Raw genomic sequence first — 100,521 nt, 5'->3', positions numbered from 1 at the left:
AACGCCATCGGCAACCTCCTTGACCGCTTCAGCCCCGAAGAATGCACCGACTACCTGCGACACTGCGGCTATGCACAGTCAGGCCAATAATGGTCTAGCACACGATGCCGCGGGCACGGCGGTCCGGAATCCGGACTCCGGAGGTCACGGGCGGGCCTGCCCCTCCTGCGGGCTGGGATGATCGCCGGGAGGGCTGCGGCGCGTCGCGGGCCAGACGGCGAGGGCGAAGACGACCAGGGCGGCGCGCGGCTCGATCCGGTCGAGGACCAGCATGACCGCGGCGGGCGGCAGGAGAAGATCGCCGAGCACAGCCAGGTTGGCCAGCACGAACGCCGCAACGGTCGCCCCGGCCCAGCCCCATGCGGCAGGTCCGGAGAGCCGCGAGAGGGCGCCCGCGAGCTGGCCGAGCGCACCGTGGAACAGCATGGGCCAGACGAAACGAGACGCCGAACGGGATGCTCAGCCCAAAGGCCAGCAGCGAAGCCGGGAGCGCCGCTCCGCCGCGTCAGAACGCCACCTTGTCGCCGCCCTTGAGGCTCAGGATCTCCCGCGCCTCCGCAGGCGTGGCCACTTCGAGCCCGAGTCCCTCGATGATCTGCCGCGCCAGCCGTACCTGTTCGGCGTTGCTCTCCGCCAGCCTTCCCGGGCCCGCCCAGAGCGAGTCCTCCAACCCGACGCGCACATTGCCGCCCATCGCCGCGGCCGTGGCCGCGACGCGCAGCTGTGAGGCGCCGGCGCCGAGCACGCTCCATCTGTAGGCATCGCCGAACAGCCGGTCCGCGGTGCGCTTCATGTGCAGCACGTCCTCGGGATGGCTGCCGATGCCGCCCTGGATGCCGAACACGGTCTGGATGAACAGCGGCGCCTTCACCAGGCCCCGGTCGAGGAAATAGCGCAGGTTGTAGAGATGCGCGGTGTCGTAGCACTCGAACTCGAAGCGGGTGTCGTTCTCGGCGCAGGTGGTCAGGATGTATTCGATATCGGCGAAGCTGTTGCGGAAGACGATGTCCTTGTTGGCGAGGTAGTCGGCCTCCCACTGGTGCTTGAAGCTCTTGAAGCGGTTGAGCATCCCGAACAGGCCGAAATTCATCGAGCCCATGTTGAGGCTGGCGACCTCGGGCCTGAACGTGGCGGCCGGGGCGACCCGCTGCTGGATAGTCATGGTCGGTGCGCCGCCGGTGGTGAGGTTCACCACGCAGTCGCTGCGCTGCTTGATGACGCGCAGGAAGGGTTCGAAGGCTTCCGGCGACTGGTCGGGGCGGCCATCCTTCGGGTCGCGGGCATGGAGGTGGACGATCGCGGCACCCGCCTCCGCCGCGCCGATCGCGGCGTCGGCGATCTCCTGCGCGGTCACCGGCAGGTGCGGCGACATGGAGGGGGTGTGGATCGCGCCCGTCACGGCGCAGGTGATGATGACCTTGCGATCGAGCTTGCCAGCCATGCGGCGCCTCCCACGGAAAGCGGCAGGGTGGCGGGCGCCGCGCTCCGGGGCAAGGCGGCGCCGCGAACCGTCAGGCTGCCAGCGGCACCTGCAGGCACCAGCTCTGGGTGGGCAGCACCTCGCGCCAGGTCTCGATCAGCCGCTTGTAGGCCAGGCCGACGCGGCGCGGCTTGCGGTCGAGGTCGTAGAGGCCGCGCGGGTTCACGTCGCCGCGCTGCTCGCGCAGCGCATGCGTCCAGTCGATCTGGTCGGTCAGCGAATACCAGGTGAAGCCGAGCACCGGCACGCCGTCCCGGCGCAGCCGCAGAATGCCGGACCACTGCTTCCACAGCCAGTGCTCCGCCTCGTCGCCGCGCGGGCCCTCGTCGAGGTTGGTTTCGGTGTGCATCACCGGCAGGCCGTAGCGGGCATGGTAGTCGCGGGTGACGGTGTCATAGCCGAACACCTCGCCCGCCCAGCGGCCATGGCCATGCGCGTTCAGGATGTGCTCGTTGGTCTGGTACCAGTCATTGCCCATCACGCAATGGCGCTTCAGGGCAGGGGCCTCGCGCAGGAAGAAATGGTAGTCCTCGCGCGACATGCCGTTGTCCATCAGGAACTCGTACATCAAGCTGTCCACGCGGCGGCCGTAGTTGAGGTCGAGCGTCAGGAAGCGCTCGGCGTTGCGGAACTCGGCATGCGGCAGGGCGGCGGGGCATTCGGCGTGGAAGGCCTCGGTGCTCTCGGACTGGATGAAGATGGCGTCGGGGCGCACGCGCAGGATCTCGCGCATCGCCAGCAGGTTGGCGCGGACGATGTTGCGGATGGCGGTGACGTAGCTCCGGTCATCGTGGCGCTGCTCGTTCCACCAGCCGTATTTCGCGCTGAAGACGGCGGTGATGAACATCTCGTTCACCGGCGTGTAGAGCTGCACCCAGGGGAAACGCCGGGCGAAGGCGCCGGCATAGTCGGCGAACAGGGCCGGGAAGTCCGGATTCTGGAAGTCGCCGATCCAGTCGGGCACGCCGAAGTGGCAGAGATCCACGATCGGGCGGATGCCGAGGCGCTTCAGCTCGGCGAAGCCCTCATCGGCGAAGTCCCAGCTGTGCAGGCCCGGCGCGCGCAGCGTCGTGTGCAGCTGCGGGCCGTAGCGCAGCGCGTCGCAGCCCAGCTCCTTCACCAGCGCGAAATCCTCGCGCCAGCGGTCGTAATGGCCGCACTCCGCCATCTGGTCGCGCCGGATGCGGCCGCCCTGGATGGTCGGTGCGCTGTTCTCGATGCCGGTGGCGAAGAGGAAGCCGTGATGCGGCGCGAGTTGCGCGCGCGTCTCGCCGGCGGGAAGGGCGGCGTCGAGCATGAAGCGGCTCCTGGCAATGGCGTCGCGTGTTGCGCGGCGGCCGGATGTCTCGACCGCCTTGCGCTCACGTATTATTGTATACGCCAACCAGCACGATGCGGTGAACCCGTAAATCCGCCGGGTCGCCACGATTTTGCCGTAGTTGCGTCGGGGCCACAGCCAGGAGGCGCGGCGAGCGGCCCGCGGGCTCAGCGCGGCAGCGTCTCCACGAAATACTCGTAGTTGTCGGCGTTCCGCGCCGCGCGCTGCGGGTCCGCCTTGGCCAGGATGAGTGCCGCCTGGGGGCCGTAGGCGTGGTCATCGGTGCCGGCGCCGAGATGCGAGGCCTCGTGGATCAGCACCCCCCAGCTGGTGTCGAAGCCCGTCGCGCTGGCGCGGAAGAAGGCCGGGCAGAGGCCGACGATGCGGCGCGAGGGCGCGGCATAGGCCATGCGCGCGCCCCGGCAGGCGGGCGGGTCGTTGCAGAGCAGCTTGAAGCGCTCCGGCTGGTCCAGCCAGACGGCGGTCAGCCGCAGCCGCTCCTGGATCTCCGGCGGTGGGGTGGTGCCGAACCAGCGCCGCAGATGGCCATGCTCCGGCTGCTCCCGCACCAGGCGGATGGCCTCCGCCATGCGTTGCCGGGCCAGGCCGAGCGCTTCCTCGATCACCAGGCGGTGCTCGCTGGCGCAGGCGGGGCCGGGGATGTCGGCGGCATGGCGCAGCGCGGCGCCAGGCTTGCCCATCGGCGTCGGCGCCAGGGTCTGTGCCGCCTCGCCCGGCGCCCCGGCGCAGGCGGCGGCGGTCAGCAGCAGCGCCAGCGACAGCGTGCGCGCCAGCGCGCGCACCTGCACCCCCTGGCGGGTTCGGGACGGGCGCGACTCGGCATCCGGCATGTCGGTGGCTCCGGGTTGGGCAGCAAGCATGCTGGCTACGGATCATGCGCGAAAGATGAACCCGTTGCGGCGCCGGCGTGGCCGGCTCGCCGCCTCGGCGGCTTTGCAGCGCACCGGCGGCAGGGCAGTCTCGCCGCCGGCAGGACAGGGGGCGTGGCGTGCAACTCGACGATCCGGCGGTGCTGGCGGAGGTCCGCGCCGTCTTCGACCGCTACGAGGCCGCGCTGATGGCCAATGAGACCGCGGTGCTCGATGCCATCTTCTGGGCCGATCCGCGCACCGTCCGCTTCGGCATCACCGAGATCCTCTACGGCCATGACGCGATCCGCGCCTTCCGGGCCGGGGTGAAGGGCTATGCGCCGCGGGTGCAGAAGAAGGTCCACATCGTCGCCTTCGGCCGCGACTTCGCAGCGACGCATCTGGAATACGAGCGCGTCGGCACCGGGCTCATCGGGCGCGAGACCAAGATCATGGCGCGTATGCCTGAGGGCTGGCGCGTGGTCTCGGCGCATGTCTCGCTGCTCGGCCAGGCCGATCCGGGGCGGGAGATGCGACGGTGAGCGCGCATGTCGCGGTGATCGGCGCCGGCATCGTCGGCGCCGCGACGGCGCTGGAGGCGCTCTCGGCCGGGTTCCGCGTGACCATCATCGAGCCCGGCGATCCGGGCGGCGAGCAGGCGGCGTCCTACGGCAATGGCTGCTGGCTCAGCCCGATGTCGGTGATCCCGCCCTCCACGCCGGGGCTGTGGAAGAAGGTGCCGCGATTCCTGATGGATCCGCTCGGCCCGCTGGCGATCCGCTGGTCGTACTTTCCGCGGGTCGCGCCCTGGCTGGTGAAGTACCTGCTCGCCGGCTGGACGGAGGCGAAGGTGGAGGCCATCGCGCGCGCCATCCGCCCGCTGCTGCAGGGCGCGCCGGCGCTGCACCGCGAACTCGCCGCCCGCGCCGGCGTGGAGCGCCTGATCGAGCAGCGCGGCCTGATGTACATCTACGAGAACCGCGCCCAGTTCGAGTCCGAGGCGATGGCCTGGCGGGTCCGGCGCAAGGTCGGCATCGAGTGGCTGGAGCTCGACGCCGACGAGATGCGCCAGCGCGAGCCGGAGCTCGACCGCCGCTACGGCTTCGGCGCGCTGGTGGAGGAGGGCGGGCATTGCCGCGATCCGGGCGCCTATGTCGCCGCCCTGGTCGCCCAGGCGCAGGCTGAGGGCGCCGCGTTGATGCGTGCGAAGGCGACCGGCTTCCGAATCGAGGGCGCGCGCCTCAAGGCCGTGCTGACCGATTCAGGTGAGGTCGCGGCAGACCGCGCGGTGATCTGCGCCGGTGCGCATTCGAAGGCGCTGGCCGCCGCCGCCGGCTCGAAGGTGCCGCTGGAGACCGAGCGCGGCTACCACGCCATGGTGCTCGATTCCGAGGTCGGCCCGCGCACGCCGCTGATGCCCTATGACGGCAAGATGTCGGTCACCTGGACCGATCGCGGCCTGCGCTGCGCTGGCCAGGTGGAGATCGCCGGGCTGGAGGCCGCGCCCAACTGGAAGCGCGCCGAGATCCTGCGCGACCATTTGCTGCGCAGCTTCCCCAACCTGCCGCGCGACCTGCCACCGGAGCGGGTGAGGGTCTGGATGGGCCATCGCCCCTCGATGCCGGACGGGCTGCCCTGCCTCGGTCCGGCGGCGGCGAGCCGGGATGTGCTGCTGGCCTTCGGGCACGGCCATGTCGGGCTGGTGGCGGCACCCCGCAGCGCGCGGATCGTGACGGCGATGCTCGCCGGGAATGAGCCGGAGATCCCGGTGGCGCCGTTCCGCCCATCACGCTTCGCTTGACTTCGTTTTCCGCTGGTGTTCGGCGCGGGCTGATGCCATGTTCAGTACTGGCGGCCCCGCATCGTGTCGGGTCGTGTCTGCTAGCGGATTGATACGTATCGTGTTTCCCGAGAATGAACAGGGTGGCGACGGCCCAATCGAGGCCGAGGTCAAGTGGTACAACGCCCGAAAGGGGTTCGGCTTCGTCCTCGGCCCGGATGGGCAGGACGTTTTCTTCCACGCCTCCGCCCTGACGGAAGCGGGAATCGAGCCGCCGGAAACCGGCGACAAGCTGAACTGCGAGATCGGCACTGACCGGCAGGGTCGGCGCCTCGTCACGCGGATCCACAGCGTGATCAAGGGCCCCGGGGGCGGCGACCGTCCGCGCGGCGGCTTCGGTGATCGTCCCCCGCGGCGCGACTTCGGTGGCGGCGGCGGCGGCTTCGGCGATCGTCCCCCGCGGCGCGACTTCGGTGGCGGCGGCGGCTTCGGCGATCGTCCCCCGCGGCGCGACTTCGGCGGTGGCGGCGGCGGCGGCTTTGGCGCCCCCCGTGGTGGCGGCTTCGGCGGCGGCGGCGGTTTTGGCGGCGGCGGTGGTGGCGGCTTCGGCGCACCGCGCGGCGGCTTCGGCGATCGTCCCCCGCCGCGGCGCGACTTCGGCGCCCGCGACGAGGGCGGCCCGACCTATGCGGTCAGCGGCACCGTGAAGTGGTTCGACCAGGTGCGCGGCTTCGGCTTCGTCACTCCCGATGATGGTGGCCAGGACGTCTTCCTGCATTCCTCCGTGCTGCAGCGCGCCGGCAAGCAGGATGTGCAGCAGGGCGAGAAGGTGGCGCTCGACGTGCGGGACGGCCAGCGCGGCCGCCAGGCCGTCACCATCAAGTAGTCGCTCGCGCAGATCGCGCGTGCCGAAGAACCCCGGTCGCCTCTGGCGGCCGGGGTTTTTTCATGCCGTGGCGCTTGGCGGCGGGCGTTAACCACTTTCTCGCCGCATCCCTCCCGCAGCCATCGGGCGTTAACGCTTCGTTTACCCCCGCAATGAAATCTGGCTGGGCGTCCCGTAGCGCAACGGACGAGGAACCGCCCCGCATGCCATCTCCGCTTCCCGCCGCCCGCAGCTGGCTTGCCGCGGCCTCCTCCCTTTCAGTGTCGGAACCCGGGCGATCCGGAAGGCGGCCGGCGGGGCTCGTCGCTGCGGTGGCGGGCATCGTCGCCGTCGCGGCGGAACGCGCCCGCGCCGCCGGCGACCTCGGCGCCTTGCGGGAGGCGATCGAGCGCGCGCTCGATGCCGCCGCGCCGCCCGCCGGCGACCCGCGGGAGCCCGGCGCCACCGACCTGCCACGCATCACCGACGCCGATCCCGCACTCGAGCAGACCCGCCTGCGCGCCCTGCTCGCCCGGCCGCAGCCGGGCTGAGGCTCAGAAGCGCCGCGGCCGCAGCCCGCCGTGGAACCAGCTCACCAGCGTGTAGATGTCGTAGACCGGCAGCCCCAGCGCCTCGTGCAGCGCCGCCGCGTAGGGCGGCATGTTGGTGCATTCCAGCACGATGGCGCCGACCTCCGGATGCCGCGCCACAAGGCGCCGCCCGGCATCCAGGATGTCCTGCTCCGCCAGCGCGACATCCATGTCCTGCTTCTCGGCACGGATCAGCACGCGGAAGAATTCCCGCCCGCCTTCGGTGCCCTCCACCGGGATGTCCTGCGGAACGCCGGCCGCGGCCAGATGCGCGGGCGTCAGTGAGCCGCGGCTGACGGTGATCACGCCGACCCGCTGGCCCGGCGGCAGCATCGCCTGCACCCAGGGCACCTGCAGCAGCGAGGAGGTGGCCACCGGCACCCGCACCGCCGCCGCCAGCTCCGCCTGGAGCAACGACAGGAAGCCGCAATTGGTGGTGATCGCCTCGGCGCCGAGATCCACCAGGTCACGCGCGGCCGCGACGAAGTCGTCCAGCAGGCCCTTCGCCCCCTGCAGCACCACCTTCTCCGGACTGGCGCCGCGCACGACACGGAACAGCACAGGGAAGGGCCAAGTGGCGGCGTTCCCCATGTCGCCGGGGATTCGCGGAAAGCGCGCTTCGAGCATCAGGATGCCGAGCGGCGCGCCGTAGATGGATTTGCCGCCGCGGGCGAGGCGCGGCGCAGCCCTGGTGTGGTCCATGGGCCGAAGCGTAGATCGGCATTGCCGGGCGCAACAGGGCTTGCGCTCCGGCCGCTTGGCGCCTTCAACTCCCGCGGGAACCACGGAGAAACCGAGATGAAGCTCGCCCGCCGCCTGCTTGCCCTGCCGCTGCTTGCCGCGATCGCCGCCCCGTCGGCGCCGGCGCTGGCACAGGGCGCCGCCTGGCCCACCGCACGCCCGATCGAGATGGTGATCGGCTTCCCGAACAGCTCCGGCGTCGGCATCTATGGCCGCAAGCTGGCCGACGAGCTGACGCGCGCGCTCGGGCAGACGGTGGTGGTCGTGCCGCGCACCGGCGCCGGCGGCAACGTCGCCTCCGACTTCGTCGCCAAGGCACGGCCGGACGGCTACACGATCCTTTTCGGCACGGCCGGGACGCACGCGATCAACCAGGCGCTCTACCGCCGCCTGCCGTTCAACGTGCTGAACGACTTCACGCCGATCGCCCATCTCGGCGACGTGCCGAACATCCTGACCACCAGCGTGGAGCGCCGGCCGCAGTACCGCACCTGCATGGACGTCATCAACGACGCCAAGGCGCGCCCCGGCGCGCTGAACTACGGCAGCACGGGCAACGGCGCGTCCACCCATCTCGCCGGCGTGCGCTTCGCCCGCGCCGCGGGTCTCGACGTGGTGCATGTGCCCTTCGTCGGCCAGGCCGGCGTGGTGACGGCGCAGCTCGGCGGGCAGATCGACTACTTCTTCAACCAGACCGGCCCGGCCATCGCGATGATCCAGCAGGGCCAGGTACGCGGCCTGGCGGTGACCACCCGCGAGCGCGTGCCGGCGCTGCCCGACGTGCCGACGGTGGCCGAGGCGTGCAACCTGCCGGGCTTCGAGAGCACCACCTGGTACGGCATCTTCGGCCCCGCCAACCTGCCCGCGCCGATCACCAACCGCCTGAACGAGGAGATCGTGAAGATCATCTCCGCGCCCGACTTCCGGCGCTGGCTGGTCCAGGACCAGGGCATCCAGCCGCCGACCGTCCGCACGCCCGCCGAGTTCCGCGCGGTGCAGGAGCAGGACGTGCAGCGCTGGGGGCAGGTGGTCCGCGACGCCGGAGCAACGGTGGACTGACCGGTCGCGCCCCGCTCAGACGGGCGCCGGGAAGGCCGGCACCGGCGCTACGGTGGCAGCGGCGATGCGCTCGATCGCCGCTGCCACCAGCCCGGGCGCGCCGTGGTGCACCATGTGGCCCATCCCGGGAACCAGGGTGAGCTCGCTGTCCGGCAGCTCGTCGTGCAGCCGAAGCGAGTGGCGGCCGACATCCACGATCCGGTCCTCCGCCCCGGCGACGATGGCCACCGGCAGCCGCCGCAACTCCGGATAGCGCGGCGCGGCGGCGCGCACGCCCGGGATCATGAGGGCAGCCTCCTCCGATGCGGCCCGGAGCTGCGACGGGCGCAGCATCATCGGCACCGGGACGGCCTCGGTGAAGGCGGGCGGGACCGGCATCGGCGCGAACATCCGGCGGATCATGCGCGGCGCGATCAGCCGCCCGGTCAGGGGCGCCAGCGTGTGGCGCAGGATATCGCCGAACAGCGGCAGCGCGGCCGGGGAGAAGGCGACCACGTCCGCACGCGCGGTCGGGTAGTAGTATCCCGCCGCCAGCACCAGGCCGGAGACCGCCCGTGGATGAGCAAGCCCGAGCGCCATCGCGACCAGCGTGCCCCAGGACTGCCCCACCACGACGGGTCGCTCGAGTCCCAGCCGCGCGAAGGCCTCGGCCAGCACGGCGGCCTGTGCCGCGGGCGTCCAGGCGCGGTCGCGCGGGCGGTCGCTGTAGCCGAAGCCGGGACGATCCAGGGCGATGACCCGGCGCCGGCCCGCAACACGGCCGAACACGCCGCTGGCGACCCAATCCTCGGCACTCACCGAGTTTCCGTGCAGCAGCACGACCGGCGACGCATCGCCGTGCCCGGCCTCGAGATAGTGGAGGCGGATGCCGCCGGCTGCGAGGAAGCGCCCGCGCGGCGGGTGCTCACGCTCGGCGCGCCGCGCATCCGCCTGCGCCTGGAGCGCGGCGGCGCCAAGCGCCGCGGCGGAGCCAAGCAGGATCGCCGCCACGCGCTTCGCCGCACCGCTGCGGCCCCGGAGAGCCGGTGTCGCGTTGTGGGACATCTGCATCCTCCGGGCTGTCCGGCGCCGCGCATGCGGCAGGGCATGACCGCACCGCGCGGCATCGCAGCAGCCCAACGGACCACGGCACGGCAGGTTGCGAGGGCGGCTCGCCGGGGCTCCGCGAACCGCGCTCGGCCGGGTCCGACGTCAGCCCTCCGCCGCCGCCAGGATGCGCAGCACCGCCTCGCTCCGCCCGAGCGCGGCGAGCACCGCGTCGATCGGCGGGCTCTGCGTGCTGCCGGTGAGGGCGGCGCGCAGCGGCTGCGCCACAGCGCCGAGCTTCATCCCCTTCACCTCGGCATAGTCGCGCAGCCACTGCTGCAGGTCCGCGCGCTCCCAGGGCGCGTCCCCGAGGAACTGCGCGAGATCGGCCAGCAGCGCCTTGGCCTCCGGCGTCATCAGCGCGGCCGCCTTGGGCTCCAGCGTCGGCGGGCCTTCATGCACGGCGAAGGCGGCCGAGCCGGCCAACTCCTCCAACGTCTTCGCGCGCTCCTTCAGGTCGGGCATCAGGGCGCGGACCCGCTCGCCGCCGTCGGTGCCGAACAGCACGCCGCGCCTGGCGAAGCGCTCCAGCACCTCGCGCGTCAGCCGCTCGTCATCGGCGGCGCGCAGATAGACCCCGTTGAAATGGGTGAGCTTGGCGTAGTCCATGCGCGCCGCGGCGCGGCCGACATCGGCGATGTCGAAGATGCGGATCGCGTCCTCGCGGCTGATGATCTCGGTGTCGCCATGGCCCCAGCCGAGGCGCAGCAGGTAGTTGCACACCGCCTCCGGCAGGAAGCCCTGCTCGCGGAAGTCGATCGCGCCCACGGCGCCGTGCCGCTTCGAGAGCTTGGCGCCGTCCGCCCCATGGATCAGCGGCACATGGGCGAAGTGGGGGCGGCGCCAGCCCATCGCGTCATAGACCATGCACTGGCGGAAGGTGTTGGTCAGGTGGTCGTCGCCGCGGATCACATGGGTGATCTGCATGTCGTGGTCGTCCACCACCACCGCATGCAGGTAGGTCGGCGTGCCGTCCGAGCGGAGGATGATCATGTCGTCGAGTTCGCTCGCCGCGACCCGCACCTCGCCCTGCACCAGGTCGTGCACCGTGGTCTCGCCTTCACGCGGGGCGATGATGCGGATGGCGGGTGCGACGGCAGGGGCGTCCTTCGCGTCCAGGCCGATCCAGCGGCTGCCGTCGTATTTGAACGGCCGCTTCTCCGCCTCCGCCGCGCTGCGCATCGCCGCGAGCTCCTCCGGCGTGTCATAGGCCAGGTAGGCCTTGCCCATCGCCAGCAGCGCGCGCGCCACTTCGGCGTGGCGCGGCTCGCGCTGGCTCTGGAACACTGGCGGCTCGTCCGGGCTCAGGCCGAGCCATTCCAGGCTGTCGAGGATCTGCTGCACCGCCTCCGGCGTGGAGCGCTGCTTGTCGGTGTCCTCGATCCGCAGCAGGTACTGGCCGCCATGCCGGCGGGCGAAGAGGAAGTTGAACAGCGCGGTGCGCGCGCCACCGATATGCAGGTAGCCGGTGGGCGAGGGGGCGAAGCGGGTGCGGACCGACATGGATGTCCCGGTGATTCTGCTGAGCCGCGTTCCTAACGCAGCTTGGCGCCGGGCAGAACTGCCGCGGCCCATCCGATGAGCGCTTCTCCGGATGGTTGCAAAGTGGGCGTCGATTAACGACTGTAGCGCGAGTGAGCCTCGCCCTGGTCCGGATCGAGCGGCCCGAAGGGGATGAACCCGGCCTCGTGGCGCGGCTGCGCGTCAGGGCGATGGGGCTGGCTGCGCGCCAGCAGGGCCGCTTCGCGCCGTGGCTTGCGGTGGCGCTCGGGGCTGGCGTGCTCGCCTATTTCCAGCCGGCCGAGGAGCCTACCCAGGGGGCGCTCTGGCTGGCGTCGCCGTTGGCGGCGCTGGCAATCTGGGTGGCACGACGGGCGCGGCTGGCGGGTTGGGCGCTCGGGATGCTGGCCGCGGCGCTGCTCGGATTCGGGATCGCCGGCTGGCACGCGGCGCGGCAGCCGCCGGCGCTCGACCTGCCCTCCACCGCGGTGGTGCTGACCGGCCGGGTGGCGCAGGTGGAACTGCTGCCCCAGGGGCGGCGGGTCACGCTCGAAGGGGTTCGACTCGGCGAAGGGGAGGCGCTGCCGCGGCGGCTGAGGGTGCGGTTGCGCCCGGCCGATCCGTCGCGGCCGGCGCCTGGAGATACGCTGCGGATCCGCGCGCTGCTGCGGCCGCCGCCGCCGCCGGTGGTGCCGGATGGATGGGACTTCCAGCGCGCGGCCTATTTCTCCGGGCTGGGCGGCTCCGGCTTCGCGCTCGGCCCGGCCGAGGTGATCCCCGCCCCGCCCTCGCTGCCGGGATTCGCCCGGCTGCGCGCCGCCGTGGAGGCGCGGGTGGAGGCGATGATCCCGGGTGCCGCGGGGGCGGTGGCGGCGGCGCTGCTGACCGGCTCGCAGGCCGCCATCCCGCCCGCCGAGATGACGGCGATGCGCGATTCCGGGCTGGCGCATCTGCTCTCGGTTTCGGGGCTGCACATGACGATCGTGATGGGCACGACCTTTGCGGTGCTTCGGCTTGCGATCGCGCTGGTGCCCTGGCTGGCGCTGCGGGTGCCGGGCAAGACGGTGGCGGCGGTGGGCGCGTTGGCCGCGGGCATCGGCTACACGCTGCTGACCGGCGCACAGGTGCCGGTGCAGCGCAGCCTGGCGATGGCGGCGCTGGTGACGCTCGGGCTGGTGGTCGGGCGTCGTGCGCTGACGGTGCGCAGCCTGGCCATCGCCGCCGCGCTGGTGCTGCTGCTCGCGCCGGCCGAAGTGCTCGGGCCGTCCTTCCAGATGTCCTTCGCAGCGGTGCTGGCGCTGGCGGCCGGGTGGGAGGTTCTGCGCGGACGCCTGCCGGCCGCCGGCCCGCGGGCCGGCTGGCGGCGGCGCCTGGTGCTGGCGGTCTTCGGCCTGGTGGTGACGTCCGTGCTGGCCGGGGCGGCGACGGCGCCGATCGGGCTCTACCATTTCGGCCGGCTGCAGCTCTACGGCGTGGCGGCGAATGCGGTGGCGGTGCCGCTGACCTCGCTGCTGGTGATGCCGGCTGGAATGCTGGCGCTGGTGCTGATGCCGTTCGGGCTCGAGGCGCCGGCGCTCTGGGCGATGGGCCAGGGGGTGGAGGCGATCCTCGCTTCGGCGCGCACCGTGGCCGCCTGGCCGGAGGCATCGCCGTTGCGCGCGCCGCCGCCGGGCCCGGCGCTGGCGCTCGCCGCCTTCGGTTTCTGCTGGCTCGGGCTGTGGCGCGGACGGCTGCGGCTGCTCGGCCTGCCGGTGATGGCTGCGGCATTGGCCGGGGGGATGGCGCAGCCTCCGCCGGACCTGCTGGTCGCCGGCGATTCGCGGCTGATTGCGCTGCGCACCGCGGACGGCGTCTTCCTGCACCGGCTGCCCGGCGCAAGTGCCTTCGCGCGCGATGCCATGCTGCGCCGCCTGGGCGTGGCGGAGGCGGCGCCGCTGCCGGCGGAGGGCGTCGTTGCGAGGGGGGCGATCGCCTGCACCCCGGCCGCCTGCCGTTTCCGGCCGCACCCGGGGTCGCCGGAGATCGTGCTGTTGCGCACCGCTCCGCCGGCCCGCGGTGCGCGGCGCGGCGAGCCGCCGGACCGCGTCGAACTGGCCGAAGCCTGCGGCCGGGCCGCGCTGCTGGTGGCGACCGAGCCCATCCGCCCCCGCTGCCGTGCGAGCGCCGCGATCGATCGTTTCACGGTCTGGCGCGAAGGGGCCCAGGCGGTGCGGCTGGGCCACGCCGGATTGCAGGTGCAGTCGGAGCGCGGGTCGCGCGGGCGCCGCCGCTGGGTGCCGCCGCTGCCGATCCCGGGGCGCCCGGAGGCGCTGCCGATGGCGCCGCTGGATCGCGGCGCGTAATCCTTCCTTCACTCTTCGTCGCGCAAGCTGGCCCTCGGCAGGACAGGGAGGATCGCGATGAGCTTCCAAATCACCACCACAATGGCCGATGCCGCCTGGCTGGTCCTCGGCACGCTGCTGGGGGCCGGCGCGATGCTGCTCCGGCGCAAGCTGCAGGACTGGCGGGAGGCGCGGCTTTCGGCGGAGTGGGATCCCTACTGATCCCGGCGGCCGCCTTCAGCCACTCGCTGAGACCCCTGTTTCGCGCCCTCGAAGGCCGGGCGCCGGCATCCGCCAGATCTCGAATGGATGGACTGGAATTGCCCTGAGTACGCTCAGGGCAATTCAGTCTTGTACGATCCCGCCCGCCGCGCCGGTCAGTAGCGGCGCAGCAGGCCGATGAGGCGGCCCTGCACACGGACCCGGTCGGGGCCGAAGATGCGGGTTTCGTAGCTCCGGTTGGCAGGCTCCAGCGCCACCGAATTGCCGCGTCGGCGCAGCCGCTTCAGGGTGACCTCGGCCTCGTCCACCAGCGCCACCACGATGGCGCCGTTCTCTGCCGTGTCACCGCGGCGGATGATCACCGTGTCGCCGTCCAGGATGCCAGCCTCGATCATCGAATCGCCGGCGACCTCCAGCGCGTAGTGCTCACCGCTGGCGAGCATGGCGGCCGGGACCTCCACGCTGGCACCGGAATCGCGCAACGCCTCGATCGGCAGGCCGGCGGCGATCCGGCCGTAGAGCGGCAGGTGCACCGCTGGTGCCTCGTTCGCGGGCTTGGGGACGCCCGGCAGGTTGGCGGCGAAGTTGCCGCGGATGACGTTGGGCGCGAAGGTCGGGGCCGCAGCGGGCGGCGGGGCCGCCATGGCGGGTGCGGCGCGGGCCCCGACGTTCTCCGGCAGCCGGATCACCTCCAGCGCACGGGCGCGATGGGCGCGACGCTTGAGGAAGCCGCGCTCCTCCAGGGCGGTGATCAGCCGGTGGATCCCGGACTTGGACTTCAGGCGCAGCGCCTCCTTCATCTCCTCGAAGGAAGGCGAGAACCCGGTCTCACGCAGGTGCCGGTCGATGAACATCAGCAACTCGTGCTGCTTCCGCGTGAGCATGGATCCTCCTGTCTCCCAGCCGGCGCACGCTTGTCCCAGGCCGGCGAACAAACGGGCAACCGATGCGAGTGTTCTAGGTAGGTTCTCCGCGTCGCGTCAAATGTTTTCCACAAGACAAGGCTGTGAGCCGGCTCAAATGCCGAACTGGCCGAGCGGAATGGCCTCGACCTCCGCCCCTTCCGGCACCGCCGGCGCGTAGGGCGGGCGCAGGATCAGGGCCTCGGCGCGGGCCAGTGTGGCGAGCATCGAGCTGTCCTGCAGCGGGAAGGGCGTGGCGACCGGTCGCCCGTCCCGGTCGGTGCCCAGCGAGCTTCGTAAATGATCGAATCGCCTGTCGTTCTCCGCCAGGGGTGCGCCGGTGCGCACCAGCAGCGTGGCCGGTGGCGCGGCGGGCAGGCCCGACATGACGGCCAGCGCCGGCACCAGGAACTGCACGGCGCAGACCAGCGCCGAAACCGGGTTGCCGGGCAGGCCGAGCACCGGCGTCCGCCCCAGCCGCCCCCAGATCAGCGGCTTGCCCGGCCGCATGGCGATCTTCCAGAAATCGAGCGCGAAGCCTTCCGGCCCGAGCGCCTTCTGCACCAAGTCGTGCTCGCCGACGCTGGCGCCGCCGGTCGTCACCAGCATGTCGCAGGCGCGCGCGGCGGAGGCGGCGGCGGCGATGGCGTCGCGGTCGTCGGGCGCGATCGGCAGGATCAGCGGCTCGCCGCCGGCGGCGCGGACCAGGGCGGCGAGGGCATGGGCGTTGCTGCTGACGATGCCGCCCGCGGGGATCGGCTCGCCGGGGAGGGCGATCTCGTCGCCGGTCGCCAGGATCCCGATCCGGGGGCGGCAATGCACCGTCACCCAGGGATTGTTCCCGGCGGCGGCCAGGCCGATGTCGCGCGCGGTGAGGCGCCGCCCGGCCGGCAGCAGCGTGTCGCCGGCGGCGAAGTCGAGCCCGGCACGGCGGATCCAGCGGCCGGGCTTCACCGTCTCCTTCACCGTGACCTGGCCCGCGGCTTCCTCGGCATCTTCCTGCAGTAGGATGGCGTCGGCGCCGGGGGGGACGAAGCCGCCGGTGAAGATGCGCACCGCCTGGCCGGGACCGATCGCGCCGGCGAAGGGGTGGCCCGCCGGGGCTGTGCCGATCACGGCGAGCCGCGCGCCTTCGCTGCCGTCGGCGCCGCGCAGCGCATAGCCATCCATCGCCGAGACATCGGCAGGTGGCTGGGTCAGCCGTGCCGGGACGGGGCGGGCGAGGACGCGGTTCCAGGCCTCGGCGAGGGCGATGGTCTCGGCCGGGGTGGCCTCCAGCGCGGCCAGGATGCGGGCGCGGGCTTCTTCAAGCGCGAGCATCACTCAGCCTCGTAAATGCCGGATTTGCCGCCGGATTTGTGCATCACGCGCACTGCCTCGATGCGCATGCCGCGGTCCACCGCCTTGCACATGTCGTAGATGGTGAGCGCGGCGACGCTGACGGCGGTCAGCGCCTCCATCTCCACCCCGGTCTGGCCGGTGAGCTTCACCATCGCCTCGATCTCGACGGCGTCGGGGGGCGCGGGGGTGAGGTCCACGGTCACCTTGCTGATCAGCAGCGGGTGGCAGAGCGGGATAAGCTCGGAAGTCTTCTTCGCCGCCATGATCCCGGCGATCCGCGCCACGCCGAGCACGTCGCCCTTGCCGATCTGGCCTTGCTGGATGAGGGCCAGGGTCTCGGGCCGCATCACGATGCGCCCGCGCGCGACCGCGGTGCGCGATGTCTCCGGCTTCGCGGAGACATCGACCATGGCTGCCTGGCCGGCTTCGTCGAAATGCGTGAGCTTGTCCGCCATCCCCGCAGCATAGGCCCGGAGCCGCCTACGGGGGAGGGTCGGACCGGGGGATCGGGGCGTGGCGAGCCTGCCCGGCCGCCGCTAGCCTGGCAGGGCGTGAATCAGCTCGCGCGCCGCCGCGGTCACGTCCGGCTGGCGCAGCAGGTGCTCGCCGACCAGCAGGCAGCGCGCACCGGCCTGGCACATCCGGCGCACATCCTCGGGCGTGCGGATGCCGCTTTCGGAAATCGGGATGCGGTCGGCCGGGATCAGCGGCACCAGCTGATCTGAAGTGTCAAGATCGGTCACCAAGGTCTTGAGATTGCGGTTGTTCACGCCGATCAGCCGCGTCTCCAGCCCGAGGGCGCGGTCAAGCTCGCGGCGATCATGCACCTCGGCCAGCACCGCCATGTCGAGGGACCGGGCGATATCCTCCAGCTCCTCTGCCAGCTCGTCCGGCAGCGCGGCGAGGATCAGCAGGATGCAGTCGGCGCCCATCGCGCGCGCCTCGAAGACCTGCCAGGGATGGACCATGAAATCCTTGCGCAGCACCGGCAGCGCGCAGGCGCCGCGGGCGGCGGCGAGATCCTCCGCCGAGCCATGGAAATAGGGCGCATCGGTCAGCACGGAGAGGCAGGCGGCGCCGGCATCCGCATAGGCGCGGGCCAGCTCGGCGGGATCGAAGGGATCGCGGATCATGCCGCCGGAGGGCGAGGCGCGCTTGATCTCGGCGATCAGCCCGACGCGGCCCTCGGCCACGGCGTCGCAGAGCGCGCCGGTGAAGTCGCGGGTGGGGCCGGCCTGGGCGGCGCGCCGCTCCATCTCGGACAGCGGCACGGCGGCGGACCGCTCGCGCACCTCGGTGTGCTTGTCGGCCAGGATGCGGGCGAGCGTGTCGGACAGGGTCTTGGTCGGTGCGTTCATGTGCTTGTCTCAGCTATCCGGAGTCTCGGCCGGTGCCGCAGCGGCGGTGCGCAGCTTCCGAAGCACGTCCAACGCCCCGCCAGCGTCAAGGCTCCGCGCCGCCATCGCGGCACCCTCCCGCAGCGTCGCAACGCGCCCGGCGACGATCAGGGCGGCGGCGGCGTTCAGCAGCACGCAGTCCCGATAGGCGCCAAGCGCGCCTTCCAGCAGCGCCTGCAGCGCGGCGGCATTCTCCGCCGGCTCGCCCCCCTTCAGCGACTCGGCCGGGGCAGGGGCGAGGCCGGCGTCCTCCGGTGTCACCTGGAACTCCCGGATGCTGCCACCGGCCAGCTCCACCACCTGGGACGGGCCGGCGAGAGTGAGCTCGTCGAGGCCCTGGCCATGCACCAGCCAGGCGCGCTCGGTGCCGAGCCGGGCCAGCGTCTCGGCCATCGGGCGCAGCCAGGCGGGGGCGAAGGCGCCGGTCATCTGGCGTTTCACTCGTGCGGGGTTCGCCAGCGGGCCGAGCAGGTTGAAGATGGTGCGGGTGCCGAGCTCCATCCGCGGGCCGGCGGCATGGCGCAGCGCGCTGTGGTGGCGCGGCGCCATCAGGAAGCACATGCCGGCCTCGGCCAGGATCGCCGGCAGCCGATCGAGCGGCGTCTCCATCACCGGGATGCCGAGGGCGGAGAGCGCATCGGCCGCGCCGGATTTCGAGGACAGCGCCCGGTTGCCGTGCTTGGCGACCTTCACGCCGCAACCCGCCACCACCAGTGCGGCGGCTGTCGAGATGTTGAGCGTGCCCGCCGCGTCGCCCCCGGTGCCGACGATGTCCATCGCATCCGCCGGCGCTTCCACCGCGATCATGCGGGCACGCATGGCGCGGACGGCGCCGGTCATCTCGGCGACCGTCTCGCCGCGGACGCGCATGGCCATCAGCAGCCCGGCGATCTGCGCGGGCGTCGCCTCACCGGCCATGATCATGCCGAAGGCGGCTTCCGCCTCGCTCTCGGCGAGGCGCTCGCCAGCAGCGAGACGGGCCAGGATCGCCTTCATCTAGGCGACGACCGGCGCATTCCTGCCCGCGCGCACGCCGGCGAGCGAGAGGAAGTTGCGCAGCATGTCGTGGCCGTGCTCGGAGGCGATGCTTTCCGGGTGGAACTGGACGCCCCAGATCGGCAGGTCACGATGCGCCAGGCCCATCACCAGCCCATCCGCGGTGCGGGCGGTGGGGATCAGCGCCTCCGGCAGGTCCTCGACCACCAGCGAATGGTAGCGCGTGGCGCGGAAGGGGGAGGGCAGGCCGGCGAAGATGTCGGTGCCGGAATGGGTGATTTCCCACACCTTCCCGTGCACCGGCGCCGGCGCGCGGACCACCTTGCCGCCGAAGGCCTGGCCGATCGCCTGGTGGCCGAGGCAGACGCCAAGCAGCGGCAGGCGGCGCGCCGCGGCGGCGGCGATCAGCGCAAGCGAGATGCCCGCCTCGTTCGGCGTGCAGGGACCGGGCGACAGCACGACCGCCTCCGGCTGGAGTGCGAGCGCCTGCTCCACCGTCAGGGCGTCGTTGCGTCGAACCTCCACCACTGCCCCAAGATCGCCCAGGAAGTGATAGAGATTGAACGTAAAGCTGTCGTAGTTGTCGAGCAGCAGGATCATGCGGCGGGATCGTCGTCCCGAGCGGCGGATGAATCAAGACATGGTTCAGCGCGGTGCTGGCTTGCGGTGCGGGCGTGGCCGCGCGTGCGGTCCGTCGGTGGGCGATCGCCCGCGGGCGCCCCTGCCTGCCGGAAAGCGACGCCGTATGCCGCCGACACAATATTGCGTGAGACATCCTGACCTGAATCAGTAGCAGGAACTGACTGCTGCTGAAATTCGCCCCCGGCGAGGGATGTCATCAACTGACGAAGATGCGGGCAATCGACTGCGCGGTTTCGCGTCATCACGCCGTTACATCCGGCACGTGTTGCATTTCGTGGCGTGGCGTTGCCGCGGAGTGATACCATGTCTTTTGGGCCGGGCAGGGGACACGGAAGCGTGACCGGACAAGCGCATCATCCGGCCGGTTTCGCTGACGTTCCATTGCCGCTGGCGTTTTGGAGCGGCCGATGCAGATCTTCGATGACGTCTTCTCCGGCTACGCGCGCGATTACGATCGGCGCCGCGACGCCGAAATGTCCTTGCAGGAATACCTCGAGGCGTGTCGCCACGACCCGACCATGTTCGCCTCCGCCCCCGAACGAATCCTCGCCGCGATCGGCGAGCCGGAGCTGGTGGACACGGCGAAGGACCCGCGGCTCGGGCGCATCTTTCTCAACCGCACGATCAGACGATACCCGGCCTTTGCCGAGTTCTACGGCATGGAGGAGACGATCGAGCGCATCGTCGGCTTCTTCCGCCATGCCGCGCAGGGGTTGGAGGAACGCAAGCAGATCCTCTACCTGCTCGGACCGGTCGGCGGCGGCAAATCCTCGCTCGCGGAGCGGCTGAAGGCGCTGATGGAGGTGATGCCCATCTATGCGCTGAAAGCCGGCGACCAGGTCAGCCCGGTCTTCGAAAGCCCGCTCGGCCTGTTCGATGCCGAAAAGCACGGCGCGGTGATGGAGGACAAGTACGGCATCCCGCGCCGGCGGCTCGGCGGCTTCATGAGCCCCTGGGCGGTGAAGCGCCTGGATGAGTTCCGCGGCGACATCTCCCGCTTCCGCGTGGTGCGGCTGAACCCCTCGCGACTCCGGCAGATCGCGATCGCCAAGACCGAGCCGGGCGACGAGAACAACCAGGACATCTCGTCACTGGTCGGCAAGGTGGATATCCGCCGGCTGGAGCAGTACGCGCAGAACGATCCGGACGCCTACGGCTTCTCCGGCGGGCTGAACCGCGCCAACCAGGGCATGCTCGAATTCGTTGAGATGTTCAAGGCGCCCATCAAGATGCTGCACCCGTTGCTGACCGCGACGCAGGAAGGCAGCTACATCGGCACCGAGAACATCGGCGCCATCCCCTTCCAGGGGATCATCATGGCGCACTCCAACGAGGCCGAGTGGCAGGCCTTCCGCAACAATCGGAACAACGAGGCCTTCATCGACCGCATCTACGTCATCAAGGTGCCGTACTGCCTGCGGGTGACGGAGGAGCAGAAGATCTACGACAAGCTGGTGCGCACCAGCGAGCTGGCCGCGGCGCCCTGCGCGCCCGGCACGCTGGAGATGCTGGCGCGGTTCTCCGTGCTGTCACGCCTGAAGAAGCACGAGAACAGCAACCTCTACTCCAAGCTCCGCGTCTATGATGGCGAGAGCCTGAAGGAGACCGATCCGCGCGCGCGGTCCCTGCAGGAGTACCGCGACGCGGCGGGCAACGACGAGGGCATGGACGGCATCTCGACGCGCTTCGCCTTCAAGGTGTTGGCGGCCACTTACAACCACGACACCAGCGAGGTCGCGGCCGATCCGGTGCACCTGATGTACTCGCTGGAGCAGGCGATCCGCCGCGAGCAGTTCGGCGACGACACCGAGAAGCGCTACCTCGAGTTCATCAAGGGCGAGCTCGCGCCGCGCTATGCGGAGTTCATCGGCAACGAGATCCAGAAGGCGTATCTGGAAAGCTACTCGGACTATGGCCAGAATCTGTTCGACCGCTACGTGGCCTATGCCGACGCCTGGATCGAGGATCTCGACTTCAAGGATCCCGACACCGGGCAGCTGCTGAACCGCGAGGCGTTGAACCAGGAGCTGACCAAGATCGAGAAGCCCGCCGGCATCGCCAACCCGAAGGACTTCCGCAACGAGGTGGTGAAGTTCTCGCTGCGGGCGCGGGCGGCGAATGCGGGCAGGAATCCGTCCTGGACCAGCTACGAGAAGATCCGCGAGGTGATCGAGCGGCGGATGTTCAGCCAGGTGGAGGACCTTCTGCCGGTGATCAGCTTCGGGTCCAAGAAGGACCAGGAAAGCGAGCGCAAGCACGACGAGTTCGTCCGCCGCATGACCAGCCGCGGCTACACGGAGCGGCAGGTTCGGCGACTGGTGGAGTGGTACATGCGGGTGAAGCAATCGGGGTGATGAGTGCGACCTTCTCCATGAGCGAGCAGCCGGCGCGCCCCGCTTCGGGCGCGCCGGGATTGCTCCCGGCGATTGAGGGCCTAGGATAATGCAGATCGTGGACCGCCGGCTGAATCCCGGCGGCAAGAGCCTCGCGAACCGACAACGCTTCCTGCGTCGCGCGAAGGACATGATCCGCGACGCCGTGCGCAACACGGCCGGCGAGCGAAGCCTGAAGGACATGGAACGCGGCGGCGAGGTGAGCATCCCCGCCTCCGGCGTGAAGGAGCCGCGCTTCCACCGCGACGCCGGAGGCTTCCGCGAGCATGTGCTGCCGGGCAACAAGGAGTATGTCGAAGGCGACACCATCCCGCGCCCGCGCGGCGGCGGCGGCGGCGGCAACGAGGGCAGCCCCGATGGCGAGGGCGAGGATGCGTTCCGCTTCGCGCTGACGCAGGATGAATTCCTCGACCTGTTCCTCGAGGATCTGGAACTGCCGGAGCTCGCGAAGAAGCGCGTGGTGGAGGGCGATGCCTCCGGCGTGCGCCGCGCGGGCTTCGCGACGCAGGGCTCGCCGGCGAACCTGGCGCTCGGGCGGACCATGCGCAACGCGATGTCGCGCCGGCTTGCGCTGCGCCGCCCGAAGCCGCAGGAGCTGGAGGAGCTGGAGGAGGCGCTGCGTCTCGCGGAGGAGAACGACCCCGCCGAGGCCGAAGCGCTGCGCGGGCGGATCGGCGTGCTGCGGCAGCGCGCCATGCGCATTCCCTATATCGACCCGATCGACGTGCGCTACCGGCAGTTCGAACCGGCGCCGAAGCCGATCGCGCGCGCGGTGATGTTCTGCCTGATGGATGTCTCGGGCAGCATGACGGAGGGAATGAAGGACCTCGCCAAGCGCTTCTACCTGCTTCTGCACCTGTTCCTGAAGCGCCGCTACAAGCAGGTGGAGGTGGTTTTCATCCGCCATACGCACGAGGCGAAGGAGGTTGACGAGGAGACCTTCTTCCGCAGCCCCGAGACGGGCGGCACGGTCGTTTCCACCGCCTTCGAGGAGATGATCAAGGTGATGGAGGCGCGCTACAGCCCGGCGGACTGGAACATCTACGTCGCGCAGGCCTCCGACGGCGACAACACCAGCGCAGACAACGACCGCACCGCGCATCTGCTGGCCGACCGCGTGCTGCCGGCGAGCCAGTATTTTGCCTACCTCGAAGTGGGCCGCGAGGATGATGGCGGGCCGATCGGCTTCATGCCGCGCGAGACGGAGCTGTGGCGCACCTATGGTCGGCTGCGCACGGTGGAGCCGCGGCTGGCGATGCGCAAGGTGCGGCACCGCAAGGACATCTACCCCGTGTTCCGAGACCTGTTCCGCAAGGGCGCGGTGGAGGCGCAGAAGGCATGAATGCCATCGGGAAGGACCGGCTGCTGTTCCCCGGCGCGGATTGGGATTTCGACACGCTGCGCCGGATCCACGATGCGTGCGGCGAGATCGCCATCGGCGAGCTTGGCCTCTCGCTCTATCCCACCCGCATCGAGGTCATCTCGGCCGAGCAGATGCTTGACGCCTATGCCGCGAACGGCATGCCTGTTCTCTACCGCCACTGGTCCTTCGGCAAGCGCTTCGCCCGGCACGAGATGCTCTACCGCCGCGGCATGCAGGGCCTGGCGTACGAGATCGTCATCAACTCCTCCCCGTGCCTCTGCTACGTGATGGAGGAGAACACGGCGACGATGCAGGCGCTGGTGATCGCGCATGCCGCATACGGCCACAACCACTTCTTCCGCAACAACCACCTGTTCCTGGAGTGGACGGATGCGCACGGCATCCTCGACTACCTGGAATTCGCCCGCGGCTACATCATGAACTGCGAGGACAAGTACGGCGAGGCGGCGGTCGAGCGCGTGCTGGATGCCGCGCATGCGCTTTCCTCGCACGGCGTGTTCCGCGTGCCGCGCCGGCGCATCCCCGACCTCGCCAGCGAGGAGCGGCGCGAGCGCGAGCGGCGCCAGCACGAGGAACGCATCTACGACGACCTCTGGCGCACCATCCCCGGCCCGAAGAACGCGCCGGGCGCGAAGGCGGAGGAGGCGCGGCGCCGCGCGCTGCTGCAGCTGCCGCAGGAGAACCTGCTCTACTTCCTGGAGAAGACCGCCCCGCGCCTGAAGCCCTGGCAGCGCGAGATCCTCCGCATCGTCCGCCACGTCGAGCAGTATTTCTATCCGCAGCGCCAGACCAAGGTGATGAACGAGGGCTGCGCCACCTGGGTGCACCATCGCATCATGACCAGGCTGCATGAGCAGGGACGCCTCTCGGACGGGCAGTATCTCGAGTTCCTGCACAGCCACACCAACGTGGTGTTCCAGCCGACCTTCGACGATCCGCGCTATGGCGGCATCAATCCCTATGCGCTCGGCTACGCCATGATGGAGGATATCGCGCGCATCGCGACCGCCCCCGATGACGAGGACCGCGCGTGGTTCCCGGACATCGCCGGCCACGGCGATGCGCCGGCGGTGCTGCGGGAGGCGTGGGCCAATCACCGCGACGACAGCTTCATCGCGCAGTACCTCAGCCCGCGGCTGATGCGGCGGCTGCGCCTGTTCCACCTGGCGGACGACCAGGCGGAGGAGGAGCTGCTGGTCGGCGCGATCCACGACGAGCGCGGCTATCTGCGGGTGCGTCGTGCCCTTGCGCGGCAATACGACATCGGCCGCATCGATCCCGACATCCAGGTGGAGGATGTGGATCTGACGGGCGACCGCCGCCTGATGCTGCGCCATGCCGTGCTGGACCGGCAGATGCTGGAGCCGGAGGAAGCGCGCCAAGTGCTGCAGCAGCTCGCCGACCTCTGGGGCTATGGCGTGCTGCTGCGGGAGGTGGATGCAACGAGCGGCGCGGTGCTGCGCGAGCATCACGCCAGCGCGCGGCCGGGGATCGTGGAGTAGGCTCGGCTCAGCGGCGCGAGCGGGCGGCGCTGACCTCGATCTCAACCAGCAGCCGGGGATCGGCGAGGCCCGCGACCTGCACCACGGTCCGCGCCGGCAGGTTGGGCTGCGCCGAGGTGCCGAAGAACTCGCGGTAGGCGGCCATGAAGCCGGCGGTGTCCATCCGACCATCCTGGGCCGGGTCGCCAACCAGGAAGGCCTGCATCCGCACCACGTCGCCGAGGTCGAGGCCCAGGCGGCGCAGCATGTCCTCGAGGCTGCGCAGCGCGCCGCGCGTCTGGGTGCGGGTGTCGCCATAGCTGCCATCCGGACGCAGCGCTGGCGTGGCGCCCGAGAGGTGGACCATCGTCGCACCCGCCGGGACCTCCACAGCCATCGCCACCGGCAGGTCGGAGCCGGGCATGCGATGACGCTTCACCTCTTCCGCCGCGCCACGCGCGACGGTCGGGATCAGCGCGATGACCGGCACAGCCCTCATTCAGGCCCCTCCAGGGGAGCGATAGGCACGAGCAACAACGGCGCAGGCAGGCTCATGGCGAAGGCACATATAGGCACGCGTGGCACGCAAACATAGGCATGCGTGACACGCAAACGAATAGGGCGCGGCCGGGATCGGCTGCGCCGGGACGAAGCCATCGAGCCCGGTGGTGCAACGCAGCGGAGGGCGACTGGTGCCCTGGGCATCCCGCAGGATTCAGGCCAGATCCGCCCCGTTCCGAAACCTCAACGCGGGCGCGCACGGTGCAGTTAGCGGATCAGCATCGTTCGCGCAATGTTGAGATGGTTCGAAGTTGTAGCTCAGATTGTGACCGGCACGCCGATCTGCGGCACCAGCACCTTTGCCGTGGCGCCCTGCATGTGCTGCACGAAGGCATCCGGAGTGGGCGCGATGATCGGGAAGGTTCCCCAATGGCAGGGAATCGCGGTCTTCACGCCCGGCAGGAAACGCTGCACCGCCAGCGCGCCGCGCCGCCCATCCATGGTGAAGCGGTCCCCGACCGGCACGATTGCCACCGTGGGATGGTGCAGCTCCTCGATCAGCGCCATGTCGGAGAAGAGCTCGGTGTCGCCCATGTGGTACAGGGTCGGCTCCCCGGGCAGCTTCGGCGTCACCACCACGCCGTGCGGCAGGCCGAGATCCTGGGAGATGCCGTTCTCATCCATCACGGAGGAGGAGTGGAAGGCGATGGTCAGCGTCACGCTGAACTCGCCCTGGTCGGTGGTGCCGCCCGAATTCATCGGGTCCATCGCCTTGAGGCCCTTCCGGCCGAGCCACATGCAGATCTCGTAGTTCGCCACGACCTTGGCGCCGGTGCGCTCGCTGATCGCCAGCGCATCGCCGACATGGTCGGCATGGCCATGGGTGAGCAGCACATGCGTCGCCCCCGCCGCGGCCTCGGCCGGATCGCCCTTGAAGGATGGGTTGCCGGTGAGGAAGGGGTCGATCATCACCACCGACTTGCCGAGTTCGAGCCGATAGGCGGAGTGTCCGAACCAGGTCAGCTTCATCTTGTCGGGTCTCCCAGAGCGGTTGGCGGGCGGCGGTTGTAGCGGAGCGGGATGCGCCGCTCCAGGCGGTGCGCGCTGTCGTGCGGTGTCAGGCAACCTTGTCGCGCGGTCCGGCGTCTTCGGCGCAGCCTGTCGCCCGGCCCGTCCGGCCGGCGGCGGAGGAAGGAGAGGCGGAACCGGCGCATCGCCCGGAATCCTGCCGTGACGGGGCCGCAGGGCTCCGAAGCGAGCCGCCCCCGGTTGCCCGCGCAGGGCGCCGCCCCTTCCGCCGAAGGCCGACGATGAATGCGCTGACAGAAACCCGGGCGGATCGCGATCCGCCGCTGGGCACGCCCGCCCCTCCGCCCGCCTGGCGCCGCCTGCTGCGGCGGCTGCGCCTGCCGTTGGCCGGGCTGGTGCTGCTGGCCGGGCTGCTGGCCGGGGGCTGGTGGTGGAGCACCGGGCGGTTCCTCGAATCCACGGACAACGCCGCGATCGCCGGCGACATCGCGGTGCTGTCGGCCCGGGTCGAGGGTGAGGTTGCGGCGATCCTGGTCGAGGACAACCAGCCCGTGCGAGCCGGCCAGGCACTGATCCGGCTCGATGACCGCGACTGGCGCTCGCGGGTGGCCGAGGCCGAGGCGGGGCTCGCCGAGGCGCGCGCGGCGGTGGTGACGCTGACCGAGCAGATCGCGCAGCAGCGCGCGCAGGTCGATGCGGCGGCGGCGGAGCTCGACGCCGCGCGGGCGGAGCTGGCCCGCGCCGAGGGCGATTTCCGCCGCGCCGGGCAGCTGGCCGGCGGCGGTTATGCCTCGCGCCAGGCGCGCGACCGCGCCGAGGCCGATCTGCGCAAGGCCGAAGCCGGCGTCGCCGCGGCGCGCGGCGGGCTCGAGGCGCAGCGGCGCGCGCTGCCGGTGCTGGAGGCGAATCGCGACCAGGCGCGGGCGCGGCGCGACCATGCCGAGGCGGCGCTCGGCATGGCACGGCACGCGCTGGCCGACACGGTCATCCGCGCGCCGGTGGAGGGCATCGCGGCCAACCGCGCGGCGCAGCTCGGCGAGCATGTGCGGCCCGGCCAGCCGCTGATCGCCATTGCCCCGCCGCCCGCGCGGCAATGGGTGGTGGCGAACTTCAAGGAAACGCAGCTTGCCCGCATGCGAATCGGCCAGCCTGTGCGGCTGACGGTGGATGCCATCCCCGATGTCGCGCTCACCGGCCGGCTCGCGAGCCTGGCGCCGGCCACCGGCAGCCAGTTCAGCCTGCTGCCGCCGGAGAATGCGACCGGCAACTTCACCAAGGTGGTGCAGCGCGTGCCGGTGCGCATCGCGCTCGATCCCGCGACGACGGAAGGGCTGGAACTGCTGCGCCCCGGCCTGTCGGTGGTGGCGGAGGTGGACACCCGCGACGATCCGACGCGGCCGAGTGGCCTGTTCGCCGCCGCCGCCGGCGTGCTGCGCGACGCCATGCTGGCCGAGTAGGCATCTTGGGCGCGACCACGGCCGGCGCCCTGCCGGCGCCGCCGGCGGCGGTGCCGCGGGCGCAGATGCTCGGCTTCCTGGCGATGGTGTTCGGGATGTTCATGGCCATCCTGGACATCCAGATCGTCGCCTCCTCGATCGCCGAGATCCAGGCCGGGCTCTCCGCCGCGCCGGAGGAGGCGAGCTGGGTGCAGACCAGCTACCTGGTGGCCGAGATCGTGATGATCCCGCTCTCGGGCTTCCTGTCGCGGCTGTGGTCCACGCGGGTGCTGTTCGTCGCCTCCTGCCTCGGCTTCACGGCCTTCTCGCTGGCCTGCGCGCTGGCGACCTCGCTGCCGGAGATGATCGTCTTCCGCGCGCTGCAAGGCTTCCTGGGCGGCGCGATGATCCCGACCGTCTTCGCCACCTCGTACCTGCTGTTCCAGGGTGCGCAGCGCGTGCGGATGAGCCTGCTGATCGGGCTGACCGCGACCCTGGCGCCGACCATCGGGCCGACGCTCGGCGGCTGGATCACCGAAACCTTCTCCTGGCACTGGCTGTTCCTGGTGAACGTGCCGATCGGCCTGGCGGTGGCCGGCGCGGTGTGGCGGCTGCTCGACATCGACCGCGGCGACCGCCGCCTTCTCGCCCGCTTCGACTGGTGGGGCCTGCTGTCCATGGCCGGCTTCCTCGGCTGCCTGGAATATGTGCTGGAAGAGGGGCCGCGATCGGACTGGCTGGAGGACGGGACCATCGCCGCGGTGGCGGCGATCTGCGCCGCTTCGGGCGTACTGTTCCTCTGGCGCGCCTTCGCGGCGGCGGAGCCGGTGGTGCGGCTGCGCGCCTTCCGCGACCGCAATTTCGCGCTCGGCTGCGGCTTCAGCCTGCTGATGGGCATGGGGCTCTATGGCGCGGTCTATCTGGTGCCGCTCTTCCTCGCCCGGGTGCGTGGGTACGACGCCTTGCAGATCGGCGAGGTGATGGCGGTCACCGGGTTGTTCATGCTGCTCGGCGCGCCCTATGCCGGGCTCGCGGCGCGGCTGCTCGATCTGCGCGCGGTGCTGGCGCTCGGGCTTGCGATGTTCGGCGTCTCGATCCGCATGACCGCCGGCCTGACGGCTGAAAGCGGCTTCTGGGATCTCGCGCTGCCGCTCGGGCTGCGCGGCTTCGCGATGATGTTCGTGATGCTGCCGATCAACCAGATCACCCTCGGCACGCTGCCGGCGGCGGAGGTGAAGAACGCGTCCGGCCTCTACAACCTGATGCGCAACCTCGGCGGGGCGGTGGGGTTGGCGGCGATCAACACGCTGGCGACGGAGCGCGGCTTCCTCTACCGCCAGCAGATGGCCGGGCAGGTCACCTGGGACCGCCCGGGCGCCACCGCCTATCTCGACACGCTGACCAATGCGCTGGCGCTGCGCATGGACCTCGCCGAGGCGGAGCGCGCGGCGCTCGAGATCGTGCGCCAGGTGGTCGGGCGCGAGGCGACGGTGCTGGCCTACAACGACATCCTGCTGGCACTCGGCGGCCTGTTCATCCTCGCCGTGCCCCTGGTGCTGCTGCTGCGCCCGGTGAAGGCCGACGGCTTCGGCGGCGGCCACTGACCGGCGCGCGGCCTCACCGCGAGCAGGCGGCGCCGCCGAGCACGCAGAAGCGCGCGCAATGCGGGTGGTTCAGCGCCACCGGGCGCATCGCCTCCGTCAGCGTGGCGCCGAGCTCGAATTGCGGGTCGTAGGGCAGCAGCGTGCAGGCCACCACTGCCGGCTGGGCCGCGCCCTTGCGCTTCACAACCATGCGGGAGCTGGCGCACATCACGCTCTCCGGCGCCTTGTGCAGGATGCCCCAGCACGCCTCGGTGATCTCCGGCACGTCGGCCCCGGCGTCCATCTCCGGGAACAGCATCAGCGCCACCGGGTCATGGGCGTCCACCGGGATCGCATGGGTGGCGAACAGGCGGGCGAAGCCGGCGCGCATGGTGGCCTCGTCCTCGCCGCCGAAGGCGGCGCGGCCGGCGACATGCAGGCGGAACCCCTCGCGCGCCAGCCAGGCCAAGCCCTCCAGCGTCTTCGCGAAGCTGCCCTCGCCGCGCTCGACGTCATGATGGGTGGGCTCGTGGTGGTCGAGGCTGACGCGGATGGTCAGCCGCTCCGTCCCGAAGCGGTCGCGCAGCGCCAGCAGCGGCGCGGCATAGCGGCGCATCGGCTGCATCGCATTGGTCAGCACGATGGCGCCGAGCTCCGGGCGGGCCAGCACATCGGCCAGCATCGCGCAAAGCTCCGGGTTCATGAAGGGCTCGCCGCCGGTGAAGCCCACCTCCTGCAGCGGTTCGCCGCGCGCCGCCGCCTCGTCGAGATAGGCGGCGACCTCGGCGGCGGAGATGTAGACCAGGGCATCGTTGCGCGGGCTGCTCTCGATGTAGCAGCCGGCGCAGGCGATGTTGCAGAGCGTGCCGGTGTTGATCCACAGCGTCTGCAGGCCTTTCGGTGCCACCTGAGCCCGGCGCTCGCCACGGGCGGTGATGAGCGGATCGGCGAACTTGGCGGGATCGAGCCGGCGGGGCAGGGCGGGCGGGCGGACGGACACGGCGACTCCTCGGCTGTTCCAGGCCATTTCGCCCGACGAAGGCGGGAGGTTACGCAGCGCCGGCACCGCTTGCCAGACGCCGGTCAGCCCCGATCCTCGCCGGCTTTCTCTCCGGGCACCTCGACGGGCTTGCCCAGCGTCTCCTGCACATAGAGCTTGCTGACCAGCACCACCATCACGACGGTCAGCGGCGCGGCGAGCAGCACGCCGCCGATGCCGAGCGCCGCCCCCGCCGCCACCAGCGAGATCAGCAGCAGCCCGGGCGGAATGGACACCATCCGCTCGCCGACCATCGGCGTCAGCACATTGCCCTCCAGCTGCTGCACCGCAAGGTAGAGCGCGACGGTCCAGGCCAGCGTCTCCCAGCCCAGGTTGATCGCCAGCAGCACGCCCGGGACGGCGCCGATGAAGGCGCCGAGCAGCGGCACGATGTTCGCCAGTCCCGCCAGCAGCCCGAGCGCCAGCGGCGCCGGCAGCCCGATCGCCCAGGTGCCGAGGCCGGTCAGCGTTCCGACCACCGCCATCGCCATGAGCTGCCCCGTGAGCCATAGCCGCAGCGCATTCCCGCTCGCCGCCAGCGCCTCCTCGCCGAGGGCCTGCTGCGCCCGCGGCAGCAGCCGCGCCAGGCCGCGACGGTAGGTCGCCGGATCGCCGGCGAAGTAGATGCCGCCGACCACCACGATCACCAGCCCCGCCAGGGCGTCCACGGTGGCCAGGGCGAAGCTCGCGATGCGCCCCGCCACGGTGCCGAACACCGATGCATCGAGCAGCGATCCCGGATCCGCCTCGCCCGCCCCCGGAATAGGCAGGCCGAACTCGCGTTCCAGGGTCTCCGCGGCCTCCGGCAGTTGTTCGAGCAGCAGGCCGAGTTGCTCCCGCATCTCGCTGCCGGCCAGCCACAGCGCCAGCGCGATCGGCAGGGCGACGACCAGGCAGGCGGCGGCAACCGACCAGCCGCCGGGCACGCCGAGCCGTTCCCGCAGCGGATCGGCCAGCATGCGCAGCAGCACCGCGACCAGCAGCGCCGCGAACCCCATGAGCAGCGCGTGGCGGACGGTCCAGGCCAGCAGCAGCAGGATCACGACGCCCGCGACGATCAGGGTGCGGCGGAGGAACGCGACCTCGCCGCGCCAGCCGCCTTCGGCCGGGCCCGGGGCCTCGGTGTTGCGCATTGGTGCGGATGCTCCCAGGCTTGTCGCGTCCGCAACGTCAGGCGGCGCAAGGCGTTCACCGGTCGCGGAACGCGGCCGGGCATCCGTGCGCTAGCCTGGCCTGGAGCCGGAGCGGGAAAGCATGGCGGGAACTTCCGAACAGCGTCTGCTCGACGCGCTGGCCACACTCAGCCGGGCCTTCGCCGAGGGCGGCGTGCCGGCCATGCCCGGCGCCGATGCCGCGCCCGGGGACGACGCGCCGCCCGTCTCCGCCATGGACACCGAGACGCGGGAGGTGCTGGGCGAGGCGGCGCTGGCGGTCGCCTTCGGCGCCTTCGCCTCGCGCGGCGGCGAGCACGGGCCGATCCAGACGCTGATCGCCTCGCTCGGGCTGCTGGCCGTGCTCGCCGAGGAGGAGCCGGACCCGCCGGCCGAGATCCTCGGCATTGTCGCCGAGGATGCGCGGGTGGAGGCGGAGGTCGAGCGGGCCGGGGAAGCGCTGGACGCGGAATTCGGCCGCGATGCCTCGGCCGAGGCGCAGATCGCGGCGCTGGAGGCGCGGATCCTCGGCACCGCCATCACCCTGGCCGGTTGCACCCTGCCCGAGGGCTCCGAAGGCCCGGCCGCAGTCCGGCGGCACGCCGCGCGCTGCCTGACCCGGCTGGCGGCCGGGCTGCTGGCGATGAACGCCGCCGGGGCCGGCGCGCTGCCGGGCGCCGACCCCGGTGGCGACCAGGGCCCGCCGCCGGGCTGACGAACCGGGCCGCCAGGCCGGGCTGACAGGCTGGGCTGATCGGGGCCTGGCGACAGTCCGGGTGGGCTGTGGCATGCTCCACACATGCCCCGCAGGACCGACGGCGCACCGGCCAAGGCGCAGCGCCACCGCAGCATCCTCGCCGCGCTCGCGACCGACCCGACGGTGCGCATCTCCTCGCTCGCCACCTCCTTCGGCGTCTCCTCGGAGACGGTGCGGCGCGACATCGAGGAACTGTCGCGCCAGGGCGCGGTGCGGCGGACCTATGGCGGCGCCTCGGTGGTGCAGGCGGCGCTGCAGCCGGAACTCTCCTCGCGCGAGCGGATGGCGGTGGCGGAGCGGGCGCGGATCGGCGCGGCGGCGGCGGCGCTGGTGGAACCGGGCGACGTCGTCATGCTCGACGCCGGCAGCACCACCTCGCATTTCGCCCGCGCCCTGGTGGCCCGCGGCAGCGCGGCGACGGTGCTCACCAACACCCTGCCCGGGGCGGGCGACCTGGCCGCCGCGCCGGCCGGGCTGCTGCGCGTGGTGCTGTGCCCCGGCGAGGTCAGCGCCGCCGAACGGGGCGTCTATGGCTCCGAGACCGAGGCCTTCCTGCGCCGCTTCAACGCCGACCTGGCGGTGATCGGCGCATCGGGGCTGACGGAGGAGGGGCCGTGCGAAGCGGTCTCGCGCGCCGCCTGGGTGAAGCGCGCCATGCTCGGCCGGGCGCCGCGGCGGATGCTGCTGGCCGATTCCGGGAAATTCGGGCGCGGACTGCTGGAGTGCGTCTGCCCCCTGGGGGAACTGACCGACCTGGTGACCGAGGCGCCGCCGCCGCCGGGGCTGGCGGCGGCGCTGGGCCGGGCGGGCATGGCCGTGACGCTGGCGGATGACGCGTCGTGAATTTGTGAGGCTCCACATTCGTTGCCGGATGTGCCACACTCCACCGCATGGGCGCCCTGACCCGTCCCGCGGCCGCCGCGCCGCAGCCCCTGGCCGCCGTGCCGACCGCGCGGCTGGCCGCGTTGCGCTGGGTGCTCACCGACATCGACGACACGCTGACCACCGAAGGCCGGCTCACCGCCGCTGCCTACGCCGCGATGGAGCGGCTGCAGGCGGCGGGGCTGCTGGTGGTGCCGGTCACCGGGCGGCCGGCCGGCTGGTGCGACATGGTCGCGCGGCTCTGGCCCGTCGCCGCGGTGGTGGGGGAGAATGGCGCGCTCTGGTACGCCATGGACCATGCCGCGCGCCGGATGCGGCGGTACCATGTGCAGGATGACGCCGCGCGCCTCGCCGCGCGCGCCCGGCTGGAGGCGCTGGCCGCGCGCGCCCTGGCCGCCGTGCCGGGCAGCCGGCCCGCCGCCGACCAGCCCTTCCGGATGTTCGACCTGGCACTCGACTTCGCCGAGGATGCCGGGCCGCTGCCGCTCGCGGAGGCCGAGCGGATCGCCGCAATCTTCCGGGCGGGCGGCGCCGAGGCGAAGGTTAGCTCCATCCATGTCAACGCCTGGATCGGCGCCTGGGACAAGCTCGCGGGGCTGCGCCACCTGTTCGAAGCGCTGTGGTGCCCGCTGGAGCAGGCGCTGGACCGCGCTGCCTTTCTCGGCGACAGCCCGAATGACGCGCCGCTCTTCGCCGCGCTGCCGCTCTCGGTGGGCGTCGCCAATATCGCGCCCTTCCTGCCCGGCATTGCAGCAGCGCCGGCTTACGTGACGGCGGGGGCGGGGGGCGCAGGCTTCGTGGAATTCGCCGATGCCGTCCTCGCGGCGCGACCGCGGCCGCCAGGCTGAGCGCGGCGATGCAGGAAAGCTTCGACCTTCTCGTCATCGGCGGCGGCGTCAATGGCGCCGGGATCGCGCGCGACGCGCAAGGGCGCGGGCTCTCCACCTGCCTGGTGGAGCGCGGCGACCTGGCCGGCGCCACCTCCTCCTCCAGCTCCAAGCTGATCCATGGCGGGCTGCGCTACCTTGAGCAATACGAGTTCCGCCTGGTGCGCGAAGCGCTCGCCGAGCGCGAGGTGCTGCTGAAGATCGCGCCGCACATCGTGTGGCCGATGCGCTTCGTGCTGCCGCACCGGCCGGAGATGCGTCCGCGCTGGGTGATCCGCGCCGGCCTGTTCCTCTACGATCACCTTGCGCGGCGGGTGAGCCTGCCGGGCACCGAGAGCATCGCCACCGCGCGCCATGCCTATGGTGCGCCGCTGAAGCCCGGGATCACCGATGCCTTCGCCTATTCCGACTGCTGGGTGGAGGACAGCCGCCTGGTTGTGCTGAACGCGCGCGATGCGGCCGCGCGCGGCGCCGAGGTGCTGGTGCGCACCGCATTCGCCGGGGCCGAGCGCGGCGTGGAGAACTGGATCTGTCGGCTGGCCATGCCGGACGGCAGCCAGCGCGTCGTCCGCGCGCGTGCGCTGGTGAACGCCGCCGGCCCCTGGGTGCTGGAAGCGCAGGATGCGGCCCACGCCGAGCCGCAGGGGCGGGTGCGGCTGGTCCGCGGCAGCCATATCGTGCTGCCGGCGCTCTATGAGGGCGAGCAGGCCTACATCCTGCAGAACGACGACCGCCGCGTCGTCTTCGTGATACCCTATGAGGGCCGCTTCTCGCTGGTCGGCACCACCGACGTGCCGCACCAGGGCGATGCGCGCAGCGCCTGCTGCTCGGCGGAGGAGGCGGCCTATCTCTGCGCCGCCGTCGGCCGCCAGTTCCGCCGCGCACCGCAGCCCGAGGAGATCGTCTGGAGCTATTCAGGCGTGCGGCCGCTGCACGACGACGGTGCCGACAACCCCTCCGCCGTCACGCGCGACTATGTGCTGAAGACCGATGCGCCGGCGGGGCAGGCGCCGGTGCTCACCATCTACGGCGGCAAGATCACCACCTACCGGCGCCTCGCGGAGGAGGCGGTGGCGCGCATCGGCGGCCTGCTCGGCCGCGAGGGCACGCCCTGGACCGCGACGTCGCCGCTGCCTGGGGGTGATCTCGGCGGCCGCGACCTGCCGGCCTTCGAGTCCGAGATGGCGCGCCGCCATCCCTGGCTGCCGCCTTCCACGCTGCACCGCCTGGTGCGCGCCTATGGCAGCGACCTCGATGCGCTGCTCGACGGTGCGAGCGGGCCGAATGCGATGGGCGAGGAGTACGGCGCAGGCTTCACGGAGCGCGAGCTGGATTGGCTGGTCCGCCACGAATGGGCGCGCACCGCCGAGGACGTGCTGTGGCGGCGCAGCAAGCTCGGCCTGCACATGCCGCGCGAGGGGCAGGAAAAATTGGCGCGCCGCCTCGGCGGGTAGGCGGGGCGCCGCCCAGGATGCCATGCTGCGCGCCGGTTGCGGAGGGAACGGCATGGCGCAGTGGCAGGTGCGGCGGATCGGCCCGATCATCCTTCCCGGCATGGATGCGCGGATGGGCGCCAATGTGCAGGGCCCCTCGATGATCCGCGTGCCGGAGTGGGTGCCGGGTGCGCTCGGGCGCTACTACCTCTACTTCGCCGACCACAAGGGATCCTACATCCGCCTGGCCTATGCCGATGCGCCGGAAGGACCGTGGCGGATGCATGAGCCGGGCAGCCTCGACCTGCGCGACAGCCTCTTCCCGACAGAACCGCCGCCGCCGGACGAGTCCAGGAGGGAGCGGCTGCCCGGCAATGCGCCACCCGGCACAGCTGGCATGCTCGCACCGGAGATCGAGGCCTCACATCCCCACATCGCCTCGCCGGACGTGCATGTGGACCACGCCAACCGGCGCGTGGTGATGTACTATCACGGGCTCGTCGGCTGGGACGTGCAGCGCACGCGCGTCGCGATTTCCGCGGACGGGCTGAGCTTCCGGGCGCGGCCGGAGCTGCTCGGCCCTTCCTATTTCCGCGTCTTCCGCCATGGCGGCGCGCATTACGCTCTGGCGATGCCGGGCATCCTGTTCCGCTCGGCGGACGGGCTCTCGGGCTTCGAGCGCGGCCCCGAGCTGTTCAACCCGCGGCAGCGCCACACCGCCGTGCTGCTGCGCGGGGATGTGCTGCACGTATTCTGGACGCAGGTGGGCGACGTGCCGGAACGCATCCTGCACTCGCGCATCCCGCTGGTGGGCGACTGGCGCGCGTGGCGCGTGGCGGGCGAAGCGGAGGAGGTGCTGCGGCCCGAGGAAGCCTGGGAAGGCGCCGGCCTGCCGCTGCTCCCTTCGTTTCGCGGCGCCGTCGCGGGGCCGGTGAACCAGCTGCGCGACCCCGCGGTGTTCGAGGAGGATGGCCGGTTGTACCTGCTCTATGCAGTGCAGGGCGAGGCGGGCATCGCAATCGCGGAGCTGCTGCCTTCGGGGTGAGGCCGCGCGCGGTTCAGGCCGCGGCGAGACCCGGTAGCGCGGCCTTCACCTCCTCGATCCGCGCCAGCGTCCAGGCCGCGAGTGCCGAGGCCATCGCCTCGGGCTCGGCCGGGAAATCCTGCAAGGGGCGGGCCGCGGCGAGGAAGGCGGCCTCACCACCCACCACGGACCAGCCCGGCGGCGGGGTCCCGCCCAGCGGCCGCGCCGGGGAGACGCCGCTCGCGCCGACCGCGACGATGGCGTGCGGCCGGTTGGGCAGGCGCGGCGCAGAGGCGTCCCAGCCGCTTCCGCCATCCGGGAAGCGCAGGCCCCAGGCGAGGAACCACTCGGCCTCGACGCTCGGCGCGTAGGGCGGCCGCAGGAAGGCGTGGCCCCAGATGGCGCCGCGCTCCGGATCAGTGAGGTAGGTGGTGCGCCCGGTCGCGCGCATGCCGCGCAGCAGCGGCGCGACCGCCTCCTCGGTCCGCTCGAAGCTGGCGGCGATGCGCGCCTCCGCGGCCAGGAAGCGCTCGGCGGCGAGCAGGTCATGCGCGTCCGGCATGGTCTTCGGCATGGGTCGGAGTCCTCCGGCGCAGCGCTTGGCCCTGGGGCGTTCTCCGTTCACTGGCGTTCACGGGAAACGCTCCACCTTGGTTGTTGGCAGAGCAGCTTCACGCCTCCGGGCGATCCCGCCCTTCGGCGATCTGCTCTAGTGGCCCGGCGTGTAGTTGACCAGCCGCACGAAGGACTGGAGCAGCTTCGGCATCTCCTCGGCCCGGGCCGGCAGGCGGTCGGCGTCGAGCGTCAGGCTGTCGAGGAAGCGGCCGCCTGCGGTGTAGAAGGAGAGCTCCAGCGCATCGCCGATGATCTCGGGGCGGCAGACCACCTCCTCATCGCCGGCCTCGCGCCTGGCGGTCGCCACGGCTTCCCGGATCTCCTCGATGCCCTCGGTCCCGGCACTGGCTTCCTCGAGGAAGGCCGCGATCTCCTCGCCGACCTCGGAGGGCGCGACGAGGGCGAGCGGCACGCAGCCGCCATGCGCCTCGAAGGCGGCGGCACGCCAATGGTCGAAGAGGGTGGCGCGGCGCAGATCCTCCGGCGTGTCCTCCTCATCCTCCTCGGGCAGGCCGCCGGCGGCGGCGATCCGCTCCCAGGGCTGGAGGTTCCAGTCGATCTGCCAGCCGATCAGCACGCCGAAGCCCTGGGCGGCGAGCTCGTCGGTGTCGCCCGGCGGCAGCGCGCGCGGCTCGGTGCCGGCAACGAGGTCCAGCAGGACGCGCCGGATGGCGCCGGGCGAAAGCTCCGCGAGCGCGTCGGGCGACCGCCAGCCGGGCAGGAAGCGGAGCTCCAGGCCCTCATGGATCGCGCCGGCGGCGAGCAGGCTTTCGGCGAGCGCCAGCGCATCCGGCGCATCGCCGGCCGGAAGCGCGACCGGCAGCGCCACCAGCTCGGCCCAGCCGGCGGGGCCGACCCGCGCACCTTCGGCGGCGGCGAGCAGCTCGCCGGCCAGCTCGTCGGCGGCATCGTCGCCATGGCGCGCGGCGAGCTTGCGCGTGGCGAGCTCCAGCACATCGTTGCGTCCGGCGTCGAGCAGGTGCTGCGCGAGTTCGGTGAAGGCGCTCTCCTCCTCGTCGGCGAAGGCGTCGAGCAGCCGGTCGGCGATCGGCCCGGGCGCGGTGCCGAAGCTCGGGCGCGGCGGCCGGGCAGGGGGCGCGAGGCCGAGCGCCTTGAAGGCATCGGCGCCGCGCAGCAGCCTGTCCCGGTCGATCCAGCCGAGGCGGTTCTCGGGCGTATCCTCGCGCCCCTGCAGCCAGCGCCGGAAGGCGGACCGGTCCGCGCGCTGGACGAAGACATCCACGCCCTGCGCCGCCATCTCGGTCGCCACCGCGCGGTTCACCGCCGTGGCGGTCTCGATGTCGGTCTCGCCGGGGCGCAGCGTGTCGAGCGTGTCGGCGTCCGGGTAGTGGGTGAGCAGGATCGAGGCGAGTTCGGGCGCGACGTCGCGGGCCAGTTGCGTCGCCTCTTCGACGATCTCGTCCCTGCGGTCGGTGGATTGCGGCAATGGCGTTGTCCTCGGGATCACTCCCCTTATGGTGCGCGCGGTGCCCGGGCTCAACCGCAACCTCGGCGCGGGGCGTTGGCGGGGCGCGGCGGCGGCCCTAGGCTGGCCGGGCGCAGCGACAATGCGAGGGAGGGTGTCGGACGTGATCCATGTCATCGCGGTGATCACTGCGAAGCCGGGCATGCGGGAGGCGGTGCTGAAGGAATTCCGCGCCAACATGCCCGCCGTCCATGCCGAGCAGGGATGCATCGAATACGCGCCGGCGATCGACGCCGAGGGGATTGGCGCCTTCCAGGCCCCGTTCGGCCCCGACACCTTCCTTGCCATCGAGAAGTGGGAGAGCGCGGAGGCGTTGAAGGCGCACGCGGCGGCGCCGCACATGGCGGCCTATGCGGCGAAGACGCGCGAGATGATCGCCAGCCGCACCATCCACGTCCTCGCGCCGGCGGGTTGAGCCGGCGGATCCAGCGGGGCGTTGATCTCGCGCGCCGCGCGGCCCAACCTGCCGGCCTGGCAACGCAAGGGATCGGATCGATGGCTGAGACGCTCGTCTTCCCGGGCACCGTCGAGTGGTCCGGCGAGAATCCCGGCATCTCGCTGAAGGAGGCCCCGGACGGCCCCTTCACCACGCTCGCCTCCTTCTTCCGTGTGGTGCTTTCGCCGCACGGGCGCGGGCATGCGCTGGTGCTGATGCAGTCGCCGCAGGAGGCATCGCCGCCGGAGGGCCGCGCGAATCTCTGCCTGACGGACAACGAGCAGCTCGCGCGCTGGCTGGTGGCCGAATACGTGTCCCATTTCGGCGCCTGGCGCGGGCTGCCGGGCTTGCAGGGGCTCACTTACCGCCGCCTCGATGAGGTGACGTCGAGTGGCGACGCGATCACGAGCTACGCCGAGACGGTGCGCGCCGGCGACCTGACGGTGAGGCTCGAATGGTCGGGGCTCGGCAGGCCCTTCTGCTTCGCGCTGGCGCCCGCCCAATCGGCCACCGGCCTGCACCACATGCCGAGCCTCTTCGTCGGCTGCGACGCCGCGACGGTCACGGTGAACGGCACGCGGCGGCCGGGCGCGCCGATCCCCCGCGAGATCGCGGGCCAGCGCATCTCGACGGCGATGCTGGCCTTCTCGGAGACCTGGATCCGCGCCTGACGGAACGGGGCGGCACGGCGCCCTGGGGAGGCGGCGGGCAGGGCGGCGAACCGGCCCGGTCAATGACGGCATGACGGCCATCCGGCAGGCTGCTAACCTGCGCGGTGACTGCCAGCGGAGACCGGCCATGGCCAAGATGCGCATCGAGGGTTCCTTCGTCGCCCTCATCACCCCGTTCAACGCCGACGGCACCGTTGATTTCGGCGCCTTCCGGACGCTGCTGGACTGGCACGCGGCGAACGGCACCTCCGCCGTGCTGATCATGGGCTCGACCGGCGAGGTCTCCATGCTCACGCCGGAAGAGCGGGGCGAGATCGTGGAGAAGACGGCCGCGATGAAAGCCGATGGGGCCACGGGCCGGATGAAGTTCTTCTACGGCTGCACCGGCCCCTCGACCGCGGCGACGATCAAGTACCTGCAGCATGCGAAGGCCGCCGGCGCGGATGGCGCGATCCTCGCCGCTCCCGCCTATATCTGCGCGCCCGAGGACGACATCGAGGCGTTCTTCGCCGAATGCGCCGATGCGGTGGAACTGCCGCTCGGCATCTACAACAACCCGCCGCGGGTGAAGTCCGACCTGCACTGGGACCACCTGCTGCGGCTGATGCAGCACCCGAACATCGTCGTGCTGAAGGAGAGCACCACCCGCGTCGGCCAGGTGGCGCAGGTCTGCGCCGCGCAGCCGGATGCGACCATCATGTGCTGCGACAGCCCGAACCTCGGCCTGGTGGTGGCGACCATGTCGCTCGGCGGCCATGGCACGGCGAACATGACTGGCAACATCGACCCCGCCGGCATGGCGCGGCTTTCCACGCCGTGGCGCGATCCGGCGCAGTCCGTGGTGTTCCGCGAGACATACCTGCGGCTGCTGCCGCTGCTGCACTTCACCTACAGCGCGATCAACCCGGTGGCGGTCAAGTCGCTGATGAAGGCGGTCGGCCTGCCGGCCGGCGATCTGCGGCGGCCGCTGACGGGGCTCAAGCCAGACCACCTGGCGAAGGGTGTCGGCATCGTCCGCGCGCTCGGGCTCGATGCGCAGTATGGCTGGCGGCTGCCGGGCGGCATGGCGCTCGCGGCCGAATAGGCGCCGCGCGGGATGGATCTCGGCATCGCCGGCCGGCGCGCGCTGGTCTGCGGCGGCAGCCGGGGCATGGGCCGGGCGGTCGCGATGCGGCTGGCGCAGGAAGGCGCGGCGGTGACCATCGCCGCGCGCAAGCCCGGGCCGCTCGGCGAGGCCGCGGAGGCGATCGCCGCGGCCACTGGCAACCCGGTCGGCCATGTCGCTGCGGATCTGACTACGGAGGAAGGCCGTGCGGCGATCCTCGCCGCCTGCCCGGAGCCGGACATCCTGGTCAACAATGGCGACGGCATGCCGCCCGGCGATTTCCGCGACTGGGACCGCGCGACCTGGATCCGCGCGCTGGACCAGATGATGCTGGCGCCGATCGCGATGATCCAAGGCACGGTGGACGGGATGATGGCGCGCGGTTGGGGCCGCGTGGTGAACATCGTCTCGCGCAGCGTGAAGGAACCGCAGGCGGAACTCGGGCTGTCGAACGGCGCGCGCTCCGGCCTGGTCGGCTTCGTCGCCGGGCTGTCGCGGCAGACCGTCGCGCGTGGCGTGACCATCAACAACCTGCTGCCGGGCATCGTCGCGACCGATGCGCAACGCGCGCATGTCGAGGGGCTGGTGACGATGACCGGCCGTCCCTTCGGCGAGATCTGGGCGGAACGCGCGGCGCGCAACCCGGCCGGCCGCTACGGCGCGCCGGAGGAGATCGCGGCCTGCGTCGCCTTCCTCGCTTCCGCGCACGCCGGCTTCATCACGGGGCAGAGCCTGCTCGTCGATGGCGGGCAGTATCCGGGAACCTACTAGCCAGCCAGGAAGGATGACCAGGATGCGCGCGACCCGTCGCAGTCTCATGCTCTCGACCCTCGGCGCCGCGGCGCTGCCCGCCACGCACGGCGTGGCGCAGGGCCTGCCGGACCGGCCGATCACCATCGTGGTGCCGTTCCCGCCCGGCGGGTCGGTGGACGGCGTCGCGCGGATGCTGGCGACCGAGCTCGGCGCGCAGACCGGCAGCACCTGGGTGGTGGAGAACCGTGCGGGCGGCGCCGGCGGGGCGGTCGGCTCCGCCCATGTCATGCGCGCGCCGCCGGATGGCGCCACGCTGCTGCTGAACGCTTCGATCCATGTCGTGGTGCCGCTGATCAACAGCAACATCACCTTCGACGTGGTGAACGATTTCAGCCACATCGCGCTGCTGGCCGAAGGGCCGCTGCTGGTGCTGACGCACCCCTCGGTGCCGGCGAACACGCTCGGCGAGTTCTTCGCGCTCGTCCGGCAGGATCCGCGGCGCTACAATTTCGCCACCACCGGCCTCGGCTCGGCGGGCCACCTGACGGTGGAACTGCTGAAGCAGCGCGCCGGCGTTTCCTCGGAGGTGGTGGCCTATCGCGGCGCCGGCCCGGCGCTGGCGGACCTCGCCGCGGGCAACATTCATCTGCTGGCCGACCCGATCCTCTCCGCGCTGCAGCTGGTGCGCGGCGGGCGCGCGAAGGCGCTGGCGGTGACCACGCGGCAGCGCACGCCGCTGGCACCCGAGATCCCGACGGTGGCCGAAAGCGGTCTCGACCCGCTGGAGATGGTCTCCTGGTACGGGCTCTGGGGCCCGAAGGGGATCCCGCAGCCGGTGACGGAGGAGCTCTCGCGCCGGGTTCGCACCGTGGTGAACTCGGCCCCCTTCGGCGAGCGGCTGCGCGCAATGGGCTTCGTGCCGCGCGCGAGCGACCCGGCCGGACTGCGGGCCTTCGTCGAGAGCGAGATCGCGACCGCGCGGCCCATCGTCGAGGCGGCGGGCATCCGGGTGCAGTAGGGCGGACCGCCGCTCACCCTGCCGGCGGTGGCGCCACCGGCAAGGCGGGGCGATAGGGCTCCACCATCAGCGCCTCCTGCCGCAGCACGGCGACCTTTTCCCGCGTCGCCAGCCGCGTGCTGCCATCGGGGGCGCGGGTGACCGTGTAGCGCCAGGCGGTGATCTGGCCCTCGGCGGCGATGCGGCGGGCGATGCGCTCCACTTCCGGCCCGCTGCCCAGCGACTCCAGCTCGCGCGGGGTGAGGCCGATGATCACCTCGCCGCGCTGCATCACCAGGCGGAACAGGCGCACCGGCGACTCGCCCTGCGCGGCGGCGGGGCGGGCGAGGGGCAGGGCGAGCGCGGGCAGCAGGCTCAGCGCGCTGCGTCGGCTGATGGGCATCGGGCGGTCTCCGCGTGTTCGTGACGTCCCGCAGCCTGCGCCGCATGCATTGCACGCGCATGTCGCGCCGCATGGTGAATGTTTCCGCACCGTTTCGCGGAGAATCGCCGCGGCCGGGCCTGTGGAAAGCGAGGACATCGGGGATGGCGGATCACAGGCCCTGGCGCCGGGAGGCGCCGCCGTGGTCCAACGGGAGGCTCTCGCGCGGTTGGGGAGACCCGTCGCGGGGAGTCGCTCCGAAGATGTGCAGGTCCTGAATCCCGCGTGCGGTTGGAAGTCTTGCATCAACGAACGAAACGGCAACATTGTGGGTGGGGATGAGGGCGCCGGAAAAATGCAACAGGGGAACCCCGGCGCAGCAGTGGTGTTTTCCGGAGTGTGGCAACACTACATCTTGTTGTGGTGGGCCGGCCGGAGGCAATCTCCGCGGCATGGGGGAGTCGCCCTGTTCCGTGGGGCCGATGAATGGGGGTTGTCGTGTTCGACGCAGTTCAGCTTGAAGGCCACAGCCAGGTTCGCATCGACCGCGCGCGCGACGCGCTGCTGACGGATTTCGGCAAGGCGACGCTCGACGACCGCTACCTGCTGCCTGGCGAGTCCTATCAGGACCTCTTCGCCCGGGTGGCGAGCGCCTATGGCGACGATGCGGCGCATGCGCAGCGCATCTACGACTACATGTCGCGGCTGTGGTTCATGCCGGCCACCCCGGTGCTGTCCAATGGCGGCACCACGCGCGGCTTGCCGATCTCCTGCTTCCTCAACGAGGCCTCGGACAGCCTGGAGGGCATCCTCGGCCTGTGGAACGAGAATGTCTGGCTGGCGGCCAAGGGCGGCGGCATCGGCTCCTATTGGGGCAATCTGCGCGGTATCGGCGAGAAGGTCGGGCGCAACGGCAAGACCTCGGGCGTCATCCCCTTCATCCGGGTGATGGACAGCCTGACCCTCGCCATCAGCCAGGGTTCGCTCCGCCGCGGCTCGGCCGCCTGCTACCTGCCGGTGAGCCATCCGGAGATCGAGGAATTCCTCGAGATGCGCCGCCCGACCGGCGGCGACCCGAACCGCAAGGCGCTGAACCTGCACCATGGCGTGCTGATCCCGGACGCCTTCATGCGCGCGGTCGAGGCCGACGAGGATTGGGCGCTGGTCTCCCCGAAGGACGGGACGCTGGTGAAGAAGGTCTCGGCGCGCTCGATCTGGATCCGCATCCTGACGGCGCGGATCGAGACCGGCGAGCCCTACATCATCTATTCGGACCATGTGCACCGCGCCCAGCCGGCGCACCACAAGCTGGCGGGGCTGGAGGTGAAGACCTCCAACCTCTGCTCCGAGATCACGCTGCCGACCGGGCTCGACCAGCACGGGATGGAGCGCACGGCGGTGTGCTGCCTCTCCTCGCTGAACCTCGAGACCTGGTTCGAGTGGCACAAGGAGCCGCAGTTCATCCCGGACGTGATGCGGTTCCTGGACAACGTGCTGCAGAATTTCATCGACACCGCGCCCGATTCGATGGCGCGCGCCAAGTACAGCGCGATGCGGGAGCGCAGCGTGGGCCTCGGCGTGATGGGCTTCCACAGCTTCCTGCAGGCGCTGAACGTGCCGTTCGAGAGCGTGGTGGCGAAGTCCTGGAACAAGCGGATGTTCAAGCACATCCGGGAGGGCGCCGACCTCGCTTCCCGCCTTCTCGCGGAGGAGCGCGGGCCGTGCCCCGATGCCGCGGAATACGGCTTCATGGAGCGATTCTCGCACAAGATCGCCATCGCGCCGACGGCCTCGATCTCGATCATCTGCGGCGGCGCGAGCCCCGGGATCGAGCCGATCGCGGCCAATGTCTACAATCACAAGACGCTGTCGGGCAGCTACATCGTGCGCAACCCGTATCTGAGGAAGGTGCTGGCGAAGCACGGGCGCGACGACGAGGAGACGTGGAACTCCATCACCGTGCGCAAGGGCAGCGTGCAGCACCTCGATTGCCTCGACGAGCATGAGAAGGCGACCTTCAAGACAGCCTTCGAGCTCGACCAGCGCTGGGTCATCGAGCATGCGGCGGACCGCACGCCGTTCATCTGCCAGTCGCAGTCGGTGAACCTGTTCCTCCCGGCGAATGTGCACAAGCGCGACCTGCACCAGATCCATGCGTTGGCCTGGAAGAAGGGCGTGAAGTCTCTGTATTACTGTCGCAGCCTCTCCATCCAGCGCGCGGATGCGATCAGTGAGAAGATCGTCGGCCAGTCCGACGTGATGACCGTACACAAGGATGACGTACAGCCCTCGCTCGACCTGGTGGTCGCGAAGGCGAATTCGACGGATTACGAGGAGTGCCTTGCATGCCAGTGATGGACCCGTCGCTGCCGCCCGACGCGGTGCGGCTTGCCAGCCGGCGCGCGAGCGTCGCGCGCCAGCTGGACCTGATGATCGACCTGCGCGGGCCGGTGGAACAGGTGCGGCGGCTCATCGCCGACCTGGACAACATTTCCGCCGATCTCACGAAAATGCTGCAGGAAGCGGATTCGACCGCGCATCCGCCGCATCGCCGAGCCGGCCGCGACTGACGCAACATCGAGTAAGCAGAGAGCACCCATGCCGGACGACGCACGCGCCACGCCCGACGAACTGCCGATCAAGTTCGACCTGCTGACCGCCAACCCAGTCTACAAGCCCTTCCGCTACCCCTGGGCCTATGAGGCCTGGCTGCAGCAGCAGCGCATCCACTGGCTGCCGGAGGAGGTGCCGCTCGCCGATGACGTGAAGGACTGGCAGCGGAACCTGACGCCGCCGGAGCGCAACCTGCTGACCCAGATCTTCCGCTTCTTCACCCAGGCAGATGTCGAGGTGAACAACTGCTACATGAAGCAGTACAGCCAGGTGTTCAAACCCACCGAAGTTCTGATGATGATGTCGGCCTTCTCCAACACGGAGACGATCCACATCGCTGCCTATTCGCATCTCCTCGACACCATCGGGATGCCGGAGATCGAATACACCGCCTTCCTCAAGTACAAGGAGATGAAGGACAAGTACGACTACATGCATGCCTTCTCGGTCGAGAACAAGACCGAGATCGCCAAGACGCTGGCCGCCTTCGGCGCCTTCACCGAGGGGCTGCAGCTCTTCGCCTCCTTCGCGATCCTGATGAACTTCCCGCGCTTCAACAAGATGAAGGGCATGGGGCAGATCGTCTCCTGGAGCGTGCGCGACGAGACGCTGCACTGCCTCAGCGTGATCCGCCTGTTCCGCACCTTCGTGCAGGAGAATCCGGAGATCTGGACGGAGGAGCTGAAGCGCGACCTCTACCTGATCTGCTCGACCATCGTGGACCACGAGGACGCCTTCATCGACCTCGCCTTCGAGCTCGGCGGCGTGCAGGGGCTCGATGCAGCGCAGACCAAGCAGTACATCCGCTTCATCGCCGACCGCCGCCTGCAGCAGCTGGGCCTCGAGCCGCTCTACCGGATCGAGAAGAATCCGCTGCCCTGGCTCGACGAGATGCTGAACGCGGTGGAGCACACCAACTTCTTCGAGAACCGCGCCACGGAGTATTCCAAGGCGTCCACCACCGGATCCTGGGAAGAAGCCTTCGCCGACTCGACCTTCAGCTCAACCCAGCCGGAAGGCGAACTGGCCGTCAGCCGACACTGATGTCCTGGGCGGGGGGCACCCCCGCCTCCGGCGCGGCGGGCGCGGATTGCGGCGCTTCGCCGGCGCGCCTATGTCGCGCCCATCATGCTTCACGCTGTCCGGCTGTTCGCTCTCGTCATCATCGTCTTCCTCGGTCTGCTCTGGGGCGCCGCCTGGCTGGGCCGGGGGGAGGGTGAGGGGGTTGCGGATTCCTTCATCCGGCAGGCCGCCACGCTGTTCGGCCATGATGTGCCGGCGCCCTCCGCGGGCGGCGTGCAGATGCCGCAGGGGCTGGTGCTCGGTGGGCCGTTCAGTCTCGTTGACCAGTCCGGCCGTGCGGTCACCGAGGCCGACTTCGCCGGGCGCTTCCTGCTGGTCTATTTCGGCTTCACCTACTGCCCCGATGTCTGCCCGACCGAGCTCGGCAGCATCGCCGCGGCGATGGATGCACTGGGCGAGCAGGCCGGGCGCGTCACGCCGGTCTTCGTCTCGGTGGATCCCGAGCGGGACACCCCCGAGGTTCTGGCCGATTATGTCGGCCGCTTCCACCCGCAGATGGTCGGGCTCACCGGCACGCCGGAGCAGGTGGCAGCGGCCGCTCGCGCCTATCGTGTGTTCTATGCGAAGGTGAATCGGCCGGAGATGACGGAGTACCTGATGGACCATTCGTCCTTCATCTACCTGGTCGGGCCGGATGGCAGGGTCCGCAGCCTGTTCCGCCCGAACACCGATCCCGAGGCGATCGCGCAGGCCGTTCGCGGCCAGCTCCGCGGCGGATAGGCTTTCTTGCTCGAGCCGTAACGAAGGCTCGGCGTGCTTCCTGACAAATCTACAGGGTTCCGGTAAGCCGGCGCTGTGGGTATTATACTTCTCCGAACTGCGCCGGCTCTTCCGTGCCGGACCCCGAGGGGAGCCGCTTCGTTTATGGCCGAAGATGAACGGGATCATGCGGGGCGGGATGCCGGGCGGGCGGCGGCTGGGCCGCCGCGGCATACGCGCCGCTTGTCCGACAAGATCCTGATCGCCTTCCACCACGCCTGCGACCAGGGCGATTACGAGGTTGCGGAGGAACTTCTCCGCATTCTCGAAATGATGCTCACGCGTCGCCCGGTGGCGCCCGACGTGAACCGGCGGAAGAACATGGAAAGCCTGGTCGCCGCGCATGAGCGGCTCTGGCTCCTGCGCCACCCGGACGCGAACGAATCGTAGGCCGACCCGGAGCCGCCGTCACATCACCAGCGCGGCCCCGTCGCGCAGGATCGACTCGGCTTCGGGCGTCGAGCCTGCCGGGCCGTGCAGCACCAGGCCGGGCAGCACGCGCCCCGGGCCGCGTCCCTCGCGCCGCGCGGCGAGCAGCACGCGGCGTGCCGGCATGCCCGCTCGTGGCCAGAGCGGCAGCAGGGCAGGGCTGCCGAAGCCGGCTTCACCGAGCGCGCCGACTCCGTCGGCGAAGCGCGACGCCGGCAGCACCAGCGTCACGCTGCCCCTCGGCGCGACCGCCGCGGCCAGGCAGCCCGCCCAATCCGCCAGGCCGGTTTCGCCGGCGTGCGTCGCGGCGCGCCGCAATGCCGCCGGCGGCGCGCTGCCGGCCGGCCAGAAGGGCGGGTTGGCAAAGCCATGGGCGCATCGCGGCAGGGCCCGGCGCAGCGACGGATCGGCGATGTCGCCCTCGATCACCGTCACCTGCCCGGCCAGGCCGTTCAGCGCAGCATTCTCGCGCGCCAGCGCGGCGAGCTCCGCTTCCCGCTCCACCGCGACGATCTCGAGGCCCGGCACCCGTGCGGCGAGGCAGAGGAACGCGGCGCCGCTGCCGCAGCCGAGCTCGATCACGCGGTCCCCTGTGCGCGCCGGCACGGCGGCGGCCAGCAGCACGGCATCGTGCCCGGCCCGCAAGCCGATGATGGGCTGGCGAAGCCTCACGCGGCCGCCGAGCAGGCTGTCCTCGGTCAGCACGGATCGGCCTCGCCGGCCTCCCGCAGCACCCGCAGCGCCTGCGCGGCCTGCTCCTCCGGCACGGCGATACGGCGGGGGAAGATGCCGATTCCCCCCTCGACGGCGCTGATCGCGGCATCCAGCACCACCGGCGTGCAACCGCCATCGCGCAGCAGGGCCAAGAGGAAGGAAAGTCGCACCGGGTCCACGGTGGCCAGCAAGACGCGCATCGCTGGCCCTCCCCGCGGCCGGACTCCACCCTATCTGCCAGCAAGCCGCGATGCTTGCCGCCTTGTGGGGTGGGGGCTAGGTTGCCGCGGCCCGGATCGAGGTCAAGTGAGCGTGGATCTGCCAATGCCGGCGAGCGCCGACACCGCCGCACCCGTCATGGGCGCCCCCCTTGGCGAGGATGCGCTCGCGGCGCTGACGGCACTCGTCCGCGAGGATCTGGAGGCGTGCAACCGCCTGATCGTGGACCGGATGCAGAGTCCGGTGGCGCTGATCCCGCAGCTGGCGGCGCATATCGTCGCTGCCGGCGGAAAGCGGCTGCGGCCACTGCTGACGCTCGCCGCCGCGCGGATGGCCGGCTATCGCGGCACCCGCCATGTGGCGCTCGCCGCCTGCGTCGAGTTCATCCACACCGCGACGCTGCTGCATGACGACGTGGTGGACGAGAGCGCGCTGCGCCGTGGCCAGGCGAGCGCCAACGCGCTGTTCGGCAACAAGCCGAGCGTGCTGGTCGGCGACTTCCTGTTCGCGCGCGCCTTCCAGCTGATGGTGGAGGACGGCTCGCTGGAGGTGCTGCGCATCCTGTCGGCCGCCTCCGCGACCATCTCGGAAGGCGAGGTCCTGCAACTCGTCATCCAGAACGACACCTCGAGCACCGAGGCGCAGTACCTGGCGGTGATCGAGGGCAAGACGGCGGCGCTGTTCGCTGCCGCCACGGAGATCGGCGCCGTGGTCGCCGATCGCCCGGCCGCGGAGCAGGCGGCGCTGCGCGCCTATGGCCACCACCTGGGCGTTGCCTTCCAGCTCGTGGACGATGCGCTGGATTACTCGGCGGAGCAGGAGCGGCTCGGCAAGACCGTCGGCGACGATTTCCGCGAGGGCAAGATCACGCTGCCCGTGCTGCTGGCCTTCGCCCGCGGCAATGAGGCGGAGCGCGCCTTCTGGCGCCGTACCGTGGAGGAGCGCGAGCAGTCCGGCGCTGATCTGCAGCAGGCCATCGCGCTGATGCAGAAGCACCGGGCCTTCGGCGATACGGTGGCGCGGGCGCGGGACTACGGGGCGAAGGCGCTCGCGGCCCTGGGGGTCTTCGCTGACGGCGCCGAGCGGCGGGCGCTCGCCGGCATCGTCGAGTTCTGCATCAGCCGGGCGCGGTAGCCCGAGTTCTCAACGGCGGGACAGCGCGACCAGGTAGGTGACGCTGCGCGTGCCGGACGGGTTCTCATAGGCGCAATCCGCCGGCGGGCCGAGCGAGAGGCAGTCTCCGGCGCCCAGCAGATGCGTCGCCCCGCCTTCCTGGAAGCGCAATTCCCCCTCCAGCACCCAGATCGAGTGACCGCGCGTGAGCAGGTAGGTGGCGGCGGGATAGGCCACGCGCGCGCCCGCCGGCAGCTCCACCCGCACCAGTTCCGGCTCGGCGCCCGGGGGGCTGATGGCGCGGCGGATATAGCCCGTCTCCGGGTCGCGCCAGCTTGGCTGGTCGGCGGCACGAGCGACGGCGCCGCCGGCGAGGCCCTCGGCGCGGGCGAGCAGGGCCGAGAGCGTCAGGCCCAGCGCACCGCATAGCCGGCCGAGCAGGGCGGCGGTCGGGCTGGCCTCGGCGCGTTCGACCTTGCTGATCATGGCACGGGAGACGCCGGACCGCTCGGCGAGCTCGGCGATGGACCAGCCGCGCGAGTCCCGCTCCGCCTGCAACTGTGCCGCCAAGCGGAGACCGGCGCTGTCGAGCTTCGGATCGTCTTGTATGTTGGTCATGTGTCCACTATCGTGGATTTGCCATGACCGATCCAGCCCCGCCCCCCCGTATCGGCCACAATGGCGGCCCGCCGCTGGAGGAGCCGGAGGCGGATGGCGGCTGGAGCCACTACATCTGGCGCAAGGCGCACAAGAAGGCCTGGAAGACGCCGCCGCCGGAGATCGCGCTGCGGCGGCTGGCCCGCGCCGAGGAACTCGGCATGACCTACAAGGAGTACACGCTCGAGATCCTGGAGCGCGGGCGCTACCTCTAGCCAGCGATCGCCCTGGGTATGCACGCCGCCGGCGGGCACGCCAGGGCGTGAATCGCCGGCCCGAAAGGGCTGGACCCGAGTTGCCAGGACACCGTCCGGGCAACTTGGGTCCAGCGGCGCCCGCGCGCCGGAACTCAGACCACCGCCAGGCTTTCGCGGCGCAGCTGCACCGTCAGCGTATCCAGCGCGCGGCCGGTGCGCTCCACCATCGCGTCGATCTCGGCCTCGGTCATGATGAGCGGCGGCGAGAAGGCGACGGTGTCGTTCGCCAAGCCGCGCAGGATCACGCCCTCGGCCTCGCCAAGCTTGGTCATGCGCGGGCCGACCTTCAGCGCGGCATCGAAGTTCCTGTGCGTGGCCTTGTCGGCCACGAGTTCGATCGCGCCGACCAGCCCGATGCCGCGCACCTCGCCAACCAGCGGGTGGTCGGCGAAGCGCTCGCGCAGGCGCTTCTGCAGATGCGGACCGGTCTTGCGGACGTGGCCGACGATGTCGAGCTCATCGTAGATCTTCAGCGTCTCGACCGCGACCGCGGCCGGCACCGGGTGGCCGGAATAGGTGAAGCCATGGCCCCAGGTGCCGATGGTGTGGGAGCCGTCGGCCAGTGCCTGGAAGACGCGGTCATTGATGATGATGGCGCTGATCGGCAGGAAGCTGGCCGAGAGCGCCTTGGCGCAGGTGATGATGTCCGGCGTGATGGCGTAGGTCTGGCTGCCCCAGTAGTTGCCGGTGCGCCCGAAGCCGCAGATCACCTCGTCGGCGACGAACATCACGTCGTGCTTCTTCAGCACGGCCTGGACCTTCTCGAAATAGGTGGCGGGCGGCACCATCACGCCGCCGGCACCCATCACCGGCTCGGCGAAGAAGGCGGCGACCGTCTCCGGGCCCTCGCGCTGGATCACCTGGTCGAGCTCCTCGGCCAGCCGGGTGGCGAAGGCCTCCTCCGACTCGCCCGGCTGGGCGCCGTGGTAGTGGTGCGGCGTCGAGACATGGACGAAGCGGTCGGAGACCGGCAGGTCGAACATCCTGTGGTTCGCCGGCAGCCCCGTCAGCGAGCCGCTGGCGATGGTGATGCCGTGATAGGCCTTCAGGCGCGAGATGATCTTCTTCTTGTTGGGCCGCCCCATCGCGTTGTTGGCGTACCAGATCATCTTGATGGCGGTGTCGTTCGCCTCGGAGCCGCTGTTGGCGTAGAATACCTTGCTCATCGGGCAGGGGCTGCGCTCGATCAGCATCTCCGACAGGTCGATCAGCGGCTCGTGCGACTTGGCGGTGAAGGAGTGATAGAAGGGCAGCTTCTTCATCTGCGCATAGGCGGCCTCCGCCAGGCGCTTGTTGTCGAAGCCGAGCGAGGCGCACCAGAGGCCGGCGACGGCCTCGATGTATTCCTTGCCCTGGTCATCCCACACCCGCACGCCCTCGCCACGGGCGATCACCAGCGGGCCGGTCTCGGCATGGGCGCGGTGGTCCGTGTAGGGGTGCAGGACGTTGGCGATGTCCCGGACGGCGTTGGAGTTGCGGGGCGGGGTCATGGTGCTTGCTCTTCCTCGGCGGGTCGTGGCGCGATGCTAGAACGGCCACGCGCCCGCGTCATCCGCCGTGGGCGCCGGTTGCGGCTGGCAGGCGCCAAGGCCAGACTGAAGGCCGCAGGAGGGCTTACATGACCGAGATCAAGCCGCATGGTTCGCATTTCGGCTCCTTCGACGCGGTGGTCGAAGGGGGGCGGCTGGTCGCTGCGCGCCCCTTCGCGCGCGATCCCTTTCCGGGCTCGCTGCTGCAATCCATCCCCGACGCGGTGCACAGCGCCGCGCGGATCGACCGCCCCTACGTCCGCGCCGGCTGGCTGAAGGGCGGGCGGCGCGGCAGCGCGCGGGGCGGCGATGCCTTCGTGCCGGTCTCCTGGGACCAGGCGATCCGCCTGGTGGCGGAGGAAACCGCGCGGGTGCGGGGCGAGCACGGGCCTGCCTCTATCCTCGGCGGATCCTATGGCTGGTCCTCGGCCGGCCGCTACCATCATGCGCGGACGCAGCTGCACCGCTTCCTCGGCCTCGGCGGCGGCTTCACGGCACAGGTGACGAACTATTCCTACGGCGCCGGCATGACGCTGATGCCGCACATCCTCGGCACCAACGAGGTGATCCAGGGGCCGGTGACCGACTGGGTCTCGATCCGGGATAACGCGAAGCTGATGCTGTGCTTCGGCGGGCTGCCGCTGAAGAACGGGCTGATCACCTCCGGCGGCAGCGGCGCGCATGAATACGTGCCGCTGATGAAGGCGGCAGCGGAGGCGGGCGTCCGCTTCGTCAACATCTCGCCATTCCGCGGCGACACGGCGGAGTTCATGGGCGCCGAATGGGTGCCGATCCGCCCGAACAGCGATGCGGCGATGGTCTTCGCCATGGCGCATGTCATCCTGGAGGCGGGCAGGGAGGATCGCGACTTCCTCGCCCGCTGCGCCGTCGGGTTCGACCGCTTCTCCGATTACGTGCTGGGCAGGGCGGACGGCACGCCGAAGACGCCGGAATGGGCGGAAGCGCTCACCGACGTGCCGGCCGCCACGATCCGGCGCCTGGCCCTGGAGGCGGCCGGCGCGCCGACCATGCTCACCGCAACCTGGTCCATCCAGCGTGCCGAGCATGGGGAACAGCCCTGGTGGGCGCTGGTCGCGCTGGCGGCGATGCTTGGCGGCATCGGCCGGCCGGGGCAGGGGATCGCCTTCGGCTATGGTTCGATGAACGGCATCGGCACGCCGCGGCTCGAGGTGCCGAGCGTGGGCGGCGTGCCGGTGAAGAACCCCTGCGGCGCCTATATCCCGGTGTCTCGCATCACCGAGCTGCTGGAGCGCCCGGGCGAGATCCTGCAGTACAACGGCCGCAACCTGCTGCTGCCGGACATCCGCATGATCTGGTGGGCCGGCGGCAACCCCTTCCACCACCACCAGGATCTCGGCCGCCTGCTGCGCGGGTGGAACCGGGCGGACACCGTCGTCGTCTCCGAGCCCTGGTGGACCGCGGTGGCGCGCCATGCCGACATCGTGCTGCCGGCCACCACCACGCTGGAGCGCAACGACATCGGCTCCTCCTCGCGCGACCGCTTCGTGCGCGCGATGCACCAGGCGATCGCTCCGATCGGCCAGGCGCGCAACGACGTGGACATCTTCGCCGATATTGCCGACGCGCTGGGCTATCGCGCCGCCTACACCGAGCAGCGCGACGAGATGGCCTGGCTGCAGCACCTGTATGGCCTGTGGCGCCGCGCCTGTGCCGGGCAGGGGATCGAGGTGCCGGACTTCACGACCTTCTGGGAGGCCGGCCATGTCGAGCTGCCGGCGCCCGAGACGCCCTATGTGCAGTTCGCCGAGTTCCGCGCCGACCCGGAGGCCAACCCGCTCAACACGCCGTCCGGCAAGGTGGAGATCCATTCCGAGACCATCGCCTCCTTCGGCTACGAGGAAGCGCCGGGCCATGCGGTGTGGCGGGAGCCGCGCGAATGGCTGGGGAGCGAGCTGGCGCAGCGTTACCCCCTGCACATGCTCTCCTTCCAGCCTTTCACGCGGTTGCACGGGCAGTTGGATGTCGGGCGCGTCGCCGCCGCCAACCGCGTCGGCGGGCGCGAGCCGATCCACATGCACGCGGACGACGCCGCCGCGCGCGGCCTAAACGACGGGGAGGTGGTGCGGGTCTTCAACGATCGCGGCGTGATCGCCGCCGGGCTGCGGGTGACGGACGCGATACGCCCCGGCGTGGTGGCGATGGCCACCGGCGCGTGGTGGAACCCCGCGCGTCCGGGTGCGACCGATGCGCCCTGCCTGCACGGCAACGCCAACGTTCTGACCCAGGACGTGCCGACCTCGCGCCTCGGCCAGGGCTCGGCGGCGCAATCCTGCCTGGTGCAGATCGAGCGCTGGCCCGGCGAGCTGCCGCCCATCACGGTGCATGCGCCACCGCCGGTGACGGAGGCGCCTTGAGCGTCCCGCGCCGCGCGCTGCTCGGCGCGGCGGTTGCGCTCGCCGCACCGCCCGCACGGGCGCAGATCACCACGCTGGACCTCGCCCCGGCCGCCCTTCCGGTGCGACCGGACGATTGGGTCGCCGCCGGCCATGCGCGACAGGTGCTGATCCGCTGGGGCGACCGCGTGACCTTCGACGCACCGCCCTGGGCGCCGCGCAACCCGACGCCGGATGCGGCCGCCGCGCAGTTCGGGTGGGATGGCCGCCTCGCCAGCATCGTCGTGCCGCCAATGGCCAGCGACGGCATCCCGCGCCTCGTCGCCTGCGTCGTGCATCCGCAGGTGGACCCTGCGATGGCTTGGCCGGGCGGACGCGACCGGGCAGCGGTCGCGGCGGCGATGCAGGGTGCCTCGCTGCTCAACCTGGAGCGGACGGCGTCCGGCTGGATGGTGGTCGATGGCGGCTTCCAAAGCCGGCGGCTCGGTGCCGACACGCTCTGCCGCTGGTCCGGGCCTGCCGCTGGCACCGAGGCGGTGCAGGGTATCCTGGCGCCGGAGGCAGGCTGCGCCACGCCATGGGGCAGCGCTCTGCTGGCGGAGGGCGATCCCGAGCCTTGGCTGGCGCGACTGCGCGACCTCGACCCGCGTTGGCGCACCGCCAATCGCTTCGGCTGGGTGCTGGAGCTCGATCCGCTCGATCCGCAAAGCGTGCCGGTGAAGCGGAGCGCGCTGGGCCGGATCGGCGCCGCGGCGGTCGCCGCCACGCGCGCGGCGGACGGCCGGGCAGTGGTGTTCCTGGCCGACGGGCGGGCGATGGGGTTCGTCTACCGCTTCCTCTCGGCGGGCCTGGCGGAGGCGCCGGACGCGCTGGATGACGGCCAGCTGTACGCCGCGCGCGCCGAGGGCGATGCGATCGCCTGGTTGCCACTGCCGGAAGGCGCCGCCGTGGACCCGGCGAGTGCCGCAACACTCGCCGGCGCCTCGCGCTTCGACAGGCCGGCGGCTCTGGCGCTCGATCCCGCAGGGCCCCGGCTGCTGCTGGCCTGCCGCGCCGGCAGTTCCCGCAGTCCGGACCAGGTCGAGGCGCTGAACCCGCGGGCCGGGGCGCATCCTGGCCATGTGCTGGAACTCGCCGGCGACCTTGCGGCCGAGCGGCTGTCGGCGCGCGTGCTGTTCCTTGCCGGCGATGCCGGCGAGGGCGGCAGCTACGGGCGCGACCAGCCCATGGCCGCGCTGCCGCGATACCCGGCGACGCTGTCCGTGGATGCGCGCGGGCGGCTCTGGGTCGGCACCGATCGCGCCGGGCGGCCGGGCACGGCGGCGGATGCGGTGTTCGCCTGCGACCTCGACGGCCCCGGCCGCGCGGTACTGCTGCCCGCCTATGCCGCGCCGCGTGGCGCGGGGATCGGCGGCGCCGCGACCACGCCGGAGGCCGATGCGCTGCTGGTTCTGGTGCGTGCGCCGGGCGCCGAGCCGGGCGCGAGCTTCGACCGGCCGACCACCCGCTGGCCGGGCTTCGAGGCCCGCACGCCGCCGCGCACGGCGCTGGTGGCGGTGGCGAAGCGGGGCGGCGGCGCCGTCGGCGGCTGAACCCTTCGCTGCTCGGTAGTGGCTGCTCAGTAGTGAGTGTGGCCCCAGAAGCGGGGCGGCAGCTCGAATTGCTCGCCGAGGCCGGTGCGGCGGAGCATCGCCTCGGCCTCCACCTGAACCTCCTGAAGGACTCCGCGCCAATCCACGGTGCGGACCTCGCCGCCTTCCAGGACGACGCGCCCATCCACGATGACGTTGGCGACGTCCGAGCCCTGCACGAAGCAGGTGACGCGATAGACCGGCATCTGCAGCGGCATGATGTGCGGCTTGAACAGGTCCACCGTGATCACGTCGGCCTTCTTGCCGACTTCCAGCGAGCCGATCTCGCCGTCCAGGCCGAGGCCCTTCGCAGCGTCGATGGTGCACATCTCCAGTACCTTGCCGGCGGGCATCACCTGCTCGTCGCGCTTCGCCGTGCGTTGATAGTGCATGCACTGCCACATGTTGCGGAACATGTCGGCCGAGCGGTCAGGCGCCGGCGCATCGGTGCCGAGCGCGACCGTCACGCCCGCGTCGATCAGCTCCGGCGCCGGGCAGCGGCCGCGGATGGAGTAGTTGGCCGAGGGATTGTGCACCACCACCGCCCCGGTCTCGACCAGCGCGGCGATGTCGGCCTCGGTCAGGTCCACGCAATGCGAGAGCGACGCATCGGGGCCGAGCGCGCCGGTCTCGCGCTGCAGCTGCGCGATGGAGCCGTTGCGATGGCCGTCCATGTGGAACAGCACGCCGAGTTGGCGCGAGAGCTCCCGCATCTCCCGCGTGCAGGCGTAGAGCGCCCCGGCCTGCGCCGGGTCGGAGAACTGGTGATGCACGGGCGAGAGCAGCGCCACGCGGATGCGGCCCTCGGCGCCGCCATGCCATTTCCGCACCGCCTCGGCGCAGACGTCGCGGAACTGCGTGAAGGGCACGCTGGCGACGCTCTCCTGCCCGCCCTGCCAGGTGGAATAGGTGGCGGGGAAGGGCGGGCGCGGATGGCCGACCACGACGATCTCCTTCACGCCGACCTGCCGCACGGCTTCCATATGCGCGTCCACGAATTGCATCTCGTCGCAGCGCATGGCGGAATCGCCGCCGCCGAGCAGCACGATTGCGGTGGTGGTGCCGAAGCGCAGCCGTTCCGTGGCCGCCATCGAGGCATCGAGTCGCCAGAAATCCACCGAGGTGCCGCGCATGTAGATGCGCCCCACCGTGTCGAACCACACCTTGCTGTTGCCGCCGCCGGCGGTGCGCGTCATTGCGTGGCCGGCATGGGTGTGGGCGTCGATCAGGCCGGGCAGCACGGCGTGGTTCTGCGCGGCGATGCGCTTGCGCGGATGCGGGTGGCGCGCGGCGAGCTCGGCGGCGGGGCCGATATCGGTGATGCGCCCGGCCTCGATCGCGACTGAGCCGTCCTCGATCACCCGGCGCGCCGGGTCCATGGTGATGAGCGTGCCGTGCTCGATCAGGATGTCGGTCATCTGCGTTCCCCTCAGACGTCCAGCCAGCGGATCGCACGCGGCGGCGGCAGGTCCGGGTTGGCGGCGAGCATGCGTTCCCACACGCGCCTGGTGACGTTCTGCGCCTCGGCGAGCAAAGCGGGCTCGTCCACGGTCAGGATGCGGCCGTCGCGCATCACCCAGTTGCCGTCCACCATCACGCTCTCGACGATGCCGGGATGGCCGTAATGCACCAGGTTGCCGACGAGGTTCGTCACCGGCCGCATGACCGGCGTGTTCAGGTTCACCAGCGTCAGGTCCGCCTTCTTGCCGGCCTCGATGGTGCCGATGTCGGCAAGGCGCCCGATGGCCTTGGCGCCGTTCCGGTTGACGCTGTCGAACACCTGCTCGGGCGAGGGGTCCACGCCCTGCGTGCCCTCCGCGCCGCGATGCACGATGAGGCCGATCTTCAGCGCGTGGAACATGTCCTCCGTCATGTTGTCGGAGCCGAAGACGATGTTCACGCCGGCCTTGCGGATGGTCTTGGCGAGTGCCGGATGCGGGCCGCGGCGGGAGGCATTGGGCGGGCAATGCGCCCAGTGCACGCCGCCCTTCGCCAGCAGCGCGACGTCGTCGGCCGTGCAGAAGGTCCAGTGCGCGGCGATCACGTCGGGCTCCGCCCAGCCGTTCCGCGCCAGGTATTCGGCGGGCGTGCAGCCATGGCGCTCCCGCACCACGCGCACCTCCTCCATGGACTGCGCCAGGTGGACGGTGCGCGGCATGCCGTGCTTGCGTGCGAGCTGCGTCAGGCGCTCCAGATAGGCGGGCGTGCAGTTGTCGGTGGCGTGCGCGGCGATCTGGATCTGCAGGCGGCCATCATGCGTGCCGTGGAAGCGTTCGATGCCGGCGATGGTGCGGTCCAGGAATGCCTCGCCGAAGGCCGGGTCGGGTGACCAGTCGCCATGGCGGATCTTTAGCGTGTTCACGTCCGCGCAGTTCTCGGAGAGCAGCAGGCGCGCACCGGTCGCGGCCATCGCCTCGGCATAGTCGGGAACGTGGCGGAACGGGTCCACGAACATGGTGCAGCCGGATCGGATACCCTCCAGCACGCCGAGCACGGCCATCACCTGCCGTTCCTCCGGCGTCATGGTGTAGGAGACCGGCGACATGTAGCCGTAGACGGCGTTGCCGGCCCAATCCTCCACCGTCGCGCGCAGCACGGTCAGGATCGTATGCGTGTGGCTGTTGATGAAGCCGGGCAGCACCGCCTTGCCGCGGCCCGGCAGGCGCTGGAGGTCGGGATGCGCGGCCTCCAACTCCGCGCTCGGGCCGACGGCGGCGATGCGGTCGCCGCGGATGACAACGGCGCCGCGGTCGAGGATCGTCCGCTGCTCGTCCTGGGTGACGACCACCGTATCCGTGATGAGCAGGTCCAAGGCCCGGTCCCCCGATCTCGCCGTTGCGTCCGCCCCATCCTGCACCGCATGATGGCGGCGGCAAGAGACAGCTGGGAGAGCTTCGATGCGCAACGGTGCAGGGATTGGACGCCGCACGCTTCTGGCGGCGGGCAGCGCGTTGGCGGCGCCGGTTCTGGCGCCGTCCGGCACGGCGCGCGCGCAGCAGCGGGGCGATACGCTGACCATCGCGGTCGGCGGCGCCTTCAGCTCGATGGATCCGCACTTCCATGCGCTGACGCCGAACGGCGCGGTGGCGCAGCACATCTTCGATCGCCTGGTCCACCATGACGAGAATTTCCGGCCCTATCCGGCACTCGCGGAATCCTGGCGGCCGGTGACGGAGACGACCTGGGAGTTCAAGCTGCGGCGCGGCGTGAACTGGCACGACGGCAGCCCCTTCACCGCGGACGACGTGGTGTTCACCTTCGAACGCGTGCCGCAGGTGCGCAACAGTCCCTCCAACTTCACCATCTACACGCGGCCAATCCAGCGGCTGGAGGTGGTGGATTCGCATACCATCCGGATGCATACTGCTGCGCCGAACCCGCTGGTGCCGACGCTGATGGGCGGGCTGACGCTGATCAGCCGCAAGCATGCGCAGGGCGCCGAGACCGCCGATTTCAACAGCGGCAAGGCGACCGTCGGCACCGGCCCGTACCGCATGGTCTCCTACATGCCTGGCGATCGCGTGGTGTTCGAGCGCAACGACGCCTGGTGGGGCCCGGCGCAGCCCTGGCGGCGCGTGGTCTATCGGATGATCACCAACGAGGCGACGCGCATCGCGGCACTCAGCGCGGGCGATGTGGATGTGATCGACTCCGTGCCGACGCGCGACGTCGGCGCGCTGCAGTCGAACAACCGCCTGACGATCGTCAGCCAGGCGGGCCTGCGCAACATCTACCTGTTCCTCGACCACCAGCGCGACGACACGCCCGATGTCAGCGGCCCGAATGGGGAGAAGCTCGAGCGCAGCCCGCTCAAGGATGTGCGCGTGCGCCGTGCGCTCTCGCTGGCAATCAATCGCGAGGGCATCGTCCAGCAGATCATGAGCGGCTTCGCCGCGCCATCGGGCCAGTTCCTCTCGCGCGGCGTGTTCGGCCATGATCCCTCGATCCAGCATGATCCCTACGATCCGGAGGCAGCGAAGCGGCTGCTGACCGAGGCCGGCTACCCGAACGGGTTCCGCATCAAGCTCAGCGGTCCGAACGACCGCTATGTGAACGACGAGCGGATCGTGCAGGCGATCGCCCAGATGTGGTCGCGCGTCGGCGTGCGGACGGAGGTGAACGTGATGCCCTCCAACGTGTTCTTCGCCCGCTCGGCGCGCAACGAGTTCTCGATCGGCCTGCTCGGCTGGGGCACCGGCACCGGCGAGCCGGACAGCCCGATGTCTGCACTGATCGCGACCGCCAACCGCGATCGCGGGCGCGGCGTGGCAAATCGCTCCCTCTACTCCAATCCCGCATTCGACGCGCTGCTCGATCGCGCGCTCGCCACCATCGACGATGCCGCGCGGGAGAAGGTGTATCACGAGGCGACGAGGCTGGTGATGCCGGACTATCCGATCATCCCGCTGCATCACCAGGTGAACATCTGGGCCTCCCGGCGCGGCCTGCGCGTGACGCCGCGCAACGACGAGCGGACGCTGGCGATGGAGATCGCGCCGGTCAACGCCTGATGCCACGCCTGCGCCCGGCCATGCTGCGGTCGGGCGCTGGCGGACCCCTTGCCCGCGCCGCGCCTGCCGCGCGGGCAAGGAGGAACGCCGACGCCGAGCGAAGTCAGACTGCGTCGAGATTGGCGCGGGCGCGGTGGAGCAGGGCAAGCAGCATGGCGCGCTCTTCCGCCGTCATGTCTCGCATGGCGGCGTCCAGCACGGCATGCGCCTCGGGCAGCAGCGTCTCGCGCAGGGCTCGCCCGGACTGGGTGAGGCGGATGGCGACCTTGCGGCGATCGTCCGCACTCGGCTCGCGGCGGATCCAGCCGGCCTGTTCCATGCCGCGCAACGCGATCACCGCGGTGGGTTCCTGCATGCCGGTGCGGCTTGCCAGCTCGCGCTGGGTCAGCCCGTCCTCCTCCCACAGGACGCGGAGGAAGTACCAGGCGCCGAGCGTCGCACCATGCGGCTGGATGCGGGCCTGCAGGTTGCGCTGGATGGCGCGGTTCAGCTCGCGCACCTGGTAGCCCAGGCTGGCGTCGAAGGGCAGCGGCGCGGCGCGGCGCCGGTGCCGCGGGCTCATCGCGGGCGGTTCGCGGCGGCGGTGATCGTCGCGATCATGTCCTGCTCCGCCGCGGCGGCGCTCATGTAGCGCGGGGCGGTGGTGACGAAGGGCTCGGTCGCGTCGGCGGGCATGTAGACGGTGAGGAAGAACAGTCCGGTCGTTTCGTCCCGGGTCGCCTCGATGCGCAGCGTTGGCATGCCGTGTCCCTTCAGTCGCCCGTGGCCACCTGGTGCCGCAGCACCACCTCGCCCCCCTCGCGCGCAGAGTGCAGGAGGGCGAGGCACGCCTCAAGCGTCGCCATGCCCCAGGCGCCGGAATGCAGCGGTGGAATGCCATCCAGCACGGCGGCGCAGAGCTCGTCCAGCACCTCGGCGCGCGGGACATGGGGCAGGGGCGTGTTCTCCGTCCAGCGCCGGTCGTCGCCGTACACCGTCACGCCTTCCGCGGTGATGCGCAGGTCGGCGCGCTCGCAGCAGGCGAGCAGGAAGCCGAACTGGTTGTGGAACTCCGGCGGGCCGGGCGGCGGTAGCGGAGCGCTCTCGCGCCCGTAGGCGCGGCGCGTCTTGGCCGCGGACTCGTCCGTCACCGTGGCGAGGGCGCGGCGGGCAGCGCCGTACTCCGCGGGATCGCGGCGGTGGCCGGTCTCGCCGATCCAACCGAGCAGCTCGTCGGTGTCGAAGCGGCCATGGCCGCTGTAGGTGAGGGTGGCGGCCGCGCCGTCCGCGAATTGCAGGAAGGCGGTGTAGGCGCCCTCCGTTGGACGCGCCGGATCCCAGGCGAAGCATTGCGCGCGCACCGATTGCAGCAGGCCGCCGCCGAGCAGGCGCACGATGTCGACCTGGTGCGCGCCCTGGCTGAACACCACGCCACCGCCCTGCGCGGTCACCAGCTCCTCGGGCCGGCGCGGGCGGTAGAGGAAATCGGTAAAGGTCAGCGCGGAGATCATCCGCATGCGGCCATGCGTGCCGGCGGCGATCATGCGCCGCGCTGCGAGCACCGGCCCGTCATGGCTGTGGCTGTGGCCGATGACGAGCTGCACGCCCGCGCGCTCCGCCGCCTCGACCATCGCGGCGCACTCGGCGAGGGTCACGGCCATCGGCTTCTCGACCAGCGCGTGCTTGCCTGCGGCGCAGGCGGCCAGGACATCGGCGGCGTGGAACTGGTGCGGCGTGGCGATGTAGATCGCCTCCACATCCGGGTCCTCGCACAGCGCCGCGACGTCGCCGTAGGCGCGGCTGCCGGGGAAGTCCTGCGCGAAGCGCGCGCGGGCCTCGGGGCGCGGATCGGCGCAGGCGACCAGCTCCACGCGGCGATGGCCTGCGAGCGTCGGCAGCATCAGCATGAAGGCGCGGCCGAGGCCGGCGACGCCAAGCTTCAGGCGCCGCGTCACAGGTCGAGCACCAGCTCTCCCGTGCCCGGCGCGGCGCGGGAGACGCAGACCATGATCTGCGCGGCCTTCTCGTGCTCCATCAGGACGAGGTCGCGATGATCGGCCACGCCGGCGAGCAGCCCGGTGCGGCAGGTGCCGCATGTGCCGCTCTCGCAGGAATGCGCCACCTCGATGCCGGCCGCGTGAAGCGCCTCCAGGACTGTGGTGCCGGGCGGCACCTCGACCGCGCGCCCGGTGCGCGCGAGGCGGACGGTGAAGGGCAGGTCGTCGGGTCGCTTCTGGCCCCCGGCGGTGCCAAAGTCCTCGAAGTGCACGGCCGAGGCGGGCCAGTGGCCGGTCATGTCGCGCACCGCCTGCATGAGGCCGCGCGGGCCGCAGCAATGCACGTGGCGGCCTTTCGGCTGCTCCAGCACCGGCCAGAGATCGAACGCCTTGTCGGGATCGCCGCCGTCATGGTGGACCACCACCTTGCCGCGCAGTTCCGGCGCGCGCAGCTCCTCGAGGAACGCCGTCTGCGCCGGCGAGCGGGTGAGATACCAGAGCTTCCAGGGCGGCCGGCCCTCCGCCTGCAGGTGCCGGATCATCGCCATGATCGGGGTGATGCCGATGCCGCCGGCGATGAAGACGCGCGCGACGGGATTGCCCGACAGCGCGAAATCGTTGCGCGACGCCGCCACCGGCAGCAGATCGCCGGCCCGGACGCCGTCGCAGAGCGAGACGGAACCACCGAGCCCGCCTTCCTCGCGCTTCACCGCGATACTGTAGAGGCGGGCATCGGCGGGGTCGCCGCAGAGCGAGTAGCGCCGCACCAGGCCGTTCGGCACGCGCAGGCGCAGATGCGCGCCGGGTGTGAAGGGCGGCAGCTCCCCGCCTTCCGGGTGCGCCAGGTCGAAGCGGTGGATGCCTTCCGCGATGCGCTCCGCGGCGACGACGCGCAGCGGGTGGAACTCGGCTTCCTCGTCCATCGGCGCTCCCCTGGTGCGGGCGGACACTTAGCTTTCTAAGTGTCGGGGTCAAGGCCCTGGACAGGGGCGGCGCCCGGCCGCATACCTTAGCAACCTAAGCATCCTGACGCCGTTCCGATCGGGAGGACGCCCCCATGCTCAGCCATGCGGAGAACCAACTACTCTGCCGCGTCGAGGGCGACGCGCCGATGGGCCGCTTCATGCGCCAGCACTGGCTGCCCGTCTGCCTCTCGGAGGAGGTGGAGGAGCCGGAGGGCAAGCCCGTCCGCGTGGAGATCCTGGGCGAAAAGCTGGTCGCCTATCGCGATGCCGAAGGACGCATCGGCCTGGTCGGGGAGTTCTGCCCCCACCGCAAGGCCTCGCTGGTCTATGGCCGCAACGAGGAAGGCGGGCTGCGCTGCCTCTATCACGGATGGAAGGTGGATGCGGAGGGCAACGTGCTGGAGATGCCCTCCGAGCCGCCCGAGGCCTGCGCGGCGGCGAAGTTCCGCCATGTCGCCTACCCGACCGAGGAGGCCGGCGGCTTCGTCTGGGCCTGGCTGGGTGACCGCGCCACCATGCCGGCCTTCGAGCCACCGCCCTTCGCGCCGAGGCCGGAGACGCGGGTTTCGATCGGCACGGCGCGCGTGGATTGCAACTGGGCGCAGGTGGTGGAGGGGCAGATCGACAGCGCACATTCCTCCTCCCTGCACTCGTCCGACATGGTGCCGGCGCGCGTCGGGCGTGCGGGGGCGAATGCGAAGAACTGGACGCGGCCCTCCACCGACAAGGCACCGCGGCTGCAGGTGCAACTTACCTCCTACGGCTTCCGCTACGCGGCGATCCGTCGCCCGATCCAGAATGCGGCGACGCACGACTACATCCGCATCACCACCTTCGTCGCGCCGGTGACGAGCCTGATCCCACCGAACGCCAGCTACAACGTCGCCCAGGTGACCGTGCCGGTGAACGACACCACCTGCATGTTCCACTTCATCGCCTGGGGTGATGGGCCGGATGTGCCTTCCATGGCGGAGTGGCGGAAGTTCCTTGCGCTCACGCCGGGGGTGGACGTGGATCCGGCACATGGCTGGCGCCGGCTGCGGGTGCGGGAGAACGACTACCTGCAGGACCGCAACCTGATGCGGACCGGCAACTTCACCGGCATCAAGGGCATCCCGGCGCAGGACATGGCGATGTGGGAGAGCATGGGACCGATCGCCGACCGGACCAGCGAAAGGCTTGGCGCAAGCGATGTCGCCATCGTGCAGTGGCGGCGACTGATGATCGAGGCGGCGAAGGCCTTCGCGGAAGGCGCGCCGGCGCTCGGCCGCAGCGAGCCGCGCGTGCCGCAGAAGGACATCGCGAGCTTCGAAGGCGTGGTGCCGAAGACGGTGGACTGGCGCACGCTCGGCACGACCGAGCTTGAGCGCGCGCGTTTCGTCGGTACGCCGCCGGCACAGGCAGCGGAATGACGCGTGTTCCCCCTCCCGCACCTGCGGGGGAGGGAACAGAACCTGCGGAACACCTCATGGCAAAGCTGCAGCTCTCCATCGCGATCGGCCCCTATGACCGCATGCTGCCCCTCGTGCACGGGGAGGTGCAGATCGACGCAGTGGATCCGCAGTTCATGCTTCTGGAGCCGGAGGAGATCTTCTTCCGGGCGATGCGGCATGAGGCGTTCGACATCTGCGAGCTCTCGCTCTCCTCCTACTGCCTGCGCGTGGCGCGCGGGGATAGCCCCTATGTGGCGGTGCCGGTGTTCCCCTCGCGCGCCTTCCGCCACACCTGCATCGTGGTGCGCACCGATCGCGGCGTCCGCTCACCCGCCGACCTGCGCGGCAAGCGGATCGGCATGCCGGAATACCAGCTCACGGCTAATGTCTGGGCGCGCGCCATCCTGGAGGAAGAGTACGGGGTGCATGCGCGCGACATCACCTGGGTGCGCGGCGGCTACGAAACGCCGGGGCGGATCGAGAAGCTGAGCGTCAGCTTGCCCGCAGGCGTGCGCGTGGAGAACGCGCCGGAGGGTTCCACCATCTCCGGCATGCTCGCAGCCGGCGAGCTGGACGGCGTGATGGGCCCGCGGGCGCCGAGTTGCTTCGAGCGCGGCGACCCGAACATCAGGTGGCTGTTCGACGATCCGACCGCCGAGGCGATCGCCTGGTTCAACAAGACCCGCATTTTCCCGGTGATGCATGTGCTGGGCATCCGGAAGAGCCTGGTGGAGAAGCACGCCTGGCTGCCTGGCGCGGTGATGAAGGCGTTCGAGAGATCGAAGGCGATCGCGCTGGCACGGCTGACCGATACCTCCGCCACCAAGGTCACGCTGCCCTTCGTCGAGGAGAATCTGCGCCGGGCGCGCCAGTTGATGGGCGAGGACTTCTTCTCCTACGGCCTCTCGCCCAACCGCCATGTCTTCGAGTGGTTCCTGCGCCACCACCACGCGCAGGGCCTGTCGGACCGCGTGCTGTCGCCGGAGGAGCTGTTCCATCCGGCGACGCTGGAGTCACACAAGGTCTGACGGCGGAGACCTATTGCACGCGGATCTGCGCGGACTCGATCACCTCGCGCCACTTCGCGGACTCGGCGGCGAGGAAGCGGGAGAACTCGTCCGGTGAATCGCCAACCGCCTCGAAGCCGAGCGCGGTGATGCGCTGCTGCACCTCCGGGCGGCGCAGCGCCGCTCGGAAGGCGGCGTTCAGGCGCTCGATGATCGGCTGCGGCGTGCCGGCAGGCGCAAGCAGGCCGTACCATGCCTCGACCGAGATGTCGGGGCCGCCCGATTCCTTCACGGTGGGTATCTCGGGGAAGGCCGCGAAGCGGCGCGGCGTGGTGACGGCCAGCGCCCGCACGGTGCCGGCGCGCACATGCCGGATGCTCGCCGGGCTGTCGAAGAACACTGCGGTGTCGCCCCGCACCACGCTCTGCGTCGCATCCGGCGTCTGGCGGTACGTGACGTTGGTGAGTTGCACGCCAGCCGCGCGCAGGAACAGCTCGGTCGCGAGATGCGGCACGGTGCCGTTGCCGGCGGTTGCGTAGTTCAGCGCACCGGGCCGGCGCTTCGCCTCCGCAATCAGGTCGCCGATGCTGTTGAAGCCGAGCGCCGGGTTGGCGATCACCAGCAGCGGGCCGGTGGTGAGCCGCGAGATCGGCACAAGGTCCTTCGCAGGATCGAAGCCCATATCGCGGTAGAGCGACTGGTTGATCACCAGCGGCGAGGCCGCGTTCAGCACCAGCGTGTAGCCATCGGCCGGGGCCTGGGTGACGGCGCGCGTGCCGATGTTGCCGCCCGCGCCGGCGCGGTTCTCGATCACCAGCGGCTGGCCGAGCGCGGCGCCCACCGGATCGGCCAGAAGGCGCGCGACCACGTCCGTGGGCCCGCCGGCGCCGAAGGGGACCACGACGCGGATCGGTCGGTCCGGCCAGCCGGCCTGCGCGCGGGCGGCGCCCGGCAGCAGCACCGGCGCGCCGAAGGTTGCAGCAAGAAGCGTGCGGCGATGCATGCGTCTCACTCCGGCTGGATGCGCGCGGCGGCGACGAGCGCGCGGTTGCGCGGGATCTCGGCGGCGATGATCTCGGCGAAGCGCTGCGCCGTCTCGTTCACCGGCGTGAGGCCGAGGGTGCGCATCCGCTCCATGGCGGCCGGATCACTGGTGGCGCGGTTCACTGCCGCATTCACGCCGGCGACGACATCGGCAGGCAGGCCGCGCGGCCCCCAGACGCCGCACCAGCCTTCATAGACCAGGTCGGGGAAGCCGGCCTCGGCGAGGGTCGGCACATCGGGCAGCACGGCCTCGCGCCGTGCCGAGGTCACGGCGAAGGCGCGCAGCCGGCCGTCGCGCACCAGCGGCAGCGCCGGTCCCATCGGCGCGATGAACAGGCTGACGGAGCCCGCCACCGTGTCGTTCATTGCCGGGCCGGTGCCGCGGTAGGCGACGAAGGTGGTCTCCACGCCGAGCTTCTGCATCAGCGCCGCGGTCGCGAGCTGGCCGACCGAGCCGAGCGACGAACCGGCGAAGGAGAAGCGCTGCGGCGTGCGGCGCAGCGCCTCCAGCAGCGGCGCGATGGCCTGCTGTTCCAGGCTCGCGGCGCCGACCATCACATAGGGAATGGAGACGGTACGGGCGACCGGCGTGAAATCCTGCTGCAGGTCGAAGGGCACGTTGCGCTGCACGAAGGGCAGCACCGTCAGCACCTCGTTCGAGTAGAGCAGGGAGGTGCCGTCGGGCGCGCTGCGCGCCACGTTTTCCGCGCCGACCACCCCGTTGGCGCCGGAGCGGTTCTCCACCACCCAGGTCTGACCGAGCGCATCGGCGGCGCGCGGCGCGATCAGGCGGGCGGTCAGGTCGGTGGTGCCGCCGGGAGGGTAGGGCACGACGAAGCGCACATTGCGGGCCTGCGCCAAGGCCGGTGCGGCAAGCGCCGCGATGCCGAGCGCCAAGGTGGCGCGGCGGGTTGTCGTCGTCATCCCTGTTTCCTCTCCTGCTTCCCCGCGTGCGCCGATCTGCATGCCGGCGCCGCGTCTTGTTGGTTGTTCGTGGTGCACCCGGTCTCAGACCGGGTAGCCCTCCAGCAGTTCCACCGGGTCGCCATAGCGCTCCGCCATGGCCAGCACGGCCGGATCGCGCAACGAGAGCAGGAGGCCGTCCTCCACCATGGCTCGGTTGTCGGCCATCACCGTGCTGTCATAGGTGACCAGGTCCATGTGGATGTGCGGCTCCTCCCAGTTCGGCATCACGCGGCGGAGGTATTCGGAGGGCTTCAGCGCATTGATGCCGAAATGCAGCGCGCCGGGGGAGTTCGGGCCGGCGGGGTAGATGTCGAAGCGCGGTGCCTTCGGCACATGCCCGCAGCCCACCTCTTCGAGGGTGCCGCCGATGAGGTAGTCGCGCAGCACCTCCGCCTCGAAGCCGTCGCCGTGCACGGCATGCACCACGTCGTCGCGGAACTCGACGCCGAGCGGGGTCTCGAAGGGCTTGTCGAAGCCGACCGCCCATTGCGGCCAGATCGTGCCGGTGATGCCGACCTTGTCATGCGGCTGCAGGCCGACCATGCCGGGTTCGAACAGGTTCGGGCCGTGGGTCGGCAGGTAATGGACATAGCAGCCATCCTCATCCGCCACGTTGTGGCCGCGCCAGCGGTTGTGCCGCTTCAGCTTCTGCAACATCGCATCGGTGTACGGGATGCGGAAATCGGTGCCGCGCGGATCGGTGAAGCGAAGCGTGAAGTCGCCATTCTCCGGCAACAGGCGGGAGGTGGCGCGGATGATCTCGCCGAGCAGATCCACGGGGAATTGCGCCTGCGGGGTGTGCAGCAGGTCGAGGTCACGGAAGAAGGTGATCTTCACCCAGCGCTGGCCCTTGTTGCGCCGAAGCCCGATGCAGAACGGGTCGAGCACGGAGGCGAACCAGGTGGAGACGACGAAGGTTGCGCGCTCCAGCAGCGCCTTCGCCTCGTCCGGCACGGTCACGTAGCGGGTGGACTCGCCCATGTAGGAGATGAAGGTGGCGCCGCGGCCGCGCGCCAGCCCCTGCACCGCCTGGATCACCCGAGGGTCGAGCAGCGGGTCCGTCAGCATCACCACATGGTCGCCAGGACGGATCGCCATCACCCGGCAGAAATTGTCCAGGCCCTTCATGTAGGACGCCACGTCCGACGACTGGTGCCTGATCGCGCGCGGCAGGCCGCGGCGCGTGGACGAGGCAAGGATATCCTCGACGCGGTTGGCGATGCCTGGCATCCGCTCCTCTCCTCCCGGCCGTTCCTGCCGCGACCGCACGGCCCGCGGCGAGGGCGCAATGGTCATTGTCGCGCAACGGTGCGCGAGCCCACCCGCAGATACTTTGAGGGCTAAGCATATCGCTGGCAAGGGCAGGGACGGCCGGCCCGCGGGGTGCGTTGCGTTGACATGCTCTGCCGGCCGTCCATAGGCTGAAGCCATGCAGATGGGCATGGACATGATGCTGTCCGGACGGGCGCGGCGTCGAACGTGGTGACGCACATCCACCGTCCGGAGGTCGAGACGCGCGAGCCCGCCGCGCAGCACGCGCGCGACGATGCGGCCTGGCGCCGCCAGCTGCGCTACCTGTTCGACCGCTCGGACTTCTACCGTGACAAGTTCCGCGCCGCGGGCGTCGCCGATGCCGCGTCCTGTGGCGGCCTGGACGAGCTTGCGCGCCTGCCCTTCACCGAGAAGGACGAGATCCGTCGCAGCCAGGCCGAGGCGCCGCCCTTCGGGCATCATTTGGCAGCCGATCCGGCGGCGCTGCAGCGCATCTACTCCACCAGCGGCACCACCGGCGATCCCTGCTACATGCCGGTCACCGCGCAGGACCTGGCGAACTGGATCGAGATCTCCTCGCGCTCCTACACGGCGGGCGGGCTGCGGCGCGGGATGCGGGTGGTCAGCACCTACAATGCCGGGCCGTTCGTGGCCGGCGCGGCGCTCGACACCATCACCGCGCTCGGCGTGTGCCATATCCCGGTCGGCACGGGGAACACGGCGCGGCTGGTGCGCGCGCTGCAGCTGATGCGGCCGGAGGCGCTGCTCTGCACGCCGTCCTATGCGGTGCACCTGGCGGAGCAGCTCGCCGCGCAAGGCATCGCCGCCGATGGCCTGGGCCTCCGACGCATCTGCGTCGCCGGCGAGCCGGGGGGCGGCGAGGCGCAGATGCGCGGCCGGATCGAGGGTGCCTTCGGTGCGATGCTGTGCGAGGCGATGGGGATCGGCGATGTCTCCATCTCGCTCTGGGGCGAGTGCGATGCTCAGCAAGGCATGCATTTCGGCGGCGGCGACCATGTGCATGTCGAGCTGGTGGATCCGGAGAGCGGCGCGCCGGTGGAGCAGCGCGACGGCGCGACGGGCGAGCTGGTCTACACCGCGCTGACGCGCGAGGCGGTGCCACTCGCGCGCTTCCGCTCGCGCGACCATGTCGTGTGGTGGTCCTCGCCCTGCGCCTGCGGGCGCACCACGCCGCGCGTGCGCTGCATCGGCCGCACGGATGACCTGGTGATCGTGCGCGGGGTCAATGTCTTTCCTTCCGCCGTGCGCGCCGTTGCCGCTGGTTTCGCGCCGCAGGTGAGCGGCGCGATGGTGATCCGGCCGCTGCGCCGCGGCGTGCGACAGGACCCGCCGCTGCCGGTGCATGTCGAGCTCGGACCCGGCGAGGCCGCGCCGCCGGCAGGACTGGCGCGGGCGATCGAGCAGGCGGTGCGCGCCACGCTGGTGGCCTCCGTGCGCGTGACGCTGGTGCCCTTCGGCAGCATCGGGCGCAGCGAGTACAAGACGAAGCTGCTGGATTTCGGCGACGCGACCTGAGCGGCACGAGGAGCCAACGCGATGAAGACGCATATCGCCGGATCGGACGCCACCTCCATCCGCCTGCGCGGCCGCGACCTGGTGGAGGAACTGATCGGCAAGCACGGCTTCACCGAGGTGCTGTACCTCCTCACCTGCGGGCGCCTGCCGACACCCGGCGAGGCGCGCGTGCTGGATGCCTGCCTGGTCACGCTGATGGACCATGGCTGGACGCCGACCTCGCTGATCGCGCGCCTGGCTTATGACAGCGCGCCGGGCCAGGCGCAGGTCGGCATCGCGGCAGGGCTGCTCGCGGTCGGCGATGTGTTCGCGGGCACGATGGACGGCTGCGCGCGGTTGCTGGCGGAGGGCATCGACAAGTCGGACAAGGTCGCCTGGTGCCGCGAGGTGGTGCAGGCACATCGCACGCTCAGGAAGCCGATCCCGGGCTTCGGCCACCCCTTCCACAAGCCGGACGATCCAAGGCCGCCGCGGCTGTTCCGGGTGGCGGCCGAGTGCGGCGTGCAGGGGCACCACATCGCACTGCTGCGGGCGCTCGGAGAGGCGGTGGATGCCGGGTATGGGCGCCACCTGACCATCAACGCGACCGGCGCCATCGCGGCGCTGTTGCTCGAGATCGGGATGCCGGTCTCGATCATGCGGGGCATCGCCGTGGTCTCGCGCTCCGGGGGGCTGGCCGGCCATCTCGTGGAGGAGCAGCAGACCCATGCCGCCCGCGAGATCTGGCGGATTACGGATGAGCATATCCCCTACGAGGATCCGCCGGCCTAGACCGCGGGCACCTCGGGCCAATCCCTGCGAAGGCATCCTCTGGACATTGCGGCCCTGCGCTAGCTTTCGTTCCGGCCGCACGCAGCGGCGCCAGCGGGTCGGACATGGTCGCAGCCTGGCAGATCGGCTTCGACATCGCCGGCACATCCACCGAGTTCATCCTCGCTGATCCCGGCCGGGGATTGCCCGGCTGCACAACTGCCTGACGCCGGCCTCCGATCCTTCGATTGGTGCGCTGGCCGAGCTGGAGGAGGTGATGCAGGCCGCCGGCATCGGGCTGGAGGATGTCCGCGCGATCCTGCACGGCACCACCTCGGTCAGACGGGCAGCGAACAGCCCTACCATGTCTACGACCTGTTCCTGCAATACCCCGAGCCGCTGGTGGCGTGCCTGGAAGTGCGGTGTTGGTGCCGCCGACGTCAATCCCGATCCTGCGGCGCATCAGAGCACGCTCACGGAATCAAGGTCGTAGCCGAAGGCGCGGGGCCCGACGAACTCCAGCCTTGTTGGCGACAGGAATACCGTCGGCGCGCGCAGCACGATGACCGTAGCCCAGCGTTCCGGTGCCGATCGCCTCGCCAATGGCGGTGTCGAGCACGCAGATCAGGTCGGGCGTCATCACCCGCGGCACGCCGTCCAGCCAGCCCACGGCGAGCTCGTTCTGGAACGCAAGCTCGAAGCTGCGGCCGTGCCATTCGGCGAGGTCGTCGAGCTTCGCGGTGCCGCGCAGGAACAGGCGTTCCTGCCCAACCAGCGGTGCGCCCATGTTGGAGACGACGGCGACCAGATCGTCGTTCGCCAGACCCTCCGGGGGCATCAGGCTGACACGATGGCCCTGAGCATAGTGCTGCCGCATGTTGAGAAGCCCGAGATAGGGCAACGAGGACGTTCAGCCTCTGCTCCTCCGCTCAGCCCCTGAGCAACGCCGCGAGCGCTGGCGAGAGGCCGAGCGTCGCGCGCGTGCCGGGATGCGCCAGGCTGCCGAGGCGGGCCTTGGCCGGGCGGAGCTTCACCAGCATCTCGCACATGCCGACGCCGCTCGCGATGCCGTCGAGCACCGGCACGGGCACGCTATCCGCGATGCGGCCGGGCATGCCGGCCATCGCCGCGCCGCACAGCGCGACTGCCTCCGCGCCGGTCTCCGCCACCAGGCCGGCGACCGCTTCTGCTACCAGCGCATCGACCGCATCGGGATCGGAGAGGGCATCGGCGGCGGAGGCGTTGATCGCGCGGATGCCCGCCAGCCGCGCCGTCAGGCCCTGCTGCGCAACCAGCTCGTGATAGGCCGTCGGCGTGCCGAAGGTGACCAGGCCGAAGCGCGTGCCGAGCAGACAGGCTGCATACATCGAGGCTTCCGTCATGCCGACCACCGGCACCGGCAACAGCTCCCGCGCCGCCAGCAGGGCGGTGTCATAGGAGACGGCGAGCAGCACCGCATCGGTACCGCTGATGTTGTCGGCCAGCAGTTCCAGCATGGCATGGCCGGCGATCGCGTTCTCCGCGCGGGAATTGATGATGCGCGCGCCGAAGCGGCCGGTGAGCGGGACGATCTCGGTGCCCGGCGAGGCTACGGCACGCGCGGCGCGCGCGCAGAGCTCGGTGACCTCGGGCGTGGTGTTCGGGTTGGCGACCAGGAGGCGCAAGGAAGGGCTCCATGCAGGGCGGGCGGCGCAGTATGCCGTGATGCACGTAGGCTGTCGCCCTGCCATGGCCCCGTCCCGTCAGCGCCGGAAACGGCTGTGGCCGGCGCCCCTCGTCAGCCCGGCTGCCAGTGCGGCCGGCGATGCGCGGTGCGCTCCGCCAGGTCGGGTCCGGGGAAGATGAAGGCGAGATCATAGACGCCGCCAGCGTCCAGCGGTGCGACGCTTGGCAGGAAGCGCGCTGCGGCCTCGGCGAAGGCGCCTTGCGCGGCGCGACGATCCAGTGCCTCGATCAGCAGGAGTGCGGCGAAGTCATCGCTGGCACCGCTTCCATCCGCGCCGGCGCGGAAGCCGCCCGATGCGAGCCCGCGGTCGGCGCGCCGCCCAAAGCGGGCGCGCACCACATCCTCACCCTGGACGAGGCTGCCGAGTGCCGCCAGTGCCTTCTCATCCGGCAGCCGCAGCACGGCGAGCGCGCCGCCGATTCCGTAGCCGGCGCTCCCCGCCTCGCTGCATGGCACCCGCAGGAAGTTGCGGAACTCAGGCCGCATCGAAGCAGACCACGGTGTCGGGTTACGCAGCAGGTCAACATATTCGGGCGTTTCGAGGCAACCGAGCGCGGCCAGCTCGTAAAGCGTGAACCAGCGATGTGAGGGATGCGTCGCGCAGACATAGCGTCGCCCGCTGCGGAATCCCGGCGCGGCGACACGCTCCGGCACGTGCTCGCGCGTGTGCCAGGCGTCGTATTCGCGCTCGCGACCGGGTGCGAGATCGTTCCAGAGCGCGAGGAAGGCGGTGATCGCGCTCAAGCCCGGCCGTCCGTGACCTCGGCGCTGGCCGGCCGTGCGGCAAGCTGTGCGCCGCCGCAGACATGCAGCACCTCTCCGGTGATGAAGCGTGCATCGGCGGAGGCGAGGAAGGCGACGGCGCCGGCAACATCCTCGGCGGTGGCGAGCCGATCCAGCACGCCGAGCCGGATATGTTCCTGCTCCGCGCGCCGGCGTGCCGCCTCGTCGCCGTCGAAATTGAAGCCGCTCCCGAGATAGCTCGGCGCCACAGCGTTCACCGTGACCTCGAGCGGGCCGAGCTGGACCGCGAGTGAACGCGTGAGCCCGATCAGCCCGGCCTTGGAGGCGGTGTAGCCGGGCCCGGCCCCGCTCAGCCATACGCGTGAGGCGATGTTGACGATACTGCCGCCATGTCGTGCCTGCCATAGCGGCATCGCTTCCTGCGCCAGCAGCATCGGCGCGGTGAGGTTCACGGCAAGCACGGCGTCCCACTCCGCGATAGCGACCTCGCCGATACGCCGCGCGCCGCTCAGCCCGGCATTGTTGACCAGGCAGTCGAGCCGCCCGAACGCCTGCGCAACGCGCGCCATGATCGCGTGTGGCGCCGCGCGGTCCAGCAGGTCGGCCAGGATGCCGAGCGCGGGCTGCCCGGTTTCCGCGCGCAAGGCGGCCACGGCGATGTCAAGCGCAGTGCCGTCCCGGTCGACGAGAACCGGCAGCATGCCGCCGCGCGCCAGGCGCCGCGCGCTGGCCATCCCGATCGCGCCGGCGCCACCGGTGATGAGCGCGATGCGCCGTTCGGTTAGATCCAGGCTCATGCGCGCGACAGGGCACCCTCGGCGGTGGCCTCGATCAGGCCGGCGAGGACGGCGCCGCGCGAGACGATGGACGGCACCTCCACCGATTCGCGGCGCGAGCAGGTTTCGTGCGCGATGGGCCCTAGGCCGTCCAATGTTGGCACGCCCAAGCGCGCGGCGAAGCTGCCATCCGAGCCGCCGCGCGAAACCAGCCCGAATACCGGCTCCCCGAGCTCGGCACCGAAGCTCTCGGCGAGCGCCAGCAACTCCCGCGTGCCGGCATGGGTGGGGAAGGCCGGGCGTGTGAAGCCGCCGCGCAAGGCGACCGAGATGCGCGGGTCCGACGGCGGCGCGGTTACGATCCGGCGCACATCGGCCAGCAGCCGCTCGGCCGCGGCGTCATCCGGCGCGCGGAGGTCGAGATGCATCTCGGCCCAGCCGGGCACCACCTGCCGCGCATCGCCGCCGCGAAGGATGCCGACCGTCGCGTAGAGCCCGGCTGAGATGTCGCCGAGGGACTCGAGCCTCGGGACCATCGCGGCGAGCGCGGCGACGGCGCTCGCGCCCTTGTCGCGCGCGGCGCCGCAATGGGCCGTCACGCCGGTGGCGGTGACATAGGCCGCGCCCACCGCCCCGCGCCCGATCACGACGCCACCCGCGGGCCGGCAAGGTTCGAGCGTCAGACAGAGATCGGCCCGCTGCGCCTCCGCCTCCAGCCATGCGCGGCTGCCGGGGGAGCCGATCTCCTCGTCCGGGACGATGCAGACGGTGATGGATGACAGACCCTTCGCGGCGCCCTCGACCAGCATGCCGCGGAGGACATGCAGTGCCATAACGACATTCGTCTTCATGTCGCCGACACCCGGCCCGGTGATGCGCCCGCCGTCGCGATGGAACGGCCACTCGGCCGCGACGCCGGCTGGCCAGACGGTGTCGGCATGGCCGAAGACGAGCAGGCGCGGCCCGTTCCCGCCGATGGCGAGGCGCGCCGTCAGCTGGTCACCGAAATCCGCCAGCGGCGTTCGCTCGATGGTGAAGCCGATCCCGGCGAGCATATCCGCCCAGACGTCGATGACGGCATTCACGCCTGCTGCGAGATAGCTGCCGCTGTCGATGTTCACCACGCGCTCGCTCATCGCAAGGATGGCGGGCAGTTCGCCCTCCAGCATCGACGCCCAATGCCGGACCTTTGCCATGACCATTCTCCCCGCATTGAGGCAGCAAAGGGCAGGCTAGCAACCGCGCCGACGATGCGTCACGTGGATCTTCCGCAGGGCTTCGGCGCGGCGGATCGCCATCCTGCGGCCGATGTGCTGCGCCGCATGTGGGCCAGCCAGCGGATCATGGGGCATTTCGAAGTGATCCATGCGGCAGGTTGCGGCTATCCGGCACCGCGGCCGGCGGCGCCGCGACTGTGTTGAAAGTCACCCTGGATTCTATCGCCGGCGCGGAGAATCTCACGGTGCCGATGAGCAATCCGCCAGGGCTGGCGGCATGCCTGAGCGCGACACTCGAACCGCGCGGTCCTCGATCCGCGACCGGATTGCCGATCATCGCAAGCCTGCCCTTGCGCCCGGCGGCAAGCTGGGGACAACATTTGCGACCATGACCTATTCATTGATCGGGCGTTGCGCCCTTACAGGCCAACTCGGCTGCGCCGTTGCCACGTCGAGCCTCTCGGTTGGCTCGCGGGTTCCCTATGCCGAAGCGGGCGTCGGTGCGGTGCTGACGCAGCATCGCACCGATCCGCGGCTCGGCCCGCGGGGCCTCGCGCTGCTGCGTCAGGGCTGCTCCGCCGAGGAGGCCCTCGCCGCGCTGGTTGCCAGCACGCCGCATCACGGCTGGCGGCAGCTGGCAGTGATGGATCGGCTGGGCCGCACGGCACAGTTCGACGGCGCGAAGGTGAAGCCCGCGCGTGCCGCGGTGCACGCCGAAGATTGCGTCGCGATGGGCAACATCCTGGCGAACGAGCAGGTGCCCGCCGCGATGGCCGCTGCTTTCGCCGGGTCGGCCGCCGAACCGCTGGCGGAGCGGCTGGTGCGTGCCATGGAGGCCGGCGAGGCCGCCGGCGGCGAAGGCCGGCCTGTCATCTCTTCCGCGCTGCTGGTCGTGGAACGGAAGGTCTTCCCGCTGGTGGACCTCCGCGTGGATGATGCGCCGGAAGCCATCCTGGCGCTGCGCACACTGTGGGACCGCTACCGGCCGATGGTCGAGCTGTTCGTGACGCGCGCCGTGGACCCGGACGCCACGCCCGCCCCGGTCTGATTCAAGCGCGACGCCGCAGAGAGAGAGGAACGGGCCATGGCCGCGACGCGCCATGCAGCCCTCGCACTGCCCGCACGTATGTCCTCCATTGCCTTCCCTCGGCGTGGCACCAGCCGGGCCGAGCTGGACACCTCCGCATGGCGATGAGCGCCGTACGTGATCTTCACGAATACCCGCGACTTCGGCCCGGCCACCGCATGCCCGTCCGGACGAAGTACGGCATCACCGCCCAGCGGGCCGCGTGCGATCTCCATTCGGTCACTCACCACCTGAGGTATGCTATGTTGCCTTCGCGGACATCTTGACGGCTTGGCGAGTGCAGGCCTCGCCGCCCGATGGGCTCCCCGACGTCGCCACGCCAGCGGTCGGCGCCGCTCCCTTCCGGGCATTGAGCCGAAGATCATCCCAGCTGGGCACGAACATCCACTTCCATCAGGATCTCCGGCGCGGCGAGGCCCTTCACGACAAGCACGCTGAGCGGCACCGGCGAGGCCGCGAAGCGTGGCACCACTGCGCGCAACGCCGGAGACAGCCAGGCACGATCCGTGACATAGACCGTCACATGCACGGCGTCGGCGAGGGTCGCGCCCGCATCCGCCAGCAGCGTCTCGACGTTGTCCATCGCCACGCGTGCCTGTGCGCCGGGATCGCCGGCACCGGTGAACGTGCCATCCAGGCTCATGCCGGTCTGGCCGCGCAGGAAGACGTCGCGGCCGGCCTTCACGACCATGCAGAACTCGGCGACGAAGGGCTGGTGCGTGGTGCCATAGGGAACGGAGGTCGAGCGATAGCTGCGCAGCCGCTCATGCGGACCACCAGGCGCCGCCCAGGCATCAAGCTGGAACAGCGCGTGCGGGTCGTCCAGCCCGTTGACGATCAGCCCGGTGCTGACAGGTCGCACGCCGAGCAGCCGCCGGCCCATCACTGCATACACCGCCTGGCGGAAGGCGCGGTCGGTGATCTGCATGGTGATCTTGCAGACGTCGTGGAGCGCGCCCCCGGCTGCGGCGAGGCGTGCTTCCAGCGCGTCGAATACGGCCTCGGCCTGCCCGGCCGCGGCGTCTGGCGTGTTGCCGCCCGGCGCCGCGGAGCTGATGCCGCCGAGCAGCAGCGCGCCGCCGGATGCGAGCACCACTCTCATGCCGGGATCACCGCGTCGATGCCGATCTCGACCAGCATTTCCGGCAGGGCGAGACCATTCACGATAAGGCTGGTGCCGACCGGCGCGATGTCGCCCAGGTGGCGTCCGATCACGGCATGGACCGGTTCGTGGAAGGCGCGATCTGTGATGCAGGTCGTGATCTTGCAGATATGCTCCATCCGCGCGCCGGTCTCCTCGAGAAGGATCTTCACGTTGCACATGGCCTGGTCGGCCTGTGCCGCAGCGTCGCCGAAGCCGGTGAAGCAGCCATCCAGCGTGAACCCTGTCTGGCCGCGGAGGAAAACCAGATTGCCGGCGCGGACCGCCAAGCACATGTCCCTCCCTATGGCCTGGTCCTTGTCGTAGAGGCCGGTCTTGATTGGGCGAAAGCGCTGGTGGGCCATCGGAACCTCTTCCGGCAGCATGCAGGACGGCTTCCCCCGCGCGCAAGCGAAAGCCGGAGCAGGACGGCTTCTCGAATCGCGCCGCCTTGGCAGCGGCGCGGAAGCGCAGGCGCTGCAATCGTTGCAGCAGAAGGTCTGTTGCCGCCGCCCTGGGCCTGCCGCATAGTTTGCGCACCTTGGGATCCATGAGGGATGCAGGCCATGCGGCACGATGATCTTGCGACGGCAAGGCTGGGTCGGCGCGCGGCGCTCGGGTTGGGCGCCGGAATGGCGGGGCTCGGCCTGCTCGGTTCGGACGCCGCGGCGCAGCAGCGCTTCCAGGGCCGTGAGCTGGTCGCAACCGCCTTCGGTGGGCCCAGCCAGGACCTGATCCAACGAATGGTTTACGACCGGGTCTCACAGGCGACCGGCGCCCGAACCACCCAGACGCCGCTGCTTTCAGCCCAGGCCTTCGCACGTATGCGAGCCGAGACGCAGGCCCCGCAGATAGATCTCTTCATGTTCTCGGGCGGCCAGGAACGTGCGGCCAAGGCGGCCGGCTTGACGCAGCCCATTCCCGCCGGTGCCAACTTCGCCAATGTCCCGGCGCATCTCAAGGACGCCGAGGGCCACTATATCGCCTGGGGCCTGGTGACGGAGGGCATCCTCTACCGCACCGACAAGGTCGCCACGCCGCCGCGCAGCTATCGCGACTTCTTCAAGCCGGAGTTCGAGGGGCACATCGCCTTTCCGCACATCACCAACGGCTACGGCACGGACTTCCTGGTGATGCTGGCCAAGACCTTCGGTGGCAGCGAGCAGAACATGGGGCCGGGCTTCGACGCGATGAAGCGCATCGCCGCGCGTGCCACCATATTCCGTGCGGCCGCCGAGGTGCAGACGCTGTTCTCCACCGGCGACATCTGGATCATGCCGTACGACGGCGCCTCGGCCATGCGCAGCAGCGCGATGGGCATCCCGGTCGGCTACAGCGTTCCGGAGGAGGGCGCCCCCTTCGTCACGCTGATGGGGTGCGTGGCGCGGCGCAGCCGGAACGCGGACATCGCCAGCGCCGTGCTCGACGGCCATCTGGAGCCGGAGGTGCAGGTCGCGATCGCACAGCAGGTCGGCTGGGCACCGGTGAACACCGCCGCCCGCCTGCCGGAAGATGTCGCGCGGTTCATGGCGCCGACCGACAAGCTTGCAACGCTCGACCGCGACGTGATCAACGCCAGCCGGCCCGCCTGGACCGAGCGCTTCAACCGCGAGATCGCCACCCGGTGACATCAGCGGCGCGGAGGGGGCTGATCGCCGCCGGTCTGCTGGCGCCGGCGGCGCTGCTCTTTGCCGTGCTCTTTGTCTGGCCGCAGGTCGGGCTGCTCGGGCTTTCGATCGGCAACCCGCCCCCCTTCGGGCTGGCCTCCTACGAGCGGTTCCTCGGCGATTCCTACTACCTCGGCGTGCTGGGGAATTCCCTGGCGCTGGGCGTCTGCGTCACCCTGGTCACACTCGTCCTGGGGTTTCCGCTCGCTTTCCTGCTGGCGCGGGCAGAGACGCGCTGGACGGGTCTGCTGCTGCTGCTCACCACCTTCCCGCTCTGGGTCAGCGCGGTGGTGCGCAGCTTCGCCTGGATGGTGTTGTTCTATCGTGGCGGCACCGTCAGCCGTCTGCTGCAGGGCTCTGGCCTGGTGCCGCCGGACTACCAGTTGCTCGGCACCTTCAGCGGCGTGGTGATTGCGCTGGCGCAGGTGCTGCTGCCGATCATGATCCTGACGCTCTATGCAGTGCTCCGCAGCATCGACCGCGACCTGGAACATGCGGCGATGAACCTCGGCGCCCCGCCAGCGGTCGCGATGTGGCTGGTGACGATCCGCCTGGCGCGCGGCGGCATCCTGGCTGGCTGCCTACTGGTCTTCTCGCTCTCCGTCAGTGCCTTCGCCACGCCGAGCCTGGTCGGCGGCGCGCGCGCGCATTTCATGGCGGTGACGATCTACGAGCAGACGCTGGAACTGCTCGACTGGCCCTTCGCCGCCGCGATCTCGGCGATCCTCCTGGTCATCGCGCTCACCGTCGCGATGACCTACGGTCGGCTGCTGGGCGAGGGGCGGGAGGCGGCGGAGCGATGATCTCGCTGCGTCATCCATTCGGCTGGCTGCTGCGGCTGCTTGCGTTGCTTGCGTTCGTGTACCTGCTTGGTCCGCTCTTCGTGATCATCGCGGCCTCGCTGAGCGACACCGGCTATCTTGCCTTCCCTCCGCAAGGGCTCTCGTTGCGCTGGTATCAATCGGCGCTCGCCGATACCCGCTATCTCGACGGCTTCTTCGTCAGCGTGCGCCTGGCGCTGACCGTGGCCGCCATCTCGCTGGTGATCGGCACGGCGGCGGCGGTGGCGCTGACGCGCTTCCGCTTTCCCGGCCGCGCGCTGATCGAGGCTTTCTTCCTCTCGCCACTGGTGCTGCCGGGTCTGGTGCTCGCGGTCGCTCTGACGCTGTTCTTCGCCTCCAACCCGCTGGTGCCGCCCGGCATGATGCGCCTGGTCGTCTCGCACCTGATCGTCGGGGTGCCGCTGGTGCTGCGGGTGATGCTGCCGGTGCTGCGCCGGGTGGACCGCTCGATCGAGGAGGCGGCGCAGAACCTCGGCGCTTCGCCCTTGAAGGCCTTCCTGCTGGTGACGCTGCCGGCGCTGCGGCCGGGCCTCTTCGCCGCCGCCGCGCTGGCCTTCATCTTCTCCTTCGACGAGGTCGAGATGGCGTTGTTCCTCGGTTCGGCCCGAGAGGCGCCGCTGACCGTCGTGCTCTACGGCGCCGCGCAGATGGCCTTCGACCCGACGGTGGCCGCGGTTTCCTCCCTGCTGATCCTGCTGGCGCTCATCCTGATGGTCGCGCAGCAGATCTACGCCCAACGATGAGCGGCGGCACCGAACTCGCGCTGGAGGGGCTGTCGCGCCGCTACGGCAGCACGGTCGCGGTCGCGCGCATGGACCTTGCCGTCGCGCCGGGCGAGCTGGTGGCGCTGCTCGGCCCCTCCGGCTGCGGCAAGACGACGACGCTGCGCATGGTCGCCGGCTTCGTGGAGCCGAGCGGCGGGCGCATCCTGCTGCGCGGGCGCGACATCACCAGCATGCCGGCGCACAAGCGCGACACCGGCATGGTGTTCCAGTCCTACGCGCTGTTTCCGCATCTCAGCGTGGCGGAGAACATCGCCTTCGGACTTCATCGCCGCGGCGTGCCGAAGGCCGAGGTCGCGCACCGCGTCGCACGCATGGTGGCACTGCTGAAGCTCGACGGGCTCGAGGCGCGGCTGCCGCGCCAGCTTTCCGGCGGCCAGCAGCAGCGCGTCGCCGTGGGGCGCGCGCTGGTGATCAATCCTGCGGTCGTGCTGCTGGACGAGCCCTTCTCCAACCTGGACGCGCTGCTGCGCGAGGGCACCCGGATCGAGCTGCGCCGCCTGCAGACCGAACTCGGCCTGACGACGCTCTTCGTCACGCATGACCAGGCGGAGGCGATGGCGATCTCCGACCGCATCGCGGTGATGAACCAGGGCCGGCTGGAGCAGCTTGGCACGCCGCGGGAGATCTACGACCGCCCCGCGACGCGCTTCGTCGCCGGCTTCATCGGCCGCGCCAACCTGTTCGATGCGAAGCCGGGCGCCGCCGGCGGCCTGATATCGGAGGACGGCATTCCGCTCGAAGCCGCCGGCGCCGCGACCTATGTGCTGCGCCCCGAGCGGATCGTGCTGGACGATGCGCCGGCCGAGGGACCGAATGCCGCGGCGGGCTCGATCGAGGTGCTGTCCTTCCTCGGCACCGGCGTGCAGGCAGTGCTGCGGCTGTCGGGCGGTCGCGCGCTGCTGGTGGAGGGGCCTGCCTCGCTCGCCGACCGTTTCCGTCCCGGCGCCGCTGCGACGGCCCGCTGGACTGCCGCCGACCTCACCGCGATCCCGGCGCCCTGACGCGCCGCTGCAAGGAGGACAACGCCATGCGCTTCGGAACCGCGGAGGCCGCGCCCGGCGAACTCGCGAAGGGGGTCATCGAACTCGGCGAGGATCCGATCCTCCCGCTGCTCTCCCCGGTGCTGCTGGCGCGCGGCGCGCAGCCGGGGCCGCGGCTCTACATCCAGTGCCTGATCCATGGCGGCGAGAATGTCGGCCCGCTGGCGACGGCGCGCTTCCTGCGCGGGTTGGACCTGAGCCAGATGAAGGGCAGCATCGCCGCGCTGATGTGCGCCAACCCGCTCGGCCAGCGCCAGCACAGCCGCCTGGTGCCGCAGGACGGCACCAACCTCAACCGTATCTTTCCTGGCAAGCCGGATGGCAGTGTCGGCGAGCAGATGGTGCACCGGCTGCTGGCACTCGCGGCCGAGCAGGGCGGGGATGCCGTGCTCGACCTGCATTCGGGAGGCGAGCTGACCATCACCGCCTTCTACGTGATCTATGATGCCAAGGTGATGGGCCCCGCGCAGACCGCAGCGCGCGACCTCGCTGCCAAGGTCGGCAGCCGCTACCAGTGGGGCGCGTCGGAGGATTGGATGGAGGGCACCTTCCTCACCAACGTCACGCGCCGCCACAACAAGCCGACGCTGATCATCGAGAGCGGCGGCGGCGCGCGGGTCCGCGAGGAGGATCTCGAGAACTTCTCGGTCGCGCTGCACGGCGCGGCGCGTGCGCTCGGCATGATCCCGGGCGAGCCGCCGACTGCCACCGATATCCGGCGTGGCGGCAATGCCGTGCATGTGAAGTGCACGCGTGGCGGCTTCTGGAAGCCCGCGGTCGAGCCGGGCCAGGACATGGCCGGCGGCCAGGTGATGGGGGAGATGATCGACATGTATGGCGAGGTCGTCGAGACCATTCCCTGCCCGGCCCGCGAGGCCTGGGTGGGCTCGATCCGCCGGCCCTTCATGCCGCTGCATGCGGGCGACCAGGTGGTGGAGGTGGTGGAGCGCAAGCACGCATGACACTCGCGGAGTTCACCGCCTGGGCGCAGCGGCTGGGGCTGGAACGGCTCTCGCGGGACGACCTGGAACAGCTGCACCGCGGCTGGCTCGGCCTGCAACCGCAACTCGCGCGCGTGCGCGAGGGGTTGCGCGCGGAGGACGGTCCGCCACCGCCGCCGCTCGGCCCGTGACCGACCTCGCCTGGCTCGGCGCCGCCGAGGGCGCGCGCCGCGTCGCCACCGGCACGCTCACGGCCGAACGCTGGACCGAGGCGCTGCTGGCCCGCTGTGCGCTGCTGCAGGTGGAGCTTGCCGCCTGGATCACGCTCGATGCCGATGGCGCGCTGGCCACCGCCCGCACGGCGGATCGTGGTGGGGCTCAAGGCCCGCTGCACGGCGTGCCGATCGGGCTGAAGGATTGCATCGACACGGCGGGACAGCGCACCACCGGTCATTCGCGGCTGCATCTCGACCGGGTGCCCGCGCGCGATGCCGCCATCGTCACGCGGCTGCGCGTGGCGGGCGCGGTGATCCTCGGCAAGCATGCGATGTACGAGCTGTCCTATGGCGGTCCCTCCTTCGACCTGCCATTCCCGCCGGCGCGCAACCCTTGGGATCCGGCGCGCATTCCGGGCGGCTCCTCCTCCGGCTCGGCCTCGGCGGTGGCATCCGGACAGGGGCCTCTCGCGATCGGCACCGATGCCGGCGGGTCCATTCGTCAGCCGGCGGCCTATTGTGGCGTGGTCGGGCTGAAGCCGACGCTCGGCCTGGTTTCGCGCGCCGGTGTGCTGCCGATGACCTTCACCATGGGCGAGCCCGGCCCGATGGCCCGCACCGTAGAGGATTGTGCGCTGCTGCTCGACGCCATCGCCGGAACGCGGACCCTTCCGATGCTCGGCAGTGGCTTGGCCGGGACCCGGATCGGCGTGCTGCGCAGCTTCTTCGATGGCCCGGCGGTGCGCGCCAGCGATGCCGTCATCGCCACGGTCGAGCATGCGCTCAGGCTGCTCGCCGCGCTCGGTGCGCAGGTGGCGGAGGCGAGGCCGCCGGCGCCGCACGACCTCGACGCCTGTGGCCGCATCATCCTGCTTGCCGAGGCCTTCGCCAACCACGAGGCGCAGCTGCGTACGGACCCCACGGTCTATGGCACGCTGGCGCGACATCGCTTCGCGCTCGGCGCCTTCCTCTCGGCGGCCGACCTGCTGCAGGCGCAACGCAGGCGCATGCGGCTGGCCGCCGAGATGGACGCGCTGTTCGACGATCACGACCTGCTGGTCTGCGCCGCCGAGGTTTCCGGTGCGCCGCGCTTCGACGATGCCGTCTCCGCCGAAAGCTTCCCCTTCGTCGCGCAGCCTTCGCTGCGCATCCCGTTCAACCTGACGGGCCACCCGGCGCTGTCGCTGCCCGCCGGATTCGACGCATCGGGCATGCCGCTGGCGCTGCAGATGGTGGCGCGGCGCGGCGACGAAGCACGGCTGCTCGCAGCCGCACAGGCGCTGGAAGCGCGGCTTGGTGTGCGGGACGCCCGGCCGCCGCGCTTTCCCTGATCAGCCCTCGCGGCGGATCTCCAGCATCTTCGCGCCGTGCAGGCGAATGTCGGCGCATTCCTTGGCGAAGCCAGGAAGGTCCTCGGGCAGCATGCGGCCGAACATGGTCACCGGAGTCCAGCCGAGCGGGCCGAAGACGCGGCCGCCATCGCCGTAGAACATGCCGATCTCCCAGAACTCGTCGGCGAGGCCCTTCATCATGTTCGGCGCCTGGTAGAACCACAGCACGTCGCCCGGCGTCGGGATCACCGTCTGGTTTTCCGGCGGCAGGCTGCGCGGGTCGAAGGTCTGCGCGGATTTCGGCAGGCCGACCATGATCTCCGGGCCGGCGAACATGGCGTGGAAGCTCAGCTCGCGGACCGGTTGCGCCAGGGCACCCCAGATTGCTTCCACGGTCTTCGCCGCGAGGGTCTCGTGCAGTTCGACGCGGCCGGACACGCCGGCATCGACGAAGGTGAAGCGCAGCATGCGCGGCATGGCGATCTCCAGGCTCTGGTCGCGCAAGGATCGGCTGCCGGGATGCATCCGGTCAAGGCGCCTCGGCGGGCCCGCAATGGTGGGGAGTATCTGTCATCGGCACGACCGTCTCTCCCGCCCACCTCGGTCGCCCGAAGCGCCGTGTCGCCGCTGGCCGAGCAGGGTGCGATGCGCCTGGTGTTCGGCAGAAGGTCCGGTATCCGCTTGCGGGCGCGCCGGATGGCCGCGTAGCCTCCCGGCCTCGTTGCAAGCCGCACCAAACGAGGAGAGGGCCCAGGTAGGGCATGGCTGTGCTGCTCAGGCTCTGGAGGGGCGAGCTTCCGCTCGCGACGGCGTTCTGGAATTGGGCCGTGTTGGGTGGGCTTGCCGTCAACCTGACAACCAGCATCCTATTCCTCGTGCTGATTTCCGCGGACCGTCCGATCGCGGCGCTGGTCGTGGGCTATGGGCTGTCGGTCCCGTACAACGTCCTCGTCGCCGTCGGCGTCTGGCGCTCGGCCGGACGGCACGAGGGTGACCGGCGCTGGGCGGACACGGCACGCTTCGTGACGGTGATCGGCATGACGATCCTGAGCCTGACGTGATGGCGCAGAGGCGCCGGCCAGCCGATGATCACCGCGCGCCAGGCTCGGCCACACGAGGTCTGCACGAGGGGGCGCCGCCATGACTGGACCGCGTTTGCACCTGATCACGCCACGCGGTTTCGGTGCCGAGGTGAGCGGCGTACCGCCGACGCTCGAACTGGATTCGGCGACCTTCCGCGCGGTAGAGGACGCCTGGTATCGCCACTCCATCCTGGTGTTCCGCGAATTGTCCATGACGCCGGAGCAGCACATCGCCTTCACGCGTCGCCTTGGGCCGTTGCACATCATGGTGCCCCCCGACTTCAACCTGGAGGGCCATCCGGAGGTCTTCGTCGTCGGCAATGCTGAGGAGGGCGGCAAGGCCATCGGGCTGCGCCGTGCCGGGATGGGGTTCCACAGCGATGGCGAGGACAAGGCAATCCCGAATGCGGGCTCCTTCCTCCATGGCGTCCAGGTGCCGCCGGAAGGTGGCGATACGCTGTTCGCCGACATGTATGCCGCCTGGGATGCGCTGCCGGAGTCCACGAAGACGCAGCTCGCTGGCCGTCGTGCGCGTTTCAGTCGCGTGCAGCTGCACCATGTCCACTACCCCCACCTGCCCGCGCTGACCGAGGAGCAAAAGCGCGAGCGGCCGGATGTCTGGCACCCGATCGCCCGTCGTCATCCGCGCACCGGTCGAACTGCCCTCTACATCGGCCGCTGGGCGGTGGAGATCGAGGGGATTCCCCGTGAGGAAGGACGCGAGCTGATCGCGTCGCTCTGCGCCTTCGCGCAGCGGCCGGACTTCGTCTATCGTCACCGCTGGCTGCCCGGCGATGCGGTGCTGTGGGACAACCGCTGCACGCAGCACTGCGCCACGCCCTTCGACGAGGAGCGCTATACAAGGCGCATGCACCGCACCACGCTGGAAGGCGAGGCCCCGCTGCTGGCCGAGACCGCCCCGCGCGCGGTATAGCGCGCGAAGCACAGCCGCGTGGCGCCGGCCGTGCGCGGCCGGGGGCGCTCGGTCGAATGAGTTGGCCTATTGACTTGTTCGGACCCCGGTCACCACCTTCCCGGCCCGGGATCGCGAGGAGATGTCATGGGCCCTGCGCCACATCCGCCGGCTGTCGGCCCGACGGAATCCCGCCTGCTTCACCTTCCGGCCGGTGACCTCGAGCTTGCAGCGATGGGCGCGGGCAGGCCCGTCGTGCTGGTCGCTTCGCTCGGCCGCGGGCAGGAGGATTTCGATTGTGTCGCGCAGCCGCTGCTGCAGGGCGGGCTGCGGCTGATCCGGCCGGAGCCGCGCGGCATCGGGCGCTCGGCGCCGCTGCGGCCGGACGCAACGCTTCATGACATGGCCGCCGATGTCGCGGCGGCGGTCGAAGCGCTGCAGGCCGGGCCTGCGCTCGTCGTCGGCCATGCCGCGGGCAACTGGGTGGCGCGCATGCTCGCGCATGACCGGCCCGACCTGGTGCAGGGCGTGGCGATGCTCGCCGCGGTGACGGGCACCTCGGTGGACGCCGGGATCAGCCGCTCGATCACCGCGAGCTTCGACCTCTCGCTGCCGGATCAGGAGCGTTTGCAGCACCTCCAGCGCGCCTATTTCGCGCCGGGCCATGATGCGCGTGTCTGGCTGCGAGGCTGGCACCCGGAAGTGGCGCGGGCACAGCGCGCAGCCCGCGAGGCGACCAGCGACCGTGCCTGGCTGCGCGCGGCGGAGACGAAGCCGCTGCTCTACCTGGCGGCGGCGGAGGACGCGATCGCGCCGCCGCCCTCGGAGGAGGAACTGCGCGCGGCGCTCGGCCCCCTGGCCCGCCGCGTCGTCGTGGCCCGCGCGGGACATGCACTGTTGCCGGAGCAGCCGGCGGCGGTGGCGGAGGCGCTGATCGCCTTCGCGCGCAGCCTCTGGACGTAGCGCCGAACCGGAAGGACCAGGCCATGGAGTTCGACTTTGCCGACCTGCCGCGCGAGGCGCGCAGCAAGCTGCTGCACTCCACCATCGTGCCGCGGCCGATCGCCTGGGTGGTGACTCGCCATGCGCATGGCGGCACCAATGCAGCGCCGTTCTCCTTCTTCAACGTGGTGTCCACCGAGCCGCCGCTGCTCTGCATCGGCATGGCCGCCCGCACCGACGGCGACAAGGACACGCTGGCGAACATCCGGCGCAGCGGCCAGTTCGTCGTCAACCTGGTGCCCATGGCGATGGCGGAGGCGATGAACCAGACCTCCGCCGAATTCGGGCCGGAGGTGGACGAGCTGGCGCGCTGCGGCCTGGCGACGCAGCCCTCCAGCAATGTGGATCCACCGCGCATCGCCGGCAGCCCCGTCGCGATGGAATGTGAGACCTTCCGGCTGGTGGATCTCGATCAGGGTGGCGCGGTCGTGCTCGGTCGCGTGCTGGCCATGCATCTGGCCGAGGAGATGCTGCTCGACCCGGCGCGCCAGTACGTGGACACGCCGCGCCTCGGCCTCATCGGGCGCATGCATGGCGGCGGCTGGTATGCCCGTACCACCGACCTTTTCGAGATGCCGCGCCCGCCGAAGCCGCCGCGATAGAGCATTGTCCGTTCACACGCGTTCAGGGCAAATGCTCTGGCTTTCTGCTTCTAGGGTAGCTTCAAGCCTCTGAGCGATGCCGCCCCACGGCGGGCAGCTCTAGTCCAGGCTGACGTTGCCGAGGCGGACGGCCTCGCGCGATGTCTCCATCTCCTCGCGGATCACGGTCGCGTAGCGGGCTGGCGTGATCTCCGAATCCGGGGGGATCTCGGCGCCGAGCTGGATCAGACGCTCACGCACCGCCGCATCGCCCATCGCCGCGGCCAGCGCCGTACGCAGCTTCGCCACCGCGGCCTCCGGCGTGCCCGCGGGTGCAAGCAGACCAAGCGTGGTGCTGAGTTCCGGCTGGACCAGCCCGGCCTGGCGCAGTGTCTGCACCTCCGGCAGCAGGGGCGAGCGCGCGGCCGAGGCGATGGCGATGATCCGCGCGCGGCCATCCGCGTGTAGCGGCAGCGCGCTGGAAAGCTGATCGAACACCACCGGGATGGTGCCGGCGATCAGGTCGTTGTGGGCCGGCCCGGTGCCGCGATAGGGCACATGGACGAGCCCGGCGCCGCTGCCGGCGTTGAACAGCTCGATCGCCAGATGCGCGCCGGAGCCGATGCCGGAACTGCCGGCGGAAAGCCCGCCCTGCGTGGTCTTCGAGCGCGCGACGAGCTCGGCCGGCGTGCGCACCGGCAGCCGGGGCGAGACGAGCAGCACGATCGGCACGCGGTAAGAGATCCCGATCGGTGCGAAGTCGCGCAGCGTGTCGTAGGGCAGCGACGATTTCGCCACCGGGAACAGCGAGAGCGGCCCGGTCGAGCCGAGCAGCACCGTATAGCCATCGGGCTGTGCGCGCGCCACGGCCTCGGTGCCGACGATGCCGCCCGCGCCGGCTCGGTTGTCCACCACCACGGACTGGCCGAGCGAGCGCGACATGGCAGGCAGCAGCAGGCGCGCCGTGAAATCCGCATTGCCACCGGGCGGGAAGGGGACGACGATCCGCACCGGCCGGTCCGGGAAGCCCTGTGCTCGCGCACCGGCGCCGCTGGCGGCAAGTCCGACCGCGGCTGCGCCCAGGATCATGTTGCGACGGGTGTGCATGTCCTTCCTCCCTGTTGTCGTTATCCGGCGGCGGCGCGCCGGGTGGCGAATTCCCGTTCCAGCAGGGGGATGATACCGCCCGCCCGCCAGATCTGCACCATTCGTTCCGAGAAGGGGCGCGCGCGCAGGACCTGGCCCGAGGGCAGCACGATCTCGCCGGTGGCGGGATCGGCCAAGATCACCTCGTCATCCGCCACGGCAGCGGTGATGCCCGGGCAGATCATCACTGGCAGGCCGGTGTTGAGCGCACGGCGGACGAAGCCGGCCTCGCACGATTCCACCACCACCGCGGCGATGCCGGAGGCGCGGATCGCGACGCTGACTTCGACATGGTTGTGGTGCGCGAAGTTCCGTCCTCCCACCACGATGTCGCCTGGCCGCACCTCGGCAGGGAACTCAGGCCGCAGGCGGCGGAAGCACATGGCGCGCAGCGCGTCCTCGTCGAAGGCCTTGCCGAAGCCCTCGCGGACGATGGCGAACTCGATGATGCCGTCATCGCCGCTGACATCGTCGCCGAATTTCCACACGCGGCCGCGCGGCACGGGCTCCGTCACGACACGGCCTCCGCCAGCATCGGGCGCGGGTCCGCGATGCGGCCGGCCACGGCCGAGGCGGCCACCACATGCGGCCCGGCGAGGAAAACGCGTGCGCTGCGGCTACCATTGCGGCCCTGGTAGTTGAACTGCTGGGTGGAGATCGAAACCTCGCCCTCGTTCAGCACGCCCTGGTAGCCCCAGCAGGTGGTGCAGCCCGGGGCCAGGATGGCGGCACCGGCCTCGGCGAGGATCTCCAGCAGCCCCTCGCGCGCTGCCTCGGCATAGACGCCGCGGCTGCCGGGCGTGACGTAGAGCGTGACATGCGGCGCCACCCGCCGCCCGCGGAGGATCCGCGCCGCGGCCCGAAGGTCGTCCAGCCGACCGCCGGCGCAGGAGCCGATCGAAGCCTGGTCTATGCGCGTCCCTGCCGTCTCGCCGACCGGTACGGCCGCATGCGCATCCGGCGGCAGCGTCACCATCGGTGCGATCGCCGCGAGGTCGTAGCGCAAATGCCTGACGTACTCCGCGCCCGCATCCGCCTGCACGACCTGCCAGGGCCGGCCCCGCGCGCGGGCCTCCACATAGGCGAGGGCAAGCGCGTCCGGCACCATGATCCCGGTATAGGCGCCGCTGTGGAACAGCGCGGCAAGCAGCGTCTGCCGCTCGTCCAGCGACAGTGCGGCGAGCCCCGGCCCATCGAACTCGACGCAGCATTGCAGCAGCCGGCCATCCGGCGTGGCGTCGCGCAGGATGGTCTGGATCGCGTCGCGCGCGGTGACGCCGAAGCCGAGCTGGCCGGTCAGCGTGATGCGCGCGGAAGGCGGCACGGCGATCCAGTTCTCGTCCTGGATCAGCGAAACCAGCACCTCCGTCGAGATCGGGAGGTTCAGCGCGCCGAGCGCGCCGATGCTTGCGATGTTGCCTTCGTCGGAGAAGATCAGCGTGCCGGGCCTGGCGAAGCCGCGCTCCGTCAGCACCAGGTGCCGCAGCCCGTTGCCGGGCCCGAAGAAGTTCTCGATGCCCTGCTGTTCGCACCAGTCGCGCAGCGTCCGGTGCGTCTCATGGTGGTGCGAGCCCATGGCGGCGGCGGTGGAATGGTCGATCACCATCACCGCCTTGTCCGGGCGCGGGATGCGGTCCACCCCGATCCGCTCCAGGTTCCGCTTGTGGCCGGGCCAGAACAGCTCCTGGCAGGCGGTGTAGTCGGGCGTGACGGTGACGTAGTCGCCGACCTCTACGGCCGTGCGGCCGGCAGCGCGGGCGATGATCTTCTGCGCAATGGTCTGCGGCGGGGCCATCGGCGGCGCTACCGCAGCGTCAGGCCGATCGCGCGGACGATCGGCTCCCAGGTCGTGCGCTCGGCCCGCAGGAACTCCGCGAGGTGCGCCGGCCCGCTCTGTGCCGGCAGCGCGCCCTGGTTGGCGAGCACGGTGCGCACCGCCTCGTCCCCATGCGCCGCCGCCACCGCCTCGGCGGCGCGGCGGAGGATCGACTCCGGCGTGCCGGCGGGCGCCAGCAGGGCCTGCCAGTTGCGCACCTGCAGCGCCGGATAGCCGAGCTCCGCCGCCGAAGGGATCTCGGGCGCGAGCGGCGAGCGCTGGCTGCCGGTGATCGCCAGGGCGCGCACCTGCCCGTCCCGCAGCAGCGGCAGCACGGCGGAGATGTCGCCGAACAGCGCCTCGATCTTGCCGCCGATGAGGTCGGGAAGCGCGGCGCCGGTGCCGCGATACGGGACGTGCTCGAAGCGCACCTCGGCGATGCGCGCCAGCAGCTCCATCGCCAGGTGGGGCGTGGTGCCGATGCCTGCGGAGCCGAGATTGAGCTCCCCCGGCCTGGCCCGCGCCAGCGCCAGGAACTCCGCGAGCGTCCGGGCCGGCAGGTCCTTCGTCACCACCAGGACCTGCGGGCTCTCGGCGATCAGCGCGATCGGGGCGAGCGCCTGCAGCGGATCCGGCGCGGTGCTGCCGGATGCCGCGGGCGCGATGGTCAGCGGGCCCGCCGAGCCGATGAGCAGCGTGTAGCCATCCGGGCGCGCCCCGGCGACGGCCCGGGTGCCGACCACGCCGCCGCCGCCGGCGCGGTTCTCCACCACGACCGGCTGGCCGAGCTGCCGACGCAGCCCCTCCGCCAGCGGACGCGCGACATTGTCCACCGGTCCGCCGGGCGCGAAGGGAACGACGAGCGTGACGGCACGGGTCGGCCAGGCTGCGGATTGCGCGGCCGCCTGGGCGGCAGGGAGGAGGAGCGTGGCCAGCAGCCCGCGGCGATGCAGCGCGACGCTCATTGCACGCTGATCCCGCCGCGGCGGATCACCGGTCCCCAGCGTTCCTGCTCCGCACGCACTGCGGCGGCGAGCGCCTCCGGCGTGCCGCCGAGCTTCTCGATGCCGAGCGTGGCGAATCGCTCCGTCACCTGCGGCGTATCGAGCAGGGCGTTCAGCGCCGCGTTCAGCCGCGCGATCACCTCGGGCGGCGTCCGCCCCGGGGCGAGGATGTAGTTGAAGGAGGCGTCGTGATAGCCGGGCAGGGTGCGCGCCAGCGGCGGCAGCTCCGGTGCGGCGGCCGCCGGCTCGCTGGTGCTGACAGCCAGCGCGCGCAGCTTGCCGTCACGCACCAGCGGCAGCAGCGTTGCGATGTTGTCGAGCATGAAATCCACGCGACCGGTCATCACCTCCTGCGAGGCAGGCGCGGTGCCGCGGAAGGGGATGTGCAGCAGCTCCAGATCCGCCATCTGGCCGAGCATCGCCGCGGCGAGGTGGCCGGAGGAGGCGACGCCGGCGCTGGCGAAGGTGAGCGGCTGCGCCGCGCGCCGCGCCCGTTCGATCAGCGCGGCCGCGTCGCGCGCCGGGAAGTCGGGCCCGACCACGAGCAGCTTGGGCGCGCGCATCAGTGCGATCACCGGTGCGAAATCGGCCGCCGCATCATACGGCATGCTGCGCATCAGGAAGGGATTGAGGATCTGCACGTTGGGCGTGGCGTAGAGCAGGGTGTGGCCATCGGCCTCGGCGCGCGCCACGGCGACGGCACCGATGGTGGTCCCGCCGCCCGGCCGGTTCTCCACAGTCACGGGCTGGCCGAGCTGCTCGCCGAGCGGCTCGGCAAGCAGGCGCGCAATCGTGTCCGCGGCGCCGCCGGGCGCGAAGGGCACGACGAGGCGCATCGGGCGGCTCGGTGCCCAGTTCTGGGCCACGGCCGGCCGCGCGGCGAGCAGGGATGCGCCGGCCAGGAGGAGCCCGCGGCGGCACAGGCGCGGTTGATCCTTGCGCTGTGCCTCGGGCGCAGGCTCGCCGTGCGATGGCATGGGTCATCCTCCCGGAATATGTCGTTAGGCCAGTTCTATGACCTTATGGCTGGATCGCCGGCCTTGTCCAGCCCTGCAAGGCTTGCCAGAGCCGTGCCGGCCTGCTGGACGCGCATCGGCTCCGGCATTAAGCTATAAAACTAGCCTATTGGCGTAATATGGCCCGCGTGGCGCCCGGGAGGAAATGGATGGCAGGCGCAGCCGCACCGACGCTCGACCAGCTGGACCGGCTCGACGATGCCGCCTTCCGCGCGCATGTCCGAGCCTGGGTGGAGGCCAGCACGCCGCCCGAACTCCGCTTCCCGCGCCGCCGCCTGCACTGGCGCGAGAACCGGCCCTGGTATCTTGCGCTGTCGCGGCAGGGCTGGCTCGCCCCGGCGTGGCCGCGCGAATACGGCGGCATGGGCCTTTCCGCCGCGCGCCAGCTCATCATGATCGAGGAGTTCGAGCGCCATGGCTGCCCCCGCGTCAGCGACATGGGTGTGCTGATGCTCGGCCCGCTGCTGCTGAAGCACGGGACCGAGGCGCAGAAGCGCCGCTTCCTGCCGCGGATCCTCTCCGGCGAGGACATCTGGGCGCAGGGCTATTCCGAGCCCGATGCCGGCTCCGACCTCGCATCGCTGCGGCTCGAGGCGCGCGACGAGGGCGACCACTGGGTGCTGAACGGGCAGAAGACCTGGATCACCTTTGCCAATGATGCCAGCTGGATCTTCGTGCTGGCGCGAACTGACAGGGCGGCGAAGAAGCAGGAGGGCATCTCCTTCCTGCTGCTGCCGATGGACAGCCCCGGCCTCTCGGTCCGGCCGATCCTCAATCTCGACCTGCATGACGAGTTCTGCGAAGTCTTCTTCGACGATGTCCGCGTGCCGAAGGACATGCTGGTCGGCGAGGTCGACAAGGGCTGGACCTACGCCAAGGCGCTGCTGGGCTTCGAGCGCGTGGCGATCGGCTCCCCGCGCCTCTCCGCGAACGGGCTGGCGGCGCTGAAGCGGCTGGCGGAGGCGGTGGACAAGGCCGAGGATCCCGCCTTCCTCGAGGCATATGCGCGCTTCCGGCTGGAGCTCGCCGACCTGAAGGCGCTCTACGAGAGCTACACGGCCGCGCTGAAGCGCGGCGAGACGCTCGGGCCGGACGTCTCCATCCTGAAGATCGTGCAGACGGAGCTCTACCAGCGCATCACCGACTGCATGCTGGAGATCGCCGGCGATCATGCCGGGCTGCTCGATCCGATGCAGGGCGCGGCGCTGCATCCCGCCGGCCAGTTCCTGCAGGCCCGGCCGACCACGATCTTCGGCGGATCATCGGAGATCCTGCGCAACGTGCTGGCGCGCAGCCTGCTCGACCTGCCGGCCTGAACGATGGAGAGGCGAGACGTGTCCGGCTGCCTGCCCCGCATCCGCGTGCTCGACATGACGCGCGTCTTCGCCGGCCCGTGGGCGGCGCAGCTGCTCGGCGACTTCGGCGCCGACGTGGTGAAAGTGGAACAGCCCGGCAGCGGTGACGATGTGCGCCGCATGGGCTTCCGCAGGCGCGGCGAGGACGGCGCGGAAACCGGCGAGACCTCCTCCTTCCTGGCGATGAACCGCAACAAGCGCAGCATCGCGCTCGACATCGCGAAGCCGGAAGGGCAGGCGACGCTGCGCGCGCTGGTGGCGAAGGCCGACGTCTTCATCGAGAACTTCAAGGCCGGCGGGCTGAAGCGCTACGGCCTGGACTACGCCGCGCTCTCGGAGGTCAATCCGCGCCTGGTCTATTGCTCCATCACCGGCTTCGGGCAGGACGGCCCCTATGCGCCGCTGCCCGGCTACGATCCGATCTTCCAGGCCATGAGCGGGCTGATGAGCGTGACCGGCCAGCCCGATGGGCAGCCCGGCGCCGGCCCGGTGCTCGCGGGCTACAGCCTCTCCGACATCAATGCCGGTTTCTATGCGACCATCGCTATCCTCGCCGCGCTCCATCACCGCGACACCATCTCCGGGCGCGGCCAGCACATCGACCTGGCGCTGCTGGATTCGCAGATCGCCGCGCAGTCGCACATCGCGATGAACTGGCTGGTGTCCGGCCGGATGCCAGTGCGCGCGGGCGCGGCAAGCCAGATCAACACGCCCTGGCAGACCTTCGAGACGGCGGACCGGCCGCTGATGGTGGCGATCGGCAATGACCGGCAGTTCGCGCAGTTCTGCACGGTGCTCGGCCTGCCCGACATGCCGTCCGACCCGCGCTTCGCGACCAATCGCCAGCGCATGGCGCACAAGGCCGAGATGCTGCCGCTCCTCCAGCATGCCCTGCGCGCACGGAACGCGTCGGAGTGGATGGATGCGCTCAACGCCGTCGGCGTCTCCTCCGGCCCTATCAACGATTTCGGCGCGGTGCAGGCGGACCCGCAGGTCCGTCATCGCGAGATGTTCCGCGCCATGCCGGATGGCACCGGCGGCGAGCAGCCATGCATCGCCAACCCCTTGAACTTCTCGGGCACGCCCGTGAGCTATCGCCGCGGGCCGCCAAGGCTCGGCGAGCATCAGGACGAGGTGTTGCGCGACTGGCTCGGCACGCCATGACCGACAGCACCGAGGACCGCGCGGAGTCCATCCGCATGATCCGCGACAGCGCCGCCGCGGTGGCGCCGCCCGGCGGCGATCTGCGCCGGATCCGCGCGCTGCGCTTCACGCCGCTCGGCCACGACCCGGCCGTCTGGCGGCAGATGGGCGAACTCGGCTGGATCGGGCTGCGGCTGCCGGAGGAACGGGGCGGCGCGGGCCTCGGCATGGCGGAATGCTGTGCGCTGACGGAGGAACTCGGCCGTGGCCTGGTGCCGGAGCCGCTGGTGGAGGGGATGCTCTCCGCCGCGCTGCTGGCCGCTGCCGGCGAGGAGGAGGTGCTCGGCCGCCTCCTATCCGGCCGGGCGCTGCCGCTGACGGCCTGGCAGGAAGCGCCGGACAGCCTGGACGCGCCCGGCACGCCGGACAGGCCGCGCCTCTTCGTGCCGATGGCGCGCGGCGCGGATGCCCTGCTGCCGCCGGTGCGCGAAGGCGACCGGCTTGCGCTGCATGCGCTGCCGGCGGTGCAGGACGCGCTCGCCATCCAGCCGATGCAGGATGGCAGCCATGTCGCGACGCTGCGGCCGGCGATGCCCGGCGCGCGGCGGCTCTCCGCGGACATCGGCCCGGCCCTGGACCGCGCATTGGACGAGGCGGCACTGGCGACTGCCGCCTATCTGCTCGGCCTGATGGAGCAGGCCTTCGCGATCACGCTCGGCTATCTCCGCACGCGCCGGCAGTTCGGCCGCCCGATCGGCAGCTTCCAGGCGCTGCAGCACCGCGCGGTGGACCTGAAGATCCAGCTCAGCCTGACGCGCGCGAGCGTCGAGGCCGCCGCCGCCACGCTCGACGCGCTGCCGCCCGGTGCCGACGCACCGCGCCGCGCCGCCGTCTCCCGCGCCAAGGCACGCGCGGCCGAGGCTTCCATGCTGGTGACTCGCCAGGCCGTGCAGATGCATGGCGCGATCGGCTACACCGACGAATACGATGTCGGCCTGTTCCTGCGCAGGGCGATGGTGCTGGCCAACCGCTACGGCTCCGCCACGCTGCACCGGCGCCGCTTCGTCGCCAGCCAGCCGGAGGACGACGAGGCGATCAGCGCAGCTTGATGTCGATGCGCACGATGTCGCCGCGGTAGATCCCGTCCGCCACCAGCACCAGCACGCCGCGCTGGTCCACGGCAGCACGGTGCACATGCGCCACCGGCGCGTTGAGGGGCACCTTCAGTGCCGCCGCGGTCTCGACATCCGCCGTGCCGATGGTCAGCGTCTGCCGGGCGTCGATGATGCGCACGCCGGGAATGCCGGCGACCAGCTTCAGCGCCGTCTTGGTGCGCAGGTCCTCGGCCGTCACCTTCGGCGAGAGGCGCTCATCCAGGTACACATCCGCCAGCAGGAAGGGCTGGCCGTCGCGCCAGTGGCGGCGCCGTATATGGCGGTAGCGCGGTGCGACCTCGCCGATCGCCGCCGGCGGCACGGCGGTACCGGCCAGGCCCGGCGTGTCGCCCAGCGTCTCGATCTCCGCGCCCTCGCGGGAGCGCAGCAGGCCCGACCAGTCGGTCTCCACCTCGCACCACAGCCGGTTGCTCGCGGGCGCGCTGCGCACGAAGGTTCCCTTGGCGCGGTAGCGCGCGATCAAGCCCTCCTCCTCCAGCAGGTCGAGGGCCTGGCGGATGGTGGCGCGCGCCACGCCGCATTCGGCGGAGAGCTCGTCCACCGTCGGGATCTGCTCGCCGAGCTTCCAGGCGCCCTGTTCGATCCGGCGGCGGAACAGAGTGGCGAGCTGGATATAGCGGGAGACAGCGCTGCGGCTGAGGTCGATCGCCGGAGCGGCGGCTGTCGCGGGCTTCACGGCCTGTGGCATGACCCGATCGTTAGCCGGCGCCGGCAGCCGCGTCCAGGAATTCCCGACCCTCGCGGAAGGCCGCGATGTCGGCGAGCATGCGCGCGACCAGCGCCGCACGCGTCTCGTAGGTGATGGAGGCGGAGTGTGGCGCCAGCACGACATTCTCCAGCGCCAGGAATCGCGGATCGAGCCCCGGCTCCTTCGCAAACACATCGAGCCCCGCCGCGGCAATGACACCTGATTCGAGCGCATCGAGCAGCGCCGGCTCGTCCACCGCGGAACCGCGCGCGATGTTCACCAGCACGCCGCCCGGACCGAGCGCGGCAAGGACGCCGGCATCCACCATGCGGTCGGTCCCCGTGCCGCCGGGCACCGCAAGGATCAGCACGTCCGATTGCTCGGCCAGGCGGCGCAGCTCCGGCACGAAGCCCCAGGGCAGTTCCGGCTTCGGGCGCGGCCCGGTCCAGGCCACCGTCATGCCGAGCCCCGCCGCGCGCCGCGCGATCGCCTTGCCGATCCGGCCCATGCCGACGATGCCCGCCACCTTGCCGTGCAGGCTGATGGAGGGGCGGATGCGCTCCGGCCCCCAGCGGCCGGCGCGCACGAAGCGGTCGGCCTCCGCGATCCGGCGGGCCGCGGCGTACATCAGCCCGATGGCCGCATCCGCCACATCCTCGGTCATCACGTCGGGCGTGTAGGCGACGGCGATGCCGCGCCGCGCCGCGGCCGGCAGATCGATCCGTTCCAGCCCGGTGCCCATGCTCGACAGCAGCCGCAAATCCGGCAGCCGCGCGAACTGCGCCTCGCCGGCGCCAGCCATGGCGGTGGTGACGGCGATGCGGACGCCTGGCCGCTCGCCCTCCGCCGGCTTGTCCTCAACCAGCTCGTAGCGCTCGGCCAGCGCCGCACGCAGATCCTGCGGGATCGCGGCAAGCAACAGGATCGCTTCCTTGCCGGGTCTGTCCATGTCAGCGGCCCTTGAAGGCGGGCTTGCGCTTCTCGGCGAAGGCGCGCCAGGCCTCCTGCGTATCCTCGGTCGAGGCGAGGGCAACGGTCTGCGACTGCTCGAAGCGGTAGCCCTCGTGCAGGGGCATGTATTCCGTGACCTGGAAGCTCTTCTTCGCCGCCTGTACCGCCAGCGGCACCTTGCCGGCGATCTCCCGCCCGATCTGCTGCGCGGCTGACAGCAACTGCTCGCGCGGCAGGCAGGCAGAGGCCACGTTCATGCGCAGCAGCTCCGGCCCGGTGATGCGGCGCGCGGTGTAGATCATCAGCCGCGCGTTGGACTGTCCGAAATGCCGCAGCACATGCCGCACGCCGCCGGCAAGGCCGACATCCACCTCGGTCATGGAGAGATAGGCCTCCTCCGCGACCAGGATGATGTCGGCACAGAGCGCGAGCACCGCGCCGGCGCCGATCGCAAGCCCGTTCACCGCTGCGATCACCGGCTTGCCGCACTCCATCACGCAGTCGAAGCTGGCGCGTGTCAGCCGGTTGTGGCGCGGGTAGGCGCCGGGGTTGCCGGCGATGTTCGGCCGCTCCTTCAAGTCGGCGCCGGCACTGAACGCCTTGCCGGCGCCGGTCAGCACCACCGCCCGCACATCGTCGCGGTCGTGCAGCTCGTCGAAGACGCGGACGAGTTCCTCCTTCAATGCGCGGTTCTGCGCATTGACCGGTGGGCGGTCGAGCGTGACGGTGGCGACGAAGTCGGCCACCTCCAGCCGCAAGGTCTCGTAGGGTTCGCTCATTCCACGCGGATCCCGGCCGCTTCGATGACCTGCTTCCAGCGCGCGCTCTCGGCGCGCAGCGTCGCGGCGAGCTCCTCCGGCGTGGAGGGCGTCGGCTCCTCGCCCAGCGCCTCCATCCGGGCGAGATAGGCCGGGTCGTTCAGGATGCCGACGATCGCCTGGTTCAGCCGTGCGATCACCGGCGCCGGCGTGCCGCCGGTGGTCACGATGTAGTTGAACGGCGCGGCATCGAAGCCGGGCAGCGATTCGGCGAGCGCCGGCAGGTCCGGCGCCTGCTTCGACCGCTGCGGCGTGGTGACGCCGAGCGCCCGCAGCCGGCCCTCCCGCGCATGCGGCAGAAGGATGGAGAGCGTATCGAGCGCCATGCTCACCGTGCCGGAGAGAAGATCCGTCACGGCCGGGCCGGTGCCGCGGTACGGGACATGGGTGATGTCGATCTTCGCCATGAACTTCAGCAACTCGCCCGCGAGATGCGAGGAGGAGCCGATGCCGGAGGAGGCGAAGGTCAGCCGCCCCGGCCGCGCCTTCGCCAGCGCGATCAGCTCGGCCAGGTTCTGCGCCGGCACGCCGGGATGGATCGCCAGCAGGTTCGGCGCCCGCTTGTAGCCGGAAATCGGCGCGAAATCCTTCTCCGGGTCGTAGGGGACGCTGCGCATCAGATGGGGGTTGATGATCTGCGGCCCGGGCGTGCCGTAGAGCAGCGTGTGCCCATCTGGCGTCGCGCGCGCGACTGCCTGCGCGCCGATGGTGGCGCCGCCGCCCGGGCGGTTCTCCACGACCACCGGCTGGCCGAGCGCGGCGCCGAGCGGCTCGGCCAACATGCGCGCGCTGGCATCGGCCGAGCCGCCGGCGGCGAAGGGGCAGATCAGCCGCAGCGGGCGCGAGGGAAAGCCCTGCGCGAGGGCCGGCAGGGGCAGGGCGAGCGCCGCGGCCAGCAGGCCGCGGCGGGCCACCGTCATTGGCATGGGCTACTGCAGCCTCACAC

Annotated in this window: 100 protein-coding genes and 1 pseudogene; 51 read left to right on the top strand and 50 right to left on the bottom strand. The window is 71.0% G+C overall.

Annotation, left to right across the window (positions count from 1 at the left end):
• Positions 1–144 precede the first annotated feature (144 nt).
• From ACESM1_RS17815 to ACESM1_RS17800, 4 genes are all read right to left on the bottom strand, one after another.
• Positions 145–426 (bottom strand): hypothetical protein, encoded by a 282-nt coding sequence (locus ACESM1_RS17815; protein ID WP_372622322.1) that lies wholly within the window; start codon positions 424–426, stop codon positions 145–147.
• A gap of 79 nt (positions 427–505) precedes the next feature.
• A complete protein-coding gene (locus ACESM1_RS17810; protein WP_372622321.1) occupies positions 506–1,441 on the bottom strand; it encodes a 3-keto-5-aminohexanoate cleavage protein in 936 nt (311 codons plus the stop codon).
• Positions 1,442–1,511: 70 nt separating this feature from the next.
• Positions 1,512–2,777: a family 1 glycosylhydrolase gene (locus tag ACESM1_RS17805; protein WP_372622319.1), complete on the bottom strand. Its 1,266-nt coding sequence runs from the start codon at positions 2,775–2,777 to the stop codon at positions 1,512–1,514.
• 188 nt (positions 2,778–2,965) lie between these two features.
• Positions 2,966–3,649, bottom strand: coding sequence for a M35 family metallopeptidase (locus ACESM1_RS17800; protein ID WP_372622317.1), 684 nt, complete (start codon positions 3,647–3,649; stop codon positions 2,966–2,968).
• Between the two features lie 158 nt (positions 3,650–3,807).
• Between ACESM1_RS17800 and hpxZ the strand changes: the two genes are divergently transcribed.
• The 4 genes from hpxZ to ACESM1_RS17780 all read left to right on the top strand — a co-directional run bounded on the left by hpxZ (position 3,808) and on the right by ACESM1_RS17780 (position 6,863).
• Positions 3,808–4,209: an oxalurate catabolism protein HpxZ gene (hpxZ, locus tag ACESM1_RS17795; protein ID WP_372622315.1), complete on the top strand. Its 402-nt coding sequence runs from the start codon at positions 3,808–3,810 to the stop codon at positions 4,207–4,209.
• Positions 4,206–5,468, top strand: a complete 1,263-nt coding sequence (locus ACESM1_RS17790; protein WP_372622313.1) for an NAD(P)/FAD-dependent oxidoreductase — start codon at positions 4,206–4,208, stop codon at positions 5,466–5,468. The genes hpxZ and ACESM1_RS17790 overlap by 4 nt, the downstream gene beginning before the upstream one ends.
• A gap of 100 nt (positions 5,469–5,568) precedes the next feature.
• Positions 5,569–6,333: a cold-shock protein gene (locus ACESM1_RS17785; RefSeq protein WP_372622311.1), complete on the top strand. Its 765-nt coding sequence runs from the start codon at positions 5,569–5,571 to the stop codon at positions 6,331–6,333.
• A 203-nt stretch (positions 6,334–6,536) separates the two neighbouring features.
• Positions 6,537–6,863 carry a hypothetical protein gene (locus ACESM1_RS17780; RefSeq protein WP_372622309.1) on the top strand — a complete coding sequence of 109 codons (327 nt, stop codon included), beginning with the start codon at positions 6,537–6,539 and terminating at the stop codon, positions 6,861–6,863.
• A 3-nt stretch (positions 6,864–6,866) separates the two neighbouring features.
• Here the strand turns inward: ACESM1_RS17780 and ACESM1_RS17775 are convergent, their stop codons facing one another.
• Complete coding sequence (locus ACESM1_RS17775) at positions 6,867–7,604, bottom strand: aspartate/glutamate racemase family protein (protein ID WP_372622307.1); 738 nt, start codon at positions 7,602–7,604, stop codon at positions 6,867–6,869.
• A gap of 96 nt (positions 7,605–7,700) precedes the next feature.
• On the opposite strand from ACESM1_RS17775, the gene ACESM1_RS17770 reads away from it, so the two are divergent.
• Positions 7,701–8,702, top strand: coding sequence for a Bug family tripartite tricarboxylate transporter substrate binding protein (locus ACESM1_RS17770; RefSeq protein ID WP_372622305.1), 1,002 nt, complete (start codon positions 7,701–7,703; stop codon positions 8,700–8,702).
• A 15-nt stretch (positions 8,703–8,717) separates the two neighbouring features.
• Here ACESM1_RS17770 and ACESM1_RS17765 read toward each other — a convergent pair whose 3' ends face one another.
• On the bottom strand, positions 8,718–9,746 hold the full coding sequence (locus ACESM1_RS17765) for an alpha/beta fold hydrolase (protein WP_372622303.1): 1,029 nt from the start codon (positions 9,744–9,746) through the stop codon (positions 8,718–8,720).
• 147 nt (positions 9,747–9,893) lie between these two features.
• Positions 9,894–11,291: a glutamate--tRNA ligase gene (gltX, locus tag ACESM1_RS17760; protein WP_372622301.1), complete on the bottom strand. Its 1,398-nt coding sequence runs from the start codon at positions 11,289–11,291 to the stop codon at positions 9,894–9,896.
• Between the two features lie 131 nt (positions 11,292–11,422).
• Here gltX and ACESM1_RS17755 point away from each other — a divergent pair, with 131 nt between their 5' ends.
• Both ACESM1_RS17755 and ACESM1_RS17750 read left to right on the top strand, forming a co-directional pair.
• The gene (locus ACESM1_RS17755) at positions 11,423–13,630 is read left to right on the top strand and encodes a ComEC/Rec2 family competence protein (RefSeq protein ID WP_372622299.1); all 2,208 of its coding nucleotides are present in this window, start codon (positions 11,423–11,425) and stop codon (positions 13,628–13,630) included.
• Between the two features lie 57 nt (positions 13,631–13,687).
• Positions 13,688–13,831, top strand: a complete 144-nt coding sequence (locus ACESM1_RS17750; RefSeq protein WP_372622297.1) for a hypothetical protein — start codon at positions 13,688–13,690, stop codon at positions 13,829–13,831.
• Between the two features lie 155 nt (positions 13,832–13,986).
• Here ACESM1_RS17750 and lexA read toward each other — a convergent pair whose 3' ends face one another.
• The 6 genes from lexA to ACESM1_RS17720 form a co-directional block, all read right to left on the bottom strand.
• Positions 13,987–14,715, bottom strand: coding sequence for a transcriptional repressor LexA (gene lexA, locus ACESM1_RS17745; protein WP_372622295.1), 729 nt, complete (start codon positions 14,713–14,715; stop codon positions 13,987–13,989).
• Between the two features lie 132 nt (positions 14,716–14,847).
• Complete coding sequence (gene glp, locus ACESM1_RS17740) at positions 14,848–16,053, bottom strand: gephyrin-like molybdotransferase Glp (RefSeq protein WP_372622293.1); 1,206 nt, start codon at positions 16,051–16,053, stop codon at positions 14,848–14,850.
• A complete protein-coding gene (gene moaC / locus ACESM1_RS17735) occupies positions 16,053–16,529 on the bottom strand; it encodes a cyclic pyranopterin monophosphate synthase MoaC (RefSeq protein ID WP_372622291.1) in 477 nt (158 codons plus the stop codon). The genes glp and moaC overlap by 1 nt, the downstream gene beginning before the upstream one ends.
• A gap of 81 nt (positions 16,530–16,610) precedes the next feature.
• On the bottom strand, positions 16,611–17,432 hold the full coding sequence (gene trpC / locus ACESM1_RS17730) for an indole-3-glycerol phosphate synthase TrpC (protein ID WP_372622289.1): 822 nt from the start codon (positions 17,430–17,432) through the stop codon (positions 16,611–16,613).
• A 9-nt stretch (positions 17,433–17,441) separates the two neighbouring features.
• Positions 17,442–18,467 (bottom strand): anthranilate phosphoribosyltransferase, encoded by a 1,026-nt coding sequence (gene trpD / locus ACESM1_RS17725; RefSeq protein ID WP_372622287.1) that lies wholly within the window; start codon positions 18,465–18,467, stop codon positions 17,442–17,444.
• Entirely contained in the window at positions 18,468–19,067 is a 600-nt protein-coding gene (locus tag ACESM1_RS17720) for an anthranilate synthase component II (protein ID WP_372622285.1), read from the bottom strand.
• Between the two features lie 449 nt (positions 19,068–19,516).
• On the opposite strand from ACESM1_RS17720, the gene ACESM1_RS17715 reads away from it, so the two are divergent.
• The 3 genes from ACESM1_RS17715 to ACESM1_RS17705 all read left to right on the top strand — a co-directional run bounded on the left by ACESM1_RS17715 (position 19,517) and on the right by ACESM1_RS17705 (position 24,388).
• A complete protein-coding gene (locus ACESM1_RS17715; RefSeq protein WP_372622283.1) occupies positions 19,517–21,463 on the top strand; it encodes a PrkA family serine protein kinase in 1,947 nt (648 codons plus the stop codon).
• Positions 21,464–21,551: 88 nt separating this feature from the next.
• Entirely contained in the window at positions 21,552–22,844 is a 1,293-nt protein-coding gene (locus ACESM1_RS17710) for a YeaH/YhbH family protein (protein ID WP_372622281.1), read from the top strand.
• Positions 22,841–24,388 (top strand): SpoVR family protein, encoded by a 1,548-nt coding sequence (locus tag ACESM1_RS17705; protein ID WP_372622279.1) that lies wholly within the window; start codon positions 22,841–22,843, stop codon positions 24,386–24,388. The genes ACESM1_RS17710 and ACESM1_RS17705 overlap by 4 nt, the downstream gene beginning before the upstream one ends.
• Positions 24,389–24,395: 7 nt before the next feature.
• Here the strand turns inward: ACESM1_RS17705 and ACESM1_RS17700 are convergent, their stop codons facing one another.
• On the bottom strand, positions 24,396–24,866 hold the full coding sequence (locus ACESM1_RS17700) for a RidA family protein (RefSeq protein ID WP_372622277.1): 471 nt from the start codon (positions 24,864–24,866) through the stop codon (positions 24,396–24,398).
• Between the two features lie 320 nt (positions 24,867–25,186).
• Positions 25,187–25,897 (bottom strand): metal-dependent hydrolase, encoded by a 711-nt coding sequence (locus ACESM1_RS17695; RefSeq protein ID WP_372622275.1) that lies wholly within the window; start codon positions 25,895–25,897, stop codon positions 25,187–25,189.
• Between the two features lie 281 nt (positions 25,898–26,178).
• On the opposite strand from ACESM1_RS17695, the gene ACESM1_RS17690 reads away from it, so the two are divergent.
• Positions 26,179–27,354: an HlyD family efflux transporter periplasmic adaptor subunit gene (locus ACESM1_RS17690; protein WP_372622273.1), complete on the top strand. Its 1,176-nt coding sequence runs from the start codon at positions 26,179–26,181 to the stop codon at positions 27,352–27,354.
• A 5-nt stretch (positions 27,355–27,359) separates the two neighbouring features.
• The gene (locus ACESM1_RS17685) at positions 27,360–28,937 is read left to right on the top strand and encodes a DHA2 family efflux MFS transporter permease subunit (protein ID WP_372622272.1); all 1,578 of its coding nucleotides are present in this window, start codon (positions 27,360–27,362) and stop codon (positions 28,935–28,937) included.
• A 13-nt stretch (positions 28,938–28,950) separates the two neighbouring features.
• On the opposite strand, the gene ACESM1_RS17680 is transcribed toward ACESM1_RS17685, so the two are convergent.
• Both ACESM1_RS17680 and ACESM1_RS17675 read right to left on the bottom strand, forming a co-directional pair.
• Entirely contained in the window at positions 28,951–29,916 is a 966-nt protein-coding gene (locus ACESM1_RS17680) for a radical SAM protein (protein ID WP_372622270.1), read from the bottom strand.
• A gap of 83 nt (positions 29,917–29,999) precedes the next feature.
• Complete coding sequence (locus ACESM1_RS17675) at positions 30,000–31,088, bottom strand: AI-2E family transporter (protein WP_372622269.1); 1,089 nt, start codon at positions 31,086–31,088, stop codon at positions 30,000–30,002.
• A 121-nt stretch (positions 31,089–31,209) separates the two neighbouring features.
• Here ACESM1_RS17675 and ACESM1_RS17670 point away from each other — a divergent pair, with 121 nt between their 5' ends.
• The 5 genes from ACESM1_RS17670 to ACESM1_RS17650 all read left to right on the top strand — a co-directional run bounded on the left by ACESM1_RS17670 (position 31,210) and on the right by ACESM1_RS17650 (position 36,110).
• Complete coding sequence (locus ACESM1_RS17670; RefSeq protein WP_372622267.1) at positions 31,210–31,821, top strand: hypothetical protein; 612 nt, start codon at positions 31,210–31,212, stop codon at positions 31,819–31,821.
• Between the two features lie 84 nt (positions 31,822–31,905).
• Positions 31,906–32,706 (top strand): DeoR/GlpR family DNA-binding transcription regulator, encoded by an 801-nt coding sequence (locus ACESM1_RS17665; protein ID WP_372622265.1) that lies wholly within the window; start codon positions 31,906–31,908, stop codon positions 32,704–32,706.
• 47 nt (positions 32,707–32,753) lie between these two features.
• Complete coding sequence (locus tag ACESM1_RS17660) at positions 32,754–33,593, top strand: HAD family hydrolase (protein ID WP_372622263.1); 840 nt, start codon at positions 32,754–32,756, stop codon at positions 33,591–33,593.
• 8 nt (positions 33,594–33,601) lie between these two features.
• Positions 33,602–35,086, top strand: a complete 1,485-nt coding sequence (gene glpD, locus ACESM1_RS17655) for a glycerol-3-phosphate dehydrogenase (RefSeq protein ID WP_372622262.1) — start codon at positions 33,602–33,604, stop codon at positions 35,084–35,086.
• Positions 35,087–35,138: 52 nt separating this feature from the next.
• Positions 35,139–36,110, top strand: coding sequence for a hypothetical protein (locus ACESM1_RS17650; protein ID WP_372622260.1), 972 nt, complete (start codon positions 35,139–35,141; stop codon positions 36,108–36,110).
• Between the two features lie 13 nt (positions 36,111–36,123).
• Here ACESM1_RS17650 and ACESM1_RS17645 read toward each other — a convergent pair whose 3' ends face one another.
• Both ACESM1_RS17645 and ACESM1_RS17640 read right to left on the bottom strand, forming a co-directional pair.
• Positions 36,124–36,663, bottom strand: a complete 540-nt coding sequence (locus ACESM1_RS17645; protein WP_372622259.1) for a hypothetical protein — start codon at positions 36,661–36,663, stop codon at positions 36,124–36,126.
• Positions 36,664–36,798: 135 nt separating this feature from the next.
• Positions 36,799–38,151, bottom strand: a complete 1,353-nt coding sequence (locus ACESM1_RS17640) for a hypothetical protein (protein WP_372622257.1) — start codon at positions 38,149–38,151, stop codon at positions 36,799–36,801.
• Between the two features lie 142 nt (positions 38,152–38,293).
• On the opposite strand from ACESM1_RS17640, the gene ACESM1_RS17635 reads away from it, so the two are divergent.
• From ACESM1_RS17635 to ACESM1_RS17615, 5 genes are all read left to right on the top strand, one after another.
• On the top strand, positions 38,294–38,605 hold the full coding sequence (locus ACESM1_RS17635) for a putative quinol monooxygenase (RefSeq protein WP_372622255.1): 312 nt from the start codon (positions 38,294–38,296) through the stop codon (positions 38,603–38,605).
• A gap of 80 nt (positions 38,606–38,685) precedes the next feature.
• Positions 38,686–39,297 (top strand): hypothetical protein, encoded by a 612-nt coding sequence (locus tag ACESM1_RS17630; RefSeq protein ID WP_372622253.1) that lies wholly within the window; start codon positions 38,686–38,688, stop codon positions 39,295–39,297.
• A gap of 127 nt (positions 39,298–39,424) precedes the next feature.
• A complete protein-coding gene (locus ACESM1_RS17625; RefSeq protein WP_372622251.1) occupies positions 39,425–40,381 on the top strand; it encodes a dihydrodipicolinate synthase family protein in 957 nt (318 codons plus the stop codon).
• 12 nt (positions 40,382–40,393) lie between these two features.
• A complete protein-coding gene (locus ACESM1_RS17620) occupies positions 40,394–41,173 on the top strand; it encodes an SDR family oxidoreductase (RefSeq protein ID WP_372622249.1) in 780 nt (259 codons plus the stop codon).
• A 22-nt stretch (positions 41,174–41,195) separates the two neighbouring features.
• Positions 41,196–42,173 (top strand): Bug family tripartite tricarboxylate transporter substrate binding protein, encoded by a 978-nt coding sequence (locus tag ACESM1_RS17615; RefSeq protein ID WP_372622248.1) that lies wholly within the window; start codon positions 41,196–41,198, stop codon positions 42,171–42,173.
• A gap of 13 nt (positions 42,174–42,186) precedes the next feature.
• On the opposite strand, the gene ACESM1_RS17610 is transcribed toward ACESM1_RS17615, so the two are convergent.
• Positions 42,187–42,555, bottom strand: coding sequence for a hypothetical protein (locus ACESM1_RS17610; protein ID WP_372622246.1), 369 nt, complete (start codon positions 42,553–42,555; stop codon positions 42,187–42,189).
• Between the two features lie 465 nt (positions 42,556–43,020).
• On the opposite strand from ACESM1_RS17610, the gene ACESM1_RS17605 reads away from it, so the two are divergent.
• The 5 genes from ACESM1_RS17605 (at position 43,021) to ACESM1_RS17585 (ending at position 47,379) form a co-directional block, all read left to right on the top strand.
• Positions 43,021–44,889, top strand: a complete 1,869-nt coding sequence (locus ACESM1_RS17605; RefSeq protein ID WP_372622244.1) for a ribonucleoside-diphosphate reductase subunit alpha — start codon at positions 43,021–43,023, stop codon at positions 44,887–44,889.
• Positions 44,880–45,104 (top strand): hypothetical protein, encoded by a 225-nt coding sequence (locus ACESM1_RS17600; protein WP_372622242.1) that lies wholly within the window; start codon positions 44,880–44,882, stop codon positions 45,102–45,104. The genes ACESM1_RS17605 and ACESM1_RS17600 overlap by 10 nt, the downstream gene beginning before the upstream one ends.
• Positions 45,105–45,132: 28 nt before the next feature.
• On the top strand, positions 45,133–46,191 hold the full coding sequence (locus tag ACESM1_RS17595) for a ribonucleotide-diphosphate reductase subunit beta (RefSeq protein WP_372622240.1): 1,059 nt from the start codon (positions 45,133–45,135) through the stop codon (positions 46,189–46,191).
• A gap of 84 nt (positions 46,192–46,275) precedes the next feature.
• Complete coding sequence (locus tag ACESM1_RS17590; protein ID WP_372622238.1) at positions 46,276–46,950, top strand: SCO family protein; 675 nt, start codon at positions 46,276–46,278, stop codon at positions 46,948–46,950.
• A gap of 222 nt (positions 46,951–47,172) precedes the next feature.
• A complete protein-coding gene (locus tag ACESM1_RS17585) occupies positions 47,173–47,379 on the top strand; it encodes a hypothetical protein (protein WP_372622236.1) in 207 nt (68 codons plus the stop codon).
• Positions 47,380–47,397: 18 nt separating this feature from the next.
• On the opposite strand, the gene ACESM1_RS17580 is transcribed toward ACESM1_RS17585, so the two are convergent.
• A complete protein-coding gene (locus ACESM1_RS17580; RefSeq protein WP_372622234.1) occupies positions 47,398–48,123 on the bottom strand; it encodes a tRNA1(Val) (adenine(37)-N6)-methyltransferase in 726 nt (241 codons plus the stop codon).
• Positions 48,117–48,332, bottom strand: a complete 216-nt coding sequence (locus ACESM1_RS17575; RefSeq protein WP_372622232.1) for a DUF2007 domain-containing protein — start codon at positions 48,330–48,332, stop codon at positions 48,117–48,119. The genes ACESM1_RS17580 and ACESM1_RS17575 overlap by 7 nt, the downstream gene beginning before the upstream one ends.
• Positions 48,333–48,456: 124 nt before the next feature.
• Between ACESM1_RS17575 and ACESM1_RS17570 the strand changes: the two genes are divergently transcribed.
• Positions 48,457–49,485: a polyprenyl synthetase family protein gene (locus tag ACESM1_RS17570; protein ID WP_372622230.1), complete on the top strand. Its 1,029-nt coding sequence runs from the start codon at positions 48,457–48,459 to the stop codon at positions 49,483–49,485.
• A gap of 9 nt (positions 49,486–49,494) precedes the next feature.
• Here ACESM1_RS17570 and ACESM1_RS17565 read toward each other — a convergent pair whose 3' ends face one another.
• Positions 49,495–50,082 carry a helix-turn-helix domain-containing protein gene (locus ACESM1_RS17565; RefSeq protein ID WP_372622228.1) on the bottom strand — a complete coding sequence of 196 codons (588 nt, stop codon included), beginning with the start codon at positions 50,080–50,082 and terminating at the stop codon, positions 49,495–49,497.
• A 23-nt stretch (positions 50,083–50,105) separates the two neighbouring features.
• Here ACESM1_RS17565 and ACESM1_RS17560 point away from each other — a divergent pair, with 23 nt between their 5' ends.
• A complete protein-coding gene (locus ACESM1_RS17560; RefSeq protein ID WP_372622226.1) occupies positions 50,106–50,336 on the top strand; it encodes a hypothetical protein in 231 nt (76 codons plus the stop codon).
• A gap of 134 nt (positions 50,337–50,470) precedes the next feature.
• Here ACESM1_RS17560 and ACESM1_RS17555 read toward each other — a convergent pair whose 3' ends face one another.
• Complete coding sequence (locus tag ACESM1_RS17555) at positions 50,471–51,868, bottom strand: aspartate aminotransferase family protein (protein WP_372622224.1); 1,398 nt, start codon at positions 51,866–51,868, stop codon at positions 50,471–50,473.
• A gap of 128 nt (positions 51,869–51,996) precedes the next feature.
• Here ACESM1_RS17555 and ACESM1_RS17550 point away from each other — a divergent pair, with 128 nt between their 5' ends.
• Both ACESM1_RS17550 and ACESM1_RS17545 read left to right on the top strand, forming a co-directional pair.
• Positions 51,997–54,303, top strand: a complete 2,307-nt coding sequence (locus tag ACESM1_RS17550; protein ID WP_372622222.1) for a molybdopterin-dependent oxidoreductase — start codon at positions 51,997–51,999, stop codon at positions 54,301–54,303.
• Positions 54,300–55,874: a PhoX family protein gene (locus ACESM1_RS17545; RefSeq protein WP_372622220.1), complete on the top strand. Its 1,575-nt coding sequence runs from the start codon at positions 54,300–54,302 to the stop codon at positions 55,872–55,874. Before ACESM1_RS17550 ends, ACESM1_RS17545 begins: the two co-directional genes overlap by 4 nt.
• 26 nt (positions 55,875–55,900) lie before the next feature.
• Here the strand turns inward: ACESM1_RS17545 and ACESM1_RS17540 are convergent, their stop codons facing one another.
• Positions 55,901–57,331, bottom strand: a complete 1,431-nt coding sequence (locus ACESM1_RS17540; RefSeq protein WP_372622219.1) for an amidohydrolase family protein — start codon at positions 57,329–57,331, stop codon at positions 55,901–55,903.
• Positions 57,332–57,342: 11 nt separating this feature from the next.
• Entirely contained in the window at positions 57,343–58,725 is a 1,383-nt protein-coding gene (locus ACESM1_RS17535) for an amidohydrolase family protein (protein WP_372622218.1), read from the bottom strand.
• A gap of 85 nt (positions 58,726–58,810) precedes the next feature.
• On the opposite strand from ACESM1_RS17535, the gene ACESM1_RS17530 reads away from it, so the two are divergent.
• Positions 58,811–60,424: an ABC transporter substrate-binding protein gene (locus ACESM1_RS17530; protein ID WP_372622217.1), complete on the top strand. Its 1,614-nt coding sequence runs from the start codon at positions 58,811–58,813 to the stop codon at positions 60,422–60,424.
• Between the two features lie 103 nt (positions 60,425–60,527).
• On the opposite strand, the gene ACESM1_RS17525 is transcribed toward ACESM1_RS17530, so the two are convergent.
• From ACESM1_RS17525 to ACESM1_RS17510, 4 genes are read right to left on the bottom strand one after another with little or no spacing between them, the layout of a single operon-like run.
• Positions 60,528–60,986, bottom strand: a complete 459-nt coding sequence (locus ACESM1_RS17525) for a MarR family winged helix-turn-helix transcriptional regulator (protein WP_372622216.1) — start codon at positions 60,984–60,986, stop codon at positions 60,528–60,530.
• Complete coding sequence (locus ACESM1_RS17520; RefSeq protein WP_372622215.1) at positions 60,983–61,165, bottom strand: hypothetical protein; 183 nt, start codon at positions 61,163–61,165, stop codon at positions 60,983–60,985. The genes ACESM1_RS17525 and ACESM1_RS17520 overlap by 4 nt, the downstream gene beginning before the upstream one ends.
• An 11-nt stretch (positions 61,166–61,176) precedes the next feature.
• A complete protein-coding gene (locus ACESM1_RS17515; protein ID WP_372622214.1) occupies positions 61,177–62,358 on the bottom strand; it encodes a Gfo/Idh/MocA family protein in 1,182 nt (393 codons plus the stop codon).
• On the bottom strand, positions 62,355–63,323 hold the full coding sequence (locus ACESM1_RS17510; RefSeq protein WP_372622213.1) for a PDR/VanB family oxidoreductase: 969 nt from the start codon (positions 63,321–63,323) through the stop codon (positions 62,355–62,357). Before ACESM1_RS17510 ends, ACESM1_RS17515 begins: the two co-directional genes overlap by 4 nt.
• A 134-nt stretch (positions 63,324–63,457) precedes the next feature.
• Here ACESM1_RS17510 and ACESM1_RS17505 point away from each other — a divergent pair, with 134 nt between their 5' ends.
• Positions 63,458–64,777: a Rieske 2Fe-2S domain-containing protein gene (locus ACESM1_RS17505; RefSeq protein ID WP_372622211.1), complete on the top strand. Its 1,320-nt coding sequence runs from the start codon at positions 63,458–63,460 to the stop codon at positions 64,775–64,777.
• A 56-nt stretch (positions 64,778–64,833) separates the two neighbouring features.
• Positions 64,834–65,826, top strand: a complete 993-nt coding sequence (locus ACESM1_RS17500; RefSeq protein WP_372622209.1) for a PhnD/SsuA/transferrin family substrate-binding protein — start codon at positions 64,834–64,836, stop codon at positions 65,824–65,826.
• A gap of 10 nt (positions 65,827–65,836) precedes the next feature.
• On the opposite strand, the gene ACESM1_RS17495 is transcribed toward ACESM1_RS17500, so the two are convergent.
• From ACESM1_RS17495 to ACESM1_RS17485, 3 genes are all read right to left on the bottom strand, one after another.
• Positions 65,837–66,808, bottom strand: a complete 972-nt coding sequence (locus ACESM1_RS17495; RefSeq protein WP_372622207.1) for a Bug family tripartite tricarboxylate transporter substrate binding protein — start codon at positions 66,806–66,808, stop codon at positions 65,837–65,839.
• A gap of 5 nt (positions 66,809–66,813) precedes the next feature.
• The gene (locus tag ACESM1_RS17490; protein WP_372622205.1) at positions 66,814–67,773 is read right to left on the bottom strand and encodes a Bug family tripartite tricarboxylate transporter substrate binding protein; all 960 of its coding nucleotides are present in this window, start codon (positions 67,771–67,773) and stop codon (positions 66,814–66,816) included.
• An 84-nt stretch (positions 67,774–67,857) separates the two neighbouring features.
• Positions 67,858–69,045, bottom strand: coding sequence for a hypothetical protein (locus ACESM1_RS17485; RefSeq protein WP_372622204.1), 1,188 nt, complete (start codon positions 69,043–69,045; stop codon positions 67,858–67,860).
• Between the two features lie 252 nt (positions 69,046–69,297).
• Between ACESM1_RS17485 and ACESM1_RS17480 the strand changes: the two genes are divergently transcribed.
• Together ACESM1_RS17480 and ACESM1_RS17475 are read left to right on the top strand one after the other, a co-directional pair.
• The gene (locus tag ACESM1_RS17480; RefSeq protein WP_372622202.1) at positions 69,298–70,623 is read left to right on the top strand and encodes a phenylacetate--CoA ligase family protein; all 1,326 of its coding nucleotides are present in this window, start codon (positions 69,298–69,300) and stop codon (positions 70,621–70,623) included.
• Between the two features lie 21 nt (positions 70,624–70,644).
• Complete coding sequence (locus ACESM1_RS17475; RefSeq protein ID WP_372622200.1) at positions 70,645–71,394, top strand: citryl-CoA lyase; 750 nt, start codon at positions 70,645–70,647, stop codon at positions 71,392–71,394.
• Between the two features lie 441 nt (positions 71,395–71,835).
• Here ACESM1_RS17475 and ACESM1_RS17470 read toward each other — a convergent pair.
• The 5 genes and pseudogenes from ACESM1_RS17470 to ACESM1_RS17450 all read right to left on the bottom strand — a co-directional run bounded on the left by ACESM1_RS17470 (position 71,836) and on the right by ACESM1_RS17450 (position 75,815).
• Positions 71,836–72,274 (bottom strand): annotated as a pseudogene (locus ACESM1_RS17470) (DUF917 family protein).
• Between the two features lie 28 nt (positions 72,275–72,302).
• Positions 72,303–73,037 (bottom strand): aspartate/glutamate racemase family protein, encoded by a 735-nt coding sequence (locus ACESM1_RS17465; RefSeq protein WP_372622198.1) that lies wholly within the window; start codon positions 73,035–73,037, stop codon positions 72,303–72,305.
• A gap of 113 nt (positions 73,038–73,150) precedes the next feature.
• Positions 73,151–73,843, bottom strand: a complete 693-nt coding sequence (locus ACESM1_RS17460; protein ID WP_372622196.1) for a hypothetical protein — start codon at positions 73,841–73,843, stop codon at positions 73,151–73,153.
• Positions 73,840–74,640, bottom strand: a complete 801-nt coding sequence (locus ACESM1_RS17455; RefSeq protein WP_372622195.1) for an SDR family NAD(P)-dependent oxidoreductase — start codon at positions 74,638–74,640, stop codon at positions 73,840–73,842. The genes ACESM1_RS17460 and ACESM1_RS17455 overlap by 4 nt, the downstream gene beginning before the upstream one ends.
• Complete coding sequence (locus ACESM1_RS17450) at positions 74,637–75,815, bottom strand: M20/M25/M40 family metallo-hydrolase (RefSeq protein WP_372622193.1); 1,179 nt, start codon at positions 75,813–75,815, stop codon at positions 74,637–74,639. The genes ACESM1_RS17455 and ACESM1_RS17450 overlap by 4 nt, the downstream gene beginning before the upstream one ends.
• Before the next feature lie 169 nt (positions 75,816–75,984).
• Between ACESM1_RS17450 and ACESM1_RS17445 the strand changes: the two genes are divergently transcribed.
• Positions 75,985–76,884 (top strand): DUF1028 domain-containing protein, encoded by a 900-nt coding sequence (locus ACESM1_RS17445; protein WP_372622192.1) that lies wholly within the window; start codon positions 75,985–75,987, stop codon positions 76,882–76,884.
• A 400-nt stretch (positions 76,885–77,284) separates the two neighbouring features.
• Here the strand turns inward: ACESM1_RS17445 and ACESM1_RS17440 are convergent, their stop codons facing one another.
• Entirely contained in the window at positions 77,285–78,025 is a 741-nt protein-coding gene (locus tag ACESM1_RS17440) for a RidA family protein (protein WP_372622190.1), read from the bottom strand.
• On the bottom strand, positions 78,022–78,450 hold the full coding sequence (locus ACESM1_RS17435; RefSeq protein WP_372622188.1) for a Rid family hydrolase: 429 nt from the start codon (positions 78,448–78,450) through the stop codon (positions 78,022–78,024). The genes ACESM1_RS17440 and ACESM1_RS17435 overlap by 4 nt, the downstream gene beginning before the upstream one ends.
• A 180-nt stretch (positions 78,451–78,630) precedes the next feature.
• Here ACESM1_RS17435 and ACESM1_RS17430 point away from each other — a divergent pair, with 180 nt between their 5' ends.
• The 7 genes from ACESM1_RS17430 to ACESM1_RS17400 are packed head-to-tail and all read left to right on the top strand — an operon-like array spanning position 78,631 to position 84,885.
• Entirely contained in the window at positions 78,631–79,692 is a 1,062-nt protein-coding gene (locus ACESM1_RS17430) for an extracellular solute-binding protein (RefSeq protein WP_372622186.1), read from the top strand.
• Positions 79,689–80,534, top strand: a complete 846-nt coding sequence (locus tag ACESM1_RS17425) for an ABC transporter permease (RefSeq protein WP_372622184.1) — start codon at positions 79,689–79,691, stop codon at positions 80,532–80,534. The genes ACESM1_RS17430 and ACESM1_RS17425 overlap by 4 nt, the downstream gene beginning before the upstream one ends.
• Positions 80,531–81,316, top strand: a complete 786-nt coding sequence (locus tag ACESM1_RS17420; RefSeq protein WP_372622182.1) for an ABC transporter permease — start codon at positions 80,531–80,533, stop codon at positions 81,314–81,316. Before ACESM1_RS17425 ends, ACESM1_RS17420 begins: the two co-directional genes overlap by 4 nt.
• Positions 81,313–82,359, top strand: a complete 1,047-nt coding sequence (locus ACESM1_RS17415; RefSeq protein WP_372622180.1) for an ABC transporter ATP-binding protein — start codon at positions 81,313–81,315, stop codon at positions 82,357–82,359. The genes ACESM1_RS17420 and ACESM1_RS17415 overlap by 4 nt, the downstream gene beginning before the upstream one ends.
• Positions 82,360–82,385: 26 nt before the next feature.
• Entirely contained in the window at positions 82,386–83,360 is a 975-nt protein-coding gene (locus tag ACESM1_RS17410) for a succinylglutamate desuccinylase/aspartoacylase family protein (RefSeq protein ID WP_372622178.1), read from the top strand.
• Entirely contained in the window at positions 83,357–83,530 is a 174-nt protein-coding gene (locus ACESM1_RS17405) for a hypothetical protein (RefSeq protein WP_372622176.1), read from the top strand. The genes ACESM1_RS17410 and ACESM1_RS17405 overlap by 4 nt, the downstream gene beginning before the upstream one ends.
• Complete coding sequence (locus ACESM1_RS17400) at positions 83,527–84,885, top strand: amidase (protein ID WP_372622175.1); 1,359 nt, start codon at positions 83,527–83,529, stop codon at positions 84,883–84,885. Before ACESM1_RS17405 ends, ACESM1_RS17400 begins: the two co-directional genes overlap by 4 nt.
• On the opposite strand, the gene ACESM1_RS17395 is transcribed toward ACESM1_RS17400, so the two are convergent.
• On the bottom strand, positions 84,886–85,389 hold the full coding sequence (locus ACESM1_RS17395) for a DUF3830 family protein (protein WP_372622173.1): 504 nt from the start codon (positions 85,387–85,389) through the stop codon (positions 84,886–84,888). It abuts the gene before it with no gap.
• 257 nt (positions 85,390–85,646) lie between these two features.
• On the opposite strand from ACESM1_RS17395, the gene ACESM1_RS17390 reads away from it, so the two are divergent.
• The 4 genes from ACESM1_RS17390 (at position 85,647) to ACESM1_RS17375 (ending at position 88,484) form a co-directional block, all read left to right on the top strand.
• On the top strand, positions 85,647–85,946 hold the full coding sequence (locus ACESM1_RS17390; protein ID WP_372622171.1) for a hypothetical protein: 300 nt from the start codon (positions 85,647–85,649) through the stop codon (positions 85,944–85,946).
• A 79-nt stretch (positions 85,947–86,025) separates the two neighbouring features.
• Positions 86,026–86,901: a TauD/TfdA dioxygenase family protein gene (locus ACESM1_RS17385; protein ID WP_372622169.1), complete on the top strand. Its 876-nt coding sequence runs from the start codon at positions 86,026–86,028 to the stop codon at positions 86,899–86,901.
• Between the two features lie 126 nt (positions 86,902–87,027).
• Positions 87,028–87,843, top strand: a complete 816-nt coding sequence (locus ACESM1_RS17380; RefSeq protein ID WP_372622167.1) for an alpha/beta fold hydrolase — start codon at positions 87,028–87,030, stop codon at positions 87,841–87,843.
• 23 nt (positions 87,844–87,866) lie between these two features.
• Positions 87,867–88,484 (top strand): flavin reductase family protein, encoded by a 618-nt coding sequence (locus ACESM1_RS17375; RefSeq protein ID WP_372622165.1) that lies wholly within the window; start codon positions 87,867–87,869, stop codon positions 88,482–88,484.
• A 99-nt stretch (positions 88,485–88,583) separates the two neighbouring features.
• Here ACESM1_RS17375 and ACESM1_RS17370 read toward each other — a convergent pair whose 3' ends face one another.
• Genes ACESM1_RS17370 through ACESM1_RS17350 form a run of 5 tightly spaced genes read right to left on the bottom strand, consistent with a single transcriptional unit; the run spans position 88,584 to position 93,265 of the window.
• A complete protein-coding gene (locus ACESM1_RS17370) occupies positions 88,584–89,570 on the bottom strand; it encodes a Bug family tripartite tricarboxylate transporter substrate binding protein (protein WP_372622163.1) in 987 nt (328 codons plus the stop codon).
• Positions 89,571–89,590: 20 nt separating this feature from the next.
• Entirely contained in the window at positions 89,591–90,124 is a 534-nt protein-coding gene (locus tag ACESM1_RS17365) for a hypothetical protein (RefSeq protein ID WP_372622161.1), read from the bottom strand.
• On the bottom strand, positions 90,121–91,404 hold the full coding sequence (locus ACESM1_RS17360; RefSeq protein ID WP_372622159.1) for a 3-isopropylmalate dehydratase large subunit: 1,284 nt from the start codon (positions 91,402–91,404) through the stop codon (positions 90,121–90,123). Before ACESM1_RS17360 ends, ACESM1_RS17365 begins: the two co-directional genes overlap by 4 nt.
• An 8-nt stretch (positions 91,405–91,412) precedes the next feature.
• Positions 91,413–92,390, bottom strand: coding sequence for a Bug family tripartite tricarboxylate transporter substrate binding protein (locus tag ACESM1_RS17355; RefSeq protein WP_372622157.1), 978 nt, complete (start codon positions 92,388–92,390; stop codon positions 91,413–91,415).
• Entirely contained in the window at positions 92,387–93,265 is an 879-nt protein-coding gene (locus tag ACESM1_RS17350) for a tripartite tricarboxylate transporter substrate-binding protein (protein WP_372622155.1), read from the bottom strand. Before ACESM1_RS17350 ends, ACESM1_RS17355 begins: the two co-directional genes overlap by 4 nt.
• A 329-nt stretch (positions 93,266–93,594) precedes the next feature.
• On the opposite strand from ACESM1_RS17350, the gene ACESM1_RS17345 reads away from it, so the two are divergent.
• From ACESM1_RS17345 to ACESM1_RS17335, 3 genes are read left to right on the top strand one after another with little or no spacing between them, the layout of a single operon-like run.
• Entirely contained in the window at positions 93,595–94,761 is a 1,167-nt protein-coding gene (locus tag ACESM1_RS17345) for an acyl-CoA dehydrogenase family protein (RefSeq protein WP_372622153.1), read from the top strand.
• An 18-nt stretch (positions 94,762–94,779) separates the two neighbouring features.
• A complete protein-coding gene (locus ACESM1_RS17340; RefSeq protein WP_372622151.1) occupies positions 94,780–95,964 on the top strand; it encodes a CaiB/BaiF CoA transferase family protein in 1,185 nt (394 codons plus the stop codon).
• Positions 95,961–97,052, top strand: a complete 1,092-nt coding sequence (locus ACESM1_RS17335) for an acyl-CoA dehydrogenase family protein (protein WP_372622149.1) — start codon at positions 95,961–95,963, stop codon at positions 97,050–97,052. The genes ACESM1_RS17340 and ACESM1_RS17335 overlap by 4 nt, the downstream gene beginning before the upstream one ends.
• Here ACESM1_RS17335 and ACESM1_RS17330 read toward each other — a convergent pair.
• The 4 genes from ACESM1_RS17330 to ACESM1_RS17315 are packed head-to-tail and all read right to left on the bottom strand — an operon-like array spanning position 97,039 to position 100,495.
• On the bottom strand, positions 97,039–97,806 hold the full coding sequence (locus tag ACESM1_RS17330; protein WP_372622147.1) for a GntR family transcriptional regulator: 768 nt from the start codon (positions 97,804–97,806) through the stop codon (positions 97,039–97,041). The two genes, ACESM1_RS17335 and ACESM1_RS17330, sit on opposite strands and share 14 nt — an antisense overlap.
• 10 nt (positions 97,807–97,816) lie before the next feature.
• Complete coding sequence (locus ACESM1_RS17325) at positions 97,817–98,755, bottom strand: 2-hydroxyacid dehydrogenase (RefSeq protein ID WP_372622145.1); 939 nt, start codon at positions 98,753–98,755, stop codon at positions 97,817–97,819.
• A 1-nt stretch (position 98,756) separates the two neighbouring features.
• Positions 98,757–99,536 carry an enoyl-CoA hydratase/isomerase family protein gene (locus ACESM1_RS17320; protein WP_372622143.1) on the bottom strand — a complete coding sequence of 260 codons (780 nt, stop codon included), beginning with the start codon at positions 99,534–99,536 and terminating at the stop codon, positions 98,757–98,759.
• Positions 99,533–100,495: a Bug family tripartite tricarboxylate transporter substrate binding protein gene (locus ACESM1_RS17315; protein WP_372622141.1), complete on the bottom strand. Its 963-nt coding sequence runs from the start codon at positions 100,493–100,495 to the stop codon at positions 99,533–99,535. Before ACESM1_RS17315 ends, ACESM1_RS17320 begins: the two co-directional genes overlap by 4 nt.
• Positions 100,496–100,521 lie beyond the last annotated feature (26 nt).

Source organism: Falsiroseomonas sp. (assembly GCF_041690465.1).
Lineage (GTDB): Bacteria > Pseudomonadota > Alphaproteobacteria > Acetobacterales > Acetobacteraceae > Falsiroseomonas.
Note: the sequence above shows the minus strand (reverse complement) of the source record. Positions and strands in the feature narration are given on the sequence as shown.

What these genes read in the sequence shown, in the direction of transcription:
- ACESM1_RS17815 (WP_372622322.1), bottom strand. Translation starts at nt 426, where the DNA reads ATGCTGTTCCACGGTGCGCTCGGCCAGCTCGCGGGCGCCCTCTCGCGG.
- ACESM1_RS17810 (WP_372622321.1), bottom strand. Translation starts at nt 1,441, where the DNA reads ATGGCTGGCAAGCTCGATCGCAAGGTCATCATCACCTGCGCCGTGACG.
- ACESM1_RS17805 (WP_372622319.1), bottom strand. Translation starts at nt 2,777, where the DNA reads ATGCTCGACGCCGCCCTTCCCGCCGGCGAGACGCGCGCGCAACTCGCG.
- ACESM1_RS17800 (WP_372622317.1), bottom strand. Translation starts at nt 3,649, where the DNA reads ATGCCGGATGCCGAGTCGCGCCCGTCCCGAACCCGCCAGGGGGTGCAG.
- ACESM1_RS17780 (WP_372622309.1), top strand. Translation starts at nt 6,537, where the DNA reads ATGCCATCTCCGCTTCCCGCCGCCCGCAGCTGGCTTGCCGCGGCCTCC.
- ACESM1_RS17775 (WP_372622307.1), bottom strand. Translation starts at nt 7,604, where the DNA reads ATGGACCACACCAGGGCTGCGCCGCGCCTCGCCCGCGGCGGCAAATCC.
- ACESM1_RS17770 (WP_372622305.1), top strand. Translation starts at nt 7,701, where the DNA reads ATGAAGCTCGCCCGCCGCCTGCTTGCCCTGCCGCTGCTTGCCGCGATC.
- ACESM1_RS17765 (WP_372622303.1), bottom strand. Translation starts at nt 9,746, where the DNA reads ATGTCCCACAACGCGACACCGGCTCTCCGGGGCCGCAGCGGTGCGGCG.
- gltX (WP_372622301.1), bottom strand. Translation starts at nt 11,291, where the DNA reads ATGTCGGTCCGCACCCGCTTCGCCCCCTCGCCCACCGGCTACCTGCAT.
- ACESM1_RS17750 (WP_372622297.1), top strand. Translation starts at nt 13,688, where the DNA reads ATGAGCTTCCAAATCACCACCACAATGGCCGATGCCGCCTGGCTGGTC.
- lexA (WP_372622295.1), bottom strand. Translation starts at nt 14,715, where the DNA reads ATGCTCACGCGGAAGCAGCACGAGTTGCTGATGTTCATCGACCGGCAC.
- glp (WP_372622293.1), bottom strand. Translation starts at nt 16,053, where the DNA reads ATGCTCGCGCTTGAAGAAGCCCGCGCCCGCATCCTGGCCGCGCTGGAG.
- moaC (WP_372622291.1), bottom strand. Translation starts at nt 16,529, where the DNA reads ATGGCGGACAAGCTCACGCATTTCGACGAAGCCGGCCAGGCAGCCATG.
- trpC (WP_372622289.1), bottom strand. Translation starts at nt 17,432, where the DNA reads ATGAACGCACCGACCAAGACCCTGTCCGACACGCTCGCCCGCATCCTG.
- trpD (WP_372622287.1), bottom strand. Translation starts at nt 18,467, where the DNA reads ATGAAGGCGATCCTGGCCCGTCTCGCTGCTGGCGAGCGCCTCGCCGAG.
- ACESM1_RS17720 (WP_372622285.1), bottom strand. Translation starts at nt 19,067, where the DNA reads ATGATCCTGCTGCTCGACAACTACGACAGCTTTACGTTCAATCTCTAT.
- ACESM1_RS17715 (WP_372622283.1), top strand. Translation starts at nt 19,517, where the DNA reads ATGCAGATCTTCGATGACGTCTTCTCCGGCTACGCGCGCGATTACGAT.
- ACESM1_RS17710 (WP_372622281.1), top strand. Translation starts at nt 21,552, where the DNA reads ATGCAGATCGTGGACCGCCGGCTGAATCCCGGCGGCAAGAGCCTCGCG.
- ACESM1_RS17705 (WP_372622279.1), top strand. Translation starts at nt 22,841, where the DNA reads ATGAATGCCATCGGGAAGGACCGGCTGCTGTTCCCCGGCGCGGATTGG.
- ACESM1_RS17700 (WP_372622277.1), bottom strand. Translation starts at nt 24,866, where the DNA reads ATGAGGGCTGTGCCGGTCATCGCGCTGATCCCGACCGTCGCGCGTGGC.
- ACESM1_RS17695 (WP_372622275.1), bottom strand. Translation starts at nt 25,897, where the DNA reads ATGAAGCTGACCTGGTTCGGACACTCCGCCTATCGGCTCGAACTCGGC.
- ACESM1_RS17690 (WP_372622273.1), top strand. Translation starts at nt 26,179, where the DNA reads ATGAATGCGCTGACAGAAACCCGGGCGGATCGCGATCCGCCGCTGGGC.
- ACESM1_RS17675 (WP_372622269.1), bottom strand. Translation starts at nt 31,088, where the DNA reads ATGCGCAACACCGAGGCCCCGGGCCCGGCCGAAGGCGGCTGGCGCGGC.
- ACESM1_RS17670 (WP_372622267.1), top strand. Translation starts at nt 31,210, where the DNA reads ATGGCGGGAACTTCCGAACAGCGTCTGCTCGACGCGCTGGCCACACTC.
- ACESM1_RS17665 (WP_372622265.1), top strand. Translation starts at nt 31,906, where the DNA reads ATGCCCCGCAGGACCGACGGCGCACCGGCCAAGGCGCAGCGCCACCGC.
- ACESM1_RS17660 (WP_372622263.1), top strand. Translation starts at nt 32,754, where the DNA reads ATGGGCGCCCTGACCCGTCCCGCGGCCGCCGCGCCGCAGCCCCTGGCC.
- glpD (WP_372622262.1), top strand. Translation starts at nt 33,602, where the DNA reads ATGCAGGAAAGCTTCGACCTTCTCGTCATCGGCGGCGGCGTCAATGGC.
- ACESM1_RS17650 (WP_372622260.1), top strand. Translation starts at nt 35,139, where the DNA reads ATGGCGCAGTGGCAGGTGCGGCGGATCGGCCCGATCATCCTTCCCGGC.
- ACESM1_RS17645 (WP_372622259.1), bottom strand. Translation starts at nt 36,663, where the DNA reads ATGCCGAAGACCATGCCGGACGCGCATGACCTGCTCGCCGCCGAGCGC.
- ACESM1_RS17630 (WP_372622253.1), top strand. Translation starts at nt 38,686, where the DNA reads ATGGCTGAGACGCTCGTCTTCCCGGGCACCGTCGAGTGGTCCGGCGAG.
- ACESM1_RS17625 (WP_372622251.1), top strand. Translation starts at nt 39,425, where the DNA reads ATGGCCAAGATGCGCATCGAGGGTTCCTTCGTCGCCCTCATCACCCCG.
- ACESM1_RS17620 (WP_372622249.1), top strand. Translation starts at nt 40,394, where the DNA reads ATGGATCTCGGCATCGCCGGCCGGCGCGCGCTGGTCTGCGGCGGCAGC.
- ACESM1_RS17615 (WP_372622248.1), top strand. Translation starts at nt 41,196, where the DNA reads ATGCGCGCGACCCGTCGCAGTCTCATGCTCTCGACCCTCGGCGCCGCG.
- ACESM1_RS17610 (WP_372622246.1), bottom strand. Translation starts at nt 42,555, where the DNA reads ATGCCCATCAGCCGACGCAGCGCGCTGAGCCTGCTGCCCGCGCTCGCC.
- ACESM1_RS17605 (WP_372622244.1), top strand. Translation starts at nt 43,021, where the DNA reads ATGGGGGTTGTCGTGTTCGACGCAGTTCAGCTTGAAGGCCACAGCCAG.
- ACESM1_RS17600 (WP_372622242.1), top strand. Translation starts at nt 44,880, where the DNA reads ATGCCAGTGATGGACCCGTCGCTGCCGCCCGACGCGGTGCGGCTTGCC.
- ACESM1_RS17595 (WP_372622240.1), top strand. Translation starts at nt 45,133, where the DNA reads ATGCCGGACGACGCACGCGCCACGCCCGACGAACTGCCGATCAAGTTC.
- ACESM1_RS17590 (WP_372622238.1), top strand. Translation starts at nt 46,276, where the DNA reads ATGCTTCACGCTGTCCGGCTGTTCGCTCTCGTCATCATCGTCTTCCTC.
- ACESM1_RS17575 (WP_372622232.1), bottom strand. Translation starts at nt 48,332, where the DNA reads ATGCGCGTCTTGCTGGCCACCGTGGACCCGGTGCGACTTTCCTTCCTC.
- ACESM1_RS17570 (WP_372622230.1), top strand. Translation starts at nt 48,457, where the DNA reads ATGCCGGCGAGCGCCGACACCGCCGCACCCGTCATGGGCGCCCCCCTT.
- ACESM1_RS17565 (WP_372622228.1), bottom strand. Translation starts at nt 50,082, where the DNA reads ATGACCAACATACAAGACGATCCGAAGCTCGACAGCGCCGGTCTCCGC.
- ACESM1_RS17560 (WP_372622226.1), top strand. Translation starts at nt 50,106, where the DNA reads ATGACCGATCCAGCCCCGCCCCCCCGTATCGGCCACAATGGCGGCCCG.
- ACESM1_RS17555 (WP_372622224.1), bottom strand. Translation starts at nt 51,868, where the DNA reads ATGACCCCGCCCCGCAACTCCAACGCCGTCCGGGACATCGCCAACGTC.
- ACESM1_RS17550 (WP_372622222.1), top strand. Translation starts at nt 51,997, where the DNA reads ATGACCGAGATCAAGCCGCATGGTTCGCATTTCGGCTCCTTCGACGCG.
- ACESM1_RS17540 (WP_372622219.1), bottom strand. Translation starts at nt 57,331, where the DNA reads ATGACCGACATCCTGATCGAGCACGGCACGCTCATCACCATGGACCCG.
- ACESM1_RS17530 (WP_372622217.1), top strand. Translation starts at nt 58,811, where the DNA reads ATGCGCAACGGTGCAGGGATTGGACGCCGCACGCTTCTGGCGGCGGGC.
- ACESM1_RS17525 (WP_372622216.1), bottom strand. Translation starts at nt 60,986, where the DNA reads ATGAGCCCGCGGCACCGGCGCCGCGCCGCGCCGCTGCCCTTCGACGCC.
- ACESM1_RS17520 (WP_372622215.1), bottom strand. Translation starts at nt 61,165, where the DNA reads ATGCCAACGCTGCGCATCGAGGCGACCCGGGACGAAACGACCGGACTG.
- ACESM1_RS17510 (WP_372622213.1), bottom strand. Translation starts at nt 63,323, where the DNA reads ATGGACGAGGAAGCCGAGTTCCACCCGCTGCGCGTCGTCGCCGCGGAG.
- ACESM1_RS17505 (WP_372622211.1), top strand. Translation starts at nt 63,458, where the DNA reads ATGCTCAGCCATGCGGAGAACCAACTACTCTGCCGCGTCGAGGGCGAC.
- ACESM1_RS17500 (WP_372622209.1), top strand. Translation starts at nt 64,834, where the DNA reads ATGGCAAAGCTGCAGCTCTCCATCGCGATCGGCCCCTATGACCGCATG.
- ACESM1_RS17495 (WP_372622207.1), bottom strand. Translation starts at nt 66,808, where the DNA reads ATGCATCGCCGCACGCTTCTTGCTGCAACCTTCGGCGCGCCGGTGCTG.
- ACESM1_RS17490 (WP_372622205.1), bottom strand. Translation starts at nt 67,773, where the DNA reads ATGACGACGACAACCCGCCGCGCCACCTTGGCGCTCGGCATCGCGGCG.
- ACESM1_RS17485 (WP_372622204.1), bottom strand. Translation starts at nt 69,045, where the DNA reads ATGCCAGGCATCGCCAACCGCGTCGAGGATATCCTTGCCTCGTCCACG.
- ACESM1_RS17475 (WP_372622200.1), top strand. Translation starts at nt 70,645, where the DNA reads ATGAAGACGCATATCGCCGGATCGGACGCCACCTCCATCCGCCTGCGC.
- ACESM1_RS17455 (WP_372622195.1), bottom strand. Translation starts at nt 74,640, where the DNA reads ATGAGCCTGGATCTAACCGAACGGCGCATCGCGCTCATCACCGGTGGC.
- ACESM1_RS17450 (WP_372622193.1), bottom strand. Translation starts at nt 75,815, where the DNA reads ATGGCAAAGGTCCGGCATTGGGCGTCGATGCTGGAGGGCGAACTGCCC.
- ACESM1_RS17445 (WP_372622192.1), top strand. Translation starts at nt 75,985, where the DNA reads ATGCGGCAGGTTGCGGCTATCCGGCACCGCGGCCGGCGGCGCCGCGAC.
- ACESM1_RS17440 (WP_372622190.1), bottom strand. Translation starts at nt 78,025, where the DNA reads ATGAGAGTGGTGCTCGCATCCGGCGGCGCGCTGCTGCTCGGCGGCATC.
- ACESM1_RS17435 (WP_372622188.1), bottom strand. Translation starts at nt 78,450, where the DNA reads ATGCTGCCGGAAGAGGTTCCGATGGCCCACCAGCGCTTTCGCCCAATC.
- ACESM1_RS17430 (WP_372622186.1), top strand. Translation starts at nt 78,631, where the DNA reads ATGCGGCACGATGATCTTGCGACGGCAAGGCTGGGTCGGCGCGCGGCG.
- ACESM1_RS17420 (WP_372622182.1), top strand. Translation starts at nt 80,531, where the DNA reads ATGATCTCGCTGCGTCATCCATTCGGCTGGCTGCTGCGGCTGCTTGCG.
- ACESM1_RS17415 (WP_372622180.1), top strand. Translation starts at nt 81,313, where the DNA reads ATGAGCGGCGGCACCGAACTCGCGCTGGAGGGGCTGTCGCGCCGCTAC.
- ACESM1_RS17410 (WP_372622178.1), top strand. Translation starts at nt 82,386, where the DNA reads ATGCGCTTCGGAACCGCGGAGGCCGCGCCCGGCGAACTCGCGAAGGGG.
- ACESM1_RS17405 (WP_372622176.1), top strand. Translation starts at nt 83,357, where the DNA reads ATGACACTCGCGGAGTTCACCGCCTGGGCGCAGCGGCTGGGGCTGGAA.
- ACESM1_RS17390 (WP_372622171.1), top strand. Translation starts at nt 85,647, where the DNA reads ATGGCTGTGCTGCTCAGGCTCTGGAGGGGCGAGCTTCCGCTCGCGACG.
- ACESM1_RS17385 (WP_372622169.1), top strand. Translation starts at nt 86,026, where the DNA reads ATGACTGGACCGCGTTTGCACCTGATCACGCCACGCGGTTTCGGTGCC.
- ACESM1_RS17380 (WP_372622167.1), top strand. Translation starts at nt 87,028, where the DNA reads ATGGGCCCTGCGCCACATCCGCCGGCTGTCGGCCCGACGGAATCCCGC.
- ACESM1_RS17375 (WP_372622165.1), top strand. Translation starts at nt 87,867, where the DNA reads ATGGAGTTCGACTTTGCCGACCTGCCGCGCGAGGCGCGCAGCAAGCTG.
- ACESM1_RS17370 (WP_372622163.1), bottom strand. Translation starts at nt 89,570, where the DNA reads ATGCACACCCGTCGCAACATGATCCTGGGCGCAGCCGCGGTCGGACTT.
- ACESM1_RS17360 (WP_372622159.1), bottom strand. Translation starts at nt 91,404, where the DNA reads ATGGCCCCGCCGCAGACCATTGCGCAGAAGATCATCGCCCGCGCTGCC.
- ACESM1_RS17355 (WP_372622157.1), bottom strand. Translation starts at nt 92,390, where the DNA reads ATGAGCGTCGCGCTGCATCGCCGCGGGCTGCTGGCCACGCTCCTCCTC.
- ACESM1_RS17350 (WP_372622155.1), bottom strand. Translation starts at nt 93,265, where the DNA reads ATGCGCCTCGTCGTGCCCTTCGCGCCCGGCGGCGCCGCGGACACGATT.
- ACESM1_RS17345 (WP_372622153.1), top strand. Translation starts at nt 93,595, where the DNA reads ATGGCAGGCGCAGCCGCACCGACGCTCGACCAGCTGGACCGGCTCGAC.
- ACESM1_RS17335 (WP_372622149.1), top strand. Translation starts at nt 95,961, where the DNA reads ATGACCGACAGCACCGAGGACCGCGCGGAGTCCATCCGCATGATCCGC.
- ACESM1_RS17330 (WP_372622147.1), bottom strand. Translation starts at nt 97,806, where the DNA reads ATGCCACAGGCCGTGAAGCCCGCGACAGCCGCCGCTCCGGCGATCGAC.
- ACESM1_RS17325 (WP_372622145.1), bottom strand. Translation starts at nt 98,755, where the DNA reads ATGGACAGACCCGGCAAGGAAGCGATCCTGTTGCTTGCCGCGATCCCG.
- ACESM1_RS17320 (WP_372622143.1), bottom strand. Translation starts at nt 99,536, where the DNA reads ATGAGCGAACCCTACGAGACCTTGCGGCTGGAGGTGGCCGACTTCGTC.
- ACESM1_RS17315 (WP_372622141.1), bottom strand. Translation starts at nt 100,495, where the DNA reads ATGACGGTGGCCCGCCGCGGCCTGCTGGCCGCGGCGCTCGCCCTGCCC.